Genomic DNA, 115343 nt, shown 5'->3' with positions numbered 1-115343 from the left:
TCCGACATTATCAAGGAGGGCAGCGTTTATCTCACGCAGACACTGGATCGGATCATCCGCCGTGCGGCCGCGTATTTGTACTGCTGGGTTCTTTTGGTCGACCAGTACCCATTTACTCGCCCCTATGTCGAGGCCAACGCCTCCAGGCATTCCATTCCACTCCAAGACGGCCTCCCTCGGGCAAGCGTGTGATAGGCGAGCGCTATCAAGCGTTAGACGACTGGCATGGCAGAGACTGTCAGCTTTTTCCGCCTACGCCAAGGACACGTGTGGCATCGATTCCAAAAGACCGAACCACCGAAAGAACTTATCACGTTACTCTATAGGGGAGCATGGCCCGCAATCACTTGTCCAGGCCACTATCACACAGTGGGATAATCAAATTCCAATCACATACGGGGTGCGTCCGAAAGGCGGCAGGCGCACGCCGGCAGGACTCCTTTTGGATGCCTGGGTGACATTCAAAAATAGCCCTGCCCAGATGCTGAGTGGCATGGCAGAGCTGCCGGAACGTAGGCCGGAAGCCATAGCCCCTCGGGATGCCGCGGAGCGCACTCCGCATTGAGGAGCCCTGCACTTGATATGGACGGCGCCCCTGCTATGGGGAGTTGAGACGATGTGGAGATCAAGGCTCGTGTGGCTGTATTGGTCGACGACGGGTTGGGGTATGGAGCAGTCCAACAACTTCAGGTAGACGTGGAGCAGCAACTCGTGGTCAGCAGGCCCGAACGAGCCTTATGGACATCGCTAGCGAGCCGCTGAGCCGGGAAGGGGCGAAGTTGCTCCAGGTTAGTCCAGGTCGTCACTCGGAGCTACCGAGTTGCAGGTTGTTGCAATGCCCAGCTTGCGAGCAGCCGATGGGCAGCTAGCCGCCTGCCAGATGACGATAGGTAGCGCAGCGAACTGACAGGCATGCCGTCACGTGAGACGGCGGTAGATGAAAGGCGGCAACCGCCCGCAGTGTGGGCGGGTCGGCTGCCGGCGTCGTCTTCGCAGGTGCATACAACAGTGCAGGTGACGCTCACGTCTCGGGCTGGATATCTCCGCTCGTCGGCTTGGGAGGCCAACCAAGAGCGGACATCGACATTGGTGTCGTGAGCGTAGATCCGCTCACGATGCCCAGATGCTGGTCAGGAAATCATGCTCCCAGGAAGAAGCGCCTTGCCTCCCGCACGCCGGTTGCGAGTGCGTCGACCTCCTGCTCCGTGTTGTACAGGTAGAAGCTCGCCCGGGTAGTCGCCGGAATGCCGTAGCGGATGCAGAGGGGGCGCGCGCAATGGTGGCCGACCCGCACTGCCACGCCGAGGCTGTCTAGGACGTGGCCGACGTCGTGCGGGTGGATGCCCTCTACCGTGAAAGACACCGTCGCGCCGCGGCTCTCCATGGAGGAGGGGCCGATGATGTCTACGCCGGGGATGTCCGTGAGCACGTCAAGGGTCCGATGCGTCAGCGCGTCCTCGTGGGCGCTGATTTGGTCGAGACCGATGTCCTGCAGGTAGTTGATGGCTGAGGCGAGAGCCACCGCCTGGGGGGCCATAGGCACGCCGGGCTCGAAGCGCTGAGGGGGTGGAAGGAACGTCGCACCCTCCATGGTCACTGTCTCAATCATGGAGCCACCCGTAAGGAACGGCGGCATGGCCGCGAGCAACTCATGGCGCCCCCAAAGCACGCCGATTCCCGTTGGGCCGAGCATCTTGTGCCCTGAGAAGGCGAGAAAATCGGCCCCCAACGTCCGTACGTCCACGGGCTGGTGCGGCACAGACTGCGCGCCGTCTACCAGCAACAGCGCTCCTACCTCGTGAGCACGCCGAGCGATGATGTCGACAGGATTGACCGTGCCCAGGACGTTGGACTGATGGGTCACAGCGACAATCCGGGTGTTCTCCGACACCACTTTGTCCAAGTCATCCAGGTCCAAGCGCCCATCATCAGTCACCCCGAACCACTCCAGTGTCGCGCCTGTCCTGCGCGCGAGTTGCTGCCATGGGAGGAGATTGGCGTGGTGTTCCATCTGCGTGACCACGATCTTGTCCTTCGGCCCGACCGCAAGTTCGGTGAGGCCCGGCTCGGCCGTCACAGCGTTACTCATGGCATACGCCACCAGATTGATAGCCTCGGTGGTGTTACGGGTGAAGACGATCTCGTCTTCGCGCGCCCCGATGAAAGAGGCGACTGTGCGGCGCGCCTCCTCGTAGAGGTCCGTGGCCTCCTCGGTGAGCTGATGAGCACCTCGATGCACGGCCGCATGATGGTTCAGTACGAAGTCTCGCTCTGCATCGAGCACTTGTACGGGGCGTTGGGACGTGGCGCCTGAGTCGAGGTAGATGAGCCGCTGCCCACCACGCATCTTTCGACTGAGGATAGGGAAGTCTTGCCGGATCCGGTCGATGTCGAAAGCATTCAACTCTGACTGCGTGGGCATCAGCTGGTAACTCCTCAGAAGGCGTCGATTGATTCGTGGGGTGAGCTACACAGCGCGAGGTCGCCGTCGGGAGCCGGTGCCTGTCTCCGCTCCCATTCCGGCCGGGCCAGTGCTCGGCCGGCATCGCTACAGGACCCCGCCGCGCAGCGAACTGGAGTGCACTCCGAAAGGTTGGAGACAACGGTGTCGGCTTAATCGTAGTTGAGGGGCCTCCCCTAACCGAGAATGGCCGCTCATCGCGGACGTCTTCTTCGAGTCGACAGTGAATACGGTCAGATACGGTGAAGGCAGCTGGACGCGCAGCGCCATCGAGGGGCCGTCCTTCAAGGAGGGCGCTCCGCAGATCGACGCTGAGCCGTCCGCCCTACCGGTTGCAACGACCTGCAAATTCGGACCCGCGCCAGCGGTGGATCGTAATGGCCCGCACAGCTACGGCTCGGGTCGGTGGGTGGTTCGGGAGCAGCCGAGAATGGAGCTCCAGTCTCGGAGGCGGCGGAGGGCGAGGGTTAGGTCTCGGTGGAAGTTCAGAGGGTCCGAAGGGGATGCGTCTTCTAGGTAGCAGGCTTCCCAGAAGGTGCGGAGGGCGGAGAGTTCTTCGACCAGGGCTCCGTGGTTGGACCAGCAGGGTGGGATGACCTTGTGGTCTAGGCGGTAGCGGTCGGTTGCCCAGTCGACCCAGGTGGTTAGGCGGTCGAGCTCGTCGGCCAGGTCTGCGGTGTCTAGGTCGCGCCAGCAGATGACGTACGGGTCGTTTGTTGGGATCAGGCCTAGAGCCTTGGTTAGGTCATTGGGCGTGAGGTTTCGAGGATGCTGCGGCGGATCTGGTCGGCGTCTGGGCGGCTTGGCCATGGGGTCATCTTCAGGAGGATTGGTGGGGCGGTACGGGCGAGGAGGACGCCGGTGCCGAAGGGCAGTGTGCGAATGACGTCCGGCGGGAGAATTGGGAGCCGGCGGGTGCTGGTGGAGATAGTGCGGCCGCCGTCGGCGCCGCGGCTCCAGTTGCGGAGTTCTTCGTCTCGTTCGCCGCAGACAGCGGCGAGGTCTTGGAGGTCGCGGGGCTGGGCGGAGCCGCCGAGGATGAGGCGGAGGGTGGCGGCGTCCCACATTGCTGCGGCGGCTTGTTCGCCCCAGCGGTCGCGGGCTTGGGCGAGGGACTGGATGACCACCAACGTGGAGATGCCGGAGCCGCCGCCGTCCGCCATGAGGCCCGGGAGAGACGGTACTGCGCAGAGGTTGGCGATCTCGTCGAGCACCATGGCTAGCGGTGGTTCGAGTCGGCCGCCAGCATTGCCCGCGGCCATCTGACGTGCTGACTCGGTGATGTCCTCGAGCAGCGCGGCAATGAAGGACGAGGTCGCACTGGCGCCGGCGCCTGTTCCGAGGAGGTAGATGGTGCCCTTCTCCTGGATGAACTTCTTCGGGTCGAGGCCCTCCCCCTGCGGTGGGTCGAAGGCCTTGCGGACGGCTGGATCGGCGAGAGCGGACAGGGCTGATCGGACGCCGGCCCAGATGGCGTCGCGAGTGCGGCTCTCCATCCTGACTATTCCGTCCAGGGTGTCGCCCCAGCCCTCGGCGGCCAGCGAAGACTGGTTGAGGATGGTGACGGCTTCGATCGCGGACGCCGGCTCGAGTCCCCACCGGTAGAGCTGGGAGATGCCGGTGTCGTCGATCGCCGCAGCGTGCAGGAGACCGCGCAGGGCCATCTCAGTTTGTCCGTGCCAGAAGGCGCCGTCACTGACGCCGCCCTTGGCGAAGCCCGCGCCCGCAGCGAGGCCGCTGGCTCTGACCATGGCAGTTGTCGGGTTCTCACAGCCGCGGACCGGGGACCATCGGATGCCCTCTGCCTTTGAGAGTCCTTGGGGATCGAAGATGGCGACCGGTCCAGTCCTTCGGCGGAGCCCGAGGGTGGCGAGCAGGTTGTCGGGTCGGGTAGATGTCGTGACAGCTGCGCCTGGCGCATCGATGATGGTGCCGATGATCTGGTGGAGTCCCTTGCCTGCGCGAGGAGGACCGACGACGATCACCGAGTCCTCGACCGAAGCCCAGCATTCACGCCTCCGAGAGTGCCCGAGCAGATTCCCGACCTCGGCAGGCGAACCGCTTGGCGCGAGCGGCCGCGCCGCATGTCCACGGCGTACGACCTGCAGACGACCAACCGTCGCTTCGATGTCAGCCTTGGTGGCGAGCCCTGGCCGACGGGCAAGAGCACGTCCTCGACTCGCGGCTCCCGCTCTTCTACGCAGAATCAGCTGACCGAAGACCGTGCCGCACGTCAGCGGCAGAGCGATCAGCATGCCTAAGACGGTCCAATACGTTGCTGGCGGCAACTCATTCCGTTGCAGTCCGAAGGCGTTCGCGGGATCACCCGGGTGGAGAAGCACGCCGAGGCTGTCGATCCATGCAGCGTCGACCCATCTACCTGTGGTCAGCAGGCAGCCGAGACCGCCGGCCAGATGCAGCATGCCCGAAAATCCCACCAGTAGAGCCGCACCTGCGATCAGCATGTCCGAAAGTTCCAGCGGCGCCGAGTTCCGCGGTTGGCGCACGGCTACATCCGCCCATCGGTATCGAACAGCTCGACCTCGCGGATATGCCGTACCAGTTGGACGACGAACGAGCGACTCGGCAGGCGCCAGAGAGCCCGGCCTTTGGGAAGCTTGGCGATTGTCGCTATCTCGACGTCCGTGAGTCCCAGCAGGCTCGCGGTTCGCTCGAGCTGGTCCGACTCCTGACGAAGCATGATGCGTGTCGAGCAGTCGGCTAGCAGCCCCTCCGCTAGAGCTCTCGCCTCAGAGCCTAAGTCGCCCACAGCCGCGAGGTCCGACAGGCGATGGACGATGAGTACGTTGGAGATGCCCCAGGCACGGGAGAGCTTCCACTGCTCCTGCATACGGCGCAGCAAGGCGGGATCACGCATCACCCGCCAGCCCTCGTCGTACACGATGTAGCGGTTGCCGCCCGCGGGATCGGCCACGGCCGCCTCCATCCATGAAGAGGCGCAAGCGAGCGTAAGCCGGAGCGCCTGGTCGTTGCCGCCGCTACCGATCCACGATGAGTCGAGCGAGACCATTGGGGTAGCCGGGTCGAACTCAGTCGTCGACGGCCCGTCGAACATGCCGGACAGGTCGCCATGGACCAGGCGCCTGATCGCATGTGCAACCTCGCGGCCGTCGGCAGTCAGACTGCTGGTCGTCAGGCCGGCTCGCTCGGCCCATCGGGTGTCCGGCGTGAAGAGTGCGACGACGACGTCCGGGATCGTCGGTGCGGCGACCTGCGCTGAGACCGTCTCCAAAGCGAGGTCCAGGGCAGTGTGTTCGATAGCCGCTAGCGGACGGCCAAGCGTGGATTCTGCCAACGTACCTAAGAGCGCTCGGCGTCGTGTCCAGACGACTCTGTCCCATTCGTCGACCGCCACAGTCTCAGGCCGACTGCCGGGGTCGAGCGGGTTCAGACGAGTGGGTAGGCCCGGACCGAGCTTGATCGCGGTACCGCCCATCGCCTCCGTGACCAGGGTCCACTCCCCCTTTGGGTCGCATGGGATGTATGCCTTGTGGCCGAGGGCAAGCGATCTCGTGATCAGGGCCTTGGCCGTGGATGACTTGCCGCTGCCGATCACACCTGCCAGGAGGATGTTCGGGTTGGTGATCATCCGGCTTTGGTAGAGAACCCACGGGTCGTAGACGAATGATCCGCCGCTGAAGACGTCCGAGCCGATGTAGGTGCCATCGGCCCCAAGTCCACCTTCGGCCAGGAACGGGTAGGCGACCTGAGCGATCCGGGTCGTGGCACGGTGGGCGTCGACGAGGAGTGTCATCAGAGTCCAATCCCGAAAGGCATGGCCGCAGCCAGGAAGCCCTCGGCCTGCTGACCGACGAGGCGGCGAAGGTCTAGCAACGACTGCGTTGCGGCGATTTCGATCTCCATGCAGGCGTCGTCGAGCTTCTCCTCGTCATCTGCCGAGACGACGACGAGCCCAAGCCATCGAACGTCGCCGTGGCCGGCGGCCAGATCTCGTTCGCGTTGTGCGACGTCCGCGTCGTACTGCCGATCCTCTTCTGTCTCCAGCCGCCCGATCCGCGCACGGGTGCTGCGGTCGGTGATCCGCTCGACCTGGTGCCGACGAGCGTCGCGCATAGCCTTGGCCATCGGAATCGGCTGGAGAACCAGCGTGAACGTACGCCGGATACCCGGCCTCAGCAGGAGCGGGCTGAGGAACGACGGCGTGGTCCGCACACGCGGCCACTCCGAGATGACGTAGACGCGATGAAATGACGAGTCGGTCCTCAGAATGTCCCAGTCGGCATCCATGGCCAGCGGGCCAACGTCAGCGGCTTCGAGCACCTTCGATCCCCGAGCAGCTGTTGGGTCGAACGCCAGCCGCAAACTCATCGTCAGCTCTTCGGCCGGCAGCCACGTACCGGTGACCCCCGCGGTTGCTAGGGAGCTCTGGAACGCCCGAGCCTCGGACTCCAGCACGGCGACCGCTCCGGTGATACCGCCGCCATGCTTCCGCACCTCGCGCGATACCGCGTCAAGATTGATCGCGAAGGCGAACAAGGTCTCGTGTCTGGCGGCTGCGGGCGCTGCCCGGTCGAGCAGCTCGGCGTACACCGCTCCTGCTGGTGTCGATGGGTCGACGTTCCTCTTCTTCGCCCAGGCGCCGACCTCGTCCCCAGGATCCGGAAGGGTGCGTTCGAGGATCTGCGCTCGAGCGATCCGGTTGTTCTGGCAGAGACCCGCGATCATCCGGCCGTACGCCGTGACGCGCCGGTCCTGCTCATCCGAGTTCTGCAGCAGGTGCGCCGGTCCATCGATCCTCGCCACAGCAATCAGCCGTCGCCTCTTCAGATCGTGAACGATCCCGCTCGACGAGTTCCAGCTCAACAGCCCCAACTTCTCGCCAGGAATCTCCAGGCGACCGTGCCTGCGTGGCCTCATCACCTGCGCACGGTACGAACGTGGTCGCCAAAGTTGCGTAGCTCGCAGCACGACCCACCGATGCATCTCCACACCTTCGACGCGCGTGAACGCAACTGCCACGAAGAGGGCAGACACAAGCAGGCCGACCGCCTTCACCGTTGACGTCGTGTCCGTGACCATCGTGACGGTCGTTATGAGAACGCAAGCGGCTACCAGGGCAAGCTGGATCGGCCGGAGCCCAAGAAGCACCGTGGTGCGTTCCGGTCGTGGAAACCGGGTCGAAAGGGTGCTCATCGACGGCCCTCGCTTTCGTCGTCAGATCCGGCTCGGTCATCTGACGGCTCCGAGGCCCTGCCAGACACATCGCCGATCGTGCTTGCGATCACGCTCGAGTCACCACGGTTCGACACCGGTGTACCGCCCGTGTCGGCGCCGCCCTCAGATCCCGCTTTACCTGCGGTAGTTGGTCTGGATGCCGTCTCCGATGATTCAGGTCCCGAGGGCGCGGCCAGAGGCTCCCCGTGGGTCGGAACGCCGGCCACCCGGCTGCCACTCCCGTCGCGACCTGAGTCCCCGCCGTCACTCCCGCGCGCGCTCGTGCCGCGAGAGTCGTCTCCTCCCAGGTCCTCCTCGCTCCAACCGACCACGGTCGAACCGTCGGAGTCCTCGTCCGAGTCGCCTCCGACGATCGGGTCGGAAATGCCACCGCCGGAGCTGCCGAAGTGCTCCGCCCGCCATTGCTGGACCTGTCCGGCCTTTTCTCTCGCCGACGTGGCTCCAGCCAAACCATGCTCAAGCACCTGCCCGGCCGCCTGGGCATGATCGCCGATCCAATGCACAAACCTCAGCGTCGCCAATGGCGTCAACGCAGCCATCCCGAGCAACAGAACACCTGCGAGGAAGGTACCGATGCTCGCACCGCCGGTCGATCCACCGTTGCCAAGAGCGGAGACGCCCAGGGCGAAGACGAGTGCCATCGGATCCTTGCAGAAGACCAAGACGCCAATGACCTCCAGATAGCGGCGAAGCCAGTGCCTGATTGCATCCCAGGTCCAGCTGGCCATTGCGAGGGGAGCAAGCACGACGAAGGCGATGATCGCGACGTCCCTGAGCAACATCACGACGTACAGGGAGATGGTGGCGATCAGCCCGAGGAAAACCGCCACAAGCAGGTAGCCGCCCAGCGTCCCTGCAGACAGAACCACGCTGAGGTCGATCATCCGCTTCAGCCCGTCGGCCGTAGCCTGGTTGCCAAGGATCGCCACAGCGATCTCGTCAGCCGCTCTTCCACACGAAGCGATGACCGCGACAGCGAATGGCACCCCCGCTGTGCCGATCACTACGCCGATCAGGGCGCGCCCGAGGCCACCAGGTTCGCGACGTATGGCGGCGGAAACACACTGCAGAACAAAGAGCCCTACGAGGATCGGCAAAGAGATTGCGACCATCAGTCCCAGATTGTCGGACCACCACTGCTGGTCGAATCGTGGTGACGTACTAGAGCTGAATGCCTTGAAGACGAAGTTCGTGAGATCGGTCAGGCCACCAGCGGCCCAGCGTAGGAACGAATCCCACACTGAGCTGGCGGCGGCACCAGCCGTGTTGTCTACGACGCAGGACACCGGGTTGAGCAGGCAGTCAGACCAGGCCATTGCGATCAGCCGATCGGGATGTTGCTGAAGAACGCCACGATCTTGTTTGCCGAGGCGATCAGGATCGCAGCGATGGCAGCAAGCACGCACGCGATCTTGCCTTTGCCTGCGTAGTGGGGGCTGCTGTTCAAGCTTCCGAGCGCCCATGCAGCTGCGCCGACGATGACCACCCCCACGCAGACCACCAGAGACATTGTTTGCAGAGCACCCACCATCTGCCGGATCGCAGACAGACCGGGGAGGCCGTTGCTGTTCGGAGTGACGCCTGGGTCTTGGAGCGGGAGGATGAGCACGTGAGGTCCTTCAGTAGATGGGAGGCGCCCAGCCGAGGTACGTCGCACCCCAGCGGGTCTCGATGAGGCCGAACGCGACGTCGTAGACGCCGCCCTCGCCCGGGAATCGGTCGTTGATGTCGTTGGAGACGATGCGGCCGCCGCCGATGTACACGGCGACGTGCCCGTACGGTCCGCCCGTCGCCCAGAACACGAGCGCTCCGACGGGTGGCCGCACGTCATTGCGATGCGCTTTGCCCAAGGCAACCATCTGCTGCCACTGCTCGGCAGCCGAGTAGTAGCCAGCCCGCGGGCGGCCCCAGATGTTGGCGGCCAGTCGCGCACACAACTGGTAGTAGCCGTGACTCCCCACCAGGCGAAGCGCACGAGCGACTGCGCCTGGTGCATCAGGAAGCTCACCGGTACCGCCCGGCGCCGGGGTGTCTCCAGGCGTCTTGCAGTCGTTGGGCATCGCTTCAGTCGGAGTAGCGATGCACGTGTCCGAGCCGCCGGCCGCCATCGCGAGCGGCGCAACCAAGCCGACGCCACTGACCAGCAAGGCTCCGGCCAGCGCTACCTTGGCAATCACGGGTTGATCTGGGCCGATGCCGACCAGAACTTGCAGATCGAAGTGCAGACGATGCCAACCGCCATCTGCCGATCAGAGACGATTGTGTCTGTGTCGAGGAGAGTCGTCTGCTTTCCATGGACGACGAATCCGGTCCATCCGTCAGGCGCCGAGGCGCTCTGCTGGAGCCTCTTCATCTCCGGAGTGATCTCGGCAGTGATCTGATCGACGCTCGCCCTAGCGTGGTGCAACTCGAGCTGCTGCCACTCCCCCATGAGCGGCAACAGGCTGCGAGCAACGCGCGGACCCTCCCCGTACGGATCAGCGAAGACGCTGACGGCGTTCCGCCAGTCGTCCAGGCTGTGCTTCGAGGTGTCGTAGGTCCAGATCGCCCGGGCGTATCCGATCGCCATCAGCTTCGGATCGGAAGTCGTGGGTCGCTTCCATGCGTCGAGCTGCGCCGGCCCGTCGTCGGCCAGGTTCGAGACGATCGTCGGTTGGGACGTCTTCGCTTGTTCGTCGCCCCGACCATTCGATCCGAAGACCAGGATTGAAACGACCGTGATGACGACGAGAAGGATCGCGATGGGGAGCACGAGGCGTGCTCGACTGGTGCGGTTCATGTGAGAATTCCTCTCTTGGGGATCGAGGTACGCCGGAGCCACCTGAGGCCGGCCAACGCGATGGGAGGCGGCAAAATGTGCAGGCCGGCGAGCACGTACAGCCAGAACTTGAACTGCGCGCGGTAGTAGCGGACGAGCCAGTTGTGACGGCATGAGTTGGTCATGCGGTCTCAACGGTTTGGCTCGGGAGACTTTCCTCAGGCGGATCTAGCGAGCTCGTTCCAGCAGTTTTCGCTAGTCCGTTGTCCGAAAAACAGCAGGTCACCGCCAGTGGCCGCCTTCACCCAGTTCCGCACGGCCGGGTCGGCGAACACCTGCTCCGGTGGCTGTCCACCAGCTAGTCGGGCCAGAGCAGATGGCCTCGCCGCGCCGCCACGGAGCAGCCAAGCCAGTCCTTCTGCCCTGGACCGGGTGACGCCTACCCCTCGCAGCCTGGCGACGATGGCCGCCCGGTAGAACGGAGGGCCGTCGGCCGCCGTACGGACCAACCTCCGCCCTACGGCGGTGGAGATCCCGTGGCGCTCGAGCTCGGCGACGATTTGTTCCAGATGGAGACCGAGCATCGGTATCTCCGGCAGCTCGGAGTCCGGCACCGCGGGAGTGAGGGGGAAGCGCTGGCGATGCCGGAGTTCAGTCAATGCCGCGTCCTTCACGCGCCAGCGGACATGGTTGGCCAGGTATCCCCAGGACGCACCTGCCTCAGGCGGCTTGACCGCGAGTACTTGACACTTGCGCCAAGCGACCACGCGAGCGAGCTGAGCGGCCTCGTCGCGACCGAGGACCCTTCTCATCCAGCCTGGCAACGGCACAACAATGTGCTCTTCAATCGCCTCGATCAACTGGACGGACGGTTCATCGGCCCACGCCGACTTCGCAGCAGCGTTGATGAGTACCTCCAGGTCGTCATCCATGAAGATCAATCTGCTGTCTGCCGACGCGGTTCAGAACCTGGATTCCGAGATCAAGGAGTCCTGGAATCCAGGTCCGGGCCGGCCTCCAAATCGCCTGCGGGCGCACCCGCGGTCTGCCGACGGCTGACGCTGGCCAAGACCTCCCGTGACACAACCCGTTCCTCCAGCCCGAGATGCCTGGAAAGCCGCACGACCTGGGCCGCAATCCGGTCACTCGGAAGCCTCACAACAAGCGGCGCGACGGCCCGCAACGCCTCCACCTGACCGCTGATGTGATCGAGGACCTTCCCCCATCGGCCCAGCTCGGCGTCTATCGCGAACTCGAGCAAGAGCCTTGCGTCCTCGATGGCGGCACGCAATAGGCCTGGATCGGTGGAGTACAGCGCGGCCGGATCATTACCTTCAGGAAGTTCCGCTACCAAGACCGTTTCGAAGTGCGTGGACAGCAGGTTGAGGCTCCGTTCTGCTCCTGCTCGGCCTCCCGCATCAGGGTCCAACATGACGATTACCGTGTCGGTGACAGCATGCCGTCTGATCATCAGGGCCTGATGCCGCGTGATCGCCGTACCGCAAGGGGAAATCCCAGCCCACTTTTCACCAAGCAGGCTCACCGCAAAGGCATCCGTCGGTCCCTCGACGACTACCGGAATCGCGCCGCCGGCGAGTTGCTTCTGTTGGGGACCGGTGCCGACCAGGGACCGGCCCTTGGTGTAGATCTGCGTCGTGGGAGTGTTGAGGTACCGCGGCTGCCCGTTGCGCGACCGCGCAACGAAACCCACCGGTCTCAGATCGATGTCATGAGCCACGAATGTGATGCGATTGCGGAACCGATCCACCAAGAAGCCGGACTCGGTCGGCATTGCCAGCCCGGCTGCCACCATCACCTCGTCGGCAACCCCCCTCGACCGCAAGTGATCGCTCAGCCGGGTCCATCCGTCGGGAGCGACTCCAACCTCCCAGGCGCTGTCCGCATTGAGCGCGGCTCCCAACCTTCTCTTGATCAGATGTCCGGCCGCCCAGCCTGTACGGTAGTTGCGCAACTCCCGGCGAAAGAACTCTGCTGCCAACGCATTGGCCCGAACCAGGGCATCCATCGATCACAGACTCGGTCCCGGGACTTCATTTCCCAAGCCGGCATCACGGTCACTGTCGCTGCTCAGGTCGCTGGATTGGTCGCTCACGACCAGGTCAGCGATGATCTGCATTTGCGCGTCGTGCCCGAGCAGAGGTCCGGGCGGACGCTGATAGATCCGGATGTGGTCGAAGGCGGACGTCAGCGCGAGTGCATTTTCGAGTGCGCGCTCAGCCGGGTCGATCTCACGGGGAACCGTCACGATCAGGCGGCCGAGGACACTGTGCTGCCGCAACATCCGCGCCTGAATATCCGACACCGCCAGTCCCAGCGTCGGAATCCCGACGTACTGGAGATCTCCGGCGTGGCTGACGGCGAGTTGAACCCCGATCGCGTCAAGCGGATGATCGACCATGACGGCCATCGCCCCTGCTTTGAGAGCATCGACCTGCTCCAGTAAACCGATCAGGGACTCGGACGGGCGATGTATCGCCGTCTCCGGCGTGATCACCGTCGCTTGCCCGTCGCGATCGATACCGACGAATCCCACCGGATCCAACCGTTGATCGCGGGAAACGACGACCAGCTGGTCCTGGTAGCGGTCGACCACTCGACCATCACCGGTCCAGCTCACCAGCCCTGCCCGCATCAGCGTGTCCCGTTCGAATCCGCGGTTCTCCAGGTGGCCGATCAACCGGGTTCCACTGTCTGGCGCGTATCCGATCAGCCAGGCAGAATCCGGATGCAGCACTTCCTCGACATGCCAACGCTCAAGGACCTCGACCGGCCACTTCGGCGCCGCACGCAGCAACTCCTCCCGGTAGAAGGCCGCCGCCGCCGCATTTGCCTCATGCAACCATCGCCGTTCACCCTCAGACAGACCGCTTCCAATCTGCTGGTCACCCATCACAACCTCCGAAGCACGCGCTCTTACGCTGTCGCGTCGAAGATGCCGAACTCCCACCATCTTCAGAACCTGGATCGGCGTTTCAAGGACTCAGCGTCTGGTCATCACTCTCAAGCCCGGACGTGGTCTCCGCGTCGCCGTCATGTACTGGGCTGTCTTGCCGATCCAACTCCCGAGTCTCGAAGGACAAATCGGCCAGGAAGTCCAATTGCTCGGGGTTCGCCAACAGCGGTCCGGAAGGGGACGTGATCAGCCTGACGCGCTCGAAGTCTGCAGCCAGTTCGACGGCGCTACGGAGGGCACGTTGGCTAGCCGCCAGTTCGGCAGGCACGATGACGATCGCCCAATCACTGACGGCGTACTGCCGCAACATCGACGCCTGAGCCCTTGAGATCGGCAGCCCGCACTGCGGAATCCCGACGTAGCCCTCACTTCCCGTGTGGCTGGCGATCTCAAGCGCAGCCGCATCCAACGGGTGGTCGAGGATGACCGGCGTCGCGCCACCTTCCAGCAGATCAATTTGCTCTAGTACTCCGACAAGCGCTTCCGACTGACGATGCACCGGAGTCGCCGGCGTGATCGGCCGCACCTGCCCATCCCGGTCGATCCCTACGAAAGCCACCGGGTCCAACCTTCGATCGTACGAAACCACGACCAACTGATCCCGGTACCGGTCGACCACTCGACCATCGTCGGCGATATCCGCCAGCCCGGACAGCAAGAGCGTTTCGCGCCCAAAACCGGCCTTCCGAAGGCGATCCACCAGGGTAGTACCGCCATCAGGCGCATACCCGATCTGCCAGACCGACTCAGGATTCAGGATCTCGCGGACGCCCCAGTCCTCAAGCACAGTCGCTGGCCAGGCAACCGCCGCTCGCAGTAGCTCCTGACGGAAGACGATGGCCGCTATGGCATTCGCCTCATGCAGCCGCCGCAACCCATCAGGCGAGATACGGCCTACGCCACTGCGATTCATCACGACCTCCGATGCACAACATCCATCCTTGTCGAGTCGAAGATCGCGCCCCCCGACGCAGCTGCGAACCCAGATCTGGAGTTCAAGGACCCAGACCTGGGCCTGGATCCTCGATGTCCAAGGACGTGTGCTGGGTTCCGTTGTCGTTGACTCCGTTCCGGTGGCCGGTCAGCGGCCTGGCGAGCGCGAGATATGTGAGCATGTTCAGACGCTCGTGTGGGGAGTGCGACATGATGGACATCGCATGATCAGGAGGACGTGGAATAACCCGGATGCGGTCGAAGAAGAGAGCGAGGTCGAGGGACGCTCCAACGGCTCGCTCGCGGCCGGGTCGCGCGGTCGGAATCATGACGATCGCGTGATCAGTCTCGCTGTGCCGGGCGAGCATCCGCGCCTGAGCACTCGACAGCGGCGACTCGCAAAGCGGAACCCCTACGTAGTCCCTCGTCGTCATGCGGCTGAGTTCCTCGATCGCCAAAGCATCCGTTGGGCTGTCGACGATCACCGGAGTCGCGCCGGCATCAAGTAGATCGATCTGTTCCTTCACGCCCACCAGCACGTTCGATGGCTGATGAAATGCAGTCGATGCGGTGAGCGAATCCACCCGACCGTTCCGATCGATCCCGACGAACCCCACAGGCTCCAATCTGTCGTTGCGAGCGAGAAACATGATCCGGTCGCGATGCCGATCGATCGCAGCTCCCTCGTCGGTCCAGCCAGTCAACCCGGACCTCACCAAGGTCGCGAGATCGAATCCCCGCTTCCGCAAATGATCCGTCAAGCCTGAGTAGCTCTCGGGCGCGTAGCCGACCTTCCACGTCGCTCCGGCTGCCATCGTGTTCTCCAGTCCCCTACTCCTGAGAAACCGTGCCGGCCAGTCGGCGTTTGCCCTGAGCAACTCCCGACGAAAGTACTGACCCGCCGCAGCAACCGCCTCGTGGACCCGGAGCCGTTCTTCCTTAGTAGGAACGAATCCCGGATCGATGACCTCACCCATCACAACCTCCGAAGAGCAACCGATTGCTGTCGCACTCGAAGATCGCCGTCGCCTGCCGAGGTCAGAACCCAGATCTGCGATTCAAGGACTCATCCCCACGCTGGTCTCCGGGTCGGGATCATCGCGACTCGACCCGACCGGAGCCCGCCATGCACTGAAGTTCTCACCACGTGACAGCTGTTCCCCCGCCGAATCGATGCCCTCATCAATCAACTCGATCAACCGCTGGATACTCCACCGCAGCTTCTGGCGGTCAGGATCAATGCTCATACCACCGAACGTCCCGCGGAGAGCGAAGTCAAAGAACCTCGATCCACAGATCAAGGACCCGTTGACCTTCAATCGACGAGCCTTGATCGCCAGTACGCTGTGCAGTCGCCAGATCCTTGGCCCAGCAGTAGTCAGACCGGAGTGCCGGCGCCGGCAGGGCATCGTTGCCAAAACCTGCCGGCTTATTCAGTACCCGACTCGTCGGCCGAACACCCCGACGAAGTTCCAGAGGCCGACCGCGCCGCATTCGATGCGATCAAGGCGGCCGAATACCTTCACAGTGTCAAGAAGGTGCAGGGCAAACCACGCCTGAAGATCGGGCGCTGGCCGGGATCCCTAGCCAGCTGATCATCCGAGACTTTGTCGCTGCGGACTTACGTCGCCGGATCGACTTTCACTCGATCCTGTTACGGCGCATGCCTCAGTCATCCGTCGGCGGGCGATCCACGACGCTGTGATCCCGATCCAAGATCACAGGAATGGCTCCATGGACCTTCTGAAAGTTGTTCGCGAGATCAACCCGTACTTCGTCGACGGGCCCGAACTGACCCCGACGGAGCTGGAGAACCTATCAGCCCTGAGCTCACCTGCGGTGCTACTCCTCGGCCAGGTCCAGACGATCCTCCGGACCTGGATGTTCGATGAACCCACCACCGCATGGGTCGACGGCTGGCCACGATCACACCGCGCTGCGCGAATGGAATGGATCAATGGCCCCGAAGTCCCAGTAGTGGCGGCCCACCTGGCCGCAAAGGAAGGGGACGGCTGGATGTCGGGAGTACCAGGCCTTCGCCTAACCCGCTGCGACGCCTGCACGGCAACCCTGACCTGGTACGGCCACGACGAACCCGTAATCCTCTACTTGACCCGCCTAACCGATTCAAGCGAACTCCCACCACACCAGTCGCAACTCGCCGTCGTCGGCTAAGTACCCAACCCACGCCCGGGTGGTGACACCGCCCATCGCACTCGACGTAGGACCGATGTGGCTACATCGGCCGATGGCTGCCAGATTGGCATCCTAGGACCTGCCTTGAAGATGACACCGGGGCCGAAAGTGGACCTGTCTCCAACCCCGATACCCTCACCACCCGCAACAACCTCGCCGCCTCGCGGCGTCCGACCGGCGGAGGCGACGCATGGAGCGGTCGCTGATCGTCATCGGTTGCAGGCAGCGTCGGCTCAGCAGGCTCCGCCCTCACGCGATCCGCTGAGCTGGCGCTCGCTATCACTCGCATGTGCGGCGCCCGGGAGGCGAATTGTTGACCTTCTCATTACGAGTCCGCTTCCATGAGCGTCCGCACGCAGACGACCGTCGATCCTGAGCGCTAGTTGTGGCCACTGGTCGAGGGTCGATGACGGATGTCCAGGGCTCTCCGGCAGCCGCGCTGCCCCGCGAGATTCAAGGTTGCCGCCGACCCGTCCGGAGCAGTCCACAGGAGCCTTTCGCCCACCTCAGTCTGAGCGTGATCCCGACCCATGTCGCGCCTGGTCGTCCACATCGATCCACACCGATTGTTAGCAAATTCGTTAGCAAGAGCGGTGGCCGTCGGTACGCTCGGGCCAAGGCAGGAGGGCTGGGATGAACTACGAGTTGCTGCTGTTGGTCGTGATCACAGTTGGCTTGACTGTTCGCGCGCTGTGGGCGTCTGCCGTCCTACATCGTCACGTCGGGTGGCTGGTCGCGGTGTCGTGGACTGGTGGCCTGGTCGGCGGGATCGGTCTGGAGTCCGACTGGCTGGCGATTCCTTGTCTACTCGTGTTTCTGGTCAGCGAGTTTATTTACCAGACCGGACGGGATGGCTCGTCGAAGGCACCACCAGCGCGATGGTTGGGTCCCCTGCGTCGCCTTTTCTCTGCCGGGACGCCTGGTCAACACGCACGAAACGCGCATGACAACGGCGGTGAGTCTTCTGATCCGTAGTCCAGTTCGAGGCGTCCGTTCTTGAACACAGCACGTTCTGGGCGCCCCCATCGACCTGGCGGAATGTCAGGGTTGTCCGGCCTTCCCGAACACCGAGATCCCGCTGCCCTCTACTCCGCCGATCCTGGCTTGCTGCGCGCTGCCATCCAGGACACACGACCGCGCCGCCCATCGTCACGCTCAGCACCTGGCTCGCCCTCCACGCCTGCTGCCACCTCCAACACTGTCGCTGGCGTGCGACGCCCATAGCCGATTGATGGCATAGTGCCTGGGCTGGGGTCGGCCGACCGGCCCGTGGAAGTGAGGAGATGTCCAGGCATGTGGCGTGACAGGGCGCGGTACTGGTTCGACAGCACGATGTCTCGCGGTACGCCGGCTCTGGTGGGGTGGCTGGGGCTAGCCTCAGTACTGCTGGTGGCAGTGACCTCGACACTGCTACTGGCGTTCGCACCGCGCGATGTCAGTGGCCACGGCGGCTGGCACGGCGTCTTGTGGATGAGCCTGCTTCGCACTCTCGACCCCGGCACGATGGGCGGCGATCAGGGTGGCATCGTCTTCCTGGCCCTGATGCTGACCGTCACGCTCGGCGGCATCTTCATCGTCAGCTCGTTCATCGGCGTCCTGACGACCGGCCTCGAGAACAAGATCACGGTACTGCGCAAAGGCCGCTCGCGAATCGTCGAGCGCGACCACACGGTGATTCTCGGCTGGTCCGAGCAGATCTTCACCGTCGTATCGGAACTGGCCGAGGCCAACCAGACCAACCGCCGCTCGTGCGTCGCCATCTTGGCCGACCGGGACAAGGTGGAGATGGAGGACGCGATCCGCGCTCGCGTTCCCACGCTCGGCAAGACCCAGGTGGTGTGCCGGACCGGTAATCCGCTCCGGCCAGCCGACCTCGAGTTGGTCGCTCTGCGGTCAGCCCGCTCGGTGATGGTCCTGCCACCGGACACCGACGATGCCGACATCCACGTGATCAAGGTGCTGCTCTCCCTCGGCGCCGGCGCGGGCGGTACGGCGTCGAGTGCGACCTCAGGCGGCTCCGGCTCCAGCAAAACCGGCGGCCCGCACGTCGTCGCCGCTGTCGCCGACTCGGCCAACCTTCCCGCAGCCCGGCTGGCCGGCGGCCCGCGAGCGCAGCTGATCGGCGCGGACGACCTCGCAATACGGCTGATCGTCAACGCCCACCGGCAATCCGGCCTGTCCGCCGTCTGCGCGGACCTGCTCGCTTTCGCCGGCAACGAGTTCTATCTCAAGGCCGAGCCCACCCTGACCGGCACCACCTTCGGCGCCGCGGTCCATGCCTACGAACTCGGCGTACCGGTCGGCCTGCGCCACAGTGACAACACGATCGAGCTCAACCCGCCAGGCGCCGCGGTGATCAGCGAGGGCGACGAACTGATCGTGCTCGCCGAGGACGACACCATGATCCGGCTCGCCCAGTCCACACCGAAGGTGCTCCAAGAAGCCATCGCTCCCCCAGCACCGCGCCCGCCGACTCCAACCCGGACCCTGATGATCGGCTGGAACAAGCGAGCACCACAAATTCTCGGGCTCCTCGACGCCTTCGCCTACGACGGTTCCGTACTACGCATCGCCAGCCCGAACGCTCGCAACGACCTCACCGGCCACTACGCCACCCTGGAGGTCTCGGCGACGGACTGCGATCCCACCGACCGAGTCGAACTGGAGGCGCTCGACGTCACCAGCTATCAGCACGTGATCGTCTTGTCCGCCGACGATCTCGGCGTCCAGGAAGCCGACGCACGCACCCTGGTCACACTGCTGCACCTGCGCGACCTCGCGCACGGGCTGGAGGTCCCGTACTCGATCGTGAGCGAGATCAACGACGACGCGAACCGCGAGATCGCCGAGGTGACCCGGGCCGACGACTTCGTGGTCAGCGACAAGCTGATCAGCCTGCTGCTGACCCAGCTGACCGAGAACCGTCACCTGGCAGCCGTCTTCGAGGACCTCTTCAACCCGATCGGAGCCGAGATCTACCTCAAGCCAGCCTCCGACTATGTGCGCCCCGGCGCACCCGCGACCTTCGCGACAGTCGCCGAATCCGCCCGCCGCCTGGGCGAAACAGCCATCGGCTACCGCGTCCACGACGAGTTCTACCGACCACCCGCGTACGGTGTCGTACTCAATCCCCCGAAAAACACCACTCTCACCCTGACCGCTCACGACCGCGTCGTAGTACTGGCCGAGAACTGACGACCGTCATCCGCTAATCGTGAGCTGACCCTTGGAGTAGTGGCGTACTGCGCGGGCGATGTCGGTGTCCTCAAGTTGCAGCGTCTTGACCAGCAGCCGGGGACCGCGCGGGGTGATTGGAAGGCGGCGTTCGCCCGGCTGGCCGAGCTCCGCCAGCCCGGCGACGATCGGAGCATCCGGGCGTACGCCGGTTTTCAGGCGAACGATCAGGTACGTGCGGCGAAAGGCAGTCCGAGTCCTGAGCGCCTGGATCGACTGCCATCCGTAGGTGGCCGTGCCCGCGATCCAGAGGCCGTCCGCACTCAGCCGGAGAGCGTACTTCGGCTGTTCGCCGTTACGCCAACCGCTGCAGCGTGCCAGGGCGCTGAAACTCCTCGCCGATGTCCACAACATGCCCGCAATCAGCGCGACCCAGATCGCAGCAAGTGGCCAGAGGCCATCGATCGCCGAACCGGCGAGGGGCAGCACGATCGCGACAGATGCCACACCGGCGAGAATGAGCCATCCCCAGCCCGTGAGCCGCAAGCCCCGGAGCACGGTCATCCGCTCGCGATGGAGTTCGTCAGGATCGAACGCCACCTCGACCTTGTCTGGCCACGACGCGTCGGTCACGGCGGCGATGCTTTCCGGTCCGAAGGTCATCGCGGTGCACCGCTGTCAGGCTCTGGAGTCAGATCGGCGTGTTCGAACGAGCGAGCGACCACGATGTCGGTCGAGGAGTGAGCCACGATCGACATCACGATGGTGAGCGCGACCAGATGGAAGACCTCGTCGGCATCAGGAATGCCTGCTTCCAGCACCAGCAGACCGTAGACCACCGAGGCGAAGCCCTTGGGCCCGAACCACATCGCCGCGACCTGTTCGCGAGCGCCTAAACCAGAGCGCAGGAACGAGACAGCCAGAGCCGCCGGCCGCGCAACAACCAACGCGATCAAACCGAAGACCCAGCCCTGCCAGGAAATCTCGCCGAGGAACTCCATCGAGATCAAGGCACCGAAGACCAGCAACGCGGCCAACTTCAGACTCTCGGCAATCAACTCACCGAAGTGCTCGAACGCCTCCCGCTGAGCCGGCCCGAAGGTCGCGACAGTGATACCGGCCGCGAACGCAGCCAGGAACAGGTTGCCGTGCAGCGTCTCGGCCAGAGCGAGCACGAGTACCCCGATCGCCACCGCGTTCAACGGCTCGTACTGCGTGGACGCAGAGAAGAACTTCAGGCGCTCGAGCCGAATCGCGACCCACGGAACCGCCACGCCGATCACGATGCCGACGGCAAGCTCGATCCCCAGCTCGCCCAGATGCAGATCGTCCGCTCCCGCGGCGACGGCCAGGAAGACCATCACGAATGGCAGCGCGAGCCCGTCGTTCACGCCCGACTCCACGTTCAGCAAATGCCGCAGCCTCGCGGGCACCTTGTCGTTGCCGACCAGAGCCGAGGCGAACACCGGGTCCGTCGGAGCCAAGATCGCCCCGATCAGCAGCGCGGCCGGCCAGTCCAGACCGACGACGAAATGGCCGGCCAACGCGGTGATCACCAAGGTCAGCGGCAGTCCCCAACCCAGCGCCCGCCCTGGCAGCCGCCACGCCGATCGGAGATCGGACCAGCCGACCCGCATCCCGTCCGTGAACAGCACCGCGAACAGCGCGAGTTCAGCCAGGGTGGAGACCACCGGCGAGTCCGGTCGGAGATCGAGGACGCCGGTCGTTTCCGGGCCGAGCACGAAACCCGCCACCAGGAAGAGCACCGCCGTGGACAGGATCGTCCGGTGGGCCAGACTCGAGACCAGAACGGCGATCAGCAGAACCACCGCAAAGCACAGCAACAGCATCGTGACTTCCCTCCGGCCGGCAGAACGACCAGTGTTGAAACACTCAGATCTCGGTCAGGCCAGGACGAAGTACCGCAGCCACAGGTACGGTGCGGCGACGACGATGGTGATCGCTGTCATCACCGCACCCTTGCGAGTGAACTCCCAGAAGGTGATCGGGGAGCCGGCCCGCAGCGCCAAGCCGATCACCACCACGTTCGCGCTCGCGCCGACGGCGGTCGCGTTGCCGCCGAAGTCGGCGCCGATCGCGAGTGCCCACCACAACGATTCCGCCTGCCCCGGATCGGGGATGCCCTTCGTCAGTTCGAGAACGACGGGGCTCATCGTCGCGACGTACGGAATGTTGTCCACGATGCCCGATAGAACCGCCGACACGACCAAGATCAGCATCACCGCCAGCAGGGCATTGCCCTCGGTGAGCTTGCCGACCTGAGCGGCGAGGTCGCCGATGACGCCCGTCTTCACCAGGGCGCCCACCATGATGAACAAGCCGGCGAAGAACAGCAACGTCTGCCACTCCACACCACTCATGTAGTCCCTGGTCGCCACCCCCGAGACCAGCACCAGCAGACCAGCGCCCAGCAGCGCGACCACCGAGGGCTCGATCCCCAGAAACGACCGCCCGACGAAGCCGACGAACACGGCGAGCAGTACGACGCCGCACTTGATCAGCAGCCGCGGGTCCTCGATCGCCTCCCGTTCGTTCAGCCGCATCACGTTCTCCACCCGCGCCGAGTCCACCGCGAACGAACCTTTGAACAACCACGGGATCACCAGGGTGAAAACGACCAGCTCGATCACCACCAACGGCGCCATGTGCACCAGGAAGTCGTTGAACGTCAACCCGGAGCGGCTCGCGATGATGATGTTCGGCGGGTCCCCGATCAGGGTCGCGGCGCCGCCGATGTTGGAGGCGAACACCTCCGCGATCAGGAACGGCACGGGATTGATACCGAGCCGGTCACACACCAGCAAGGTCACCGGCGCGATCAGCAACACCGTGGTCACGTTGTCCAGGAACGCCGACGCCAACGCCGTGATCAGCGTCAGCAAGATCATCACCCGCAACGGCGAACCCTTCGCCCGCTTCGCCGCCCAGATCGCGATGAACTCGAACACCCCGGTACGCCGCAGGATGCCGACGATCACCATCATCCCGAACAGCAGGAAGATGACGTCCCAGTCCACACCTGTCTCATGGGAGTAGAACGCATGTTCGGCATCCGTCACCCCAAGAGCCAGTAGAACTGCTGCGCCGCCCAAGGCAGCCAGCAACTTGTGTGTCCACTCCGTGGCGATCAGCACATAGGCCACCACGAAAACCAGAACCGCGAGAACGGTCATCAGGCGACACCCTCGATGCTGCGGCAGGTCCGGCCAGCGAGGCGGCCGAACTCGATCAGTGCGGCGCCATCACCAGTTCGAGTAGCCGCGACGCCGTGACAGCGCCGAGAATCTTCCGGTCCTTGAGCACTACCACCAAGGGACACCGCAGCCGTGCCATGATCGCCGCGATCTCCAGAGCGGTGTCGTCGTGCTTGACCACCGGCAGCTCGGCCGGCCGCGCCGGGAGCAGCCTGCGGACCGTGACACCGGCCAGCTTGTCGGCGATCTGATCCGCCAGCGATTCGTCGATCACCCGAGCCAGCGACGGGTCGTCCTGGACGTAGCTCGGAACAAGAAACTGAACCACCTGCGACGCAGGGAGGACGGTGTACGGGCTGCCGTCCTCGTTCGTCACGATCAAACCGGGCAACCGCCGTGAGGCCAGGAGCTCGACCGCCTTGCGGGCATCGTCGTCCAGGCTGACTACCGGAAAGTCCTCGGCCATCTGTTGTCCGTGCACAGATCCAGCCTACGCTCGACCAGCCGGGCGGAGGTGCGGCTCCCCAAACATTCACCAGCAAACGACCTTCCGGGCATCGGCGACCAGCCCGCGCCCGAATGGGCGAAGGCATTGCCGACCAGACTTCCCGGCTCTCCGGCGACAACCATTCCTTATTCCGAGGCCAGGGGCAAATACCACCGGCGGCGGGGCCAGGGCTCTCCCAGTCCTGGTAGCCGCGGTCGCAGCCTGACAGTGCGGGCGATCAACCGCCGCGAGTCAGACGCTGAAGTGCTTGACCTTGTGCTTGCGGAGAAGCGCCCAGAGCTGATCGTTGGTCTCCCGGCCTGCTGCCGTCCGGTCCGCTGAGAGCAGACCACCGGCTGATTGGAACCTGATCCGCCGGCCGCTCTTGCACCGCATCGCCCACAAGCCGTTGCTGGAGTTGAACGAGGCGCGCGTGACCTCGCCGATGTTGATCTCCACGCTCCGGCCACCCGCACCGCCATCGATCCTGACGACATCACCGTCGAACGTCAGCTCGCCTTTCCAGCCTCCGAAAACGATCGGCCAGGAAACGACTCTTACTCTGCTGCTGTGCATCTGCTTCACCTTCGGATCGGGACATGGCTCGGACGTCGCCAACCAGACTTCCCGGCACACCAGCAAACATCCGCGGCCTGAAGACGCCACGACGTTCACGCAATCGCCATATCGCACCGGGCACCGTCGGCGTTACAGCCCGGCGAGCGATGCCGTGAGAGATCGGTACCGGCATCATCGACGTCCCTCCAGAAGGAGACTGTGTAACGCTTTCGGCAGCGCGCTCGATATAACACGTGTACGGAGTTTCAGCGAGTCTCGGTTCTGACTCATGACAACGCTTCACTCTGGTGTGCCGGGAAGTCTGGTCGGCGACGTCCTAACCGTCCCCGAGAGAGAAGGCTCGCATGCCGTACTCCGACGCTTCGCTGCTGGCTCAGCAACTCGACCAGGGCCGGCACGCAGAGGCCCTGCGCATCTTGCCCGAGCCGGAAGCGTTGGTAGTCGCCGAACTGCTGGAGCAGATCGCGAACGACCAGACCGAGGTACTGAGCGGAATCGCCCAGCAGGTCATCGTTCGCATCTACGACCGCCTGGAAGCCTCGAGCCTGACCGAGGAACCGCCCATGGCTCCCACAGCACAAGGCACGGCTCACCTGTCGAAGGCACTCGGGACGTTCGCTGCGTTGTTCGGTCCAGCTCGAAGAAGCGCCCCTGATTCGAAGAGCTGACGCGCGTCAATAGGTAAGGTGGGGTGTGGTGCGCCGGGAAGTCTGGTCGGCAGTTATTGCCCTGACCCCGAAAGTAGGAGCATCCCATGGCCGTCGAGCCGCGCTCGCGAATTCTGTTCAGTCGAGGCTCGTGGAGCGAGGCGAGCCGGATTGGTCACCCCTGAGGGCACTTCCGGAGCGCAAGAGATCGCCAAAGCGGCCCCAGCGAGCGTGTCGCCGACATCTTGCGTAAAGAGACCATCGGCGGCCCCTTGCTGCTGGTGGCCGCGGTGCTCGCCCTGGTGTGGGCGAACTCGCCGTGGTCGGAAGCGTATGAGTCGCTGAGGTCGTGGCGGTTCGGACCGGCTGCTCTTCACTTGGACCTCAGCGCGGCGACCTGGGCCGCCGACGGTCTGCTGGCGATCTTCTTTTTCGTTGCCGGTCTGGAGCTCAAACGGGAGTTCGTCGCCGGCGACTTACGCAGCCCACGACGGGCCGCTGTCCCCATCGCGGCCGCCGTCGGCGGGGTTATCGTCCCTGCCGGTCTGTTCGCGGCGGTCAATCTGCAAAACCCGGGTGGCCTGAGTGGGTGGGCGATCCCGACTGCGACCGACATCGCCTTCGCGCTCGCAGTTCTGGCAGTGGTCGGTAGGTGTCTGCCGTCAGCGCTGCGCACATTCTTGCTGACGCTGACGCTGGCGGTGGTCGACGACCTGCTGGCGATTGTGATCATCGCGGTCTTCTACACCGCGCATTTGTCGGTCCTGCCGATGCTGTTGGCGGTGATTCCCCTGGGTCTGTTCACTGTGGCTGTTCAGCGGAGGGTGCGGTCGTGGTGGGTCCTGCTGCCTTTAGCGGCAGCGACCTGGGCATTGGTGCACGCATCGGGGGTGCACGCGACCGTTGCCGGTGTCCTTCTGGGCTTCGCGGTGCCGGTGGTCCGCAGTCGCCGAGCAGGCGGCCCCGATGCCGGACCTGGCCTGGCCGAGCACTTCGAACACCGGTTCCGGCCCCTGTCGGCGGGCGTCGCGGTGCCTGTGTTCGCGTTCTTGTCTGCCGGAGTGGCGATCGGCGGACAGGGCGGTGGGTTGATGACTTCGCTTACTGACCCGGTCGCTGTCGGCATCATGGTTGGTCTCGTGATCGGTAAACCGATCGGGGTCATGGCCGCGACCTGGCTGGTGGCGCGATTCACCCACGCCAGGCTGGATCCTGATCTGGCCTGGGTCGACGTGCTCGGCTTGGCGATTCTGGCTGGTGTCGGGTTTGCGGTGTCGTTGCTGATTGGCGAACTGGCCTTCGGGATCGGCAGCGAGCAAGACGGCCAGGCACAGCTCCTCACCGGATCCTTGACGGCGGCACTGATCGCCGCGGTCGTCCTGAGACTCCGCAACCGCGTCTACCGGCGGATCCACGAAGCCGAGGCCGCCGACCGTGACCACGACGGCGTCCCTGACATCTATGACACCGACCTGGAACGGCCTCACGCCACGTGAACAAACCCTGCGATGATGGCTGAAATAGCGGTGAACGTTGTCCTCAGCCACAAGCCAGCGACGGGTGACGCGGACTTCCATTCCGTTCCGGGAGGGACATGTTCTGATCAGTTTTCGTGGCGCCCTGGCCAGCCGCGCCCTGACCACGCCCAGGACCAAGATTCTCGCCATGAGTCGACCGGTTGGGAGCCCTTGATGAGAATTCACCGGGTGCTGTGGTGGAGTTTCGCCATACCAATCGGATTGTTGGGCGGCGCGGCTGCGGTCGCTTCGTCATCGGTGCTGTCGACTGTCACCGCGTTCGGGCTGCTGGCTCTGTCTCTCGGTACTCTCTCAGCGAGGCTGCAATCGCTGGATGGAGAAGGTCAGCCGAGCGGACCGATCTCGGCTGCGACCGTCGTCCGTCGCGGCTGCCTGGCCGGCTCCATCGTGGTGCCGCTCTTTGGACTAGGCACCCTGATCGGGATTGCCGTCCTTCCACTGACGCTGATTTTGGCCGTCACCAGCCCCGTGATGGTATCCAGGTGGCCTGTCTCCGAACGAGCGGTGCGGTCCGGGTCACGCATCGAAGCGCGGCCCGCACCGACTGTCGACTGTTGTGAGAACACGACGCCGGTACTGCGCGAGCTCACTGACCGGGACCTATGTAGGGAGTGGCGGCGCAGCTACGTCGAGCTCCAACGCGCCGATTCCGCAGAGGCGAAAGTAGCGATCGCAGGCCTGCGCCAGGGCGTGCTCGACGAATTCGAGCGCAGGAACTTGAACGGCTTCGACGATTGGCTGGCTTCCAGAGCGTGTGCCGCGAGCGACCCGGCAAGGTTTCTGCTTGCTCGTCCCAGACGCCGGCGACTCCAATAGCCGCGGTCACGCGCGATCCACGCGGTGCCCTTGCCGACGCCGATTGCTAGTGACTAACGTTCCGCGAGGCGATCATCAGACCTGAGCAGCTGCCTGCTCTTGCCCGGCCCGGAAGAACGCGAGAACGGCCTCCGGGTCGGGCAGCTCGGCCATCAGCCGGGCCGCCCCGAACGGCGCGTTCCAGAAGGCTCCTGTCGGCGGACTCCACGGACCGACGTACGCATAAGGCTCCGGGATGTTTTCGTCGCCGGGTGATACGCCGTAGTTCACCTTGTCGAGGGTGATACCGACGTCGAAATGCTCGGGCCATAGGACGGGCGCGGTGTCGGCGTCGAAGGATCGGAGCGCGGCGTCGCCGCGGGCGAAGGCATCGGCGATGAGCCGGGCCGCGGCCCGATCCACTTCAATGCGGGAGTCCGGGTCGACCTTCAGTCCACCCGAATAGACGTCGTCCAGTCGGCTCGCCACCACGCCGGCCTCCTTCGCGCGTTCCGCGAAGGTCCCACCGGAGAGCTCGATCGACCCACCCGGCAGGACCAACAGGTCGCCGTCGACCCGTAGATCGGGAGCCGCCACCGTGCCGAAGCCACCCGGTACGACGCGCAGCCGGATCCCGCCGCCGAGCCGGTACTGCGGCCCGGCCAGGATCAGCTCGGCCACCCCGTGGAGCGCTCTGCGGGTGCTGACCAGTGTCTGTTCGTCCATGGCTCACAGTCTCCTCGTGTAACGCCTGGCGTGCTGCCGGCACTGACCCTTCAGACACATCAGTGTCACTGAGGTGGGGAGGCGTTACATGTCGGGTGAGATCGCACAGGACCGCTGGCACCGGGTCGACCCGGTCGATGTACCGGCTGACGGGCGGGTTCGCAGCGTGGTCGTCGACGGCCGGAGCGTGGCGCTGGCTCGTTGCGGAGCCCGGTTGGGCGCCTTGGAGAACCATTGCCCTCATCAGGGCGGCCCGCTCGGGGAAGGCTCGATCGAGAAGGGTCTGCTGCGGTGTCCGTGGCACGGCTACGACTACGACCCCATCACCGGCCAGCCACCGGAAGGCTTCTCGGACGGCGTCACGGCGTACCCCGTCGACGAACGAGACGATGGTGTCTACGTCCAGTTGCCGGTCGTACCGGAGCAGGTCCGGACGGTGTCCGACGTCCTGGTCGAGACGCTCGTTGCTCATGGCATCCGTCATGTCTTCGGGATGGTCGGCCACTCGAACCTGGGATTCGCCGAGGCGATGCGCCGGGCCGAGGAGCGCGGCGAACTCACCTACATCGGCATCCGGCACGAAGGCGCCGCAGCCTTCGCGGCCAGCGCCTACGGCAAGCTGACCGGCCGCCCGGCGGCCTGCTTCGCCATCGCCGGCCCCGGCTCCACCAACCTGCTCACCGGTCTGTACGACGCGAAGCTCGACGGCTCCCCTGTCCTGGCGATCTCCGGCCAGGTGCCCTCGAAGGTGCTCGGCCGCGGCGCGTTCCAAGATCTCGATCTCACCGCGGTATTCAAGGACGTCGCGGTCTCTTCCACCGCGATCCAGGCCGGCAGCGACCACGCCGAGCTCGCCGGGCTGGCGGTGAAACATGCCATCGACGGCCGCGGCGTGGCACATCTCGTCCTGCCGGACGAGGTACAGGTACTGCCCTCGGAGTCACCGGCGGCCACTCCCCGCGGACGTCTCTCGACCCGCCGGATCCGTCCCGACGAAGACGCATTGGCCCGTGCCGCCGCACTGATCCGCGACGCGCGGAGGCCGGTGATGATCGTCGGACACGGCGCCCGAGGGGCCGAGAACGACGTACGCCGGCTTGCCGAGCACCTCAACTCCCCCGTGCTGACCACCTTCAAGGCCAAAGGGCTCGTACCGGACACCCATCCGCTCGGCGCAGGTGTCCTCGGGCGCAGCGGTACTCCGGTGGCCAGCTGGCTGATGAACGAGTCGGACCTGCTGATCGTGGTCGGCGCCTCGTTCTCGAACCACACCGGCATCGCGGCGTACATGCCGATCGTGCAACTCGACGACGACCACGCCGCGATCGGCCGCTTCGACGCCGTCACGGTGGACGTACTCGGCGACGCGGCACTCAGCCTCACCGCACTGATCGACCAGCTTCCCGAGGTGAAAGCCGATGACCAGCGCCCCGATGTGGCTGAACGGTGGGCGATCTGGCGGGTGGAGAAGGCCCGCCGGGTGAACGACGACCGCGGCCAGGGCGTCTCCGCCGCGGCCGTCTTCGACACCCTGTCTCGTCACCTGCCGACTGACGCTGTCGTAACTGTTGATGTCGGCAACCATGCGTACTCGCTCGGCCGCTACCTCGAGTCGAAAGGCCAGCCAGTGTTGATGTCTGGCTACCTGGGATCGATCGGCTTCGGCTACCCGGCCGCCCTAGGGGCGTGGGCCGCCGCACCAGGGCGGCCCGTCGTCGCGGTCACCGGCGACGGCGGCTTCGGGCAGTACGCCGCCGAGCTCACCACCGCGGTCAAGTACGGCATCGGGATCAAGCACGTGCTGCTGAACAACAACGCCCTCGGCAAGATCAGCAAAGAACAACTCGCCGCCGACTATCCCGTCTGGCACACCTCCCTCACCAACCCCGACTGGGCCGAGTACGCCCGCATCTGCGGCGCGACCGGGCTACGGGTTGATCGCCGCGACGACCTCGAAACGGCGATGACCGAACTCTTCGCGACCACCGGACCCGCTCTGCTCTGTGTCGAGCAGGACGCCGAACTGCTGTGAATCCTCTGACCGAGCAAGGAGAAACGCTATGCCCACCCGGTACGACGACCTGCGAGCGCTGTTCGTCAACTGCACCCTCAAGCGATCACCCGAACCCAGCAACACCGAGGGCCTCGTCGACGTGAGCCGGAAGATCATGGAGAAGCACGGCGTCCAGGTCGACCTGGTCCGCGCGATCGACCACGACATCGCCACCGGCGTCTGGCCCGACATGACCGAGCACGGCTGGGTCGTTGACGACTGGCCCGCCATCCAGGAGCAGGTGATGGCCGCCGACATCCTGGTGATCGCCGGACCGATCTGGCTGGGCGACAACAGCTCGGTCACCAAGCAGGTGATCGAGCGGCTCTACGGCAACTCCTCGATCCTCAACTCGGCCGGCCAGTACGCCTACTACGGCCGCGTCGGCGGCTGCCTGATCACCGGCAACGAGGACGGCGTCAAACACTGTGCGATGAACATCCTCTACAGCTTGCAACACCTCGGATACACGGTTCCACCCCAGGCTGACGCCGGCTGGATCGGCGAGGCCGGCCCGGGTCCGTCATACCTGGACGAAGGTTCCGGTGGACCGGAGAACGACTTCACCAATCGCAACACCACCTTCATGACCTGGAACCTGCTGCACCTGGCCCGGATGCTCAAGGACGCGGGTGGGGTCCCGGCGTACGGCAACCAACGGTCGGAGTGGGATGCGGGCTGCCGGTTCGACTTCGCGAACCCGGAGTATCGCTGACCGCGCTACAGGTAAGGCAGGAGTAATGACCGGACCGCGGTACGGCGAGAGCCTTGTCCGTTACCTTCGAGCTGTGGTTGTGGCATTGCCTCCGGATGATGTCCTGGTCGCCGGTCTGAGAGCCGGCGACGAGGATGTATTCGCGCGTCTGCTGGACGGCTGGTCCTCCTCGATGCTGCGGCTGGCGCGGACTTTCGTGTCGACGAATGCCAGTGCCGAGGAGGTCGTCCAGGACACCTGGCTGGCTGTCTTCCAAGGGGTCAGCCGATTCGAGGGCCGGTCGTCGCTGAAGACCTGGGTCTACCGAATTCTGGTCCATACCGCCCGCAAGCGAGGGGCCCGTGAGCAACGCACGGTGCCGTGGACAAGCTTGACCGCCGAAGACGAGCCGGCCGTCGACCCGGGCCGGTTCCGCGGCCGGGATGACCCGTACCCCGGCGGGTGGCTGGTGTTCCCCCAGACGTGGCCGAACACCGAGAGCGAGGTGCTCGCGCGGGAGGTGCGGAGTGTCGTGGCCGCAGCCCTCGACCTGCTACCGGCCCGGCAGCAGGTCGTGCTGACCTTGCGCGACATCGACGGTCAGAGCGCCGACGAGGTCTGCAGCCTGCTGGAGATCTCGTCGGCCAACCAACGCGTGCTCCTGCACCGCGCCCGGGCGGCCGTCCGCAGCCACCTCGAGCAGTACTACGAAGCGACGGCGGGAGGTCCCTCGTGACCTGCGCCGAACTGGTCGAACTCGTCACCGCCTTCCTCGAAGGAAGCTTGGACGACGAGACCGAACAACGATTCGTCGAGCACCTTGCGATCTGCGACGGCTGCGAGATCTATCTCGAACAGATGCGCCGCACGATCGGCGAGATCGGACAGCTCCCGGCCGACAGCCTGTCCGATCAGACCCGCGACAAGCTGCTCGATGCGTTCCGCAACTTCCCTCGCGACGACTAGCACCGTCCTCCTCGAGAGGCGCAGCCATGCCAGATGTCCATTTCACCAATCTCTTCGCCGTCGCCCTGGTCGCCCTGGTGGCACCACTGCTGCTCGGACTCGTACCGGCTCTGCGGATCCCGGCCGTGGTCCTCGAGATCGTCGTCGGCATCGCACTCGGACCACATGCACTCGGCCTGGTCGACGTCGACCTCCCCGTTCAGATCGTCGCGCTGCTCGGTCTCGGATTCCTGCTCTTCCTGGCCGGCCTCGAGATCGACGTCCACCGGCTGCGGGGCCGGGTGCTGCGAATGGCCCTGCTCGGTTACCTGATCACCCTGGCACTAGGCGGTCTCGCCGGTGCCGGATTCTCCGCGGCGGGCTGGGTCCACAGCCCGTATCTACTGGCGGTCACCTTGTCCGCGACGTCGCTCGGCCTGGTGGTACCAGTGCTCAAGGACGCCGGTCAGGTCGACGGGCAGGTCGGCCAGTCAACGATCGCGGCCGCGTCGATCGCCGACTTCGCGGCGGTGCTCGTCCTCTCGCTGTTGTTCTCGACCGAGGGCGGCAGTGCCGGCGAACGGCTCGTCATGGTCGCGCTGTTCGCGATCCTGGTCGCCGTCGCGGGGTTCGCCGTCTCGACCGCAGGCCGCTCGCAGCGAATCGGAGCAGCGCTCGTCCGGCTCCAGGACACCACCGCCGAGATCCGGGTCCGGGCGGCCGTGGTCCTGCTGGTCGCATTCGTCGCCCTCGCCGAGCGATTCGGCCTGGAGACCATTCTCGGTGCATTCCTGGCCGGCGCCGTCGTCGGACTGGTCGACCGCGACTCCACCTCGCATCCACAGTTCCGGGTCAAGCTCGCCGCCCTGGGCTACGGCTTCCTCATCCCGGTGTTCTTCGTGACCAGCGGATTGCGCCTGGACCTCGGCGGCCTCCTGGCCGATCCAACGGCGCTCCTCCGAGTTCCGCTCTTCCTTGTCGCGCTTCTGGTGGCGCGCGGCGTACCGGCGTACCTGTCGATCCGGACCCTCGGACCGCGCGCCACCTCAGCCGTCGCGTTGCTGCAGGCAACTTCCTTGCCATTCATCGTGACGGCGACCCAGATCGGCGTCACGACCGGACTGATGTCCGCGGTCACCGCCGCCGCCCTGACCTGCGCCGGACTCGTATCGGTCCTGATCTTCCCCGCCGCCGCCCTGGTCCTTCTCAAGCCTGCCAACCGGCCTCCCGCCGGAGCGGGGCAGGAGCTCGCCCACAAGCCATCCGGACGATCAGAAGGAGATCGCGACAATGGATGAACATTCGATCCGCCGGTACGACGGTGATCGGGAGGCCCTCCGCCCGCTGTTCCGAGAAGCTGACGACTCCGAGCAACAGATCGACTCCTACCTCGACCTCGGCGATGTACTCGTCGCTGAACACGGCGATCAGATCATCGGCCATCTCCAACTGATCACCGACCATGAGACGGCCGAGCTCAACAGCATGGCGGTCGCCGCGAACCAGCGTGGCACCGGCGTCGGGCGCGCGCTGATGCAAGCAGCCATCGAGTACTCCCGGCAGCAGGCGGCAACGCGACTTCTCGTCGCCACGGCCACCGCGGACATCGGCAACCTGCGGTTCTACCAGCGCCAGGGCTTCCGCTTTTTGAGGGTCGAACGCGACGTCTTCGGTACCGCGACCGGCTACCCCGACAACCACCTCATCGACGGCATCCCACTACGAGACCGGGTCTGGCTCGACCGAGATCTGGGAGGAGAATCATGAACACCCGACGGACTCCGCTGTTCTGCGATACCGGGCTGGCCACGCGGATCGAGCGGGCCGAGGCCGAGCTGATCGAGGCCACGGCGCGTGCCGCCCACCGGCGGCTGGCCGACGGACGGGGGTTCGTGATCCCCCTAGCGGGTGGACTCGCTTCCTTCGCCCAGGCCGACTCGCCATTCAACAAGGTCGTCGGACTCGGCTTCGGCGGCGTACCGACAGCAGGCGAACTCGACGAGATCGAGCAGGCGTACACCGCAGTCGGTGCACCCGTTCAGGTCGAGCTCCCCCATCTCGCCGACCCCGAGATCGGCGTCGTCCTCACCCGCCGCGGATACCGGCTCGAGTCGTTCGAGAACGTGCTCGGCATCGGCATCGAGGACCAGTACGACGTAGCGCTGCCCGACGGTATAGCCATCCGGCCCAGTGGTGACGACGAACTCGACCAATGGCTGAACCTGATGGCCGACGCCGTCGCCGCACCGGATACCCAAGGCGTCCCCTGGCGCGAAGAGTTCCCGCGCGACACCTACATCGAAGCCGAGCGAGACAGCACAGCCGCCGACGTCAACCGGTACGTTGCCCTGCACAACAATGAGATCGCGGGCGGCGCCGGTCTCCGCACTGTGGCGGGCATCGCCCAGTTCGCCGGGGCTGCGACGCTCTCCGCCCACCGCCGCCACGGCATCCAGTCCGCCCTACTGGCCACCCGCTTGTCCGACGCCGCCGCGGCCGGCTGCGATGTCGGAGTGATCACCACCCAACCGGCGTCCAAATCCCAACAAAACGCCCAACACAGCGGCTTCGACCTCCTCTACACCCGCGCTGTCCTCGTCTGGTCGGCCCGAGTGAAAGCGGCGTAGCGCAGCCCCGTCCGATTCACGAGCCAGCGCAGCACTGGGTCAGGAAAGAGGTCATCGTAGTTTGGCAGCCGGTGGCACCTACCGAATGAGCCGGCGCCGCCGCAACGGCCCATGAGTCGGCAGGAAAGCTCTGCTCCCACGGCTTCGCAAGTCCAGCCCATGGCTACGAGCTGAGCTGATCGACCAGACCGCAGTACGGGCCACCCTCGCGAAACTTGCCGCCGGCGTTCAGGAACTTGTCACTGTAATGACAGACGGTGGGCCAGGTTCCATCCGCCGAGCATTCTCAGTGGCCCGCGAGCACCATCTGATCGAGCTCGACGAACGACTGCTCCGGTAGGACACCACTATCGATCGAACACGGCGGCGGCTCTATGTCTGCGCCTCACGGGCGACCAGGCCTCTGGCTATCGTCTTCTATGCCGACCAGGTCGATGCCGCCATAGACGCACTGAAGAATTCCGCACTGCCAGGAACCGATCAGATCGTCACCGCCGAGATGCTCAGCCAGGTGTGATGTGAGGACTGAGTGCCTCGGAGGAGGCCGGTGGGGTCTACTGATGACTGTGAATTGCGGTCGGTGAGGGTGTCGGAGGCGTCGAGGAGCTCCAGCTCGCCGCCCTGGATGAAGCTTGGGAAGAGGCGTTCGGCCGGCCAGTGACTACCGCGTCTAGCGAGCGTTGCAGGGTCTCGGCGATCGTTGATGCTTGCCGGGGGGCTAGCCGATGGCCGGGATCAGGTACTGCTGGTCGATTAGGGCGACCTCGGCAGAGCGTTCCAGTTCGCAGGCTAGACTCCGCCGAGGTGGCGGATCTCGATCACAGCCACGGCGACGGCCACGGAGGACGTGAACCGGTGCGCGAGGCGATCAACAAGGCCTCGCTCGCGTCATCGCCGAAGTCGTCGAAGGCCATCCGGACCAGGTCAGGCATCGGGTCCTGCGGCTCATGGGCAACCTCGTCAAGCTGACCGACCGATCGATTGCCAACTGCCCAACCGAACGATGCCGAGCGTGAGCGGACCCGCCAACCAGCATGGCGGCTATCGGACCTGGAGAGACATCAGGCAATGGTGTCTCCCCCGTTGCACTCCAGAAATCTGTTGACCAACTCGAAGGCCGGGGTTCTGGGGTTCTTGGAGATGATGGTCGGGATGACTCTTGCGACGGGGGCAGCCGTCTTGCCACTGAGGCAGCCGCTGTCACTCAACGTAGCCGACATCAAGTTGCCCGCGGTTATCCACAAGCCCACTTGAAGAGATCTGCTACCCAAGGAAGCGTTAGCCTCATGATCAAAGCTACGCACCGCTTAACGCACCTTAATCAGCGAGAAGTACTGAACAGGCTTTGCAGGTGCTGCGCGTTGACCTCGAACAAACTTGCAGGCCACGGAACGTTTCGGCATTGGCCGGCAAGCAATGAGCAGTGTGGGCGGCAAATCAGCGGGTTCGGGGTTCGAGTCCCTGGCGGCGCACCAACACCAAGGCCCGAGCAGACATCGCAATCTGTTCTCGGGCCTTTGTGTTGTCCACAACCCTCTTTGCCGGACGTCGCTCGTTGCCTAGCCACCAGCGACCGAACCCGCACCCTCCACTGACCTCTCCTGTGGTCGCCCACGCTTTCCCCACGCCTTGACCTGATCGTGACTGTGTGTCACCTCACATCGTTCCGCGTCGTTGGTCCAGCTCTGGATCCTGGCAGCTGGGAAATGGCGTTATCGGACCACAGACCGTTCGAGTCGACGTCGCCCGGTCAGCGGCTACCGTCTGGGGATGGACGTTGACTGGAGCGCCGAGGTGGTCGACCAGCTCGAGTCGCACTGGCAGCATCGGCTCAGGCCTCGTCTGGACGGGGTGACTGACGACGAGTACTTCTGGCAGCCGGTCCCCGACTGCTGGACGATCAGCCCTCGCGGTCGAAGCTCTGCGTCGATCTCCTTCGGTGCAGGCGAGTTCACCATGGACTACAGCAAGCCGCCACACGAGCGCGAACCTGTGACAACAATCGCCTGGCGGCTCGCGCACCTGATCGTCGGGTTCGCATCGACGAACGGAGAGCATTTCGGCCGCGCGGCCGCCAGTGAGTCGACATTCTGTTATGCGGGCAGCGCTGAGGAAGCGCTGCGGCAGCTCGATGATGAGTACCAGCTCTGGATCGGCGGTGTGCGCAGTCTCGGCACGGTGGGGCTCGCCCAACCACAAGGCCATCCGCCAGCATTCGCCCACGCACCACTGGCGAAAAAGATGCTGTATGTGAACGTCGAGGTCATCCACCACGGCGCGGAGATATGCCTGCTCCGCGACCTCTACTTGCGCAACGGCTCCGGCAAGTCGCTGCGCTAACGAACCGAACATGGGGCACCCGGTCAGAATTCACCTTGAGCCATTCCCGCCGGCCCGGCTGGTAACGGGTCGCGCCACCTTTGACGACGAGACCCTCGACCCCTCGACAACCTCGGAAGTGCACCACGCATGGTGGCTCCCGTGCTTCGGAACCAGGCGCCAGACGAGGCCGCTTCTCGTCACCCAGGCGAGGGTCCGCCAGTTACCCACCAGCACGGGCAGGCCGCCCCGGAAGATCACGCTGGAGGTAGGCAATATGCCGCACGAGCTGGCGGTCATGCGTTAGGTCGACGTAAGCCCTTCTCGGATGGATCGCGCGTAACGTCTTGAGCAATCAGAAGGAGTTGAGTCTCATGTTCGATCAAATGGGCATGCCAGTCCTCTTCGCGATGCTGATCTCCACCCTGGCCATCACCAGCATCGGTGTTTTCATCGCCGTGCGAATAGTGGCTGAGCGTACGGGTGTCTCCAAGCCGGCACCCAGTCCTATATCTGCTGTTCAGGCCGATGTCGCGATAGAGAAGTTCCCCGAGACACGCGAGCTCGACTAGCAGGAGGATGACCTCCCGGCCGTCAAAGCCGAGAGTGGGTTCAGCAGCCGGCAGAGCCAGACGACCACAGGAGTAAGAGACAGTCACATGATGACCGAGATCCGGCTCGCTCGCTTCAGCGAGTACGACGAGGTAGGCGAACTGACTGCCCAGGCCTACGCGAACGACGGTTTCATCCCGGCCGGCTCCGACTACGGACTGACGCTGCGCAACGCCGCTGACCGAGCCGCCAAAGCCGAACTGTGGATCGCCGCCGACCCTACCGGCCTACTCGGCACCGTCACCTTCTGCCTACCGGGCTCGGTCTACGGCGAGATCGCCCAGCCAGGCGAAGGCGAGTTCCGCATGCTCGCCGTGGCGCCCAGAGCCCGCGGATTGGGCGTTGGTACCGCGCTTTCCCAGCACTGTGTCGACCGCAGCCGCGAGCTCGACTTCCACCGCGTGGTCCTGTCCAGCGCCACCTACATGACCACCGCCCACCGTCTGTACGAGCGCCTGGGCTTCACCCGCATCCCCGACCGCGACTGGTCCCCCGTCGATGGCGTCGAGCTGTACGCCTTCGCCCTGGACCTGTGACCGTCACGCCCGAGTGGCGAGGTCCGGAGACCCACGGGTGGTCGAAGGCGCTCAAACAAGACGTTCCGCTCAGCGGATCATCTTCCTTGTAGCTGCGGGCCAAGCCCATTGACAGTTGCCGTATGACACGAACCAAAGTGGCCGTCATCGGCTCAGGCAACATCGGTACAGACCTGATGATCAAGGTCCTGCGCCTCTCCGAGGCGCTCGAGATGGCCGCCATGGTCGGGATCGACCCTGCTTCGGACGGCCTGGCCCGGGCCGAGCGGTTCGGAGTGCCCGCCATCTCCAACGGTGTCGACGGGCTGATCGCGATGGCCGGCTTCGAAAAGATCAGCATCATTTTCGATGCGACCTCGGCCAAGGCCCACGAGGCGAACGCCGCGAAGCTGGCTCCCTACGGCAAACAACTGGTAGACCTCACGCCCGCGGCGATCGGACCGTACGTAGTCCCAGCAGTAAACCTGGCCGAACATCTCGACGCGCCCAACGTCAACATGGTCACCTGTGGTGGCCAGGCGACCATCCCCATCGTCGCAGCGATCTCACGCGTGACCTCTGTGCCGTACGCGGAGATCGTCGCATCGATCGCATCCAAGTCCGCCGGGCCGGGCACTCGCGCCAACATCGACGAGTTCACCGAGACCACCTCAGCGGCCATCGAAACGGTTGGCGGCGCCGGTCGCGGCAAGGCGATCATCATCCTCAATCCGGCCGAACCGCCACTGATCATGCGCGACACCATCCTTGCGCTCATCGGTGACGCCGACCACGACGAGATCCGCGAATCGATCGAATCGATGATCGCCGACGTAGCCGCCTACGTGCCCGGCTACCGCCTCAAGCAGCACGTGCAGTTCCGGGAAATCACCGCCGACGAGCCCATCCACACCCTGGTACCCGACGGCTCTCCTGCCGTGACCCACCAGGTCACCGTGTTCCTTGAGGTCGAAGGCGCCGCCCACTACCTGCCCGCCTTCGCCGGCAATCTCGACATCATGACCTCGGCTGCCCTGCGCGTAGCAGAGTCGCTCGCCTCGAGCCTGAACACCAGAGAGGTCGTCCGATGACCCACATTTTCATCCAAGATGTCACCCTACGTGACGGCATGCACGCCATCAGGCATCGAATCGAACCAACAGACGTCCAGCGGATCGTCTCTGCTCTGGACGCGGCCGGTGTCGACGCGATCGAGGTTGCCCACGGTGATGGTCTGGCCGGCGGATCGCTGACCTACGGACCGGGCAGTCACACCGACTGGGAATGGATCGAAGCAGCCGCTGACGTGCTGACCAATGCTCGCCTGACGACCCTGCTCCTGCCGGGCATCGGCACCATTCACGAATTGAAGAAGGCCTACACCCTCGGCGTCCGCTCGGTGCGCGTCGCCACTCACTGCACCGAGGCCGACGTTTCAGCCCAGCACATCGCCTACGCCCGAGAGCTCGGCATGGACGTCTCGGGGTTCTTGATGATGAGCCACATGGCACCCGCAGCGACCCTCGCCAAGCAGGCGAAGCTCATGGAGTCCTACGGGGCACACTGTGTCTACGTCACGGACTCGGGCGGTCACCTCACCATGAAGGGCGTTGCCGAACGCGTCCGTGCCTACCGCGGCGTACTGGACCCGTCGACCGAAATCGGCATCCACGCCCACCAGAACCTCAGCCTCTCGGTCGCCAACTCCGTGGTTGCCGTCGAAGAAGGTGTCACCCGGGTAGACGCGTCCCTCGCAGGTCTGGGGGCAGGTGCAGGCAACTGCCCAATCGAACCATTCATCGCCGTGGCGACCATGGAAGGCTGGCAGCACGGCTGCAATCTCGCCGCGCTGGAGGACGCCGCCGATGACATCGTGCGCCCGCTGATGGACCGAGCCGTCCAGGTCGACCGCGAAACCCTCACCCTCGGCTACGCCGGCGTCTACTCCAGCTTCCTGCGTCACGCCGAGAACGCCTCAGCCCGGTACGGCATCGACGTCCGCGACATCCTCACCGAGGTCGGCCAACGCAAACTCGTCGGTGGCCAGGAGGACATGATCGTCGATATCGCCCTCGACCTCACACGCGCCGGCCAGGGATGACCTCCGAGGTCGAAGTGCCCATGCGCTGAGAAGAGTTTGGTCGCCAACTCTCACCGTCGCTGCGAGTCAAGCCCCAGGTAGAGGCCATCTACCTGGGGCTGCGGTTTACTTCTGTTCAAGGCAGTCGAAGCGGTCGATCTAGGGTTCGGTCGTCAAGCCCAAGTACGTCAGTGCGTTCTCACGGAGTACCCGGTCACGATCGGCGGGCTGGAGGTACTCCGCATCCCTGACGACTGCAGCGGCCGGCCGTTCGCCCAGCGGGTACGGGTAGTCGCTTCCGACCATGACCTGACCGACACCGAGCGTTTCGACAAGGATCCGCAGTGACCACGGGGAAAAGACGACGGAGTCGACGCTGAAGCGGTCGACGTAGTGCGACGGTGGGTGCTCAGAGGTGCCGATGACGTCGTGGCGGTGCTTCCATGCGTTGTCCATCCGCCCGAGCCAATAGGCAAAGGAGCCACCGCCATGGGCGAATGCGATCCGCAGGTCGGAGCTGACCCGATCGAAGACCCCGCCCAGGACCATCGCCAGGATGGACAGATGGGTTTCGGCCGGCATTCCCGTGAGCCATTGAGCCATCCATCGGTTCAACCGTGGTGAGTTCGCCATGTCCCATGGGTGCACGAAGACGGGCACACCGAGACTCGCGCAATGCTGCAGGAACGTCACGACGCCTTCGTCGTCGAGATCACGGTCACCGATGTGGTTTCCGATTTCAACGCCGATGTGGCCGTTGGCAATGCTGCGTTCCAGCTCCGTGCAGGCGGCGTCCGTGTCCTGAAGGGGAACCTGGCAGAACGAGATGAGACGCGGGTGTTCCGCGGTGATCTCCAAGGACAGGTCGTTGAAGATTCTCGCGATTGCTGACGCTTCCGCCGGGTCCTTGTCGTAAGAGAAGAACACGGGGGTCGGTGAGATGACCTGACGTTCGACGTTGTCTGCGTCCATGTCGGCCAGACGCACCTCGGCGTCCCAGGCGCTCGAATCGATCCGCCGGAACTCCTTCGACCCGATCATGATCACCGCATCCTTCTCGGTTCGAACATCCAGCCACGGATTGGGCGCGGCACCGGGCAACTCGGGCCACCCCTTCGGAACAGAGTGAGAATGGATGTCGATCGAGCTCGTCACGTCCTTTTCAGCCCTTGCCAGGGTGCAGTGTGCCGCAGTTTCCGCACGTCCGAGCATTCTCGTCCGAGTAGAACTCGGTGAAAACGGGCGGCAGGTCGGCGACGATGTCGCGCACCTGGAGCTCCACCTCGTGCACGAGGTGGTTGCAGTTCTCGCAGTACCACTGGAACTTCTCCAGGGTGCCTTCTTCACGGATGCGCTCGATCACCAGACCAAGGGAGCCGGCGTTGGGACGCTGCGGAGAGTGCGGCAGATTCCCGGGCAGGAGCCAGGTCTGTCCTTCGCGGATGTGGACGGTCTTCGGGCCGTCCCCGGTCATGACGTTGACGTGCATGTCGCCCTTGAGTTGGTAGAACCACTCCTCGTACGGGTCGACATGGAAGTCGGTGCGCTCGTTCGGTCCGCCGACGACCTGGACGATGAAGTCATCGCCTGTGAAGATCGCCTGATTGTTCACCGGCGGCTTGAGCCGGCTCTCGTTCTCGGCAACCCATGCCTCGAAGTTGACGGCCTGAGTGGGTTCTGTCATGACGGGACCTCTTTCGTGTGTCGGGTTGCAGGAAGACAGGCGATCGCCTGGATCTCGATGAGCAGTTGCGGGTGCGGCAGTTGGTGGACGGCAACCGTCGTTCGGGTCGGGCCGGTCTCGTCGAAGAACCGCGAATAGACCTCGTTGTAGCCGCCGAAGTCGTTCATGGACACGAGGAACGTGGTCACCTGGACAACGTCGGAGAGGTCAGCGCCCACCGAGGCCAAGATGTCGCGGATGTTCTCAATGACAGCGGTGGTCTGTTCCTTGATGTCGAGACTGAGTGTCCCCATCGCATCCTCGGATGCCCCAACGATGCGGTTGTCCGGGGTGCGACTACTCGTGCCAGAGATGAAGACCAGGTCGCCGACGACCTTGACATGAGGGAACCGGCCCCTGGGCGTGGCCTTTCCCTCCACCAGGAACGAGCCGCTCATGCTGATGCCTTTCGGGTGAAGGCGGCACGGCCCAGACCCGCGACGCGTGCTTCGGCGACAACCCCCGGGGAGAGTTCGACCGCCGCGGTCGCTGCTCCGGCGAGAATGACGAAGCCCTTCCGAAGGGCGATGCCGTGCTCGGCGGCCATGGTTTTCAGGTCCGCCAGTACCCGGAGCGGGTTGCCAAGAATGTCGGCGGTCGATCCGAACGCCGCGGGGTGTCCATCAAGGGAGAGGGTGACCGCGGTGTTGGCCAGCAGGCTGATGACGTCGCCGGTGATGGGCGTCCATTGTCCGATGGTGAACGCGACGGCTGACGTGTTGTCAGCAACCACGCGCGGCAGGTCGAACGCGAATCCCGCGTAACGGGAGTCGATCACCTCCAAGGCGGGGGCGACCGCGTCGATCGCGTCCAGCAGGTCTTCGGTCGGATCGGTCGGGTCCACGTCACGGCCGAGGCGAAACGCGACCTCGGGTTCGACCCGTGGATGGATCAGGGCCGGGTCGTCCAGGGTTCCGCCGTCCTGGACCCGCTTCTTATCGGTCAAGCGACCGGCGATGATCGAGTCAACGCCCATCTGAATCATCTTGGCTGCACTCGTGAAGCCCAGTTTGGCGCCGACGACCCTCTCCCCACGCGCCTCCCGGAGCTCTATGAGCTTCCCTTGGACCGTGTACGCCTCAGCCAGGCCGAGTGTCGGAAACGAGCTCGATGACGAGACCGGGATGCCAGAGATCAATGCCTCGTCGAGGAGCTGAACGGCTTCATCAATCTCGACGCTACCCATCAGTAGTTCCTCTCGAAAGTGACCTCGACGTGACCGAGACCGGAGATGTCGGCCCGATAAGTCCCTGGTTCGGAGACCCCGATCATCGGCCCGAGCGCTCCGGACAGGACGACCTCCCCGGCCAGCAGCGGCCGGCCGCGGCGAGCCCCTTCGCGGGCCAGCCAAGCGACTGCTCGCACGGGCGAACCGAGGCATGCCGCGCCGCTGCCGCTGGAGATGACCACACCACGGTGCTCCAGCCGCAGCGCGACCTCCGTCAGGTCCAGTCCCACGGGGTCGACGGCAGTCGTGCCCAGGGCGAACGCGCCCGAGGAGGCGTTGTCGGCGATCGTGTCCGCGATGGTGATGTCCCAGCCGGTGACCCGCGAATCCACGATCTCGATCGCGGGAAGCAGAAAGCCGGTGGCCGCGAGCACGTCGATGATCGTGGCGTTCGGGTTCTCGATGTCGCGGCTGAGCACGAACGCGACCTCGCCTTCGACCCTCGGTGAGACGAACGAATCCAGAGAGACGGTGTCGGTGTCGGAGAAGAACATGTCGTCGAACAGCACACCGAAGTCGGGTTGGCCGACACCGAGCTGCTGCTGCACCACCGGCGAGGTCAGGCCGATCTTGCGGCCCACGATGTGTCGGCCGGCAGCGAGGCGTTGCCGCGTCAGCTCCTCCTGGACGGCGTAGGCAGCATCGAGGTCGCCGGCACCGATCAGGTCACGAACCGGAGCACACCCGGTGCGCGACGATGCTGCGTCGGAGAGTCGGGCAGCTGCCTGGGAGATCGTCGCGGTGCTCACAGCGCCACGCACACATTCGTCGTCTCGGTGTAGAAGTCCAGCGAGTGACGCCCGCCTTCGCGGCCGAGGCCGGACAGCCCAGTGCCGCCGAACGGTGACCGAAGCTCCCGCAGGAACCACGTGTTGACCCAGGCGATGCCCACGTCCATCCGCCCAGCCACGCGGTGGGCCCGCTTCAGGTCCCGTGTCCACACGACCGCTGCCAAGCCGTACTCGGTGTCATTGGCCAGTTCCACGGCTTCTTCCTCCGTGTCGAAGGGGATGAGTGCTGCAACCGGGCCGAACACCTCCTCGCGAACGACCTGGTCGGCGTTCGTCAGGCCGGTCCACAAGGTCGGCTCGATCCAGCAACCCCCGGCCAGGCGTTCCTCCAGATCCGGAATTCCGCCGCCGACCAGCACGGTCGCGCCGGCCTGCTCAGCGAGCTTCAGGTAGCGAAGGACCTTTTCGCGGTGCGCGAGTGAGATGAGCGGACCTGTCGTGGTTTCCGGATCGTCGGGCGCCCCCAACTTCAATGTGCGAGCTCGTTCGGCCAAGCGGCCGGCGACCTCGTTGAAGACGCTGCGCTCGATGTAGACGCGTTCGGTGCACAGACACACCTGACCGGTGTTCGCGAAGATCGACTGGGACAGTCCCTCCACGGTCGCGTCCAGATCGGCGTCGGCGAAGACGATGGCGGCGTTCTTGCCGCCCAACTCGAAGGAGACCGGGCGGACCCGGGACGCAACGGCTTTCATGATGCCCGCGCCGGTGGGTGAGGAACCGGTGAACGTCACCCCGTCGATGCCCGCGTGCGCGACGAGCAGCTCGCCGGCCGAATCCTTGCCGAATCCGTGCACGACGTTGTAGACGCCGTCCGGCACGCCGGCTTCCTGAAGGATCTCGGCCAGCACAGTGGCCGACCCGGGGGTCTCCTCCGACGGCTTGGCGACGACAGTGTTGCCGCACGCCAGCGCCGGCGCCAACTTCCAGGTCAGCAGGAGCAGCGGCAGATTCCAGGGAACGATGGCCGCGACCACACCCAACGGCTTGCGAAGCGCATAGTTGAGCGCCTGCGAAGCTTCGCCGTACTCCAGCAGGAACGACTCGACGCCTTCGGCGGCCGTCGTGTCCGCGAACGTCCTGAAGTTCGCCGCGGCGCGAGTGATGTCCAGGGCCAGCGCCCGCGGCTCCGGCTTGCCGGTGTCCGCGACCTCAGCCGCCAACAAGTCGCCGGCACGCTCGTCGATCAGATCGGCAACCCGGCGGAGCAACTGGCAACGGTCGCGGACGGACATCCGCCCCCAGGGTCCGTTCAACGCGGCCCGCGCGGCCGAGACGGCCGCGTCGACCTGCGCGGCGCCGGCCTCATGGACCTCGGCGATCGTCGCTCCCGTGACCGGGTCCACGTCGGCGAACGTACCGATGCCCTCGACGAACTGCCCGTCAATGAAGTTTCTGTACTGCCTCATCGTCCCGACCTCTTCTCGGTAGGGTTCCACTGAATCATAGATCTTAGAAGATCTATAGTCTTGGACCTAAGATTCTGGCAGAATGGGGCGCAACCGACAGGAGCTACCCATGACCGAGGGCTACACCCCACCACCGTCGACGCAGCGCGCCGTGCTCGACGAACTCCGTCGCCGGCTCTCGTCAGGACGGTTGGTTCCCGGCGACCAGATCCGCCAGGAACTGGTCGCCTCGGAGCTCTCGACCAGCGTCGTACCGGTCCGGGAAGCCCTGAAGACCTTGGAGAGCGAGGGCCAGGTCGTCCACCTCCCTCATCGCGGGTTCTTCGTCGCACGTCTTGAGCGCAGTGAACTGATCGAGTTGTGCGACATCCGCTCGGCCCTCGAGGCGATGGCCGTTCGCCGCGGCCTCAGTTCGATAGCCGACGACACCGTCGACGCGATGGAACAGTTGATCGTCGACATGGAAGACAGTGACGCCGCCGGCGACGTGGCCACCATGGTCGAGCAGGACCGGAAGTTCCACTTCCTGCTCTACCGGGCGTGCGGCCTGTCGCAGTTGCTCCGGCTGATCACCACCACGTGGGACCAGTCGGACCCCTACCGGGCGATGTTCTTCAACGACGGCCATCACCGAACGACCAACCACGCCGAGCACAAGGAGATCCTCGAGGCGGTCCGCCGCCGCGACACCGAGGCGGTCATCGCGCTGCTCGACGCCCACCGGCTGAGCCCGCTCGAGCATTTCGAGCCGGAGTGAACCGGAACGACGGACTCGATCCAGGGTCCGTTCTCGCCAAGGTCATGGCCGTGCTTCACGCCTTCGGGCCCGAGGACCGCACGCTGAACCTCGCCACCTTGGGCCGGCGCACCGGGCTGTCGAAGTCCACCGTCCACCGGGTCGTGAACGACCTGGTCTCAGCACGCATGCTCGATCGCACCTCAGCCGGTTTCCGGCTCAGCGGACATCTCTTCGAGCTGGGGATGCGGGCGTCGGTCGAACGCAGCCTGGCCGATGTGGCGATGCCGTTCATGGAGGACCTTTACGAGTTCACCCACGAAACAGTGCACCTGGCGGTACGCGAAGGCTTTGAGGTCGTCTACATCGCGAAGATCGGCGGCCACCGGCAAGCGGCAGCCCCGTCTCGTGTCGGTGGCCGTCTCCCCCTGCACTGCACCGCTATCGGCAAGGCGCTCCTGGCGCACGCCTCCGCTGATGTCATCGACGCCTACCTCGGCCGGCCGCTCGAACGCCGGGCCAGCCGTACCATCACCGCGCCGGGCTTGTTGCGGCGCCAGCTCAGCGAGGCAGCTGATCACGGGGTGGCCTTCGAGTACGAGGAGTCGGCGGTCGGTCTGGCCTGTGTCGCCGCCCCGATCCTCGACACGGACTCGACGGCTGTCGCAGCGATCAGCGTCACGGGGCCGACACCGCGCTTCGATCCCCGGCGTCATGCCCACCAGGTCCGCGCGGCCGCTGGTGGCGTACAAGCCACGCTGGCGCGACGCGACGCCCAACTCGAGAACGCGTACCCCCGGGACTGATCCCGAGGTCACCGAACGGACGCACGGCCGGCTTCAGTAGCCACTCGTGTCGCCTCGGGGAATGTTGTCGCCGATGTTGTAGTACTTCGAGTGGTGGAAGATCAGGGGCGACACGTCGCCCACCTCCTTGGAGCCGTGATCCACCACCTCGCCGACGAAGATGGAGTGGTCGCCGCCGTCGTAGGTACCCCACTTACGACACAGAAACCAGGCGAGTGAGTCCTTCACGATCGGACAGCCGTCCTGGATCTCCATCTGGACGTCCGGCGAGACAGCCCACGGGCTGCGCGCGTACCAGTCGGCGATCGGGCCCTGGGTGTTGCTCAAGATGCTCAGCCCGTAGTAGCCATCGGTGGCCAGCAGCAGCTCGTGCATCCGGCCCGGCTTGTTGACACTGACCCCACACAACCGCGGGTCCAGCGAAATCGGCGAGAAGGAGCTTGCCGTCATCCCATGGACGCCGTCCCCATCAGGGATCGTGATCACGCTGACCCCGGTCGGAAAGTGACGGAGGGCGTGCCTGAAAGCCAACGCTTCGGGCCCGCTCGGAACGAAGGTACTGGTGGGCACGGGACCGGTCACTCGAATCACTCCTCCTCGCCACGGCGGCCTGTGGCCGGCCACCGGAATACTGACGAGACCATCCTGAGTGAGCCACGTCATACCCGGCCAATGCACTTTCGGCTCTCTGTCATGCCGAAACTGCAATAGCTACTGGCCGTGGACGAGCTCCTGCAGAATGTCGATCATCTTCTTCGCAGCCGGAGTGAGGGGCCGCGACGCCGCCAGCGTGATGCCGACGCTGTGACTGGCCAGGTCCAGCTGCGGCCCCAGCGAAACAGCTCCCGGCAGCTCCCGGAGGATCGACGTAGATAGGGCCGCTATCGAGTCCGTCGTCAGGACAAGGTGCCGAACAGCAAGGAAGGCCGTCGTCTCGACCCGGTTGCTGGGCAGGTCGATGCCTTGTTCGCCGAAGAACTGCTCCAGCTCTCCGCGAAGCCGCGCCTCGGAACTCGGCATGATCCACGGGTAGTTCGACAGCTCCGCAACGTCGAACTCTTGACGTTGCGCAAGCGGGTGTTCCGCCCGGACGACGAGCGAAACCGCCTCGTCGTGCAACCGGCGACGGACGAAGTGTTCGTCGGTCGGCCTGGTCAGCCGGCCGACGATCAGATCGAGACGCCCCGATTCCAGCTCGCTCAGCAGCCGCTGCGGCAGCGCTTCGAAGAGCTCGACGACGAGCAGCGGATGCCGGGCCTTGAGCGTCGCCACGGCCCGCGGAACCAGCGCATTGGAACCCGTCAGGTGAACGCCCACCACCACCGAGCCGCGGTCTGCGTCCAACAGCTCGGCGACGTGCCTTTCGGCTTGCCGAACTTGCGCGACCACCGCCCGGGCATGTCCGGTAAAAGCTGCGCTGAGCGGGGTCGGCGAAAGCCCTCGCGATGTCCGGTCGAACAGGGTCACGCCGAGCAACACCTCGAGCTCCCGCAAGGTCCGGGTCGCCGCCGGCTGAGTGATGTTCAACTCTTCAGCAGCCGCGCTCAACGTTCCCAGACGCGTGATCGCGTCGGCCAACATGAGGTGCCGGAACTTGAGCCTCCCGTCGAGCAGGTCAGGCAGTTTCACCATGCACCTCATACCGATTCAGGAATGCCAGTCGTCTGTTTTGGTATTGGCGCAGCATAACGCAGGCACTCACCATGGGTCCACAGATCTCCGATCGCTCCGGCAGATGGAGGACCCATGTCCGGTACCGCATACAACGCGTACCTGAAGACCGACACCTTGCACTCGCTGCAGGTCCAAGTAACCAGCGACGAAGGCGAGCGCTCCTTCTTGGTCGTGTGCCAGGTACAGGAACTCTATTTCGCGCTGATCTCCCACGACGTCGACGCGGCATCGAACCATCTGCGCGAGGACCGACTTCGCGACGCCACCGCTTCACTTCAACGGGCGGCTACGCACTTCGCGGGCCTCAACGCCTCCTGGCGATCACTGTCGTGGATGCTGCCGGCCGACTTCGCATCCATCAAGGTGGGAATGACGAAGGAGCATGGTAGGTCCACCTCGCTCCAGTCGTGGAAGTACCGCGAGATGCTCTTCCGTCTAGGCCTCAAGGACGCCGCCCTCGCCGACGAGCTCACCAGCATGCCTGAGCAGCACGCCGACCTGCTCCGCGCCTACGAAGCCCCTAGCGTCTACGAGGACGCCATCGCGATGGCGCGCCGCATGGGCTACGACCTCCCGGAAGTCGAAGCGACACCCGCCCAGGACGAACGACCGCTGGACCAGTCCATAGTTTCGTTCTGGACGACCGTGTGCCTCTCCCGAGAAGCCAAGCACTCGGAATTGTCTGCTCTGGCTCACGCCTTCGTCGCCATCGCCGAGGGCCTCGCCGAATACAAGTACCTGCATTTCCTTGCGACCTCCCGCACCCTTGGCGCCAGACCGGCGTACTTCGGAACCAGCGGCACGGCATGGCTAGCGCCGACGCTGACCGTCATGCCGTTCCCCGAACTATGGGCAACCCGGACAGGCGGCGAGTGAGCCATGCCGACCCAAGACGCCACATCGACGATCTTCGCCATCTCCGGAAGCCTGCGACGAGCCTCGCTCAACACCCGGCTGATCGATGAAGCAGCGAAGCTGGCCCCCGATGCCTTCCAGTTCGACATTTATGAGTCACTCGGAAACCTCCCCCACTTCAACGAGGACCACGAGTTCCCCGCCCCGCCTGAGGTTGACGATCTGCGGCGCCGCGTCCGGGCCGCAGACGCTCTGCTGATCGCCACACCCGAGTACAACGCGTCGGTCCCTGGAGTCCTGAAGAACGCGATCGACTGGCTGTCTCGGCCCGCTGAGGGCCAACCGCTGCCGCTGACGGCGAAGCCGGTCGCAATCATCGGTGCATCGATGGGCCCGCTCGGTACCGTTCGGGCCCAGCTGAGTCTCCGCCAGATTCTGCAAAAGGTCGATGCCGCCGTCGTGCGCCAACCCGAGTTCATCCTGGCCGCCGCGCATACGCAACTGGAAGCCGAAGGCCTCGGGCCGGACTCGGCAACGGCCGCCGTCTTGCGCTCGGTCCTTGAGCAGTTGCAAATCCTGATCGAAGCGTGAAGCGACCCGAGCGAGGAATCCATGGCTACAAAAGACATCTCGAATCGAATCAACACCGACATGCGGAAGAAAGTTGCTGTCGCAGTCGCCGGTTCAGCGATCGAGTGGTACGACTTCTTCATCTACGCCACCGCCTCGGCATTGGTGCTCAACAAGCTGTTCTTCCCAGAGTTCAGCGACTCAGCCGGCACTCTGCTGTCGCTGTCCACTTTCGCGGTCGGCTTCGTGGTACGCCCGTTCGGCGCGGCCCTGTTCGGCCACTTCGGAGACCGCTTCGGCCGGAAGCCGACGCTCGTCGCAGCCATGATGCTGATGGGCGCGGCGACCACGGCGATCGGATTCTTGCCGACGTACAAGTCGGTGGGGACTCTTGCCCCACTGCTGCTGGTGCTGATGCGCCTCATTCAAGGGCTCGCATTGGGCGGGCAGTGGGGTGGCGCGGTCCTCATCGTCACCGAGACTGCTCCTCCGAACCGCCGTGGCTTCTACGGGAGTTTCGCCCAGATCGGCGTGCCGTTCGCCCTGATCGCATCCAACCTCATCTTCCTCGGCCTGTCCGCGGCACTCAGTGACGCGGCCTTCCTGCGGTGGGGATGGCGCGTGCCGTTCATGCTCAGCATCCTGCTGGTCGGCGTCAGCATCTACGCCCAGTCGCGGCTCGAAGGCGTCGACTCCCACCAGGACGAACGAGCTGAGCGCCTGCCCCTTTTCGTGCTGCTGCGTGACCACTGGAAGGAAACACTCCTGGCCGCCGGCGCGACGCTGCTGAATGCCGCTGCGTACTACATCCTCGCGGTGTATGTGCTTGCCTACTTCACCAATCAGCTCAAGCTTCCGAAGAGCACGATCCTCACAGCCGTCATCATCTCGGCGGTGGTCTCAATCTTCGCCATTCCTTCCGCCGCCCATCTTTCCGATCGAATCGGTCGACGCAAGACGTACGGTATTGGCGCTGTCGCGCTCGGCATCTGGGTGTTTCCGATGTTCTGGCTCGTCACTACCGGAAACATCGTGCTGGCCACAGTCGCATTGGTCGTGGCGCAAGTGTTCTTCAGCTTCACCTACGGTCCGGCGCCGGCGTTGTTCTCGGAAATGTTCGGTCACAAGGTGCGCTATTCCGGTGTCTCGCTCGGGTATCAACTAGGCGCTGTCGGAGGAGGAGCATTCGCGCCACTCATTGCGACGGCACTGTACGCGCAGTTCGGCTCGAGCAACGCCGTGGCCCTCTACCTGACCGGGGTCGCGGCCCTGTCCCTGATCTCCGTCGCACTCATTTCACACCCGCACACCGCGGCCACCAAGCAAACCGCTCAGGAACTGGCTTGAAGACCTTCCGACCTGACCTGGGAGGCGCTCTTTCCGTAGGTATCTTTGAATATCCGGGCGAAGTGTGCTGGGTTATGGAATCCCCATCGCGCGGCGATCCCAGATATGCTGGACGGAAAGGCAACCGGATCTGACAGCTCTCGATGAACAGCCGCGAGGCGAAGGTGGCGAATGTAGCCTACGACGGTATAGGGCTCCTCAGCAAAAAGCCGATCCAAGCTACGCGGCGACAAATGGTGCGCCGACGCCACCGAGGCATGCGTGAGTTGGGGGTCCGAGAGCCGGTTCCTGATATACGCCATGACCCGCAGCCGGATGTCGTCGATCGGGTCTGCCCGCAGCACCGACCCGTCCTGAACCAGTGTGCCGGCGAGCAGGTGCAATCCGGCGTCGCCCATCTCGGCGGCGGCCCTCTCGTGCTGCAGTGGCGGGTGAACAGTCATCGCGGACACGAGGTTGGTCAGAACGGCTCCTGCTCCGACATCGGTGCGGAAGGCGCGCTCCATCGCAAGAGCGACAGCACGCCACGGCAAAGCGAGGGAGGTTCGCGGCAGCGTGAGGACCTCGCATGACCAGGTGCCGTCCAGCCGCATCTCGTACGGGCGTGCCGTGTCGTAGATGGCAAGGTCACCCGGGCCCAACTCGATTTCGCGTCCATCCTGGTGCAGGACGGCGCGGCCGGTCAGTTGGATGCATACCTTGAGCAGATCGATCTGAAAGCGCTTGATGGCTGATGCCGAGCGCCTGAACACCTGCGGCGGTCCCGACATCTGGAACGCTCCGACAACGCCAAGTTGATTGCCGGAAAGGGCACCCCAGGGCAGACCCTCCGACTCGGCCAGCGTCGTTTCAACGCCACCGAACTGTGTTTCGACGGCATGGCACCACAGCTCGGATTCGAGCAGGTCGGAGGACTCACCCTCCCGATTCACGATCGACACCATCCGACGTCCGTCCTTGGCGGAAATAGACAAGCACCTTGGCGAGCAGAGTCAAAGCCGTTAGTCCAGATCAAAGTAATATCGGAATTCCTGCAACACGCCCAGATCGATCAGCAACTAGGGCAAGAACATCGGGAGACACAATGGAGTTCGACTACATCGTCGTCGGCGGAGGATCGGCCGGCTGCGTAATTGCGGCACGACTCTCCGAGAACAGCGAAGCACAGATTCTACTCCTCGAAGCCGGCGGATCCAATCCATCTCCCGAGGTCGAAATGCCGTCCGCCTGGCCCGCGCTGTTCGAGTCACCGTTCGACCACGGATTCCTCACTGTCCCCCAGGTCCACGCCGGGGGCGTCGCCAAGTACTGGGCGCGAGGCAAGATTCTCGGCGGCTCCAGCGGTATCAACGCGATGCTGTTCCTGCGTGGAAGTCGCTCCGACTACGACGCTTGGTCACGCGCCGGCGGCGAAGGCTGGGACTACGAATCAGTCCTGCCGTATTTCCGCAAGATCGAGTCCGTCCCCACCGGTGACCCCAAATTCCGCGGAACTGAAGGGCCCATGCGGCCAGGGATTGCCTCGCAACCGCACCCGCTCGCGAAGGTCTTCCTCGACGCCGCCGCTGCGTCCGGACACCCCGCCACGCCGGACTTCAACGGTGGCGAACAGATCGGGGCTGCCTACCACGACCTGAACATCGTCGACGGCAAGCGCCAGAGCGCTGCTGACGGCTACCTGACCGAAGCGGTCCGCGATCGCGACAACCTGACCATCTCCATCGCTTCCCGCGCCGAAAGACTCCTCTTCGACGGTACGAGGTGCGTCGGCGTCGAGTTCGTACGCAACGGCGAACCCACGATCGCGCTGGCAAGGAGCGAGGTCATCGTGAGCGCCGGCGCCATCGACTCTCCCCGGCTGTTGCTCCTGTCCGGTGTCGGACCGGCCGAGGACCTGGAACTGGTCGGCATCGACGTCGTCCACGACTTGCCCGGTGTCGGCGGCAACCTCATGGATCACCCGCTCTGCAGCGTCGTCTTCGAGGCGGTCCCACAGATCCCGGCGCCCACCGGCAACATGTGCGAGGCCTCGATCCTGTGGCGCAGCGACGCGTCACTCGACGGACCCGACATGCAGATGATCTTCATGGAGGTCCCGTTCCACCAGCCCGGACTGGAGTCCCCGCCCAACAGTTTCACCCTGGGTGTCACCACGATTCCCAAGAGCCGGGGAAAGCTCCAGCTCGCTGACTCCAACCCGGCAACCGCGCCGATCATCGACCCGAACTACCTCGGCGATGACGAGGACGTTGCCAAGCTCGTCCACGGCATCCAGCGGGCGCGCGAACTCGCCGCCTCGGCCCCGTTCGCGCCGTGGATCGCGCGGGAAGTGCTTCCGGGAAACGGGGCCGTCACCGAGGCCGACATCCGCGACTACATCGCCGTGGGCACGGGTGCCTACCACCACGCAGCCGGAACCTGCGTCATGGGAACCGGTCCGATGGCGGTCGTCGGCCCCGATCTGCGCGTCCAGGGCCTCACCGGGCTGCGCGTTGCTGACGCCTCCATCATGCCGTCGTTGCCCTGCGTCAACCCGAACGCAGCCGCTCTCATGATCGGCGAGAAGGCATCAGACCTCATCGCTCGCTGATCGATCACTCCCCCTTGCAGGAAGAAAGAGGCAGAATCATGACACTGGCCAGTGAGTCCCACACGAGCACTGCAACCCCGGTCCGAGCCTTCAAGCAGTTCATCGGAGGCGAGTGGGTCGACGCTGTCGGAGGCGCCACCTTCGAGTCGCTGAACCCGCTCGACGGCACCGTGTTCGCGACGGCCCCGGCGAGTACCCGCGCCGACACCGCAGCGGCCATCGCCGCAGCCCACGCAGCCCAACCCGGCTGGGCCGCCGTCTCTCCGGGCGACAAGCAGAAGCTCTTCCTGCGAGCCGCCGACCTGCTCGAGGAACGCGGTCCCGACCTCGTTGCCAGGCTGGCCGAAGAGACCGGAGCAGGCTTCGCGTTCTCCTGGTACCAGATCACCTGGTCGGCCCAGCTGCTGCGCCTGGCCTCCGGCTGGGTCTACGAGCCCAAAGGCAAGATCGTGCACACCGACTTCCCGCACACCGTCGCCACCACCGAACGCAAACCCCTCGGTGTCGTCGCGAGCATCACGCCGTGGAACGGCGCGAACCTGCTGGCCTGGCGGGCCGTCGTCGTTCCCCTCGCGGCCGGCAACACGGTTGTGGTCAAACCCTCGGAGGAGTCGCCGTACACCGCGGGCGTCGCCATCGCCGAAGTACTCCACGACGCCGGGTTCCCACCCGGCACGATCAATGTCGTGACGCACGCCGGCAAGGACGCGGCCGACGTGTCCGAGGAGTTCTACAGCAACCCGGCAGTTCGCTGCATCTTCTTCACCGGATCCGCGGCAACCGGGCGGAAGGTTGCCGCCAGCGCCGGCGCCGCCCTCAAGAAAAGCATCCTGGAACTCGGCGGCTACAACCACATCGTCGTACTCGACGACGCAGACCTGGACCACGCCGCCAAGATCGCCGCGTTCAGTTCGTTCTTCCACCAGGGTCAGGTCTGCATGGCGTCCAGCCGGATCCTCGTGCAGAGCAGCGTGTACGACGCCTTCCTCGAGAAGTTCAAGGCCGTCACCGAGACCCTCCCGATCGGCGACCCGGCCGACCAGAACACCATCGTGGGGCCCCTCATCAATGCCCGCGCTCTCCAAGGCGTCAAGGCGCGAGTCGCCTCAGCGGTTTCAGCCGGCGGCCGCATCGTGACCGGTGGCAATCACAACGGTCCCCTCTTCGAGCCCACCATCCTGGTCGACGTTCCTGACGACAACGATGCCTCGTGTGAAGAGACGTTCGGTCCGGTGACGGTCGTCCGTCCCGTCGAGACAGATGAAGAGGCCATCTCGCTAGCCAACGCCAGCCCGTACGGCTTGTCGTTTGCCGTAGTCACCGGCGACACGGCCCGCGGCAAGGCGATGACGTCCCGTATCGAGTGCGGCGCGGTCCACGTCAACACACCCACGATCAACGACGAGCCGCACCTGCCCAACGGCGGGATGAAGGGCAGCGGCTGGGGCCGTTCAGGCGTCGAAGCGCTCGACGACTTCACTGAGATTCAGTGGACTACGGTCGAGCTCGAGACCCGGGCTCTGCCCCTGTAGGTCCCGAGCGAAGAAGAGGTGGCCATCTGAACTCTATGTCGACATCCAGCTTGCCTTAAGCATCTGCCAGCCGACGTCCTGGCCCGGTACCAGGCCACCCTTGCAGCGCGGTTCGCTTCCTAGCCGCATAGAACTGGTCAAGTCGCTGGCAGTAGAGACCACGTCCCCGCTGCCGGTCGCGGCCTCGATGATCAGGCCGACCACGGTGTAGTTGGTGTAGCTCTGCCAGACCGGGCGTCCTACCGGAGAGAGTCATATTGTTGCTCAAGGCAAGCTGCTGGCATTGATCACCTGGACGGGTGAGGTTGCGTTACTGATAAGGCGATCCAGGTCCGCTTACCGCTCGATAACACTGGTCTGGGTTTCCGTAATGTCGAGTTAATGCCTTTGTCCGCAGAGTTCGCACTACGGTGGCGGAGCATCAGACGATGTGATCACCCTTTCCGCCTTCACCGAGGAGTATCACGTGCGAACTCAACAACGCCGGCGGGTGATCCGCGGCGGCCTGATCGGCCTGGCAGCGGTCACCACGCTCGCCTCAGCTCTCGCTGTCCAGGCGACGGCCTCCAGCTCGCCAGCCACCAAGAGCAGTGCCGCCACCGCCGGCGCACACACGGCCGGCGGCATCCTGCCGGCCAGCAAGATCATCCTGGCGAGTGCGGTCAAGGTCGACCTCACCAACGGCTTCGTCCGGCTGCCACTGCACCGCGGCGAGTTCAAGGGGCAGACCGTCTGGTACGTCCTGACCGAGGCCTCCGACCAGGGAGCCGCCGACGACCTCGGCCTCAACTACGCGCCGAAACTCGGCAACGCCTCGATCGGCTGCCCCGACTGTGTTCAGGACGTCACCCTGACCACTGCCGACGGCAACGTCTTCAACGAAGGCGTCGTGCACTTCCAAGGTATTCCCGACTTCAGCCCCACGCGGGTGCTGAAGGCCGGCCCGACCGGGTTCCCGCCCGCCGAGGCAACTCCCGGTGCGGTCGGCGGAGCGAAGTACAGTCCGTTCATCCGGATCGCCGGGTCGCAGACGGTCTACAACGCGCCGATCGTTGCGGTCGGCAACGGACCGTTCGATGTCGACCACCACACGAACACCGGCGACCGGGTACTGGCCGTTCACCCAGCCGCCAAGGCCACCGGGCCGGCGCAGTTCCATGGCGCCTCGGTCGATCTGCTGCTGGTCCGTGGCTTCGACTCCGGCAAGCGAATCCTGTACATCTCCACCGATGCGAGTGATGCGACCACCGCGGTGCTGGAGCGAGCCACCTACGTTCCCGCGCTCAACGGCACCGCCTTCGCCGGCGGCGACGACTTCCTGGGCAGCGTCCGAGAGCGGATCTTCCCCTTCGTCAACGGACAGACCGGCGCGGGCAACCCGAACGCTCAGGGCCTGTCGCACGTGATCCTGGACGGCCACGCCGCGGAGGACGCCTCACTGAAGAACAAGGCGCTGCTGCAGGCCCTGCTGAACAACGGTGACGCGCTCAACGTGCAGGGCGACTTCCCGACGCTGACCGAGAACAACCGCCGCGCCGCGTACAGCCCGCTGTGGGAGGCGCAGTTCGGACAGTGGACCCCGAAGGCGGTCAAGGCCGGCCTCAACACCCGGCAGACCGACGAGTTCCAGATCCTGAAGCTCGCGGCCCAGCGTCCCGACCTGCTGACCGGTCCTGGCGGCGCCGAATTCGGCAGCGTCAAGGCGCTGATCAACTGCCCGGTGATCGGCTTCGTCGACGAGGAGCCGAACGAGGACCTGATCGCTCCGGCGCCCGGCTCGGCGGTCGACTTCCCCGGCGCCTACTTCCAGGGCTGACCCGACCAGGATCTCCGGTGGGTTGCCGTCGCCACGACGGCAACCCACCCGCGCGCGTCCGGCGCTGCCCGGTGCAGCTCGCACGTTCAGACCATCGTCCGGCGCGCTACTTGCACGGAGATCAGAGCCAGCCCTGGCGACTGGCTTGCACGCCGAGCTGAAATCGGGTTTGAGCCCCGAGGATCTCCTGGAGACGGGTGATCCGCCGAGCCACAGTTCGCTGGCTGACGTCGAACTGGCGAGCCATGGCTTCATCAGTCAATCCGGCGCTCAGGTAGCTGAGTAGTCGCTTGGTCTCCTGGGTAGGCGCACCAGCCGTCTCATCGATCTCCGTGCCGCTGGTGATCGGCACGGCCATACGCCAGAACGCCTCGAAGGTGGCGAGCAATGCGGTGAGGAATGGCCCGGGACCGAGTGCGGCCGCCGCAATGTCGTCCCCTGCCGGCTCCGGCAGTCGAACACCGACGAGACCCCAGCGATTGTCAACGATCGTGAGGTTCACCGGAATTTCAGGAAACACCCTCGCCTCCTCACCTGCCTCGACACACATCTGCACCAAGCGAAGAGTCGCTGGATCCTGCAACACCTGGGTGCTGTAGATGACCCTGAAGGTGACGCCCCGCTCGAGCGCATCGAAAAGCCCTGCTGCGATCTTGGTGTCGTCCGAGACAAGCGTTCCGACCGACACGGCGCAAACCTCGCGCTCGGCCTCGCCCACCAGTCGGTCGATCTCGGCTCGCCAGGCTTGTGCGGACGGCAGGATTTCGGCTGCCGGTTGCCGCCCCACACCGCGCCTCCAGATCCGCGAGAGCGTAGCCACGCTGCTCCTGACCAGCTCGGCCTCCCGGAGGTGGCGCTGCGCAAGAGGTTCCAGCGCGAGTTGCGGAGGACGAGCAACGATTCTGCTGCCCTCAGTGTCGAGCAAGCCGATCTCCGCCAGCGCCGCCAGCGCCGTGTCGAGCTGGTCCGCCGCGACCAAACGGCACGCTGCCAGGTCAGCGCGAGAGGCTCCGCCCAGTTCGACGAGGTCGAGATAGGTCTGCTCCGCTAGCTCCGACAGACCCAGATCCTGCAGGGGGCGCATGGCATCTCCTGTCATCGTGGCTGGGCGTCCGGCTGTCTCGAATATCGCCGCAACGCGGGCATTCCTAAATGGCTGTCACCCCAAAGGTCGGGTTGAATCTCTGGAGCCCACCACAGTCGTAGGAAGCGGGTGAGGGCCGGCCCCTCCAGGTGGTCGACGGTCAGACTGCGACGTCCATCGACAGCCGGCGTCTACTGGCCGCCAGGGGTGGCTCGCCGGTAGGCGGCTACGACGGTAGCGGTGCCGATCACCGATGGTCCGGCTGCAGTGAGAACGGTGCGGGCAGGTGCTCCGTACGGCAGGTCGAGTGACCTCGACAGCGCAAGCAGCGTGAAGCGATAGTGATGAGTCTGACCGGACGGCGGGCACGGCCCGTTGTAGGTTGCTTCGCCAAGGTCGCTCAGCGCCTCCCGAGCCTCGTCGGGTTTGATGTGCTCCACGAGACCTGTCGAGCTCGCGGGGATCCTCCACTCGACCCAATGGATCAGCGGATCTCCCTGGGGACTCGTCTTGTCCTCGTCCACCATCGACAACACCAACTCGACGGTGCCACCGGGCACATGCCGAAACGCCAGGGGCGGCGAGTAGTCGCCCGCACCGTCACAGGTCATGCGCGGATCGAAACTGCCGTCGGCGTGAAACCCATCGCCTCGCAGGACGGCGAACTCCCCGTCGTCAGGAGGCGATGCACTCGTGGGGGACGCGTCGTTCGAGCAGCCTGCAACACCGAGGAACATCATGGCAAAGAGCATGGGTAGCTGTAGTCGGGGCACAGAGCCACGCTAGTCGCCGCTGCCCTGACCCGACCCTTACGAATCACGAACCGCACAAGGCATTGCGTGCCTCCGAACGACAGCGAGTGATGTACTCATCCCTGTGACCCAGGTACTTGCTTTCGACGTCAACGAGACATTGCTGGACCTCAGGGCTCTGGACAGGCCGTTCGAAGAACTCTTCGGTACGCCGGCCACACGGCCGCTGTGGTTCGCCCAGATGTTGCAACTGTCCTTCGTCGGCGGCCTCACCGGCTCATACGTCGACTTCACTACGGCCCAACGCGCCGCCCTGCGAATGCTCGCACAACGCCAGAACACAACGCTCACCGACCAACAGATCGACCAGACCGTCGCATTGATGACCTCCTTGCCGCCGCACCCCGAGGTGCCCGCGGCGCTGGCCAGACTCGCCGACACACTGCCCCTGGTCGCTTTGACCAACTCGGTCCAGAATGTTGCCGAAGCACAACTGAGAAACGCAGGCATTCACCACCTGTTCGACCGCGTCATGTCCGCAGACACGGTGCGCCACCTCAAACCCGCACCGCAGCCGTACCGCGCAGTCGCCGAAGCCTTCGACGTACCGATCGGCGAAGTCCGCCTGATCGCAGCCCACGCCTGGGACGTCACCGGCGCCCTCGAAGCCGGCTGCCGAGCGGCCTTCCTCCGCCGACCCGGAATGGTCCCCAGCCCGATCGGTCCCCAGCCGGATCTCACCGCCGACGACCTCACCCAACTTGCCGACCTGATCATCCAACGCGACATCGGCTGACAGAGGCAGGGGCTCGGTTACCGAAGGCCTTGTCGACGTCAGCCGCAGGATCATGGAGACCTGGAACCTGTTGCTCCTGGCAAGGATGCTGAAGGACGCGGGTGGAATCCGGTACACAGGCCTGACGCCACGGGACCTCAGAAGACGGACAGTCCGGACGCTGTCGTGAACGCGTCGAGAGCGGCGACGCCTGCGACCGAGTTGCCTGCGCGATCGAGTCGAGGGCTCCAGGCGCAGATGGCCGCGTGCCCCGGCACGATCGCGAGCACGCCTCCGCCGACGCCACTCTTGCCAGGCAGACCGACGCGGTAGGCGAAGTCTCCGGCCGCGTCGTAGGTGCCGCAGGTCAACAGCACAGAATTCAGCCGCTTGGCCTGCCTGGGTGAGAGGAGGTGGCCGCCATCGCGTCGTACCCCCTGGCGGGCCAGAAAGCTGCTTGCGAGCACGAGGTCACGGCAGCTCGCCTCGATCGCGCACTGGGCATAGTAGTGCGTGAGAACGGTGTCGACGTCATGGACAAGATTTCCGTGGCCCGCAATGAGATGTCCGAGCGCCGCGTTGCGATGCCCGTGTTGTGCTTCTGACGCAGCGACTGCCGGGTTGGTGTCGAGGCCGGCGTTGCCGGCCTGTGAACAGATCAGCCGTCGGACCGTCTCGCTCGCGTCGCCGGTCAGTTCCTGCAGACGGTCGGTCACGACGATCGCGCCCGCGTTGATCATCGGGTTCCGTGGGCGCCCGTTCTCGGCCTCAAGCTGAGTCAGGGAATTGAATGGACTGCCCGACGGTTCCCGACCGACCCGTTCCCAGATTGCCTCCCCGTCCAACGACATGACCAAGGCCAGCGCAAAGAGCTTCGAAAGGCTCTGAATCGAGAAGGGCTCCTCGGCCGCCCCAATCGTGTAGATATCCCCATCAACAGTCGCCACGGCCATACCGAAAGAGTCTGCGTCAACGAGCGCCAGAGCTGGAATGTGGTGGGCAACAGTTCCGACGCCGGCGACCGAACTGGCCGCCTCCGCCGACCGGGCGAGAACCTCCTGATAGCGAATCGGCGCCGACAGCGCCCGCCTGCGATAGGCAACGGCCACCTGTTGTCACCCCCTTTCATTGTCAAAGCTCGGTCTCCTTCCCCGCGTCGTGTCCCGGGGTGGTACCTCCAACCGGCCTGTCGCGATGTGGCACGGGCAGGGTCGAAAGAAGCTGGCGAGTGTAGGGGTGGTCAGCGCGGCCGTAGAACCGTTCGACCGGGCCGAACTCGACAATCTCGCCTCTCAGGGCCACTGCGATGTGACTTGAGATGTAGCGCACCGCTGCCAAGTCGTGGGAGATGAAGACTGCCGAGAAACCTCTCTCGGCCTGCAGGTCGTGGATCAGGTTCAGCACCTGGGTCTGGACCGATGCGTCGAGGGCGGTCACGGCCTCGTCGAAGACGATCAGGTCCGGGGAGGTGATCATCGCGCGGGCGATCGCGACCCGCTGGCGTTGACCACCGGAGAGCTCATGTGGACGCCGATCGGCGAACGACTCGTCGAGCCCGACCAGCGTGAGCATCTCCATGGCCGCAGCGCGGCGGTCCTCTCGACGCGCCGCACCGGTGACGGCGAGTGGCTCAGCCAACGAACGCCAGACCCGCAGCGCGGGATTGAGCGACCAGTCCGGATTCTGCAGGACCACCTGCAGTCGTCCCTTCAACCGGCGGAACGCTCCTGGACCTCGCAGCGGGAGCCCGTCGAAGAGCACGGTTCCCTCGGCGGGCCTGATCAGACCGAGCATCACCCGACCGAGGGTCGTCTTCCCAGAACCAGACTCGCCGACTATGCCCACGGTTTGACCGTGTCCGACGTCCAGCGATACGTGGTCAAGCGCCCGTACCGCCTGCGCGCGGCGGCCGCGGCCGGCGAACTCGACGGACACATCGCGAATCGAGATCAGCGGCTCGGCTTCGGGTGCGGCAGTCACGTCGGGGCGCCGACCCCCGAGACCTCGAGGTTCACCGCCGACGTCGCCGTCCCCGTCAGCACCCACCTCGTCCACGCTCACGAACTGCGGATCACGCATCGTCATCTCCCACGCCGGTGGCAACACTTTGTACCCGGTGACAGCAGGCCTTTCGCCCGGCATCCGTCGGCAAAGGCTCCAAGGTCGGTCTGGTCGACCAGCAAACGTCGACCACATGTGGACAGCGGCCGGCGAACGCGCAACCACGGACCGGCCCCCTCATCACTGGAGGGGTGCCGCCGATCGCTTCCAGCCGTTCACCGTATCGCTCCTCGCCGGGCAGCGCTGTGACGAGCGCCTGGGTGTACGGATGCTTCGGATCGACCAGCACCGCGTCGGCCGGTCCGAACTCGACGACCCGTCCGCCGTACATCACCGCGACGTGCGTCGCGTACTTCTCGACCGCATGAAGATCGTGCGTGAGCAGCATCAGTGCGCACTGCTCGGCGGCACATCGTTCGATCAGCAGATCCAGGATCTGGCCCCGCAACGTTGCGTCCACGGCCGCTGTGGGCTCGTCGGCGATCAAGAGTTGAGGACGCCGGAGCAGCGCGATGGCGATACCAACCCGCTGAGCCATGCCGCCGGACAGCTCGTGCGGGAACGACTCCAGAACCCGCTTCACGTCCCGGAGCCCGACCTGCGCGAGCGCATCCTGGGCTGACATGCTGGCCCGGGGCGCGGCGAGTGTCACCTGCGCGCGGATGCGCATCGTCGGGTCCAACGCCGCGATCGGATTCTGGAAGATGAAGCCCAGTACGTCGCGTCGCGTGCGTCGGACGGTCGGACCGTCCGCAGTGAACATGTCGACCCCTCCGACCCTGAGCGAGCCCCCCGCCAGTTCCGAGTTCCCGGGCAGCAACCGCCCGACCGCCAGGCCCAGCGTGCTCTTCCCGGATCCACTCTCGCCGACGACGGCCACGATCTGGCTGCGCCTTACCTCCAGCGTCGCTGAGTCCAGGGCTCTGATCCTCGAGTCCCGGCCCAACCGGTAGTCGACGGCGAGTTCGCTGGACTGCAGGAGCAGGTCCGCGTCGTCCACATGCGTGTTCAGGTTCACTTCTCGGCCTGTCATCGTCGGGTTTCAACACCTCGGACATCCAGCCGGTCACGGAGACCGTCACCGACCAGGTTGACGGACATGATGATCAACGCCAGCAGAACTCCCGGCGCGAGGACCAACCAGGGCGCGATCGGCAGGTACCGCGATCCCTCGTTGACCAGTGAGCCCAGCGAGGCCGCCGGCGGCTGGAGCCCGAGGCCCAGGAAGCTCAGACCACTCTCGATCAGCATGCCGAGACAGAGCGCGTACGTCCCCTGGACGACCGCCGTCCCCGCAACGCTCGGCAGAACGTGAACGAGCAGAATGCGTGCGTGCCCGGCTCCGCCGACCCGAGCAGCCACGATGAAGTCGCGGCTGACGACGCCGATACCGGCGGCCCTGACCACGCGGACCATCAACGGGCTGCAGATCAAGGCGATGCTGATCACGACCCCCTTCCCGCCGGGACCGACCACTGCGACGATCAGAATCGCCAACAGAATTGTGGGGAACGAGAACAGCACGTCCGCCGCTCGGGTGATGACCTCACCGGCCCTCCTGAAGTAGGCGGCCAGCACACCGAGCAAGCTGCTGACCAGCACCGTCAGCAACACTGCGATGCCGGCAACCAGCAGGGTCGTCCGGACGCCCTGAGCCAGGCGGGGAAGCTCCGACCGCCCCAGCGAATCGGTCCCGGCCAGGAAGTTCCCAGACGGGGCTCCGAGCCGCGGTCCGACGTCGATCGCGTCGGGGGCGCCGATCGGAAGGAAATGTCCGAAGACCGCTGTCGAGACGAAGAAGATGAGCATGATCAGCGCAATCCGTGCGAGCACGTCGTCGGCGAACGGAATCCGCACCCCGCGCCGCTGCCGGGCAGGTGCAGCCTGGTCAGCAGCGTTCACGGCTGATTGCTTCGGCTCCGACATCTCACTCACCACCCTCCACCACCTTGACGACCCGGGGGTCGAGAACGCCGTACAGGAAGTCGGCCAGCAGATTGAAGAAGATGAAGGCGGCGGCGGAGATCAGCACGATCCCTTGGACCACCGGGTAGTTTCGCTGGCCGACGTTCGACAGAACGGCCTGCCCGATTCCCGGAAGCGAGAACAGTTGCTCTACGACGACTGCTCCGCCGAAGAGATAGCCGATATACGAGGCGAGCACAGTCACCAGCGGTATCCCGATGTTTCGCAGCAGATGATGGCGAACGATGTGCGGTACCGACTCGCCGCGTGCGACCGCGGCGGCCACGTGCGGCGAGCTCAGCACCGTCGAAACCGCGTCACGACCTGTACGGACGACAATCGCGAGCCCAAAGCTTCCCAGCGTCAGCACGGGCAGTGCCATCGACCTCAGATTGGCAACCGGGTCCTCGAGGAACGGAACGTAGCCGCCCACCGGAAGGCCGAGACTGTACGTCGAGAAGGCGTAGACCAGGATGCTTCCGACGACGAAGTCCGGAGTGCTCATCGCCAGTGCCCCGCTGAACCGGCTCATCCCGCGGGTCGCCTCCCCCTTCGCCATCCCGGCAGCGATCGCCAGCGGCACACCGATCACGATCACGAAGAGCGTCGTCAGGACCGCGAGTTCGGCCGTGACGGGGATCCATTGCCTGACCAAGGTCGAGACCGGAGTCTCGTCACCCAAACTGTGTCCGAGGTCGCCGGTCGCCACCTGCTGGAGCCAGTGCCAGAACTGCACCGGCAGTGGCGAATCCAGGCCGTACTTCTCGATGACGTTCTGCTTCAGCTGCTCCGACGCCGTCGGGCTGACGACGGCGTCGGCGTACCCGCCCGGCACCAGGTGGATTGCCAGGAAGACGAGCACCGAAACCAGCAGGAGCGTGCTCAAACCGGTAGCAACCCGCCCCACCAGGTACCGGGCGATTTCCTTCATGGGTTTCCGATCTCTACTTGGCGCTGTACTGGGGCATACCACGAAGCGGAACGCTGTACCCTTCGACCTTGCCGATCTCGGCCACGATCTTGTCATTGCGATAGGCAACGAATCGGGCCTTGATCACCAGCGGGATGACGTTGGCGTTCTGCGCGATCCGCTGGCAGACCTGGTCCAGGAGCTTGTTCCTGTCCGGCCCGGCCGGCACCGCCTGGGCTTTGCCGATCAGACTGTCCAGCGCCGGGTCCTCGACCTGGTATCCCTTGGCGTACGGCGCGGTGGTGTTGCTGAAGTTGCCGAGAATCATCGTGGGGTCGGCGTAGTTGCCGCTGTAGCTGATCGTGAAGTCGAAGTCCGACGGCGGGCCGCTGTAGATTCGCTTGCTCCACGGGCCGTTCTCGATCTGCTCGATCTTGACCTTCAGACCTGACTTCTCCACGTCCTGCTTGAGCACCTGAGCGATGTCCACCCCGCCGCCGACACCCGACGGGACCAGGATTGTGACGCTCTTGCCAGTCGCGCCCGCGGCACTGACCAGGTCGCGAGCCTTGGCGGTGTCGGTCTGACCGAACGGAACCGAGCTCGGGTCGCACACCCCGAAGTTCGGCACGATCGCGGCGGTCGGCGCACCGACCCCGGCCAGGGCGAGATTCGCGATATTCGCCCGATTGATGCTCAGGGCAAGCGCCTCACGGACCCTGCGGTCGGCAAAGATCGAGCTCTTCGCGTTCACATCCAGCCGAAAATAGAGATTCTGGTTCTGATCGACCGTCGTGACGGTGTTCGTGCCCTGGAGCAGCTTGATCGTGTCAGGCTGGTCGAACGTCGTGATCTGGGCCGTTCCGGCCTTCAGCGCGGCGATCCGGGCAGCAACCTCCGGCATGATCTTGATGTCGATCTCGGCCGCCTTGGGTTGCGGTCCCCAGTAGTCGGGATTGCGCTTCAGCCGCCACGACTGGCCCTTCACATGATTCACCACCACGTAGGGCCCAGTACCGATCAGTTCCTTCTCCGGGTCGAACGCCCCCGACTGAAGTTCCTTCATCGGCAGGATCGCCACCATCGGCATCGCGAGCGCCACCAGGAAGGTGGAGTTGGGCTTCGCGAGCGTCACCCGCACCTGGTCGGTCCCGACCGCGGCCGCGGACTTCACGTTCAGGCGGCCCGCCCAGCTCGTAGCCAGCTTCGGGTCCATGATCCGCTTCAGGGAGTCGATCACGTCGTTCACCGTCAGCAGGCGCCCGTTCGAGAATTTCACCCCGGGCCTGATGTCGAACAGGTACTGGGTCGGTGACTCCTGCACCCATTTCGTGGCGAGCGCCGGCACCACCCGCTGTGCGGTGTCCAGGGTCACGAGGTTGTTGTACACAAGGTTGTACATCTCCCAGTCGGCATCATTGCCGCCGGCATCTACGTGCGGATCCGTCGAGATCGTGTCCGCCGGCTTCGCCCACGAGAGGATCGATAGTGCGCCACTGGCTTGGCCGCTCCCGCCGGACGCGGCCGACCCGCTCGAGCAGCCGGCCACCAATGTCGTTGTCAGGGCGACCGCGACCACGACCGCGTTTCTGCGCCGCCACGCTGAACCCCAGCGCCGGTCCGACGGAGTGAGTCTCCACCGTTGCCTACATTGCCTCATGACTCTTGTCCTCCAGTCGACCGGGATGGTGATCTTGCGCCATTGAACCCCCACACCATGTGGCTCGGCGTCGTGTGACTGACGGATCTGTCTGTGTTCTGCTTGTGCATCCGCACAAGCGGTCGGTGCACGGAAACGAGGTGCCTGACGGGTTGCATGCGGCAGAAACTTGCTGCCGGCATCGACAGCGCGAAGCGCTGTTTCTACGACGACGCCTTACCGTCTTGGTCGCGTCTCAGCACTGAGGGGTGCCTCTGGCTTCGGCTCTGGTCCAAATATCCCGAGCGGGCGCCGACACGAAGCTCGAGCATCGCCGCGAGGCGCGCATCTGGGTCGGCAAGATCGATCTGACCGACCGTCGAGATCCTGGTGATGCGATAGCGGAGCGTATTGCGATGAACGCCGAGTGCCTCCGACGCGGAGGTGACATCCCCGAAGGAGTTGAGCCAGACCACAAAAGTCTGCAGAAGGTCACCTCCGTGCTCGGCGTCGTACTCCGCCAAGCGAGCCACGGCCGCACTGAGCGGACCGCCGTGGGCTATCGCGATGTCCTGCAGGTCGAGCAGCACCGAATCGAAGTGGATGTCCGCAAGACGCGCCACCCGGAGGCCGGGCCGTTGTGCGGTACGGAGCACTCTGAGCACCCGATCGGCTGTGATGCGTGCACTGGTGAGTTCCGAGGCATGCTCTGCCACAGATCCCACCGCGATCAGGGTCGGTGCACGCCGGCCGAGTCGGTCAAGGAAGTCCTTTGCGATCCTGACCGCACGCTCCTCGCCGGCGACACCATGCCGACTGGTGGGAACGAGGGCGTAGGAAACGGTCCCCAGGCGCGCCGAGGCACATCTGGGATCCATCGCACTGAGATGCAGAGCGAAGGCATCGTCGACCCGCCTTCGCTCGGTCTCCAGGCTCGCCATCCCGCCGACGGACGGCTCGGCGGCGGACGCATCGACGACCTCCAGGGCAAGAACGACCAAGGGCTTGTCGCGCAGGCCGAGCTGGGTGAGTGCTTCGAGCGCCTCAGGTCCGCCGGCAATAGCGGTTGCGACCAGATCGGTGCGCATCCGCCGGTCGACGTTCGCACTCGCGCGCATGTGTAACAGGTGTAGAGCAACCACCTTCGCCGCCTGCGCAAGGGCCTCGGATCGCGCATCGCTGAGCGGCTCACGGACAGCCGCCCAGATCGATCCCAGCACCTCGTCGCCGGCCCGTACGGCAATGGCGACCCGGGGCAGGCGGGACAGGCCTACGTCCGGACCGATCCAGATCGACTTTTCGTCGCGGTACAAGGCACGAAATATGCCGTGCTCCACCAGTGACTGCGTGACCCGTTCGGGGACCTGTCGCCCCAGGATGGTCTCTACCCGTTCCTCATCGGCCTCGTCCTGCCGCGCGGAGAACGCAAGCAGTCGCGAACTGCGGTCCTCGATGGTCACCGGTGCATCCAGCAGCCCGCTGATGGCGTTGGCGAGCGCAAACAAGTCCCCTGACTTGAGGCCATAGGGGTCAGCTGTTTCATCGTGCCCCAGGGCGACGGAACCTTCTGCCAGCAACGAGCGCAGGATTCCCACCAGCTGCGACCACGACGCACCGCGGGACAACCCGAGAACGGCAAGCCCGGTGCGGTCGACCACATCGGTCAGTCCGGCGCTCAGCCGCACCGGCGACCTCAGGACCAGCGCCGCCGCGCCACGATCGCCCATCAGTTCGGCAATCCTGACGATGTCGTCGTCGTGAATACCGATCCCGAGAACCACCGCACCGGAGGCAAGGTCCGGTTCGTCGAACGGATCGTAGATGGCGATGCCACCGATGCGGCCGGAGTGTTCGATGTCTCCCGCGACCGGGTGGAGCAGGGTCGTGCCCAGGTCGTCCAGAATCCGCGCCAGGGTGACCTGTGGGCGCGGGTCCGACGTGGTGGTCACCACCGAACTTTATTGCGAACGGCCTCGCCTGGCGTTGTTCGAATGCCCTATCTACTGGTTCGGCATTCGTCATTTCGCACAGACGGCGAGGTGGCGGGCAACTGTGACAAAGCGACGACCGCCGGCTCGTGCGAACCGACGATGACACCGGCGCAACCCGCCGTGAGCATGGGTTCGTGACCGAACTGCATCTGCCGCCCAGCGCAGCCGTGGCGAGTCGGCTGGCCGCCGGCGACGCCGCTGTCACGGCCGGAGTCGACATCCGCCCCCTGACCTCGTTGCACGACCTCGACCGTGCCTATCGGCTGTTCGACGCCATCTGGAATCCAGAACCGAGTGAACCCCCGGTGACCACCGGCCTCCTGCGAGCACTCGTGAAGGCCGGCAACTACGTCGCCGGCGCATTCGACGGCGACGTGCTGGTCGGTGCCTGCATGGGGTTCTTCAGCGAGCCGCGCACAGAGGCGCTGCACAGTCACATCACCGGCGTCGCGGAGAGTGCGCGCGGCCGGAACGTCGGGCTGGCACTCAAGGTGCACCAACGTGCCTGGGCGATGGAGCGTGGGATCTCGTCCATTCACTGGACCTTCGATCCGCTGGTCCGGCGCAACGCCTACTTCAACCTGACCAAGCTCGGAGCGGTCGCCAGCGAATATCTGTCGAACTTCTACGGCACGATGCGTGACAGTCTCAACAGCGGCCAGGACAGTGATCGCCTCCTGGTTCGCTGGGAGCTGGCCTCATGGACGCCCGAGGCAGGTTCACGAATCAACGCCGATCCGAGCGATGGCCAGACAGCGGGCGCGCCGTTCGCCTTGTCGCAATCGCAGACCGGGCGCCCCAAGCTCGGTGATCTCGCAGCTGCGCAGGTTCTGGTAGCCGTGCCTGCTGACATCGACAAGCTGCGGATCGTGGATCCGAGGGCGGTGGGCGAGTGGCGGATGGCAGTCCGCGAGGTGCTGGGAACTTTGATGGCCGAGGGCGCCCGCGTCATCGGATTCGACCGGACCGGCTACTACGTCGTCGACAGAACCGGCAGCGGAAGGAAGCCCCGGTGAGAGATCAGGAGCCTCCGCGGATCGACGAGGCGCAGTGGCAGCGAAGACTGTCGGAGCTCGCTGCCAAGCACCAGGTGCCAGGTGCGACTCTCGGCATCCTGCGCGTCCTGCCGGGCGCGGAGGACGAGCTGGTCCAAGCGGCTACCGGCGTACTGAACAAGGAGACCGGCGTCGAGGCGACGACGGATTCGCTCTTCCAGATCGGTTCGATCACCAAGGTCTGGACGGCCACCCTTGCCGTCCAACTGACCGACGAGGGCTCGTTCGACCTCGATGCCCCGATCATCCACGTGCTGCCGGAACTCCAGCTGTCGGACTCCGAGGTAGCCAAGCAGCTGACCATGCGCCACCTGCTGACCCACACCAGTGGAATCGACGGGGACATCTTCACCGACACCGGCCGCGGAGACGAGTGCCTGGACAAGTACGTGGGACTTCTCGCCGACGCTGCCCAGAACCATCCGCTCGCCGCGACCTGGTCCTACTGCAATTCGGGATTCTCACTCGCCGGACGCGTGATCGAGAAGGTAACCGGTGATACCTGGGATCAGGCCCTGCGCAGTCGTCTGATCGAACCCCTCGGCTTGCGCCACACTGTGACCTTGCCGGAGGAGGCGTTGCTGTACCGCGCGGCCGTTGGCCACCAGGCAGAAGGCGGTCGGGAACCTGTACGGGCTGCGGTCTGGGGCCTGCCACGCGCTATCGGGCCGGCCGGTCTGATCACGTCGACGGTCGCCGATGTGCTGGCCTTCGCACGCCTTCACCTGACCTGTGGGATGACATCGGCCCAAACCCGCCTACTCAGTGAGGAAGCGGTCAGTGAGATGGCTGCCAACCAGGTCGACCTACCGGACACGCACACGGCCGGCGACTCCTGGGGCTTGGGCTGGGCTCGGCACGACTGGGACGGTCATCGGCTCATCGGCCATGACGGCAACACCATCGGTCAGGCCGCCTTCCTTCGGGTGCTCCCCGAGCAGGGGATGGCCGTCGCTCTGCTGACCAATGGCGGCAACACCCGTGATCTGTACGAAGACCTGTACCGGGAGATCTTCCGCGAGCTGGCCGGAATCACCATGCCACTGCCCCTGGCTCCTCCGGCGATCCTGCCCGAGGTCGACGCGACCCGTCACGTCGGACGCTACGAGCGGAGCAGCAGTCTTCTGGAGGTGCGCACCCGGGACGGACATCTGAGCCTACGCATTACCACTACCGGCCCGCTGGCCGAGACCATGCCCGAGCCGACTCGGTCGTACGACCTGATCCCGGTCGACGACACCGGCGACCTCTTCGTCATTCGACCGCCCGAATCACTGACCTGGCTTCCGGTCATGTTCTTCTCCCTCGCCACAGGTGAGCGCTACCTGCACTTCGGGGTCCGCGCAACGCCGAAGGCCGGTCGATGATCGGCACAGACATCACAGACAGGCTGCCGACGATGCTTGCGGACCTGGAAGACCTCGTGACCTGCGAGTCGCCGTCCTCCGATCTCGCCGCAGTCGCCGCAAGTGCCGATCGCGTCGCCCGGGTGGGGACAGCACGACTCGGGGCTGCGCCGGAGTACGTCGTGATCGAGGGACGGACACACCTACGCTGGCGGCTCGGCAACGGACCGTCACCCATCCTGTTGCTCGGGCACCACGACACCGTCTGGCCGATCGGGTCCCTCGCCAGGCATCCGTTCAGCCACGACGATGGTGTCGTTCGAGGGCCGGGCTGCTTCGACATGAAGGCCGGGCTGGTGATGGCGTTCCATGCCGTGGCTGCGCTGTCCGACAGGTCAAGTGTCACCCTGCTGATCACCGGCGACGAGGAGCTGGGATCGCCGTCGTCACGCGAGCTGATCGAAGCCGAAGCCGCCGGTTGCGTAGCCGCGCTGCTCCTGGAGGCGTCGGGCGACGGTGGTGCCCTGAAGGTCGAACGTAAGGGCGTCTCCAACTATGAGCTACGTATCCGCGGGCGTGCGGCGCACGCCGGCCTCGAGCCCGAACTCGGCGTGAACGCGTCCGTCGAGGCAGCCCACCAGATCCTCCGTATCAACGAACTGGGCAACGCCGACCACGGAACAACAGTCACCCCGACGCACCTGACAGCCGGGACGACACAGAACACCGTCCCCGGCGAGGCCGCGCTCCTGGTAGATGTCAGGGTGCGCGATCTGACCGAGCAGCAACGGATCGACGCCGCTCTGCGGGACCTACGTCCGGTACTGACCGATGCGGAGCTCAACCTTCTGGGCGGCCCCAACCGTCCACCGCTGACACGCGCAGCCTCCGACCAACTCTTCCGTCGCGCGTCGAAGCTGGCAGCGAAACTCGGACTCCCACGGTTGCGTGCAGCATCGGTCGGGGGCGGGTCCGACGGCAACTTCACCGCCGGAATCGGCACACCGACGCTTGACGGTCTCGGTGCGGTCGGGGGCGGTGCACACGGAGATGACGAACACGTTGTTGTCGCAATGCTGCTGCCACGAACCGCCTTGCTCACGGCTCTGATTGCTGACCTCGCCCATCCGGTCGACGCGGCGGGCACGCCGTGACCGCACAACCGCCGTGGCTCTCCAACTTGCCATCGTCCCAGGAAGGACCCTCGTCATGAAGCTCACCGGAGTCGAGCTGCACCGGATCGAGATGCCGTTGGTGGCGCCGTTCCGGACGTCGTTCGGAACCCAGACCACGCGCACCTCGTTGCTGGTGCGCGCCGTCGGCACCGACTCCGAGGGATGGGGTGAATGCGTGGCCATGGCCGATCCGTTGTACTCGTCAGAGTATGTCGATGGCGCCGCAGACGTGCTGCGCCGCTTCTTCGTCCCCGCCCTGGCAGCGGTCGAGCGGCTCGATGCGGCTGCCGTCGGCCCGGCGCTTGTCAGGTTCCATGGCCATCGGATGGCGAAGGCGGCGCTCGAGACCGCAGTACTGGATGCCGAGCTCCGCGCCGGCAACCGGTCCCTGAGCCGAGAGCTTGGCGCCGTCCATGATCGAGTGCCCGCCGGGGTCTCGGTCGGCATCATGGCCTCGGTGCCGCAGCTGCTCGAGGCCGTCGGCAACTACCTCGACGAGGGTTACCTCCGGATCAAGCTGAAGATCGAGCCGGGGTGGGACATCGAGCCGGTCACCGCCGTCCGCGAGCGCTTCGGCGACGACGTGCTCCTGCAGGTCGATGCCAACACCGCCTACACCGTCGCCGACGCGCGGCATCTGGCCCGCCTCGATCCCTTCGACCTCCTGCTGATCGAGCAACCCCTGGACGAAGAGGACGTGCTCGGGCATGCGGAGCTTGCCCGCCAGATCCGGACGCCGGTCTGTCTGGACGAATCGATCACCTCGGCCCGCGCCGCCGCGGCAGCGATCCGCCTCGGTGCCTGCTCGATCATCAACGTCAAGCCTGGCCGGGTCGGGGGCTACCTCGAGGCTCGCCGGATCCACGACGTGTGCGTGGCTCACGGAGTGCCCGTCTGGTGTGGCGGAATGCTGGAGACCGGCCTGGGCCGAGCGGCGAACGTAGCGCTGGCCGCCCTCCCCGGCTTCACCTTGCCGGGCGACACCTCCGCCTCGAGCCGCTATTACCAGACCGACATCACGGCCCCGTTCACGTTGATCGATGGCCACCTCCAGGTGCCGACTGGACCGGGTATCGGCGTGGAGCCCCTGCAGGCCGAGCTCGATGCGGTGACCACGAGCGTGGAACGGCTCGCCGTCTGACTCTCGGGACGGCCCGTCACGTTATATGCTTTAGTGTTGACGGCCGTCACCTATGCGCAATACATTGGACGTGATTGGTGTTCGGCCGACTCGCGGCCGCGCCCGAGGTTCGGTTGAACTGGTGGTCGTATCGTGCGCTCGCTATCCGCTGTCGCTCAAGCACCCCTGGCTGACTTCGGCCGTGTGTTCGAGGCGACCGAGGGCGACCGCCCGCGCGCAACCCTGAGCCGGGTCCTCGACGCCCTTGGTACGACGCTTCTGAGCGTTGCTCACGGCGAACCGGCTGGAGCGACGCAGATCGACGGCGTGGTGATCTACGACCCTGTCGACGAGCCCGACCTACCCAGAGGTGCCATCGTGCTCGGGGTCTCCGCCCTCGGTGACGAGTCGATCGCCGCGGCGCTTCACGACCTTGGCACAAGAGGCGCATCGGCGCTTGTCGTGAGAGCACCTGTGTCTGACAACGAAGTCCTCGCCAAGGCGGCCAACAGATCCGGGGTTGCAGTTCTCGGACTCACGCCCGGAGCATCATGGACCCGACTCGTGGTCATGCTCCGAACTGTGCTTGCTTCCGACGCCGTGGAGCAGATCGACCAGCGTGCAACTGACGTGGTCGAACGCGGCGACCTTTTCACGGTCGCCAACGCTGTCTCTGTCCTACTCGGTGCCCCCATCACGATCGAGGATCGGTCCTCTCGCGTCCTCGCGTTCTCAGGTCGCCAGGACGAGGCCGACAGCCAGTGGGTGGCGTCGGTTCTCGATCGGCAGGTACCAAGACAAACCACTCAGCGGTATCTGCAGCAAGGTGTCTTCAAACAGGTCTACCAGGCCGACACGCCCGTCTGGGTCGACTCACAACAGGCCGGTCCCGATCAGCTGCCGCGCGTCGCAATCGCGGTCCGTGCTGGTGACGAGATTCTCGGCTCGATCTGGGCCTTGCTCCCCGTTCGACCAACAGCAGAGCAATCGCGGGCGCTCACCGAGGGCGCGAATGTGGCAGCCCTTCACCTGATGCGACTCAGAAATGGTCTGGACGTCGACCGCCAGGCGCAATCCGACCTGGTACGAGCTGCCCTCGACGGAGGGGCCGAGGCGCGACAGGCGATGACCCGCCTCGGCCTGTCCGACCAGCGCGTGGTACTGCTCGGCCTCGAGGTTCTGGAGCGAGCGGTTGACGGAAGTAACCTCACCGATGCCGCTTCCATCGAGGCCGAGCGCCAGCACCTCAGTGACGCGTTCGCGCTCCATCTGAGATCCCTGGATCGACGCAGTGCCTGCGCGGTGGTCGGCGGTGTCACCTACGGCCTGATGCCCAGTACACGCGAGGGCATTGAGGCCGAGCAGCGCGCCGTCGAGATCGTTGACGAATTCCTGGCTCGTACCCGGCGCTTTCGCGCGGTCGCCGGCATCGGTCCAGTAGCGAGGACACCGGCCGAACTGGTTTCGTCGCGGGCAACCGTCAGTCGCGTACTTCGAGTGCTTCGCGGCGGTGGCGGCGAGGGACGCCGAGCGGCGACTCTGCCACAAGTACAACTCGAAGAGTTGTTGCTCGATCTCGGTGACCTCGCCGCCGCACGCGGAGACCGCGCAAACGGGCCGGTGGCCGAGCTGATCGCCTATGACAGCACGCACAAGTCGATGTTGTTCGATTCGATCTCCGCGTGGTTCGACGCATTCGGAGACGTCGCGGCGGCGGCGTCGTCGTTGTCCGTACATCCGAACACCCTGCGCTATCGGCTGAATCGCATCAGCACCATCTGCGATCTCGACCTGGCCGATCCGGACACACGCCTGGGACTGATGGTTCAGTTGCGGATGGCAAGGTTCTGTTCCGACTAGGTTGGCGAGGCCAGATGCCCTACATCGATCACACCGACGGTCGTCTCTTCTTCGCCGAGCACGGCGAAGGCGCGCTCACACTCGTGCTGCTGCACGGACTTGGATCCGACTCGAACGACTGGAGTTGGGTGGTACCGGAGCTCGCAGCGCGATACCGCGTCGTGGCCTTGGACCTTCCCGGACATGGGCACTCAACTGCCGGGAGGAGTCATACTCTCGCCGATGCCGCGAGCGCCGTCCTTGCCCTGGCCGAACATTTGGGATGTGACCGGTTCGTCCCAGTTGGCCACTCGTTGGGCGGCGCCGTCGCCGCGCGACTGGCCGTGCAACACCCAGACCGAGTACAAGCGGTCGTCGAAGTTGATCCTGCCTATGCGCTGCCGGCAGTCGTGGTCGGCGCGTGGAACGCGGAACGTACACAGAGCCAACGCAAGTCGGCGAAGCTCCCTGACGCCCTTCTCACCGCACCGACGATGTCCCCGTCCTTGCGGATCAGACTGGCCAACTGCGTCGACGCCATGGACCCCTCAGTCTTCTGGGACTACTACGACGGACTGGCGTCCGGCCCGGAAGAAATGTTCGTGTCTTCACCCGAGGCCGAGGCGTATCTACGTCGCCGAACGTGTCCAGTCCTTGCGATCCACTCCCTGCGTGGACGAGCACAGTGGGAGACAGCGCTGTTCACCGATCCGGCCTCGCGCGCAATCGAATGGGAAGGTTCTTCGCACTACCTGCACATCGAGCGGCACCGGGAACTCGCAGTGGTCCTGTCGGCCTGGCTCGACGAGGTCAGGAGTAGGTCACTCGGACCACATCAGTGACCGGCCGAGCCTGACAGGCGAGGCGGGTGCCATCCTCCAAGTCGCTCTCGTCAAGGATGTCGTTGTTCGCCATCGCGACCTCACCGTCGAGCAGGGTCACGGCGCAGGCGGAGCACTCCCCCTCGCGACACGAGTAGGGCACCTTGATGCCTTTGCTTTCCATGTGCTCGACCAACGTCGTGTCTCGCCGCCAATCGTCGAATACATGCACCGTGCCGTCCAGTTCGACCTCAAGTCTCACCAAATCCGGCGTCGCCACCGGTCCCGTGGCTGACCGCTGCACCAGGCCTGGCGCGGGCAGCAGCTCGGTCGACCCGAAAGGATTGGCCTTCAATGACACGAAAGTCTCGTGCCTACGACGATCCTTCGGAATACCCAACGCAGCCAGGGCACCCAACGCCATCGACATGAAGGGCGTCGGACCGCAGCAGTACGCATGCCAGCTGGTCTTGCCCATCGAGAAGGCTTCGATGTCCGCCGGCCCCGGCAGACCGTGCGTGTTCTCCAACCAATGCACGACGCGGAACCGCTCGGGACAACGCTCAGCCAATTCGTCGATCTCTCGGCCGAAGATCACCGAATGCTCGTCCCTGTTGGCGTAGAACAGCGCGATCCGGCCCGAGCCGGCAGCAACAGCCGACCGAAGAATAGACATGACCGGCGTGATGCCGCTTCCACCGGCGAGCAACAGCAGATCGGCGTCGAGCGAGGTCGGCGTGAAAGTGCCCGCGGGTGGCAGTACCCGAATGACAGTTCCCGGCTGAACGTTGTCACACAGCCAGTTCGACGCGTAGCCGCCGGCTGTCCGTTTGACAGTGACGGTCAGCGGGCCACCGTCCCGAGGACTACTGGATAGCGAGTAGCACCGCGCAACCACCCCACACTGATCGCTTGGCACCGCCAGGGTGAGGAATTGCCCGGGAGCATGAACGAACCGTCGATCAAGGCCGACGGGAACCTCGAAGGAGATCGAGCGGGCGTCGGGCGTCTCATCGACGACGTCGATCACCTTCAGCTCGTAAGACGCACCTGCCACGGCTTTCCTTTCGGTGAGGAACCGCAATTCGGAACCCGGCAGCGACGCCCGCCACGAACGACGAAAAGCGTTGCTTTATTGACGGTAATCGAGCTGCCGGTGATTTTGTGGGGGCCGGGGACGGGTCTGGAGAAGGGCCAAGCCCACCCTCAGAGGTTTGTTACCAGGGACAACGAAATTCGCTCGGCGGTCCGTTAGGTTCGTGGTCAACCGGACCAACACCGACGAGGGGCGGGTCGCCATGAGCGAGTACCACGACAACTGCGACCTCGATGGACATTTCGATCGGCACTGGATCGCCGTCGCCCGAACGTCAGAACTGGTCGGCAAGGGCGTTTTCGTCACTTTCAACGTGGGCGCCGACCCGATTGTCGTCATCCGTAACGGGACCGGCGAGCTGAAGGCACACCTGAATGTCTGCCGTCATCGAGGCAGCCAAATCCTCGAAGGCACCGGCCTGGTGAAATCCATCATGTGCCCTTACCACGGCTGGATGTATTCGCTTGACGGCGAACTGCGCGGCGCGCCCGAGATGAAATACACCGAGCGTTTCGACAAATCAGAGTTCCCTCTGATCAGCTTCCAGGCGACCGAATGGGCCGGCTTCGCCATGGTCGCGATCGATCCTGCCGACCCGGTCCCGTCGAACGGCGGCCTGGATCCGGCACTCGTCGACGAACTCGCGGTGTCCTCATCGGCCGCCCGGTGGATGTCGACCGCCGGCGGACGGTGGTACGAGGTACTGGCCGAGATCGCCGAGCGTACTTCCTCACGGTGGACCATGTCGTCCGACGGTGACGGGCTGGTCGGCGACCCCGTGGACACCGGGGGGCGGTCTCCTCGGCTACTGCGGCCGAACCTGCTTCTCGTGCCGCACGCCGAGGCGTGGATCGCCCTGACTGCGCTTCCCGGCCCTGGTGCCGACACCATGCTGATCGGCAACTGCCTGGTTCAAGAGGGGCTGGCCACCGAAGCAGCCGCATCGCTGGTCGCTCTCAGCAAGGCCATCACCACGCCGAACCCGGCCGCCCGCGGAGGTACCGAACTGTCGGAGCAGCTTCGATCCTGGGTTACGACTGACCGCAAAGCCACGCTCTCCTCATAGTGGGCCGAGGTCATGGTCATCGACATCAACGGGACCCTGCTCGGTGCGCTCGAGCTCGTCTACGAGCAGTCCCGACCAGAGGTCAGGGGTCTGTGGAGAGAGCACGTGGATCCCTACCTGCGAATCCGAGCGGACAACCGTCCCGACCTTGGTGATTGGGAGCGTCCCTGGCTGGGGCTCGAAGTCGTCCCGATCCGCTATCTCGACCACACTCAGGAGTTCCGGCACGGCGGTCCCTTCCGACAGGAGCCGGGCCTGCTCCACGATCGGCCCGATGCCCGTCTCGCTGCCATGGATGCCGACGGTGTCGAGGTTGTCGTACTCCATCCGGCATCGTTCGCTGGTCCGGCAGCCGCCCTCTCGAACACCCGCCTCGGGTGCGGCCTCCTCGCCGGCTACAACCGTTACCTCGGAACGTACTGCCGACCCGAACCAACACGGTTGATGGGATCGATTCAGCTGCACGGTCTGCACCCCGATTGGTCACTGCTCGAGTTGCGACGGCTTGCACGCCGCCGCTGGGTCGCGGGCGCGTCGGTCCGGGTACCTGCGGATGTTCCGGTCTGGGACCCATGCTTGCGGCCGATCTTCGCGGCCTTGGAGGACGCAGATCTGCCGTTGTTCCACTGCAGCGAACTGTACGACTCACCCGGATTTCCCGGCCATGACGATCTGTGGAGCGATCCACACCTCGCGATGACTCTCGGGCCGTCCTGGGACTCCCAGCGTCAGCTGACAGCCTTGGTCGTCGGTTCGGTCCTCGACCGTCATTCTCGGTTGAAGGTGTGCGTGCTCGACGGTGGTGTGGGGTGGGTGCCAGCCTGGCTGGACAGGCTCACTTACGTGAGCGCGCAAGCAGGCGCCGCCGCCAAGGCGCTCTTGCGGGAGGGGCGGATCACGCTGACGATCGCTCCGCACGAGTCGGAGCGAACGGTTGCGGCCGCGGTCGAGGTCCTGGGCGACCGATGTCTGGTGTGGGGTTCGGCGTTTCCTCGCGGCGAGCACCGCGGGCCCGCCCAGGTGCGGCATTGGCGATCGATTCGTGCCGAGTCCGTCCTCGCGACCAATGCCCTACGTCTGCTCGGCCTTCCTCATACCGAGGTCCAACAACAGAAGAAGGAGTCCACGCCATGACGACTCGGGCGATCGGCGACGCACCCGCAGGTGCCTTCGGACCGGATGATCACGCCAAAACCTCCCGGCCGGCCCTGCAGGCGTACAACCTTCCACCCAGGGTTTTCCACGACCCGGACGTCTACCAGGTAGAGATCGACCGGATCTTTCATCGTGAGTGGTTCTGTATCGGGCGGATGGAGGACTTCGACGTCGAGGGCGGCGAGCTGGTTCGGATGGTCGACTCGGAACAGATTCGCGTGACCCGTTCCGCCGATGGCAGTCTCTCCTCGACGGCATGCGTCGAAGTGTGGAACGGCTTCGTCTTCGTCAACCTCAGCACCTCACCGGCGCCGTTGGCACCCGAGCTCAGCGAGGTGAGCAAATGGGGCGCGGAGAATTACGCACTCGCTGACGAGCGCTCGGTTCGCCGCTTCGAGTGGCAACTCGAAGGGAACTGGAAGCTGCTGGTCGAGAACTTCGCCGAGGAGTATCACGTGGCGTGGGTACACGCTGACTCGTTCCATCCGGTCATGCCGATGAAGCGGTGGAAGCCCTACCCCGAGATGACGACCCAGCCCTGGACCTTCACCTTCGGCGAGTTCCCTGAGACAAGCCTGAGCACAGCAGGCCGGCCCCTGTTCCCGATCATCAGTTCACTGACCGACCGCGAGCGAGCCGGGATGGGAATCGTCACGGTGTATCCGAATCTGATGCTCACCCTTGCCGTCGACTGTCTCCTGTACTACTACGTGCTCCCGGAAGGCGTCGGTCGAACCAAGGTGGTTGGGCATCTGTGCCTACCGAGTGAACAGGCGAGCCTCGTCGAGCAGGGGGACGATCCCTCGCTGCTGACTGGATTCGCCGAGTACGTCGAGAACTCGGAGATGATCCTGGAGGAAGACATCGCTGCGGCCAACCGGCAGTCGATCGGCCTGGCTTCACGCTTCGCCCAGGCCGGCCGCCTCAGCAAGCACGAGTTGCTGCTGTCGACGTTCCACCATTGGCTGGTCGGGAAGGCCTACGAACCAGTCGCCGAGGTGTAGCACCGCACAGACCAGAGGGCCGCCCGCCCCTCACAGCGAGCGGCCCCGTCTCTCACGTCAATCCCGCGCGCCGACGGCCCAGCAAGCCGGCGATACCGACTCCTACGACCAGCGCAGCTCCGTTGACGTAGCTGTTGACATACGGCGGTACGCCCGACAGGTTCAATCCGCTGTTGAGCGTCGCAAGGAAAAAGATCGCCACGATCGTGCCCCAGACGTTGTAGCGACCAGGTTTGATCGCCGCCGCTGACAAGAACGCAGCCGCCAGCGCCGGCAAGGTGAGCGAGTCACCGATCCGAGGGTCGGCGCCGGCCGACCTCGCGACCTGAAGGAAACCACCGAGGGCTGACAGCAGGCCCGCACAAATGAAGGTCGAGGCGAGCAGCACCCGCGTTCGCAGACCTGCGAGGCGCGCAGCCGTCGCATTCGAACCCAACGCGTACAGATATCGACCCGCCGGGGTGTGCTCGAGTACGTAGTACACGAGCAGCGCGACGACGATCATCACGTAGGCCACCCAGGGAAGACCGAGGAATCGGCCAGAGCCCAGAGACGTGACGAAGACCGGGATGTTGCTGACCACGGTCAACCCTCCGGTGATCTGATTGACGGCACCAGCCAGGACCGTGGCAACACCCAGAGTGGCTATCACCGCGTTCACTCTCGCCCGAGTGACCAGCAGGGCGTTCAGCGATCCGACCGCCAATCCCACCAGCAACCCGAAGAGCAGTGCGACGGCGACTCCGTGGCCCTCACTCATCGTCCTGGCCATGACGATCGACGAGAGTCCGCAAACAGCGCCGACCGACAGGTCCCATCCGTTGCAAACCAGGGGCAGCAGCGCCGCCAAGGCGACGACTGCCATCACCGCCTGGTTGGCCAGCACCGCTTGGGTATTGATCAGAGTCGGGAATGTCTCCCGGGTTGCGGGGTGAAGCGAGAAAACGACAGCCACAACGGCCGTCAGGCCGAGCAGCGCATAGGCCTCGGCATAGTGCAGGACCCGGCTGCGACGGCGGCGCGCTCGCTGCGCTCGTGGGCGCATCGCCTCCGGGGCCGCACTCTCAGCTGAAATCGACATCGATTGCCTCCTGGTGGAGCAGCATCAGATTCAAGTTCTCCTCGCCGAGTTCCGGACCGGCCATCGAGGCGCTGATCCGGCCGTCGCGCAGCACCAGCACCCGGTCGGCTACCTGGGCGAGTTCCTCCAGGTCGCTGCTCACGACAAGAACCGAAGCGCCCCGGTTCGCCAGCTCCCGGGCCAGTCGCCAGATCTCTGCACGGGCACCCACATCGACGCCCTGGCTCGGCTCGTCGAGCAGCAGCAGTTGCGGCTCGCGGCGGATCCAGCGACCGATGATGATCTTCTGCTGGTTGCCACCGGACATCGACAAGAACGGACTGTCGATGTCCTCGACCTTGACCGCCAGTTCGGCGATCAACTGCCGTGCGTCGGAGCACTCGTCCTGGCGCGCCATCCGGCCCCTGCGGAAGTACCGCGAGGCGACGGCGATCGAGAGGTTCTCCCTGACATCCAGGCCGGTGAAAGCCGCCTCGAGAAGTCTGTTCTCCGGTACGAAGGCGATCCCACATCCGATCGCTTGCCGCGGGCTCCGCAGATCGAGGCTCCTGCCGAGGAGCGCGACTCTTCCCGCCCTCGGTGGCCGCAGTCCGAAGAGGCTTTGCAGGAGCGTCGACCGCCCTGAGCCGAGCAAGCCCGCCAGTCCGACGACCTCTCCGCGACGCAGCGAGAAGGTGACGTCTCGCAACGGACCAACCGCGAGCTCCTCGACCTGGAGCATCGGCTCCCCCACCTCGGACTTGACGGGCCGGGGCAGTACGCCTCCCAGCTTGCGGCCAAGGATGTGACCCACCAGGGCGTCGTGGGTGATCTCGTCACTGCCGAGCGTGGCGACGACGTTCCCGTCCCGAAGAACGGTGACATCGTCGGCAACCCTGGCGACCTCGGCGAGGCGATGAGTGACAAACAGAATACTCTGGCCTTCAGCAGCGAAGCGGGTGATCGCCGCCAGCAGGAGCCCGACTTCGTGCAGCGGCAGCGAGGCCGTCGGTTCATCCAGAACGAGCACCCCGCCCTCTTGCCCTTCCTGGCCTTGGACGGCTCGAGCGATGGCGATCATCGCCTGCACCGCCGGCCGAAGGTCCCGGAGAAGCTCCGACGGATCGGCGTCGATGCCGAATCTTTCGAGCACCTGCCGAGATTCCCGCATCAGCCGGCGCCAGCCGATCTTTCCAAGGGCCGGAGTGCCGAACCCTTCGCCGATGCGAAGGTTCTCGGCCACCGTCAGCCCGGGGAAGGTGGACTGCTGCTGGTGCACGAAATGCAGTCCGTGCTTGCGCGCCATCGCTGGTGAGAGGTTGCTGACGTCAACGCGCTTGGTGCCGAAGCGGATGTGGCCGGCATCGGCGTGGTTGACGCCGGCCAAGATCTTGATCAACGTCGACTTTCCAGAGCCGTTACCGCCGAGCAGACAGTGCACCCGGCCACGCCGGACCTCGAAGCTCACCCCGTTCAGCGCCTTGGTCGCTCCAAACGACTGATGCACGTCTTCGATGCCGAGGACAACCTTTGCATCCATGCCAAACTCCCCAAGGTCAGCGACGTCGGTCACTTGGCGACGGCGTCGCGGAAGGCTTTGGTATAGATGCCTTCGAAGTCCACCGACGAAGTGAAGCCACCCGCGGCCGGCAGGTTGTGTTCCTTGTCGACGACCTGAATTCCGATCCCACTCGGCTGCGGCTTCGCGCCGGCCAGCAGCCTGTTGATCGCCTCGGCGGCGGCCCAGCCTTCCCACGGAGTCGAGGTACCGAACTCTGCGGCAACCTCTCCGCTCCGCACCAGACTGATCCCCTCCGGCTGGCCCTCGCCGCCAGCCACGAGAACCTTGCCGACCCCGCCGGCGTCACGGATCGCCCCTAGGACACCGCCGGTCAACACAGCGTCGTAGGGCACCGATGTCGCGTTGGCGTCCGGGTGGCGCAGCAACGCCTGCGCTATCTTCTGTTGCAGTGGAGGACCGAACTCAGCCGCTGTGAACTTCACTGTGTCGACGATCTTGCAGCTGCCACACTGAGCCAACCGCGCCTCGAATCCCTGGCTCTGCACCACTGTCACCTGATAGTCGGTCTCGACGATGTTGAGCACCCTCGCATCTCCTTTGAGCTTGGAGATGAGGTACGTCGCCTGTGCTGCGCCCCACGCCTTGCTGAAGGACGGAAGCTGCCCCATGACGTAGTCCACTCGATAGGTGAACAGTGATGGCGCACCCGCTGCCACATCACTGCAGTCGTAGGCCTGACCTGCGACCACAGGAATTCCGGCTGCCTTGGCCTCCTCGAGTCCGGGCTTCACTCCCGCACAATCGACCCCGTACACGAATATCGCGTCGGCTCGCTGGGATACGGCGGTGCGAATGCCGGCCAGTTGCTGAGACGATTGAGCTTTACCGTCCCAGGTCTTGACGTGCCAGCCGGCTATCTTGCCAGCGGCAACGACAGAGGCCACGGCAGCCGCTGTGGCTGAGACTGCCATGTCTCCCACCACGAAGACATTGGCACCGTCCCGCACCGGACTTGTACTAGCCGGCGGCGTTGCGTTCGTGCCTTTGTACAGCGTCTGCAGCTCCGCATCAGCTGCGGCAGCGGCCTTTGCGGCCTCCGCGTTGTTGCCGGAGCCTTGGGCGGTCGACGCGGCTCCGCACCCGGCCAATGAAATAAGAGCCAGAGTCACCGCGACCGTCGTCGCGCCGGCCCCGCTACAACGCATCCACTTCATCGGGAACTCCCTGGGGAACGCAGGCCCAAACCACCGCGGGCTGAATGTTGCTTCGAATGCTAGGACTGGGCGCTTGCCCTGTCGTTGGCGCAGAAGCCAAACAGCAGCGTGCGGATTGGCGGCCACACAAAGTTCTGCGCCCGCGGCGATGTCCGCGGACCAGAACGAACTACGGACGCGTCTCGACGCGACGCCTGGCACTACCGCCGTCCAGTCCTGTCGCCACCCGGTCGCGCAGCGCCACGTGAATCGCCACGACGAGGTCGGTCTCGTCGAGGCTACGACCGATGAGAGTTTCCACTTTCGCCAGCCGGTAGCGAACGGTGTTGGGATGCAGGTACAGCTCGGCACCTGTTGCCGTGACGTCGCGGCGGTTGTCCAGATACGCCCGCAGGGTGGCAATGAGGTCGGGCTTGTCGTCGAGTGGTGCGAGGACATCCATCAGGTTGTGACGGACTGCGGATGGAACGTACGCAAGCAGGAGATCTGCGACGTTGGTGCCGTGGAACATCGCCGTGCTGACACCCTCGCCGATACGGGGATCGAGATGCCGGTGGGCAAGCTGGGCCTCCGTCGCCAAATGAGGAAGGGCCTCGAAGTTGCTCGTCGGAGACGACAGGCCGACTGCGATCCGGCTGAAAGCCCGCCAGGGTGACAGCTCACGGATGCGCTTCTCGATGTCCTTGCCCTGAGCAATTGCGAAGTGGATGCACCCTTCGGGCGCAGCGATGTAAGGGATCCGCAACCGGTCCAGAAAGTCGTGAACAGTCAGGCTGGGCGAGAACTCGACCTTGTCTTCCTCGCCTCGCTCGTGGTGTGCGGGCAGGCCCGAGATCCGAAGTACGGTCATGGCGTCTTCGCCGGTCAGTCCGAGGCAAGCGGCCTCGTCGCGTAGCTTGCGACCTTTGGGCAGACTGGGATCGAGCAGTGCCCGGCAGACGCGTGCCGACATCCGTCGTTCGAGCTCGGTCCGCAGCCGTCGCGACATCGCGATCATCTTCAGCAGGCCGCAAGTGAACCGGCTCAGAGAGCGGGCCAGATTCTCGGCTCGCGTCAGGCTGCCCAAAGCGATAACGAGCTTGAGCGGCGCCCCAAGCGGGAGTTGCACCTCGCTGACGAGGAATCGGCGATCTGCGCGCTGTACGTCACCGGGGAAGGCCCGCGATACCTCCGCAATCAGATCGAGCTGGGCGGCATCGCCGGCGTGGGTGAGCACCATCCCATTGGTGCCGACCACTGCGACTGGGGTTCCGAGGAGTTCGCACAAGCGGCGGATGAGTTCTTGCTGAGGCTCGCGATGGTCGAGTGAAGCGAGCAGGAAGTCCTGCATCTCGATGACCTGATCGCGGTCCACGGCCATCGGACCGAAGGTCTCCCCCAGGATCGTGGTGACCACATCTCGAAGAGAAACCTCGAAAGGCACAGTGAACAGTGGCATCCCGACCCGTCGGCACTCGACGATCAGACCCGGCGGCGGCTCGTCCGTCGCATTTCCGAGGGCGTACCCGAGGGCGGATGCGTCCGCGCGTTGCAAGCTGCGGACGAAGGAGGTCTGCGCCTCGACGTCGTTTGTGAACGCGACCCCGGTCGTCAGAGCGAGGCAGCCGGGCAGAATCCATCGTCCTGGGTCCTCGATCTCGACCACCTGTGCTCCCGTGATGGAGCGATGCTCCCCCACGTCGACACATGCTTGCAGTCCGAGCTCTCCTCGGGACAGCAGGGATTCCAGCCACATCAGGCACTCACCCCTTCAACGGTCGTCGGAACTGCCGCCGGGGAGCTACCTGCGGATCCGGTCCCCGACTCGACCAGCAACACGCCGCAGCCGATCAGGACGATGCCGAACACCATCAGCGGGTTCAGCGCCTCACCGAACAGGACCCGCGAGGCGACTGCGGTGAGCGCCACGCCGCTCGCTGCCCAGACGCCATACGCAACTCCGAGCGGTAAGCCATCACGCAATGCCATCGACAACGCGATGAACGCCGCAGCGTAGGCAGCGACAACGATCGGCCACCACCTCGGGTTGGAGACGGAGGCCATCCGCAGCGCCAGCGTCCCCGCAATCTCCGAGGTGATCGCGATTGCGAGAAAGAGCCAGGCCATCAGGATCGCCACCCAGTCGCCCGGCCGATGTCCGGACGCGGGGTAGCCGACGAACCGACTTCCATCACCAGAACGCCGCCACACATGAGGGCGAGTCCTGCCACCTTGGCCCCCGTCATCGGCTCGGAGTAGATCACCACCGAACAAACCGTCGTGACCGAGATGCCGGCCGCGCACCAGACGCCGTACACGACACCGAGACTCGCGCCACGGCGCAGAACTTTCGCCAACAGGAGTAGGGCAGCAAGGTAGCCCAGCACCGCAGGCGCGTAGAAGATTGATCCATCGAGGGCGGCCCGCAGCGAGAGTGACCCGACCACCTCGCTCACGATGGCCAGTCCCAGCAGCACTGCTGTCCTCATCTCAGACCTCGCCGAGAAGCTCCGAAGCGACCGTCAAGAGCGCCTCGCGATCCGGTGACGTCAACGGGAGCACACCACTTGCGTCCGCGAACCAGCAGCCGTCCGCCATCAACCGCACGGCGTGCAGACGTGCCCGAGTCCCGATCGGAAGGGTGCCGGGGACTTCGGTCCAGGCGCGAAGCCGGTCAGCCCATCGGGTTGCCATCTGCTCACGAAGTCGCGGATCGGTCATCATCACCAGGTCGGCGGCGTCATGGCTGCCCTCGACAGCCCAGCTCAAATAGCCGAAGAGGCGCTCGGCTGGGGTCGGGGAGGCCGAGCTCGCGGTCAGATACCTGGCGAAGTCCCGCTCGTAACCGTCGAGAACGTGATCGACCATCGCTTCGACCAGGGCCTCTTTGGTCGGGAAGTGATACATCAATCCAGGCTTGCTCAACCCAGCGGCCCGGGCCGCCGACTCCAGTGTCACCGGATCTCCCCGGCGGAGCAGATCCAGCGCGGCGCCGATGATCTGCCCTCGCTGGGACGGCCGCCCCACCGTCGCTCCGACTGATGCCGACGGCAACGTCTTGCGTACTTGCGCCATAGAAAGACTTTACCTTCCGGTTGGTAAAGTAATCAAGGCTTCAGCTCGCTCCGGATCGGTCAGGGAGCGAGGCGCGGGCCGAGCAGAACTATCACCACAAGGCCCAGCAGGCATGCGATCGCGCACATCGCGGCGACGACCGCCAGCGGGCGTCCCGCACTGCGGCCGATGTCTTGTTCCGTCCCCATGTCTTTCGTCAGCCGGCGATAGCGGCCGAGCGAGGCGAGGAGCCCCGTCGCCCCCGCGGTCGCGCAGATGGCGGTGAGCACGAGGCCGGTCACACCCCCTCCCGCGGAGACCAGGCGCAGGCCGACAGCTGTAACGGCTGTGAGCGAGAGCGCTGTACGCCGCCATGCGAGTGCGGTTCTCTCCGGCTGAAGTCCTGGGTCGGCCGGCGCAGTTGGCGATGTCACGTCATGGCCCCAGCAGCAGCGCGAGTAGGACCAGCATGCCGGCCGTCCCTACGCCGGCTGCGAGAACAACGCCCAGCCGCGGAGACGGTAAGGGCTCTCCCAGCCGCAAAGCTCGCTCGGCACGGCCCCACGAGCCCCAGGCGAGCAGGCTGATGATCACTCCCACAGCGACCATCAGGATTGATGCGGTCCATCGCAAAGCCGGCAGCATCGGCAGCGACACGACCTCCAGTGCGACACCCGCGGCGAGCAGGGCCAGCGAGGTCCGGATCCAGGCAAGGAACGTTCGTTCATTGGCCAGTGAGAAGCGCGGATCGGGCTCACTGCCCACGCGGTACACCCGCCCCGGAAACCGTGCTTCACGCTGCGGGCCGCGGCTGACGCCGGCCAGCGCCGGTGTCGAGTTTTCAGCTTCTCCGGACAACGAGGCCGCGAACGACCGCGCCAGCGAGGACAGCGCCGGCCGCCAAATCCTCACTGCCGCCGAGGCGACAGGGCCATTCCCTCTCACTGACAGCCGGATACGACCGATGGTGGCCTGCCGGTTCGGCACGGGCTCCAGGTCGTAAGACATGACGCCGGAGATCGGGCCCGTCTCATCAGCGAAGGCGATCGCGATCCGCTTCGACCGAACTCTCTCGACCAGAGTGATCTTGAGCCGCACCATGCGGGTCACGGCACCCAGTCTCATCGCGAATGCCCAGTGGCTGGTTTCATCGTCGAGGACCTCGGAAGACTGGAGCCCCGGCACGCAGGTCGCCCAGGTCGCCAGGTCGCGAACGCGCAACCAGACAGCATCGACATCCGCGTCGATGAGGAAAGACTCCAGCTGCTCGCGCACGAAAGTTGTCCGTTCGAGGTTAGTTGACTGTCCAGGTGTCTGAGCCGGTGATCAGGGATTGCAGGGTGCCGCCGGATTGGGTTTCTTTGGAGGTTTCTACCTGTTGGCGGACGAGGTCGTCGTAGGCGGGGCGGGCTACTGAGCGGAAGATGCCGATGGGGGCCCGGTGGAGGACGCCGGCGTCGGTGAGGCGGGACAGGGCGAAGGCGTAGGCGGGGTCTTCGGTGTGGGCGTCGTGGATGACCAGGTCGGATTCGCCACCGGGGAGGTCGGCTACCTCGCGGACCGCCAGGGAGGCGAAGCCGTCGCGGACGACGCCCAGGTGGCCGTCGGTGCCGAAGCGGATGGGTTCGCCGTGGACGAGCGGGATGATCGCGTCGTCGCGGGTTTCGGGGTTCTTGAAGGCGTCGAAGGCGTTGTCGTTGAAGATCGGGCAGTTCTGGTAGATCTCGACGAACGCCGTACCGCGGTGCTCGGCCGCTGCCCGCAGTACCGACGTGAGGTGCTTGCGGTCCGAGTCGACGGTGCGCGCGACGAAGGTCGCCTCGGCGCCGAGGGCCAGGGAGACCGGGTTGAAGGGGTTGTCGACCGAGCCCATCGGGGTCGACTTGGTGACCTTGCCCGGCTCGGAGGTCGGGGAGTACTGGCCCTTGGTGAGCCCGTAGATCCGGTTGTTGAAGAGCAGGATCTTCAGGTTCACGTTGCGCCGGAGCGTGTGGATCAGGTGGTTGCCGCCGATCGACAGCGCGTCGCCGTCACCGGTCACCACCCAGACGCTCAGGTCGGGTCGCGCCACCGCGAGCCCGGTCGCGATCGCCGGCGCGCGGCCGTGGATCGAGTGCATGCCGTAGGTCGACAGGTAGTACGGGAAGCGGGACGAGCAGCCGATGCCGGACACCATCGCGACGTTCTCGCGCTTGATCCCGAGCTCGGGCAGGAAGCCCTGAAAAGCAGCCAGTACCGCGTAGTCGCCACAACCCGGGCACCACCGGACCTCCTGGTCCGACACGTACTCCTTGCGGTTCTGCGGCTCGGTGGCGGCCGGTACTCCGGCCAGCCCGCCCGGCAGACTCGGCAAGCCGAGATCGACGGTGCTCATCGTGCTCCCTCCGGGTGGTGGATGCCGTTCGGCTGGACGTTCAGCGCCTCGCCATGGGTCAGGCTGGCGGCCGCGACGCCGAGGTGCCGCGCGTCGTCGTCGATGCCCTCGGTCTCCTCGACCAGGTTGCCGATCACCTCGGCCAGCTCGGCCGCGCCCAGCGGCATGCCACGGACCTGCGCGTACGAGACGACGTCGACCAGGTACTTCGCCCGCAGCAGCATCGCGAGCTGGCCGAGGTTCATCTCCGGCACCAGCACCTTCTCGTACCGCGCGAGCACCTCGCCCAGGTTGGCCGGGAACGGGTTGAGGTGACGGAGATGCGCCTGCGCGATCTTGCCGCCGACCTTGCGGACCCGGCGGACGCCGGCGCCGATCGGCCCGTACGTGCTGCCCCAGCCAAGTACCAGGACCTTGGCCGTACCGTCCGGGTCGTCCACCTCGAGCGGCGGCACCGTGATGCCGTCGATCTTGGCCTGCCGGGTGCGGATCATCAGGTCGTGGTTCGCCGGGTCGTAGGAGATGTTGCCGGTCTTGTCCTCCTTCTCCAACCCGCCGATCCGGTGGTCCAGGCCGGCAGTACCGGGGATCGCCCAGGCGCGCGCCAGCGTCTCCGGGTCGCGCAGGTAGGGCAGGTAGACCGGCTCGCCCTTGTCGTTGGTCGCGTTCGGGCCAGTGGTGAAGTTCGGGTCGATTGTCGGCAGGTCCTCGATCTGCGGGACCTGCCAGGGCTCGGAGCCGTTGGCCAGGTAGCCGTCGGACAGCACGATCACCGGGGTGCGGTAGGTGACCGCGATCCGGGTCGCCTCGACGGCGATCGAAAAGCAGTCCGCGGGGGACTGGGCCGCGACCACCGGCAGCGGCGCCTCGCCGTTGCGGCCGAACATCACCTGCAGCAGGTCGGCCTGCTCGGTCTTGGTCGGCATACCTGTCGAGGGGCCGGCGCGCTGGATGTCGCAGACCACCAGCGGCAGCTCAAGCATCACGCCGAGGCCGATCGTCTCCGACTTGAGGCTGATCCCCGGGCCCGACGACGTCGTCACGCCGAGCGCGCCGCCGAACGACGCGCCCAGCGCCGCGCCGACGCCGGCGATCTCGTCCTCGGCCTGGATCGTGGTCACATCGAACCGCTTCAGCTTCGACAGCTCATGCAGTACGTCGGAAGCCGGCGTGATCGGGTAGGCGCCGAGCACCAGCGGCAGCCCCGCCCGCTGGGCGCCCGCCACCAGGCCGTACGCCAGCGCGAGGTTGCCGGAAATGTTGCGGTACGTGCCGGTCGCCATCCGGGCCGGCTTCACCTCGTACCGGACCGAGAACTCCTCCGCCGTCTCGCCGAAGTTGTAGCCGGCCCGGAACGCCGCGATGTTGGCGTCGCGGATGTCGGGCTTGCCTGCGAACTTGGCCTGCAGGAACTCGATCGTCGACTCGACCGGCCGCTGGAACAGCCAGGAGACCAGGCCCAGCGCGTACATGTTCTTGGCCCGGGAAGCGTCCTTGCGGCTCAGCCCGAACTCCTTGACCGACTCCACCGTCATCCCGGTCAGGTTCAGCCCGACCACGTGGTACGCCTCGAGCTCACCCGATTCGAGCGGGTTCTGCTCGTACCCGATCCGCTTCAGGTTCCGCGCGGTGAAGTCGGCGGTGTCGATGATCAGGGTGGCGCCGCGCGGTACCTCCGGCAGGTTCGCCTTCAGAGCCGCCGGGTTCATCGCGATCAGCACGTCCGGCGCGTCACCCGGCGTCAGGATGTCGTGGTCGGCGAAGTGCAACTGGAACGACGAGACGCCCGGCAGGGTCCCGGCTGGTGCCCGGATCTCGGCGGGGAAGTTGGGCAGCGTCGACAGGTCGTTGCCGAACGATGCCGTCTCTGCGGTGAATCGGTCTCCGGTGAGCTGCATCCCATCGCCGGAGTCACCGGCGAAACGGATCACCACGCGGTCGAGCTGCTTGACCTCGATGGTCACCTGATCAAGCATCTCGCGCCGCCCTGACCTCATGCCGTTGGCTGGTAAATGGACTTGTACTGCAGGTAGGCGTTCAGCCCCTCCGGGCCGAGTTCGGAGCCCAACCCGCTCTGCTTGTGACCGCCGAACGGAGCAACGCTGTCGATCACGTAACCGTTGATGCCGACGGTGCCTGCTTCGATGCGCCTCGCGACCTCGACGCCCCGTTCCGAGTCGGCGGTGAAGACGGTCCCGGCCAGGCCGTACTCCGAGGCATTCGCCATTTCGACGGCTTCGTCCACGGTGTCGAAGGGTGTCACCGTCAGCACTGGGCCGAAGATCTCCTCCTGCGCGATCCGGCTGGAGTTGTCGACATCGGTGAAGATGGTCGGCTCCACATAGAAGCCCTTCGACAGATGCGCCGGCCGCCCACCACCGATCAGCAGTTCAGCACCCTCCGACAGTCCCAGCCGGATGTACTCCTCGACGCGATCGCGCTGCCGTTCCATCGCCAGCGGGCCGAAAGCAGTAGCCGGATCGTGCGGATCACCGATGGTCAGCCCGGACAAGGTGGCGACGAGCCCTTCCTTCAGCTCGTCGTAGCGACTACGCGCCACCAGCAACCTAGTACATGCGCGGCAGACCTGCCCGCAACCTCCCAGCGAGACCGGCATCAACTGCGAGAGGAAGTGGCCGAGGTCGACGTCATCGAGCAGGATCGCGGCGGACTTTCCACCGAGCTCGAAGGTTCCTGGCCTCATCTGCCGCCCACACTCGGCGGCGATGGCGCGGCCCGCAGCCGTCGATCCGGTGAAGGCGATCTTGTCGACATCGGGATGTCCGACCAGATGTTGCCCGGTCTCGCGGTCACCGGTCACGACGTTGACCACACCGGCCGGCAGACCGGCCGCCTGCGCCGCGTCCACGATGAAGGCCGCACTCAACGCTGTCTCGGCCGCGGGCTTGATGACCGTCGTACACCCCGCGAGCAAAGCCGGCGCCAGCTTCATGAAGGCGAGCAACAGAGGAGCGTTCCACGGCACGATCAGGCCGGCCACACCGACCGGCTCACGCCGAACGATCGAGTTCCCACGCCGCTCCTCGAGTTCGAGGTTGTCCGCCATGTCCGCGTAGTACCGCAGGATGCCGGCTGAGGCGAGTGCGTGCCCGGTCGTCACCCCTACGATCACGCCGTTCTCGTTGGTGACGAAATCGCCGATCTCGGAGGCACGCTCGGTCAACCGGTCAGCGATGCCGCGCAGGAACACCGCACGGTCTTTAGGTGTGGTGTCTGCCCATTCCGGACTGAGCAGTGCAGAGCGGGCGGCTCGCACAGCCGTGTCGATGTCCTCTGCGTCCCCGTCCGGTGCGTGCCCGAAGGTCTCCTCCGTCGCGGGATTGACCAAGGCGACTCTCCCGTCGCTGTGGCTTGGTCGCCACTCGCCGCCGGCGAAGATTTCCTTGAGTTCGAGGTCGATGTGAAGCGATGCCAATGTGTTGTCTGTCATGACGTGCCCTTTCAGGTCGATGTCGTCGGAGCTGGTTCGGCTCTCAGAGATCGAGAACGAGCCGACCGGTGGACCGCGATACGCACAGAGCCATCAGGCTCGCGCGTTCGTGGTCATCGAGCACGGCGTCGCGGTGCTCGACGGAACCCGCGAGCACCCGGGTGACGCAGGTTCCGCAGATGCCTTCTTCACAGGAGTACGGCGGGTCGATGCCGGCGCGTCGCAACGCGACCAGAATCGACTCCCCTGCTCCGACGGTGACCGTTTGTCCTGTGCTGGCCAGTTCGACGACGAAGTCCTGGTCGGACGCGGCGTCTGCTTCCACCGCCGCGAATCTCTCGACCCTGATGTCGCCGTCGTCCCAGCCCCGGATCCGGCCTTGTTCCAGAACGGCTGTCAGCAGTGCGTCGGGACCGCAGCAGTAGACGAAGGTCGAACCGTCGGGTTCCGACAGCAGACCTTCGAGATCGAGAAGGCCGAACTCGTTCTCCGGCCGGATCTCCACTCGTTCGCCGTACCGGGCGGACAGTTCGGCGGCAAAGGCCATGCTTTCGCGCCGGCGTCCGCCGTAGACCATCCGCCAGTCTGCCCCGGTCTGCTCGGCAGCCGCGACCATCGGCAGCAGCGGAGTGATGCCGATGCCACCAGCCAGGAAGAGGTACCGGTGGGCGGGCTCGAGCACGAAACGATTGCGTGGCCCGATCGCCCGTAGCTGGGTACCGACCTCGAGGTTGTCGTGGACCCAGCGGGATCCGCCGCGCCCGTCTGGTTCACGAAGGATCGCCAGGCGCCAGGTAGATCTGTCGTGCAGATCACCACACAGCGAGTACTGACGCCAGCCGCAGTCTCCGACCTTCAGGTCCACGTGGGCACCTGGTTGCCACCTGGGCAATGGTGCTCCGTCGGCGTTGCGAAGGCGAACCTCGATCACGCCGTCGGCTACCACCAACTTTTCGCTGACGACCAGGTCGAGTTCGCGTTCCTCACCCGGCCGCACACGTCGTTCGAGAGCCGGCGCGGTCATTTCGCCTCGAACGGCCCACCCGCGACGTACGGCGGGTCGTACACCACAAAGAAGGTCAGGTCCTCGGTCCCGGTGTTCGTGAAGCCATGCGTGAGCCCCGACGGGATCCTGACCACGGTGCCTGGGACCAGCGGCCACGTGCGCTTGCCGATCGTGACATCGCCCTGACCGGAGATGAAGTAGAAGGCGTGGTTGTAGTGATCGACGTGCGGCTTCGAACGTCCACCCGGCCCGATCTTGCCGAGTTGCGCGCTGTACACCTCGGTGTACTCCTCGTCGATCACGCTCGGCGTGAACCCGAACCCGATACCGGGCGACGCTGGATTCTCGAACTCCTTCCAGACGATGTCCTCAGGGGCGAGTACGTACTCCATGGGAGTCTCCTTACTGGATATCGGTGTCGCCGAGGGTGACACCGAGCCGGTGATAGCGGGAGTCGTGATGGATCAGAGGGGCGAGATCGCCACTGCTCGCCGATCCGTAGAGGTCGGGGTGCCCGACGAAGATGCTGTGGTCGCCGCCGTCGTATTCGGCCCACTTGTGGCAGACAAGCCAGGCAAGCGAGCCGGCTATCAACGGGCATCCGTCGCGCCATTCGATGTCGATGTCGGAGGAGGCAGCCCAGGGCCGTCGGGCGTAGAAGTCAGCCACGTCACCCTGCTGGTCAGTGAGGATGCTGATACCGAAGAGGCCGTCGGTCTCCTGCAGCAGCGTGTGCATCCGGCTCGGCTGATCGGACAGCAGCGATAGCCTGTTGACGCTGACCGAGCACAGCGGCGGTTCGAGCGACACCGAGGTGAAGGACGATGCCGTCATGCCGTGAACTCCGTTGCTGTCAGCAATGGTTACGACAGCTACACCGCTGGCAAAGGTTCGTAGTACCGACCGGAAGCGCAGTTGCTCGTTCTCGCAGTCGCCGGCGGCGACTGGAGACACCTTGTTGTCCGACGTGTTCATCGCTCAACCAACCCCATCCATACGAGAGCGGCCACGCGCCGAGTCGACGCCGAAGTGCGATGTCACCGCGTCTCCGACGGCTACGACAGAAGGCAGGACCGCCGCGGCCCGCTCAGCGGAGAACCGATGCATCGGCCCACCGATGCCGATCGTCCCGACCACCTCGGCGTGACTTCCCCAGACGGGGACCGCGAGTGTGCGGATGCCGACCGCGTCGTTCTCGACCAGGCAATGTCCCTGCTCGCGCACGGTTTTCAGCGCGGCTCCGAGTTCCGGACGGCTGGCCAGGAACGGCTCCAGGTCGGACTCGGGCAGCCAGGCGAGCAGACACCTGCCGAGGGAAGACTCGACAAGGGGCACCCGGTCGCCGATCTGAACCCGAGGCTGTACCAGGTGCCGCGCCGGGATCCACTCGATGTGCATGACACTGTCGCCATCCCTGACGCCCAGAGCGATCGTCTCACCGACCTCCGCGGCAAGCTCCTGCATGTACGGCTTCGCCAGTTCGCGCAATCCCAGCCGTGAAACGGGAGCCTGACCCCAGCGGAACAGGCGCCAGGTAACCCGGTACGTCCTCTCCGAGTCCTGCTCGACCAGCCCGGCGGCAACCAGCGCGCCAACCAGTCGTTGCACCGTCGAGGGGGCCAGTTCGCAGTCACGGGCCAACTGCTGCACGCCGCAGGTGCCCGACTCGGCCAGGCGCTCGAGAATGAGAAGCGCTCTCTGTACGGACTGTACTTCGCTCAACGGTCCACCATCCTCGTGAAGACCGACGGCCCGAGATCCCCTGGTTTCGGCTCGGCCGTCGACTGACTGTCTTTGTGTCGTATCGTGGAACAAAAGTCCAGTTTTCTTCCACGATACGACCTGCTCATACTATATATCGGAATGCACTGTGTGGCATCTCCAGGCAGGAAATTCATCAGCACTGCTCCAGAAGTACGGAAATGCCCTGCCCCACGCCGATGCACATGGTTGCCAAGGCTCGTCGGCCAGCACGCCGCTTCAGCTCCCGTGCTGCCGTCAGAACGAGCCGGGTGCCACTCATGCCGAGCGGGTGACCGAGGGCGATGGCACCGCCATGGGGATTCACCTGGTCCGCGTCATCGGGCAATCCAAGCTCGCGCAGTACCGCGAGGCTCTGGGCGGCAAAAGCCTCGTTGAGCTCGATGACGTCGAGATCACGGACCGTCAGGCTGGTACGGGCGAGAAGTTTGCGGGTCGCCGGAACAGGTCCGAGCCCCATCAGACGAGGGGCGACGCCCGCGGATGTCGCTGCGCTGATAACGGCGAGCGGAGTCAGGCCGAATCGCTCCACGGCCTCTTCGGAAGCAATCAAGACGACGGCCGCGCCATCGTTGATCCCGGACGAGTTGCCGGCCGTGACACTGCCGTCGGTACGGAAGGCGGGACGGAGTCGAGCAAGTGATTCCAGGCTGGTTTCGCGCGGATGCTCGTCCCGGTCGATGACCACCGCGGCACCGCGAGGTTGCGGCACCACCACGGGCGCTATCTCCCCATCGAACCATCCATCGGCCTGTGCCTTCGCCGCGCGTAGCTGGGACCGACAGGCGAACTGATCCTGATCCGCGCGCGAGATTCCGCACTCAGCAGCGACATTCTCTGCGGTCTCCCCCATCGAATCGGTCCCGTAGAGCTCGTCCAGTGCGCGGTTGACGAATCGCCAACCGATCGTGGAGTCATGGATCTCGGCGTTCCGGGCGAACGGCGAGGCGGCCTTGGGAATCACGAACGGTGCCCTGCTCATGCTCTCCACACCGCCCGCGATCATGAGTTCGGCCTGCCCGCAGACGATCGCTCGAGCGGCCACCGCCACCGCGTCCGCTCCGGATCCGCACAGCCGGTTCACCGTGGCGCCGGACACGGTCTCGGGCAAGCCGGCCAGGAGCACCGCCATTCTGGCGACATTGCGGTTGTCTTCACCCGCCTGGTTCGCGCAGCCGAGCACGACATCGTCGACCGCGGACCACTCCACACCCGACTGACGATCCATCAGGTCACGGATCACCTGAGCCGCCAGGTCGTCCGGCCGGACAGTTGACAGTCCCCCGCCGTAACGCCCGATCGGGGTCCGAACCCCGTCGACGAGATACGCACGGCGGACCGTCATTTCAGAACTCCTCTCGGGAATGGCGTGGGTTGGTCTGACAACGCAGCTGCGAGATCGGCGCCCGTCAGCGACTTGGCCGGTAGATCGACTTCCACTTCAGGTAGGCATTGAGGCCCTCGGGACCGAGCTCGCGCCCGGTTCCGCTCTGCTTTCTGCCACCGAAGGGAGACGCGGGGTCGACCGCGTAACCGTTGACGCCGATCGTCCCGGTCTGGATCCGGCGGGCAACGTCGACACCACGCTCGGTGTCGGAGCTGAAAACCGTGCCGCCGAGCCCATACTGCGAATCGTTGGCGATAGCAACGGCTTCGTCGACATCGTCGAAGGGCGTGACCGTGAGCACCGGCCCGAAGATCTCCTCCTGCGCGATCCGGGTGGAGTTGTCGACGTCGGTGAACACCGTCGGCTCGACGTAGAAGCCCTTCGACAGGTGCGCCGGCCGGCCGCCGCCGACCAGGAGGGTCGCGCCCTGGTCGATGCCGGCCTTGATGTACCCCTCGACGCGATCTCGCTGACGCTCCATGGCCAGCGGTCCGAAGACCGTCTTCGGGTCCAGCGGGTCGCCGACCGGCAGTTGGGCGATGGTTGAGCGCAGGCCGTCCTTCAGCTCCTCGTAGCGGCTCCGGTCGACGAGCAAGCGGGTGCTGAGCATGCAACCCTGACTGCATCCCACCAGCGAAACCACCGGAATCTGCGGGAGCACGGCGTCCAGATCTGCATCGTCGAGGATGATGGCGGCCGACTTCCCACCCAACTCGAACGTCCCAGGCTTCATCGCTTCTCCGCAGGCGGCGGCAACAGCCCGGCCCGCCGCCGTCGAGCCGGTGAAGGCGATCTTGTCCACGTCTGCGTGTGCGACGAGGTGACTTCCTGTCTCGCGTCCACCGGTGACGACGTTGAAGACACCGCTGGGCAGGCCGGCCGCCTGGGCGGCATCGACGAGGAACGCGGCGCTCAGGGACGTCTCGGCTGCGGGCTTCATCACCGTGGTACAACCGGCCAGTAGCGCCGGGGCGAGCTTCATGACCGCCAGCAGCAGCGGCGCGTTCCAGGGCACGATCAGGCCGGCAACCCCGACCGGCTCCCGCCTGACGATCGTCGTACCCCGGGTCTCTTCGAGCTCCAGGGATTCCCCGAGATCCGCGTAGTACCGCAGAACCTCGGCCGACCCGAACACGTTCAGACCGGCGGACAGCCCGACGACGAGTCCGTTCTCGCTGGTGAGGAACGGACCGATCTCAGCGGCCCGCTCCTCCAGCCGGTCAGCCATCTTCCGCAGCTGGGAGGCACGCTCGGCCGGTGTGGTACCGGCCCAATCGGGCCGTACCAACGCTGCTCGCGCTGCCCGCACCGCGTTGTCGATGTCCACGCTGTCACCGTCTGGTGCCCAGCCGATCGTTTCCTCGGTGGCCGGGTTGACCGTTGGGACGCGTTCCCGGCCATGACTGGACCGCCACTCGCCGTCGACGAACACGCTGGTGGAGTCGAGTTCAATGCTCAGCGGACGCAAGGCGGTCTCCGTCATGGTGCGCTCCTCGAAGCTAGTCAGGTTGATGGGGGTGAGAGAGAAGTCAGGAACCGACGGCGACGCGATCCTCAGCACGGATCCACTGGGCCACCCGCTCGCCGATGACCAGGCAGGTCAGATTGGTGTTCGCCCGCGGGATGTCCGGCATCACCGAGGCGTCGGCGACTCGGAGAGCCGCGATGCCATGTACTCGGCAGTGCTGGTCGACGACCGCGTGGGGCGAACTCGCCGGACCCATGCGAGCGGTTCCGACCGGATGGACGTAGTGGGTGACCGAATCGGCGATGTATTTCTCCGCCGTAGCACGGTCAGCGAAGTACTCCGCGATCTCGCCGACCGGGATCTCGACTCCGGTGTCTAGGTACACACTGCCGCTGTGATGCGGAGCCAAGCGCGGTGACTGGGCCAGCTTGGTGAGAACTTCCAGTCCCGCGACCAACCGCGAGACGTCCTCCGGATCCGTGGCCAGATTGAGCGCGATCTTGGGCGCAACCGCCGCATCTGCGCTGGCGAGCCGGACCGTACCGCGTGATCTCGGCAGCATCAGGTTCATCATCAGCCGGTGCGCGGGCTGGGCCACCGCGTGCAGCATCAGGCACTGCATGTCGTTGCGGTGCGACGATCCGGGCGCCGTCCACTGCAGTACCACCTGCCACATCGGCTTGGTGCCGTCGCCGGGACCTTCGACCGCGGCGAGATTCAGTCCGATGTGAGCGTGTTCGATCAGGTTGCGGCCCACGCCCGGAAGGTGCTGGGCGACCGGAATGCCGAGCTCGGCCAGTTCGTCCTGATCACCGATTCCTGAGCGCAGCAAAATCGCAGGAGATCCGATACTGCCCGCGCACACAGTAGTCCGGCCGGCATAGATCCGTTCAGCGTTCCCGACCTGATCGCGAACCTCGACGCCGACGGCGCGGCCGTCTTCGATCAGGACCCGGTTGGCGAGCAATCCGCCGCGGATGGTGAGGTTCGGCCGCGAACGTGCGTCGTTCAGATACGCCAGAGCCGCGGAGATGCGGACGCCGTCCTTGACGTTCGCCGGGCCTGGACCGGCGCCGGTGGCGTCCGGCGCGTTGTGGTCATCGGTCCGGGGGAAGCCGAGGTCGGTGATGGCGTTCAGGAACGCGGCCTGGCTCGGGGTCAGCTCGTCCTCGCTCCGCCGCCAGATCGGAATCGGTCCGCCGCTACCGTGATAAGACTGGTCCTTGGTCGGATCGTCCTCGATGCGCTGGAACTCTGGCAGCAGGGACTTCCAGTTCCACTCGTCGTTCCCCATCGCGGCCCAGACGTCGTAGTCCTCGGGCAGACCACGCAGGGCGAGTACCGCGTTGGTGGCCGACGATCCCCCGATCACTCGGCCGCGGGGATAGTAGAAGTTCCGGCCAGGCACCATCTCGGCTTCCAGGCCCCAGTCGTGGTCCAGCGGTGGCCGATGGAAGTTGCGGATGCTGTCGGGCGTGGCTTCGAGCGTCGCGTAGTCGGGTCCGGCCTCGATCAGCAGGACCTGCCGGTTGGGATCTTCCGACAACCGGGCAGCGATCACCGCCCCGCTGGAGCCGCCTCCGATGACGATGTCGTCGTACTTCACCGTATTCTCCTTCGTAGAATTGCGATGGGTTCAGCCGGCCGGCTGGACGGGATCGCCGGCCGGTGGGGATGCTGTTGGAAAGCCATCGCTACGCTGTTCGCCAGCGGTCGAAGTACTTCTCGACCCGGCTGAGCAGGGCGTTGGCCACCATTCCCAGGGTTGAGATCACCACCACGGCCACGAACAGCCGGTCGGTGTTGAACGTGGCCGCGGAGTTGGTGACCACGAAGCCGAGGCCTTCGGTGGATGCGATGAACTCGGCCAGCACGACGCCGAGGAGTGCGTACCCGATGCCGAGCCGGATGCCGGAACTGATCGCCGGCACGCTGCCGGGGAGGATCACTGTCCGGAGCAACCGGAAGTCGGAGGATCCGTATGACCGCGACATCGCGATCAGGGACGGCTCGATGGTCACAACACCTGCTCGCGCGTTGACGATGATCGGCACGATGGCGCTGAGCACCACGACCCAGACCTTCGAGGCGAGGCCGATTCCGAACCAGATCACGAACAGCGGCGCGATCGCGATCCGGGGACTGTTGTTGAGCAACAGCACGATCGGGTTCAGGAGCGCGTCGAGCCGACGGTACCAACCCATCAGAATGCCCACCGGGATTCCGATAAGCACTGAGATGACGAAGCCGTAGACAAACTCCTGACCACTCGCCCGGAGATCTGTCCAGCCTGATCCACCTGGACTGAAGTAGTCCAGCAATGACGTCCAGATGAGCCGCGGCGAACTGGCGAAGGACTGCTTCACCAGCTCCAGGTCAGCGGCCACCTGCCACGCGACGAGTACGAGAAGCAGGGAAAGCGTTCCGAGCAACATCTTCTCGCGGCGCTGGTACTGATAGCGGATCCACCGCCTGCCGGACCGGGGTGTCGCGCCGCCCGGCCGCTGATCGCGGGCCACGGGCCGTTCTGACTGGATGACCATGTCGACCTACCGCGTCTCGACCAGAGAGTTGTCTATGACCCGGGAGGGATCGAAGTCACCGAACTGCTGAACTTTCGCCTTCTCGAGCGCGGAGATGACCAGTTTTGCGCTCGCCGGCTGAAGAGACGAGAACTGCCAGACCGTGCTGGTGTTCGACGGCGGGGAGGCTGCGATCTGCGCGGCGGCGGCCTCCTTGCTGATGCCTTGTGCGGCGGCCAAGATGCCGGCGGCCTTGAGGGGTTCGGCCTGCGCGAGCGAGATCGCCTTGCGCATACACTCCAGCATCCCCGCGACCGCGGGCCGATTGTCCTTCAGAAACGGTGTGTGGACGATGATCGCGTTGGACCCGATCGCGTCCAGCCGTTCCGATCCGCCGAGCTGGGTCAGTCGGTGGAAGCCGGCCCGCACTGCGGGGGCGGGGAGGTCCTGGTTCCAGACGAGGCCCTGGACAGCTCCGGATGCTGCCAGCCCGACAGAAGCGCCGGCACTGCCGGAGTAGGTCGCTGTGACATCCTTGCCGACGGCAACTCCCTGCTCGTCGAGGTAGGCGCGGACGAGGAGCTCGGCGATACCGCCAGGAGCCGGGAATGTCAGCTTCTGTCCTCGCAGCTGTTCGGGCGAGGTGATGGACTTGGGCACGAAGAGGTAGAACGGGACCCCGAGGATGGAGGCGACGAGTTTCAGGGACTCGGGATCCTTGGATGCGTTCACCAGTGCCGCTCCGGTCGCCACCCGGCCTGCTTGCACCTTGCCCGCGCTGACGGCCGGGGTGGCGGTCGTTGCGCTCAGCAACGTGATCTCCGGCTCGATCCCAAACGGCGCACACAGCGCCGGGTTCGCCTTGATCATCAGTTCGGGCAAGAACCCGATGCCGTTGTTCAGGTAGGCATAGCTGATCGGTGTCAGCCCCGACGCCTTGCCACCTTCGCCTGACGAACACGCTGCGATCGCCAGCAGTCCGGCCACCGCGATCCATGCCTGGGCTGCCCGCAACCCGCGTCGCCTCCCGCGACTTCCCTTTCTGCTGGGCCCGTCGCAGGGCGCCGTACTCCTTCTGCCGAACATTTCTACCGCCCATCCCACCCCGGAGAGTGAATTCGTCATTGCTGTTTCCGGATACCTCTTGGCACGGTCCGCGAGTGGACGTACCCCTTCTCAGACCGCAGTGGGACCCGGCGGCCGGTCCGGCTGCTCTTCGGCGGAGAGCATCCGCCAGATCTGCTCGACATACCCCGCGAAGTCCGGATGCAGCCGGGTCTCGTGCGTTCTCGGCCACGGCAGGTCGATCTCGACCGACCGCCGGATGGCGGATGCCGGCCCCTTGGTGCTGACGATGACCCGATTGCCCAGCAGAACCGCTTCGTCGATCTGGTGAGTGATGAACAGACCGGCCTTGGCAGTCGCAGACCAGATTCGCATCAGCTCGTCCTGGAGCATCTCGCGTTGTTGCGCGTCCAATGAGGCGAACGGCTCGTCGAAGAGGAGGAGGTTCGGATCCGCCGCCAGCGCCCGGGCAAGATTCGTCCGCTGCTGCATCCCGCCGGACAGTTGGTAGGGATAGGACTTTGCAAAGCTCTCCAGTCCCACCAGCTTGAGGAGCTCGCGGGCTCGCTCGCGGGCCGGCTCCTTCTTCTCGCCATAACAGCGCAACCCGTAGGCGACGTTGTCCTCGACTGTGTTCCACGGCAGCAGGGCCGCCTTCTGAAAGACCACAGCCCGGTCCGAGGCAGGACCGGAAACCGGCTGGCCGTCCACTTCCAGCACTCCGGCGCGATAGGGCACCAGACCGGCGACCGCGCCGAGCACCGTCGACTTCCCGCAGCCACTCGGCCCGACGATGCAGACCATCTCGGACGGCCCGATGTCGAACGTCGCGTCCGCGACGGCCACGAACTCCTCGTCGCCACGCAGCCGGTACCCGATCGACAGGCCTCGTGCCCGGACCCGTACCGGCTCCGTCTGGTCAGCCATTGGCGTCCCGTCTTGTGGCGCCCCATCGGCCGCAGCCCCAATGCTCAGCACGTCGCTCCTCTTGCTCACGGCGTTCTCCTCGTCGTTTGTCCCGCACCGACGGCAGTCCCGAGAGGACGGCGCGTCTTCCTGCCTGTCGACCGAGAGCGGCGTCGCCTACGTCAGGATCCGCTCTGAAGTGAGCGGTCCTGCAAGCTCCCTGACATTGCTTCACTGTTCCGGATCGCGGAACAGATACTCACTTTTGTTTCGGGATACGACTTTCGTGTACTGTTGGACGGAACGTACCTCAACAAGTTGGCGGCAACAAGAGGTTCGGTGCGTGAAATCCTTCCCGTGACCGATCGGTCACACCGCGGCCTCGAGAGAGCGCTCTTATCGCGCATCCGTGACGAACGTCAGAAGTACGGCGTGTTAGCGTCGGGGCGCAGCTGACCCTCGAGAGAGAGGAACGGACGTGCCGCACTCCGCAGAGGAGCCCCGGAACTCCGGGGCCAAGATCGCGCTCGTCACCGGCGCCGGCCGCGGCAGTGGCCGCGCGATAGCGCAGCGTCTCAGCGCCGCCGGACACCGAGTGGTGCTCACTGCGCGAACCAGAGACGAGCTCGAGCAGGTGGCCGACAGCTGCCCCGGTGAGACTCTTGTCGTTCCTGCGGACATCACCGACCAGGCAGGAGTCGAGGAGGTCTTCAGCCAGGCCGAAACCGCGTGGGGCACCGTCGACATCCTCGTCGCCAATGCCGGCGCGGGATTCTCCGCACGGCTGGAGCGCACCGATGACGAACAGTGGCTCCGGATGATCGATCTCAACCTGACCGCACCGTTTCGCTGCCTCCGACGGGCCATACCCGCGATGCGCAAGGAGAAGTGGGGACGCATCGTGGTGGTCGCCTCCACCGCCGCGAGGGTCGGCGAGCCCTACATCGCCGCCTATGCCGCAAGCAAGCACGGCGCCCTCGGGCTGGTCCGGGTCGCGGCCACCGAACTCGCATCGGACGGAATCACCGTCAACGCCGTCTGCCCCGGATTCGTGGACACCCCGATGACCGACGCGACGATCGCTCGGATCGCCTCTGGTTCAGGCCGCACCGAGGCCGAGGCGCGGGCGATCATCGAGGGGAAGCAGCCGATCGGCCGTCTCATCACTCCCGACGAAGTAGCCGCTGCCGTCCTGTACTGCACCGAGACGGCCGCGATGTCGGGACAGGGCCTCACCATCGACGGTGGCAGCATCCAACCGTGACCGGAAACATTGGACTGCGTCATATCGACTTGGTGACGTCCGTCAGATACGCTCGATAAGCAGAACAGTGGCGCCCGCTGAACAGCCCAGACGCCCGGCTCGGCGCGCCATCCGGGTTCACGTCGGCGCCGCGCAGGCCTGCAGACGGCGGCCGGCATCGGAGCCTCTGTCTCCGAAGTGCCGAGGCTTTCGCCGGCGGCGGCATCGATGTCGAGAGAAAGGTGCGTGAGATGACGCAACGATCTGTTGCGATTGTGGGGGCCGGACCGGCGGGCTTGTACCTCGGCATGGGCCTGGCTCGCCGGGGTGACCGAGTTACCATCGTCGATCGTGATGCCGGTCCGGACCAGGACGGCGGATGGACCAGGAAGGGCGTTATGCAGTTCCTGCATCCGCACTACCTCCGCCCGCAGGTCCGCGACGCCTTGCTCGCTGAGCTGCCCGACGTCGCCGACGCTCTGGTCGAAGCCGGCGCAGTTCTCACGCCGGGGATGTCGGCGTTGCCTCGCCCGGGATGGAGTGGAGCCGCGGATCCGACCGACCTACTGGGCTACCGCGTGCGTCGATCGGTCTTCGAGCGGGTGCTACGTCAGACTGCCGCCGACGAGCCAGGCGTTTCGTTCTCGGTTGGGGCTGCCCGAGAAGTGGCGCAAGCCGGCGGAGTCGTCCACGGAGTGGTGGTCGGCGACACCGTCCTTGAGGCGGACCTGGTCATCGACGCCTCCGGACGCTCGGGACGCTTCACCGATGACTTGCGCGCCCCTGCTGAGGGGACGGATTCAGGAATCGCCTACGCCTCGCGACAGTACGAGCTTCTGCCCGGCGCCGAACCGGGGCCGTTCAACTCGCCACCCGGATGGCGAGGCGTCCTGGACGGCTACTTCGCCAGCATCTTCTACCAGGATGCCCGCACCTTCCAGATCCTGTACGTCCGCGCGGCAGCCGACAAGGCACTCGCCCACCTGCGCGACAGCGAGATCTTCGACAAGGTGTCACTGTCGATTCCGGGCTTGCAGGACTGGATCAGTCCGGACCGTGCCAAGCCGGTCCTGCCCGCCATGAGCGGCGCCGGCTTGTACGACCACTATCGCCGGCCCGTCCCGGCGAAGGGATCAGCGAGCATGGCCGGAATCTTGTGGCTCGGCGACGCGGTCGTCACGACCAATCCCGCCGAAGGACGCGGCGTCACCACCGCTTTGCTACAGGCGCAGCAGCTACTTGCCATTCTCGACGACCACGGATCCGACTACGTGGCTGTGAGCGAACGATTCGATCACTGGTGTCAGGACAACATGCGGCCCTGGGTGATGGACCACATCCACCGGGACACCAGTCTGCTCGCCCGCTGGCGCGGTGAGCCCATCGACCTCTCGCAGCGGCTCCCCTCTGATCTGGTCTGTGCGGTCGCCGAGGTCGAGCCGTCGCTGATACCGGCCATCGACGACTACCTGGACATGCGCGAACGGCCCGACGTTCTGGACGAGGCCGAGCCGATCGCGCGCAAGCGATACCAGGCAGGTTTCCGCCCGAAGGTTTCGGCCGGCCCGACGCGGGACGAGGTCGCCGACATGATCGAACGTCACCTGGCAGTAGCCGGCTGACGTACGAAAGCCGGCCGGAGGACAGGGAAGCCCGAGCTTCCCTGTCCTCCGGCCGTGTCAGTGGTCCAGGAGGGCACCACGCAAGTGGCGGCGGTGCCCTCCTGGATCAGCGGAACGCCGGAATTCCGGTAACCGCGGCCCCGACGCTCAGGGCGTGCATCTCGTTGGTGCCCTCGTAGGTGTACACCGTTTCCAAGTTCGCCATGTGCCGCATGACGGTGTGGTCGAGCGTGATGCCGGCGGCGCCGAGCATCGACCGTGCGGTGCGCGCGACATCGAGGGCGGCGCGTACGTTGGCGAGCTTTCCGTAGCTCACCTGCACGGGCAGGAGAGATCCAGCATCCTTCAGACGACCGAGCTGGGCAGCCACCAGGCCGGAGTTGTTGACGGCAACGACCATGTCGGCGAGCTTGCCCTGGGTCAGCTGGAACGCCGCCAACTGCTTGCCGAACTGGGTCCGCTCCAAGGTGTACTCCAACGCTTCGGTCAGGCAAGCCCTGGCGGCGCCGACCGCGCCCCAGACGATTCCGTACCTTGCCTCGTCGAGACACGACAGCGGACCACGCAGGCCCCGAACCTCCGGAAAGACAGCCGTCGCCGGCAGGCGCACGTTGTCCAGGACAAGTTCTGCGGTGATCGATGCTCGCAACGACAGTTTCCGGTGCATTTCATGGGCGGCGAATCCTGGGGTGTCCGTCGGCACCACGAAGCCGCGGACACCGTCCTCGGTGCGTGCCCACACGATGGCCACCTGCGCCAGCGTCCCGTTGGTGATCCACATCTTGGTGCCGTTGAGGATCCAGTCGCTGCCGTCGCGGCGCGCCGAGGTCCGCATCGAGCCCGGGTCGCTGCCGGCCTCGGCCTCAGTCAGGCCGAAGCAGCCGATCGCCTCCCCGGTGGCCATCCTGGGCAGCCACTCCTCGCGCTGCGCTTCGCTTCCCCAGTGGTGGATCGCGAACATCGCCAGCGATCCCTGGACCGAAACGAAGCTGCGCAGGCCCGAATCGACCGCTTCCAGCTCACGACAGGCGACGCCGTACGCCGTCGCACTGACGCCGGCGCAGCCGTAACCGTCGAGATGCATGCCGAGCAGCCCCAGCTTTCCGAAGGAGCGACCCAGGTCTTGCGGCAGCACGCCGTTCTCGTACCAACCCGCGATGTGCGGAGCGAGCTCAGCCTGCGCAAAGTCGCGCACTGTGTCACGCACTGCCCGCTCCTCGACGGTGAGGCGCTCGTCGAGTTGCAGGAAGTCGCCGGCCGGTGGGGTGCCAGTCATCGTCCCTCCCACTTCGGGGCCCGGCGCTCATTGAACGCGGCGTGGAACTCGGCGTGGTCGTGAGTGGTCATCAACAGGGCCTGCGTCATCGCGTCGAGTTCCATCGCGGTCGAGAGCGGCATGTCGAGCTCGCGCGTGATCAACGACTTGGTCTGGGCCAACGCCAGCGTCGGACCGTCCGCCAGTCGACGGGCGAGCTCGGCGGTCACTTGATCGAGTTCTTCCTCCACCACCAGCCGGCTGACCAGGCCGTACTTGTCCGCGGTCTCGGCGTCGATCGTGTCGCCCAGCAGGAGCAACTCCGTCGCTCGACCCGCTCCCACCACCCTGGGCAGCAGATAAGCGGCTCCCATGTCACCGCCGGACAGCCCGACTTTGGTGAACAAGAAGGCGAACCGGCCTTTCGGGCCCATGATGCGGAAGTCACTCGCGAGCGCAAGAACGGCGCCGGCACCCGCGGCGATGCCCTGGATGACCGAGATGATCGGCACCGGGCACTCGCGCATCGCGCGGATGACGTCCCCGGTCATCTTGGTGAAGCGCATCAGATCGGCCGCGTCCATCCTGATCAGCTCGCCGATGATCTCGTTGACGTCGCCGCCACCGCAGAACCCCTTTCCCTCCCCACGGACGACCAGCACGCGGACATCGGTGTGGTGTGGCAACTCGGTCAGCAGGTCGCGAAGGTCCGCATAACTCTCGAACGTGAGTGGATTCAGCTTCTCCGGCCGGTTCAGGGTCACCGTCGCCACACCGTCGTCGACGGTGAAGCGGAAGTTCTCCCACTCAGTGGTCAGGGGCGCCGAAGCGCGGAAGCGATAGGGGTTGGTCACGTGGTGGCTCCTCGGCCGATGATCTCGCGGGCGATGATGGAACGCTGGATCTCAGAGGCGCCTTCGTAGATCCGCAGCGATCGCACGTCTCGGTACAGATGTTCGAGAAGGTGACCACGTTGGAGCGCCTTGGCGCCGTGCAGCTGTACGGCGGAGTCGATGATCGACTGGGCGGCCTCGGTCGCGTAGAGCTTCGCCATGGCCGCACGACGGGTGATGCCGCCCGGGTCGCCACCGTTGTCGTAGGCGCTCGCAGCGGCATAGACCAGGAGCCGGGCGGCCTCGAGCTGGGTCGCCATGTCGGCGATGCGGTGGGCCACGGCTTGTTGCCGGGCAAGTGGCGCGCCGTGAACGACCCGGGTACGAACGTGGTCTGTCGTGGCGTCGAGCGCAGCCTGGGCCATCCCGACGGCGAAGGCCCCGACGCTCGGACGAAACAGGTCGAGCGTGCGCATGGCGACCGCGAATCCCTTGTCGGGTTCACCGAGAACATCACCTCGGTCGACGGCCACTCCGTCGAAAGTCAGCCGTCCGATCGGATGCGGCGAGAGCATGTCCAATGACGATCCGTCGAGGCCCACGGCATCGCCTGGGACCACGAACGCCGTTACGCCTTTGGCCCGGGCTCCACGCGTCGTCCGGGCGAACACGGTGTAGACGTCAGCGTCGGGGGCGTTGGAGATCCAGATCTTTTCGCCGAACAACCGCCAGCCGGTGCGGTCGGGTTCGGCCCACAGCTCGAGCGCCGCGGCGTCCGATCCCGCAGTCGGTTCCGACAGGGCAAACGCGGCGATCGCCTCACCCGAGATGACGCGCGGGATCCAGCGTTCGACGATCTCCGGCGTTCCTGACTGCAGGATCGGATAGCTACCGAGGCCCTGCAACGCAAGCGCGGTCTCAGCCTCACCATTGACCTGGGCCAAGGCCTCGCGCAACAGACAAAGCTTCAGCGCCGCGGCATCGCGCGGCGGCGACCCCGGCTCGCCTCCGAACAGCGCGCGCAGGAGTCCGAGCTTGCCCATCGCCTGGACGAGAGGTCGGTTGACCCGTCCGGACTCGTCGCCGCTGAGATCGGCCAGCTCTTCGATGGCCTTCTCACGAACCCAGGAGACGAACGCGACATGCTGCGGCGCGAGCTGGAAATCGGACATGTCGTCTCCTTCTCGCAGACACCGCCATCTCCTCACGAGATTAGCCGTTTTTCTGGCGCTCGTCAAAGTAACGCGATATTGTTCGAATCCGTCCCGCTCTGGTGAGGAGTGCCACGCATGTCCACAACCACTGAATCCACGACCGGCCCAGTCCCCGCCTTCGGCTCAGCGCGTGGCTGGACGATCACCGTCCTCTTGGCGCTGTTCATGCTCATCAACTTCTCGGACAAGGCAGTGCTCGGCCTGTCCGCCGTCTCGCTGAGACGGGACCTCGGCATCTCCCCCGCCGCCTACGGCCTGATCGCGACCTCCTTCTTCTTTCTCTTCAGCGCGTCGGCACTCCTCATCGGCTTCGTGGCAAATCGGATCTCGACGAAATGGATCCTGTTCGTCATGGCGCTGGCCTGGTCGGTAGCGCAACTTCCACTGCTCATTCCCGCGGCCGGATACACGACGATGATCGCGACCCGAATCCTGCTGGGCGCCGCCGAAGGCCCCGCGGTGCCGCTCACCAACCATGCGGCCCACAAGTGGTTCATCAACAGGGACCGCAGCGTTGTGACCAACGTGGTCGGACTCGGTGTCCCGGTCGGTGTGATGGTCGCCGCTCCGGTGCTGTCCTGGACAATTGCCGATCATGGCTGGCGGCTGGCTTTCGGCCTGACCGGAGCGATCGGCCTGGCCTGGGCCCTTGCCTGGGCGCTGGTCGGCAAAGAAGGGCCGGTGAAGGACACCGTCGATGCCCCGCCGGCGACCACGGTCGATGCCCCGCCGAACGGCGAATCGTCCATTCCCTCGTCGCGGATCCTACGCACCGGAACGTGGCTCGGGAGTGTGGCCGGCAGTTTCGGTGCGGCTTGGGCGAGTGCAATGCTCGTCGCCTGGGTGCCGTCCTACCTGACGACGGTGCTCCACTACTCGACACGTGAGGTCGGCTCGGTGATCATCCTGCCCTGGGCGATCATGGCCGCAGGCATGATCGGACAGGGACTGTTCACCCACTGGCTGCTGCGGCGCGGTGTGTCGAGTCGACGCGCCAGAGGTGCCGTCGGGGGACTTGGGGTACTCGTCGCGGGCGTCGCACTGATCATGGGAAGCGTGGTCGCCACCGGACCATTGCAACTCGTGTTGATCGGTATCGGGTTCGGCCTGGGAGCGATGATCATCGGGATCGGTCAGACCACCTCGGCTGAGATCTGCCCCACCGACAGGCGAGGCGGTGTCCTCGGTACGTATGCCGCCGTCTACGCGCTCGCAGGCGTCATCGCGCCCGTCCTGACCGGAGAACTCGTCGGAGCGTATGCCGACCCCAGGACCGGTTACACGATCGCCTTTGTCATCACCGGCCTGTTACAGATCGTGGGCGGCGTTCTGGCCGTGTTGTTCGTTCGGCCTGAGCGGGACCGGGCCAGACTGGCAGAGCACCACGGCGCCGACCGATACACAGCCTCACCTTCAGCTCGCTGATCACCCGACTCCAGAGGAGCGACAAAGAAATGCCGAAGTCGTCGAACACCGCGGGAAGCGGACCAAGAGACGCCGGGCCAGCCACGCTGGCCCGGCACGCCGCCGCCGTCGACGGGCTGCCCTGGGGCGATCGGCGAGCATTCGACGACGCCGCCCGAGGCTGGATCGCGTCGATCGAACCCCCAGTCATCCGGGACGCGGCCGGAACGGTGGTCTGGGATCTCAGCGCCTATTCGTTCGTCGACGGCGACGCACCCGCGACCGTGCATCCCAGTCTGTGGCGGCTGGCGCAGCTCAACCGGCACCACGGCCTCTTCAAGGTCACTGAAGGTGTCTACCAGGTCCGCGGCTACGACGCCGCAAACCTGACCGTCATCGTCGGTGAGCGTGGCTACGTGGTGATCGACCCACTGACCTGCGTCGAGACCGCAGCGGCCGCCATCGAGTTGGTTCGCCGGGAACTGGGCGATCGCCCGGTCACCGCGGTCATTCACACGCACTGCCACACCGATCATTTCGGTGGGGTCAAGGGCGTCGTCGACGAAGCCGACGTCCTGGCTGGCCGGGTGCCGGTGGTCGCACCGGCCGGCTTCTACGAACACGCAGTCAGCGAGAACATCTCGGCCGGCGTTGCGATGAGCCGCAGGGCGGGATTCATGTTCGGCGGCCGGTTGCCCCGGAACGCTCAAGGCCACGTCATGATCGGTATCTCCGTCGGCGTTGCCAGCGGCAAGCGAACCTTGATCCGGCCGACACACGAGATCACCGCGACCGGTGAGGAGCTCGTACTCGACGGCGTGCGGTTCGTCTTCCAGTCCGCGCCAGACACGGAGGCGCCGGCGGAGATGAACTTCTACCTGCCGGATCATCGGGCCCTGTGCATGGCCGAGACAGTCTCCCACCAGATGCACAACCTGTACACGCCGCGCGGCGCTCCGGTCCGCGATGCCGTCGCCTGGAGCGCGGCGATCGACGAGGCACTTCAGTTGTACGCCGAGAAGTCCGACGTCATGTTCATCTGTCACCAGTGGCCGGTCTGGGGCAAGGAGCGGATCGTCGAACACCTGGAGATGCACCGCGACCTGTACCGCTACATCCACGACGAGACCTTGCGCCTGGCCAACCATGGCCACACGCCCAACGAGATCGCCGAACTGGTCGAGTTGCCGGAGTCGCTCGACTCGTTCTGGGCCAACCGCGGTTGCTACGGCTCCACGAGTCACAACACCAAAGCGGTCTATCAGCGCTACCTCGGATGGTTCGACGGCAATCCGGCCAACCTCAACCCGTTGCCACCCGCCGATGCGGGTCGCCGGTATGTCGACTCCATGGGTGGGTTCGAGGCGGTCGTGGCCCATGCTGAGACAGCACACACCGCAGGTGACGACAGGTGGGCGGCCGAACTGCTGAAGCACGCGCTCGCCGCCGACCCGGAGCACGAAGCCGTCCGGCAACTGCAAGCCGACGTCTTCGAGCAGCTCGGCTATCAGGCGGAGAGCGGCCCGTGGCGAAACTTCTACCTTCTCGGCGCTCAGGAGCTGCGCCGTGGCGCGGCCGGCGGCCGGTCGTTCCACAGTGCTGGAGCTGACTTCGTGGCCGGCATGACCACTGAGCAGGTGCTCGACTACCTGGCCATTCGCCTCAACGGCCGGCGGGCCGGGTCAGCTGATCTTCGCATCGGGCTCGAGCTGACGGACGCGCGTCCGGATTCCAGCGAGGAGCGCCTCGTACTGATCGTCCGGCACGGGATCCTGCGGCATACGTCGGAATCAAGCACCGGAAAGCCCGCCGGTACTCTGCGGACCACCCGGGCAGGGCTTGCCGATCTTGCCTACGGCGTCGTCACCCTCGATGAGATGCTGGCCAAAGAAGTTGCCACCGTCGACGGCGACCAGACCGAGCTCGACGAGTTCCTGGCCCTCCTCGACAACTTCAGCCCAGCGTTCAACGTGGTGGTGCCCAACCAGCCGTGATCCGGTGCCCGCGATCGCGACCAACCTTCACTGATCGATGGTCGCGATCGCGTGGTGGTGGGCGGGCCCGGCCAGCCGCTCCTGCAGGGACGCGAACAGATCCGCTGCCCGGGCCCCGTTCCAATCCGCGGGAAGCAGCTCTGGCGCCAACCCGGGGTCGAGGAACGGCAGTCTGCGCCACGCCGTCAGCGCGATCACGTAGTCGTGAAAGGCCGCTGCCTCAGCCACCGTCCGGCGCCGGCGCCATCTGGCCAGGATCGGCTGCTGCAAGGCGAGAAACTCGTCGTACAGCGCCTGCAGGCCGTCCAGATCCCACCACTCACCGACGCGTTCGGTGATGTCGCCGAAGGCCAGGTAGTCGCACCGGAACAGATCGACGTACGACGCCAGCTGGTAGCGCTCGAGCACCTCACGGGTTTCGTCGTACAGGTGGGCCGGCGCGATCCAGACGCCGGAGGCGGTCGTACCGAAGCCGAGCCAGGTGAGTCGTGAACGCAACTGGTGGCGTTGCTGCCGCTCCGACTCAGGAACGCTGAAGACCGCGACCAACCAGCTGTCGGACAGCGCTGCCCGTGGACGCTCGAAGATCCGGCGGTCACCCTCGGACAGCACATGCCGGCCGCGGTCCGACAGCCGGTAGCCGGCTTGGCCGTTGATCCGCTCCGGCTCGAGAATGTCACGGCGCTTGAGCCGGGAGATCGAAGACCGTACAGCAGGCTCGTCGACATCGAGGTCGCCCATCAGGCGGATCAACGCCGCCACGCTCAGCCAGCCTCCGGCCTCCCGGGCGTACAAGCCGTACAGGGTCAGGATGAACGCGCTTGGCTTGGTCGAGCGCGTCCCTGTCGTCTCGGTGGAGGTCGTCACATGGAGAGCATATCGACTCGTCGGCGGGGCACTGGACAAGCCCGACTCAGGGTGTCTGCACCATGGTGTTGCGCAACTCGCCCACCTGCTCGACGCGGGTGACCAACTGCGAGCCCGCGGTCAGGTAGCGAGGCGGCTTGAGGGCGTGTCCGACGCCACCCGGAGTTCCGGTAGCGATGAGGTCGCCAGGAACCAGGGTCACGAACTGGGAGATGTAGGCAACGAGGTCGACAGGACCGAATACCAGGTCGGTCGTGCTGGCGTGCTGCACCAGATCGCCGTCCACGCTGCACGACACCGAACCAGGCTACACGCCGGTGACCAGCCAAGGCCCTACCGGAGTGCTGCGCTCGAACGTCTTGCCCTGCAGCCACTGCGATGAGCGGTACTGGAAGTCACGTGCCGTCACATCATTGACGACCGTGTACCCCGCGATGGCGGCGGCGGCCTGGGTTCGCGTGGCGTGGCGCACCTCTGCGCCGATCACCACACCGAGCTCTGCCTCCCAGTCGACCTGGGTGGACCCGTGGGGCAGTTCGACCGGGTCGTATGCACCCACCAGCGCGCGGGAGAACTTCGCGAACAGCGTCGGATGCTCAGGCAGGTCTCGTCCCATCTCACGGATGTGACTCCGATAGTTGAGCCCGACGCAGATCACCTTCTCCGGTCGTGGAACAACAGGCGCATAGTCCAGGTCCGCCAGTGCATGACGAGGACCTGACGCCGACTCGGCCGCTGTACGCCAGTCCGGCCGGGCCAGGAACTCGCCGAGGTCGCGAGCGCCCAGCTCGACCGCCGCGTCGTCGTCGACCCGAACCGCCGCTGTTTCACCCGGCAGCCGGACAGTCGCGAGCCTCACCGCCTCTCCCCCGGCAGGTCAGAAACACACGACTCGGTCGCCGTCGCCCGCAGAGCGGTCAGCCACGCAGTGGGCCACGGTTCGGCGCGCCCCCCTGCCCTCGGCACGTGCGCGGTCACGTAGCGGCCGGATGCGGCCCGTTGCCGGGGGCATCCATCGAACTCCTCACCCCAGACCTCGAAGTGGAACGTCATCGACGTCCGCCCGATCCGCTCCAGTACCAGTTGTGTGGTGACCGGCTGCCCGAAGTACAACCGGGCCTCGAAGTCGACCTCGAATCGAACCCGGGGAACCACGCCGAAGTAGCCGGACACGCCACGCCCTCGCATCAGCGCTGCTTCGGAGGCCTCGACGAATCGAACGATCGCGGTGTTGTGATGATGACCCGCAGCATCCGTATCCATCCACTCGACTCGAGCTGAGTGCACCGAAGACGCCTTGGCGCGGGCTGCTGAGCTGTCGGCGTCCACGTCAGGACACCGCAACCGATGCCGGCCGAGCCGGCTGCCAGCGGAGATGGACGTCATTGTCCTGCTCGTCGCGCAACAGCGACAATCGGGGACGGACCGCATCTGTGCGCGATGACGGCGGCTTGCGCCGGCCGGCCTTGAACTGCAACGGCCACTCCGCGGCCGCGCCACGATACTCTTGGTCCACTGCGGCGTGCAGCGTCCACTGCGGGTTGTACAGATGCGTCCGGCCCAGAGCACACAGGTCGGCACGTCCGGCCAGCAGGATCGAGTTGACATCGTCGTACGACGAGATGGCGCCGACGGCGATCACCGCGACGTCGGCTCTGGCTGCGACCTCGTGCCGGATCCGGTCCGCGAACGGTGTCTGGTACGACCGGCCGTAGGCCGGCTTCTCGGCCTTCGTCACCTGTCCCGACGACACATCGATCCCGTTGGCACCGTGAGCGACGAACGCTCGCGCGATCTCCACGGCGTCGTGCTCGGTGTTGCCGTCAGGCGTCCAGTCAGTGGCTGACAGGCGCACGAGCATCGGGCGTTCGGCCGGCCATACCGCACGGACCGCGTCGAAGACCTCGAGTGGGAACCGCAGCCGGTTCTCGAGAGAGCCTCCGTACTCGTCGGTGCGGTGATTGGCGACGGGCGAGAGGAACGAGGACAGCAGGTAGCCGTGAGCACAGTGCAACTCCAGCAGATCGAAGCCGACCTCGGCGCCGCGTCGCGCAGCGGTCACGAAGTCGTCGATCACCTGCTCCATTTCCGGCCTGGTGATCTCCCGCGGAACTCTCGAGTCCGCACCATACGGAAGTGGCGAAGGACCGACGATGGTCCAGTTGCCGTCCGGCAGCGGATCATCCATGCCTTGCCACATCAGCTTGGTCGAGCCCTTACGGCCAGAGTGGCCCAACTGCAGGCCGATCCGAGCCGTCGAACGCTCATGGACGAAGCGCACCACGGCAGACCAGGACTCGCGCTGCTCGTCGTTCCAAAGACCTGTACAACCCGGCGTGATTCGGCCCTCCGGGGACACGCAGACCATCTCGGTCATCACCAGGCCCGCCCCGCCGAGAGCCTTCGACCCCAGGTGGACCAGATGGAAGTCGCCAGGGACGCCGTCGACAGCTGAGTACATGTCCATCGGCGAGACAATGATCCGGTTCTTCAGCTCCAGACCGCCGAGACGGTACGGCTGGAACATGGCCGGCGGACCCGCCGGCAGCCCTTGCTGCGCGGCGAAGGCAGCGTCGACGCCGACGGCGAACTCCTCGTCCCGGGTGCGGAGATTGTCGTAGGTGATCCGCCGCGAGCGGGTGAGCAGGTTGAAGCAGAACTGCACG

The 115343-nt window shown here is 65.4% G+C and carries 111 protein-coding genes and 1 pseudogene (2 of these 112 only partly in view); 41 read left to right on the top strand and 71 right to left on the bottom strand.

Annotation, left to right across the window (positions count from 1 at the left end):
* The 3 genes from ACIA12_RS01595 to ACIA12_RS01585 form a co-directional block, all read right to left on the bottom strand.
* Positions 1-150, bottom strand: the 5' portion of a protein-coding gene (locus ACIA12_RS01595; RefSeq protein WP_396366018.1) for an ROK family protein. It extends 768 nt beyond the left edge of the window; 150 of the gene's 918 nt are visible here — the first part of the coding sequence; the start codon lies at positions 148-150; its stop codon lies off the left edge, out of view.
* Between the two features lie 988 nt (positions 151-1138).
* Entirely contained in the window at positions 1139-2422 is a 1284-nt protein-coding gene (locus ACIA12_RS01590; RefSeq protein WP_396364845.1) for a cysteine desulfurase, read from the bottom strand.
* Positions 2423-3201: 779 nt separating this feature from the next.
* Positions 3202-4446, bottom strand: coding sequence for a type IV secretory system conjugative DNA transfer family protein (locus ACIA12_RS01585; RefSeq protein ID WP_396366017.1), 1245 nt, complete (start codon positions 4444-4446; stop codon positions 3202-3204).
* A 39-nt stretch (positions 4447-4485) separates the two neighbouring features.
* Here ACIA12_RS01585 and ACIA12_RS01580 point away from each other — a divergent pair, with 39 nt between their 5' ends.
* On the top strand, positions 4486-4722 hold the full coding sequence (locus ACIA12_RS01580) for a hypothetical protein (protein ID WP_396366037.1): 237 nt from the start codon (positions 4486-4488) through the stop codon (positions 4720-4722).
* A 248-nt stretch (positions 4723-4970) separates the two neighbouring features.
* Here ACIA12_RS01580 and ACIA12_RS01575 read toward each other — a convergent pair whose 3' ends face one another.
* The 13 genes from ACIA12_RS01575 to ACIA12_RS01515 form a co-directional block, all read right to left on the bottom strand.
* Positions 4971-6236, bottom strand: a complete 1266-nt coding sequence (locus ACIA12_RS01575; RefSeq protein ID WP_396364844.1) for an ATP-binding protein — start codon at positions 6234-6236, stop codon at positions 4971-4973.
* Positions 6236-7636, bottom strand: coding sequence for an SCO6880 family protein (locus ACIA12_RS01570; protein WP_396364843.1), 1401 nt, complete (start codon positions 7634-7636; stop codon positions 6236-6238). Before ACIA12_RS01570 ends, ACIA12_RS01575 begins: the two co-directional genes overlap by 1 nt.
* The gene (locus ACIA12_RS01565) at positions 7633-8994 is read right to left on the bottom strand and encodes a hypothetical protein (protein ID WP_396364842.1); all 1362 of its coding nucleotides are present in this window, start codon (positions 8992-8994) and stop codon (positions 7633-7635) included. The genes ACIA12_RS01570 and ACIA12_RS01565 overlap by 4 nt, the downstream gene beginning before the upstream one ends.
* Positions 8995-8999: 5 nt before the next feature.
* Positions 9000-9287 carry a DUF6112 family protein gene (locus ACIA12_RS01560; RefSeq protein WP_396364841.1) on the bottom strand — a complete coding sequence of 96 codons (288 nt, stop codon included), beginning with the start codon at positions 9285-9287 and terminating at the stop codon, positions 9000-9002.
* A 10-nt stretch (positions 9288-9297) separates the two neighbouring features.
* The gene (locus ACIA12_RS01555; protein WP_396364840.1) at positions 9298-9855 is read right to left on the bottom strand and encodes a CHAP domain-containing protein; all 558 of its coding nucleotides are present in this window, start codon (positions 9853-9855) and stop codon (positions 9298-9300) included.
* On the bottom strand, positions 9852-10457 hold the full coding sequence (locus ACIA12_RS01550) for a hypothetical protein (protein ID WP_396364839.1): 606 nt from the start codon (positions 10455-10457) through the stop codon (positions 9852-9854). Before ACIA12_RS01550 ends, ACIA12_RS01555 begins: the two co-directional genes overlap by 4 nt.
* Positions 10454-10621, bottom strand: coding sequence for a hypothetical protein (locus ACIA12_RS01545; RefSeq protein ID WP_396364838.1), 168 nt, complete (start codon positions 10619-10621; stop codon positions 10454-10456). The genes ACIA12_RS01550 and ACIA12_RS01545 overlap by 4 nt, the downstream gene beginning before the upstream one ends.
* 33 nt (positions 10622-10654) lie before the next feature.
* Positions 10655-11368, bottom strand: a complete 714-nt coding sequence (locus ACIA12_RS01540) for a hypothetical protein (RefSeq protein WP_396364837.1) — start codon at positions 11366-11368, stop codon at positions 10655-10657.
* Positions 11369-11418: 50 nt separating this feature from the next.
* Positions 11419-12462 (bottom strand): toprim domain-containing protein, encoded by a 1044-nt coding sequence (locus ACIA12_RS01535; RefSeq protein WP_396364836.1) that lies wholly within the window; start codon positions 12460-12462, stop codon positions 11419-11421.
* Positions 12463-12465: 3 nt separating this feature from the next.
* Positions 12466-13347, bottom strand: a complete 882-nt coding sequence (locus ACIA12_RS01530) for a hypothetical protein (protein ID WP_396364835.1) — start codon at positions 13345-13347, stop codon at positions 12466-12468.
* A gap of 82 nt (positions 13348-13429) precedes the next feature.
* Positions 13430-14323 carry a hypothetical protein gene (locus tag ACIA12_RS01525; protein WP_396364834.1) on the bottom strand — a complete coding sequence of 298 codons (894 nt, stop codon included), beginning with the start codon at positions 14321-14323 and terminating at the stop codon, positions 13430-13432.
* A gap of 82 nt (positions 14324-14405) precedes the next feature.
* Positions 14406-15320, bottom strand: a complete 915-nt coding sequence (locus ACIA12_RS01520) for a hypothetical protein (RefSeq protein WP_396364833.1) — start codon at positions 15318-15320, stop codon at positions 14406-14408.
* Positions 15321-15401: 81 nt separating this feature from the next.
* A complete protein-coding gene (locus ACIA12_RS01515) occupies positions 15402-15590 on the bottom strand; it encodes a hypothetical protein (RefSeq protein ID WP_396364832.1) in 189 nt (62 codons plus the stop codon).
* Positions 15591-16077: 487 nt separating this feature from the next.
* Between ACIA12_RS01515 and ACIA12_RS01510 the strand changes: the two genes are divergently transcribed.
* The 3 genes from ACIA12_RS01510 (at position 16078) to ACIA12_RS01500 (ending at position 19734) form a co-directional block, all read left to right on the top strand.
* Positions 16078-16518: a hypothetical protein gene (locus ACIA12_RS01510; protein ID WP_396364831.1), complete on the top strand. Its 441-nt coding sequence runs from the start codon at positions 16078-16080 to the stop codon at positions 16516-16518.
* Positions 16519-17172: 654 nt separating this feature from the next.
* Positions 17173-17514 (top strand): hypothetical protein, encoded by a 342-nt coding sequence (locus tag ACIA12_RS01505; protein ID WP_396364830.1) that lies wholly within the window; start codon positions 17173-17175, stop codon positions 17512-17514.
* Between the two features lie 318 nt (positions 17515-17832).
* Positions 17833-19734, top strand: a complete 1902-nt coding sequence (locus ACIA12_RS01500; protein WP_396364829.1) for a hypothetical protein — start codon at positions 17833-17835, stop codon at positions 19732-19734.
* Between the two features lie 6 nt (positions 19735-19740).
* On the opposite strand, the gene ACIA12_RS01495 is transcribed toward ACIA12_RS01500, so the two are convergent.
* The 5 genes from ACIA12_RS01495 to ACIA12_RS01475 all read right to left on the bottom strand — a co-directional run bounded on the left by ACIA12_RS01495 (position 19741) and on the right by ACIA12_RS01475 (position 23991).
* Positions 19741-20376: a hypothetical protein gene (locus ACIA12_RS01495; protein WP_396364828.1), complete on the bottom strand. Its 636-nt coding sequence runs from the start codon at positions 20374-20376 to the stop codon at positions 19741-19743.
* Entirely contained in the window at positions 20373-21563 is a 1191-nt protein-coding gene (locus tag ACIA12_RS01490; protein ID WP_396364827.1) for a cation:proton antiporter, read from the bottom strand. Before ACIA12_RS01490 ends, ACIA12_RS01495 begins: the two co-directional genes overlap by 4 nt.
* A gap of 54 nt (positions 21564-21617) precedes the next feature.
* Positions 21618-22907, bottom strand: coding sequence for an ArsB/NhaD family transporter (locus ACIA12_RS01485; RefSeq protein ID WP_396364826.1), 1290 nt, complete (start codon positions 22905-22907; stop codon positions 21618-21620).
* A gap of 55 nt (positions 22908-22962) precedes the next feature.
* On the bottom strand, positions 22963-23409 hold the full coding sequence (locus ACIA12_RS01480) for a CBS domain-containing protein (protein WP_396364825.1): 447 nt from the start codon (positions 23407-23409) through the stop codon (positions 22963-22965).
* A gap of 258 nt (positions 23410-23667) precedes the next feature.
* On the bottom strand, positions 23668-23991 hold the full coding sequence (locus tag ACIA12_RS01475) for a hypothetical protein (protein ID WP_396364824.1): 324 nt from the start codon (positions 23989-23991) through the stop codon (positions 23668-23670).
* Positions 23992-24338: 347 nt separating this feature from the next.
* Here ACIA12_RS01475 and ACIA12_RS01470 point away from each other — a divergent pair, with 347 nt between their 5' ends.
* The 3 genes from ACIA12_RS01470 (at position 24339) to ACIA12_RS01460 (ending at position 26995) form a co-directional block, all read left to right on the top strand.
* A complete protein-coding gene (locus tag ACIA12_RS01470) occupies positions 24339-24662 on the top strand; it encodes a hypothetical protein (protein ID WP_396364823.1) in 324 nt (107 codons plus the stop codon).
* A gap of 221 nt (positions 24663-24883) precedes the next feature.
* The gene (gene nhaA, locus ACIA12_RS01465) at positions 24884-26137 is read left to right on the top strand and encodes a Na+/H+ antiporter NhaA (RefSeq protein WP_396366016.1); all 1254 of its coding nucleotides are present in this window, start codon (positions 24884-24886) and stop codon (positions 26135-26137) included.
* Positions 26138-26332: 195 nt separating this feature from the next.
* Complete coding sequence (locus ACIA12_RS01460) at positions 26333-26995, top strand: hypothetical protein (RefSeq protein ID WP_396364822.1); 663 nt, start codon at positions 26333-26335, stop codon at positions 26993-26995.
* 75 nt (positions 26996-27070) lie between these two features.
* Here the strand turns inward: ACIA12_RS01460 and ACIA12_RS01455 are convergent, their stop codons facing one another.
* Positions 27071-27700 (bottom strand): hypothetical protein, encoded by a 630-nt coding sequence (locus ACIA12_RS01455; protein WP_396364821.1) that lies wholly within the window; start codon positions 27698-27700, stop codon positions 27071-27073.
* Between the two features lie 88 nt (positions 27701-27788).
* On the opposite strand from ACIA12_RS01455, the gene ACIA12_RS01450 reads away from it, so the two are divergent.
* The 12 genes from ACIA12_RS01450 to dmpG all read left to right on the top strand — a co-directional run bounded on the left by ACIA12_RS01450 (position 27789) and on the right by dmpG (position 39566).
* Positions 27789-29732 carry a thiamine pyrophosphate-binding protein gene (locus tag ACIA12_RS01450; protein ID WP_396364820.1) on the top strand — a complete coding sequence of 648 codons (1944 nt, stop codon included), beginning with the start codon at positions 27789-27791 and terminating at the stop codon, positions 29730-29732.
* A 28-nt stretch (positions 29733-29760) separates the two neighbouring features.
* A complete protein-coding gene (locus ACIA12_RS01445; protein WP_396364819.1) occupies positions 29761-30468 on the top strand; it encodes a flavodoxin family protein in 708 nt (235 codons plus the stop codon).
* Positions 30469-30541: 73 nt separating this feature from the next.
* Entirely contained in the window at positions 30542-31183 is a 642-nt protein-coding gene (locus ACIA12_RS01440) for an RNA polymerase sigma factor (RefSeq protein ID WP_396364818.1), read from the top strand.
* Positions 31180-31413 (top strand): anti-sigma factor family protein, encoded by a 234-nt coding sequence (locus ACIA12_RS01435; RefSeq protein ID WP_396364817.1) that lies wholly within the window; start codon positions 31180-31182, stop codon positions 31411-31413. Before ACIA12_RS01440 ends, ACIA12_RS01435 begins: the two co-directional genes overlap by 4 nt.
* A 26-nt stretch (positions 31414-31439) precedes the next feature.
* A complete protein-coding gene (locus ACIA12_RS01430) occupies positions 31440-32690 on the top strand; it encodes a cation:proton antiporter (protein WP_396364816.1) in 1251 nt (416 codons plus the stop codon).
* Positions 32683-33159: a GNAT family N-acetyltransferase gene (locus ACIA12_RS01425; RefSeq protein ID WP_396364815.1), complete on the top strand. Its 477-nt coding sequence runs from the start codon at positions 32683-32685 to the stop codon at positions 33157-33159. Before ACIA12_RS01430 ends, ACIA12_RS01425 begins: the two co-directional genes overlap by 8 nt.
* The gene (locus ACIA12_RS01420; RefSeq protein ID WP_396364814.1) at positions 33156-34019 is read left to right on the top strand and encodes a GNAT family N-acetyltransferase; all 864 of its coding nucleotides are present in this window, start codon (positions 33156-33158) and stop codon (positions 34017-34019) included. The genes ACIA12_RS01425 and ACIA12_RS01420 overlap by 4 nt, the downstream gene beginning before the upstream one ends.
* A 1770-nt stretch (positions 34020-35789) precedes the next feature.
* A complete protein-coding gene (locus tag ACIA12_RS01415; RefSeq protein WP_396364813.1) occupies positions 35790-36359 on the top strand; it encodes a DinB family protein in 570 nt (189 codons plus the stop codon).
* A 353-nt stretch (positions 36360-36712) separates the two neighbouring features.
* Positions 36713-36910: a hypothetical protein gene (locus ACIA12_RS01410; RefSeq protein ID WP_396364812.1), complete on the top strand. Its 198-nt coding sequence runs from the start codon at positions 36713-36715 to the stop codon at positions 36908-36910.
* A 90-nt stretch (positions 36911-37000) separates the two neighbouring features.
* Positions 37001-37486, top strand: coding sequence for a GNAT family N-acetyltransferase (locus ACIA12_RS01405; protein WP_396364811.1), 486 nt, complete (start codon positions 37001-37003; stop codon positions 37484-37486).
* A 122-nt stretch (positions 37487-37608) separates the two neighbouring features.
* Positions 37609-38556: an acetaldehyde dehydrogenase (acetylating) gene (locus ACIA12_RS01400; protein ID WP_396364810.1), complete on the top strand. Its 948-nt coding sequence runs from the start codon at positions 37609-37611 to the stop codon at positions 38554-38556.
* A complete protein-coding gene (dmpG, locus tag ACIA12_RS01395; RefSeq protein ID WP_396364809.1) occupies positions 38553-39566 on the top strand; it encodes a 4-hydroxy-2-oxovalerate aldolase in 1014 nt (337 codons plus the stop codon). The genes ACIA12_RS01400 and dmpG overlap by 4 nt, the downstream gene beginning before the upstream one ends.
* A gap of 138 nt (positions 39567-39704) precedes the next feature.
* Here dmpG and ACIA12_RS01390 read toward each other — a convergent pair whose 3' ends face one another.
* Genes ACIA12_RS01390 through ACIA12_RS01365 form a run of 6 tightly spaced genes read right to left on the bottom strand, consistent with a single transcriptional unit; the run spans position 39705 to position 44696 of the window.
* Positions 39705-40700: an amidohydrolase family protein gene (locus ACIA12_RS01390; RefSeq protein WP_396364808.1), complete on the bottom strand. Its 996-nt coding sequence runs from the start codon at positions 40698-40700 to the stop codon at positions 39705-39707.
* A 7-nt stretch (positions 40701-40707) separates the two neighbouring features.
* On the bottom strand, positions 40708-41229 hold the full coding sequence (locus ACIA12_RS01385) for a 3-hydroxyanthranilate 3,4-dioxygenase (RefSeq protein ID WP_396364807.1): 522 nt from the start codon (positions 41227-41229) through the stop codon (positions 40708-40710).
* The gene (locus ACIA12_RS01380; protein ID WP_396364806.1) at positions 41226-41666 is read right to left on the bottom strand and encodes a RidA family protein; all 441 of its coding nucleotides are present in this window, start codon (positions 41664-41666) and stop codon (positions 41226-41228) included. The genes ACIA12_RS01385 and ACIA12_RS01380 overlap by 4 nt, the downstream gene beginning before the upstream one ends.
* A complete protein-coding gene (locus tag ACIA12_RS01375; protein ID WP_396364805.1) occupies positions 41663-42454 on the bottom strand; it encodes a 2-keto-4-pentenoate hydratase in 792 nt (263 codons plus the stop codon). Before ACIA12_RS01375 ends, ACIA12_RS01380 begins: the two co-directional genes overlap by 4 nt.
* Entirely contained in the window at positions 42454-43245 is a 792-nt protein-coding gene (locus tag ACIA12_RS01370) for a 2-keto-4-pentenoate hydratase (RefSeq protein WP_396364804.1), read from the bottom strand. The genes ACIA12_RS01375 and ACIA12_RS01370 overlap by 1 nt, the downstream gene beginning before the upstream one ends.
* Complete coding sequence (locus ACIA12_RS01365) at positions 43242-44696, bottom strand: 2-hydroxymuconic semialdehyde dehydrogenase (protein WP_396364803.1); 1455 nt, start codon at positions 44694-44696, stop codon at positions 43242-43244. The genes ACIA12_RS01370 and ACIA12_RS01365 overlap by 4 nt, the downstream gene beginning before the upstream one ends.
* Positions 44697-44805: 109 nt before the next feature.
* Here ACIA12_RS01365 and ACIA12_RS01360 point away from each other — a divergent pair, with 109 nt between their 5' ends.
* Positions 44806-45453: a GntR family transcriptional regulator gene (locus tag ACIA12_RS01360; RefSeq protein WP_396364802.1), complete on the top strand. Its 648-nt coding sequence runs from the start codon at positions 44806-44808 to the stop codon at positions 45451-45453.
* Positions 45454-45497: 44 nt separating this feature from the next.
* Positions 45498-46238, top strand: a complete 741-nt coding sequence (locus tag ACIA12_RS01355; RefSeq protein ID WP_396364801.1) for an IclR family transcriptional regulator — start codon at positions 45498-45500, stop codon at positions 46236-46238.
* Positions 46239-46271: 33 nt separating this feature from the next.
* Here the strand turns inward: ACIA12_RS01355 and ACIA12_RS01350 are convergent, their stop codons facing one another.
* Together ACIA12_RS01350 and ACIA12_RS01345 are read right to left on the bottom strand one after the other, a co-directional pair.
* Positions 46272-46820: a flavin reductase family protein gene (locus ACIA12_RS01350; RefSeq protein WP_396364800.1), complete on the bottom strand. Its 549-nt coding sequence runs from the start codon at positions 46818-46820 to the stop codon at positions 46272-46274.
* Between the two features lie 129 nt (positions 46821-46949).
* The gene (locus ACIA12_RS01345) at positions 46950-47819 is read right to left on the bottom strand and encodes a LysR substrate-binding domain-containing protein (protein WP_396364799.1); all 870 of its coding nucleotides are present in this window, start codon (positions 47817-47819) and stop codon (positions 46950-46952) included.
* 165 nt (positions 47820-47984) lie between these two features.
* Here ACIA12_RS01345 and ACIA12_RS01340 point away from each other — a divergent pair, with 165 nt between their 5' ends.
* Genes ACIA12_RS01340 through ACIA12_RS01330 form a run of 3 tightly spaced genes read left to right on the top strand, consistent with a single transcriptional unit; the run spans position 47985 to position 50684 of the window.
* On the top strand, positions 47985-48788 hold the full coding sequence (locus ACIA12_RS01340; RefSeq protein ID WP_396364798.1) for a tryptophan 2,3-dioxygenase family protein: 804 nt from the start codon (positions 47985-47987) through the stop codon (positions 48786-48788).
* A gap of 3 nt (positions 48789-48791) precedes the next feature.
* Complete coding sequence (locus ACIA12_RS01335; protein ID WP_396364797.1) at positions 48792-49358, top strand: NADPH-dependent FMN reductase; 567 nt, start codon at positions 48792-48794, stop codon at positions 49356-49358.
* A 21-nt stretch (positions 49359-49379) separates the two neighbouring features.
* On the top strand, positions 49380-50684 hold the full coding sequence (locus ACIA12_RS01330) for an MFS transporter (protein ID WP_396364796.1): 1305 nt from the start codon (positions 49380-49382) through the stop codon (positions 50682-50684).
* On the opposite strand, the gene ACIA12_RS01325 is transcribed toward ACIA12_RS01330, so the two are convergent.
* Entirely contained in the window at positions 50669-51628 is a 960-nt protein-coding gene (locus ACIA12_RS01325) for a helix-turn-helix domain-containing protein (protein WP_396364795.1), read from the bottom strand. The two genes, ACIA12_RS01330 and ACIA12_RS01325, sit on opposite strands and share 16 nt — an antisense overlap.
* A gap of 140 nt (positions 51629-51768) precedes the next feature.
* Between ACIA12_RS01325 and ACIA12_RS01320 the strand changes: the two genes are divergently transcribed.
* From ACIA12_RS01320 to ACIA12_RS01310, 3 genes are all read left to right on the top strand, one after another.
* A complete protein-coding gene (locus ACIA12_RS01320; RefSeq protein ID WP_396364794.1) occupies positions 51769-53274 on the top strand; it encodes a GMC family oxidoreductase in 1506 nt (501 codons plus the stop codon).
* Positions 53275-53312: 38 nt separating this feature from the next.
* The gene (locus ACIA12_RS01315; protein WP_396364793.1) at positions 53313-54806 is read left to right on the top strand and encodes an aldehyde dehydrogenase family protein; all 1494 of its coding nucleotides are present in this window, start codon (positions 53313-53315) and stop codon (positions 54804-54806) included.
* Between the two features lie 466 nt (positions 54807-55272).
* Positions 55273-56622 carry a hypothetical protein gene (locus tag ACIA12_RS01310; RefSeq protein WP_396364792.1) on the top strand — a complete coding sequence of 450 codons (1350 nt, stop codon included), beginning with the start codon at positions 55273-55275 and terminating at the stop codon, positions 56620-56622.
* Positions 56623-56743: 121 nt separating this feature from the next.
* Here ACIA12_RS01310 and ACIA12_RS01305 read toward each other — a convergent pair whose 3' ends face one another.
* Positions 56744-57706, bottom strand: coding sequence for a hypothetical protein (locus ACIA12_RS01305; RefSeq protein ID WP_396364791.1), 963 nt, complete (start codon positions 57704-57706; stop codon positions 56744-56746).
* A 191-nt stretch (positions 57707-57897) separates the two neighbouring features.
* On the bottom strand, positions 57898-58446 hold the full coding sequence (locus ACIA12_RS01300; RefSeq protein ID WP_396364790.1) for a YbhB/YbcL family Raf kinase inhibitor-like protein: 549 nt from the start codon (positions 58444-58446) through the stop codon (positions 57898-57900).
* A gap of 136 nt (positions 58447-58582) precedes the next feature.
* On the opposite strand from ACIA12_RS01300, the gene ACIA12_RS01295 reads away from it, so the two are divergent.
* Positions 58583-59254: a haloacid dehalogenase type II gene (locus tag ACIA12_RS01295; RefSeq protein WP_396364789.1), complete on the top strand. Its 672-nt coding sequence runs from the start codon at positions 58583-58585 to the stop codon at positions 59252-59254.
* A 137-nt stretch (positions 59255-59391) separates the two neighbouring features.
* Here ACIA12_RS01295 and ACIA12_RS01290 read toward each other — a convergent pair whose 3' ends face one another.
* From ACIA12_RS01290 to ACIA12_RS01260, 7 genes are all read right to left on the bottom strand, one after another.
* On the bottom strand, positions 59392-60342 hold the full coding sequence (locus ACIA12_RS01290) for a glutaminase (protein ID WP_396364788.1): 951 nt from the start codon (positions 60340-60342) through the stop codon (positions 59392-59394).
* 22 nt (positions 60343-60364) lie between these two features.
* Positions 60365-61312 (bottom strand): ABC transporter ATP-binding protein, encoded by a 948-nt coding sequence (locus tag ACIA12_RS01285; RefSeq protein ID WP_396364787.1) that lies wholly within the window; start codon positions 61310-61312, stop codon positions 60365-60367.
* Positions 61305-62327, bottom strand: a complete 1023-nt coding sequence (locus ACIA12_RS01280) for an ABC transporter ATP-binding protein (protein ID WP_396364786.1) — start codon at positions 62325-62327, stop codon at positions 61305-61307. The genes ACIA12_RS01285 and ACIA12_RS01280 overlap by 8 nt, the downstream gene beginning before the upstream one ends.
* A complete protein-coding gene (locus tag ACIA12_RS01275) occupies positions 62324-63220 on the bottom strand; it encodes an ABC transporter permease (protein ID WP_396366014.1) in 897 nt (298 codons plus the stop codon). Before ACIA12_RS01275 ends, ACIA12_RS01280 begins: the two co-directional genes overlap by 4 nt.
* Position 63221: 1 nt before the next feature.
* Positions 63222-64190, bottom strand: a complete 969-nt coding sequence (locus tag ACIA12_RS01270; protein WP_396364785.1) for an ABC transporter permease — start codon at positions 64188-64190, stop codon at positions 63222-63224.
* Positions 64191-64203: 13 nt separating this feature from the next.
* A complete protein-coding gene (locus ACIA12_RS01265) occupies positions 64204-65883 on the bottom strand; it encodes an ABC transporter substrate-binding protein (protein ID WP_396364784.1) in 1680 nt (559 codons plus the stop codon).
* A 149-nt stretch (positions 65884-66032) separates the two neighbouring features.
* The gene (locus ACIA12_RS01260) at positions 66033-67757 is read right to left on the bottom strand and encodes a PucR family transcriptional regulator (protein ID WP_396364783.1); all 1725 of its coding nucleotides are present in this window, start codon (positions 67755-67757) and stop codon (positions 66033-66035) included.
* A 176-nt stretch (positions 67758-67933) separates the two neighbouring features.
* Between ACIA12_RS01260 and ACIA12_RS01255 the strand changes: the two genes are divergently transcribed.
* The 6 genes from ACIA12_RS01255 (at position 67934) to ACIA12_RS01230 (ending at position 75176) form a co-directional block, all read left to right on the top strand.
* Positions 67934-68815, top strand: coding sequence for a GNAT family N-acetyltransferase (locus tag ACIA12_RS01255; RefSeq protein WP_396364782.1), 882 nt, complete (start codon positions 67934-67936; stop codon positions 68813-68815).
* Positions 68812-70221, top strand: coding sequence for a serine hydrolase domain-containing protein (locus tag ACIA12_RS01250; RefSeq protein WP_396364781.1), 1410 nt, complete (start codon positions 68812-68814; stop codon positions 70219-70221). The genes ACIA12_RS01255 and ACIA12_RS01250 overlap by 4 nt, the downstream gene beginning before the upstream one ends.
* The gene (locus ACIA12_RS01245; protein WP_396364780.1) at positions 70218-71354 is read left to right on the top strand and encodes a M20 family metallopeptidase; all 1137 of its coding nucleotides are present in this window, start codon (positions 70218-70220) and stop codon (positions 71352-71354) included. Before ACIA12_RS01250 ends, ACIA12_RS01245 begins: the two co-directional genes overlap by 4 nt.
* A gap of 55 nt (positions 71355-71409) precedes the next feature.
* Positions 71410-72516, top strand: a complete 1107-nt coding sequence (gene menC, locus ACIA12_RS01240; protein WP_396364779.1) for an o-succinylbenzoate synthase — start codon at positions 71410-71412, stop codon at positions 72514-72516.
* Positions 72517-72648: 132 nt separating this feature from the next.
* Positions 72649-74355 (top strand): PucR family transcriptional regulator, encoded by a 1707-nt coding sequence (locus tag ACIA12_RS01235; protein ID WP_396364778.1) that lies wholly within the window; start codon positions 72649-72651, stop codon positions 74353-74355.
* 14 nt (positions 74356-74369) lie between these two features.
* Positions 74370-75176 carry an alpha/beta fold hydrolase gene (locus ACIA12_RS01230; RefSeq protein WP_396364777.1) on the top strand — a complete coding sequence of 269 codons (807 nt, stop codon included), beginning with the start codon at positions 74370-74372 and terminating at the stop codon, positions 75174-75176.
* Here the strand turns inward: ACIA12_RS01230 and ACIA12_RS01225 are convergent.
* Positions 75145-76185 carry a 2Fe-2S iron-sulfur cluster-binding protein gene (locus ACIA12_RS01225; RefSeq protein ID WP_396364776.1) on the bottom strand — a complete coding sequence of 347 codons (1041 nt, stop codon included), beginning with the start codon at positions 76183-76185 and terminating at the stop codon, positions 75145-75147. The genes ACIA12_RS01230 and ACIA12_RS01225 overlap by 32 nt on opposite strands.
* 229 nt (positions 76186-76414) lie before the next feature.
* On the opposite strand from ACIA12_RS01225, the gene ACIA12_RS01220 reads away from it, so the two are divergent.
* Complete coding sequence (locus ACIA12_RS01220; protein ID WP_396364775.1) at positions 76415-77317, top strand: aromatic ring-hydroxylating dioxygenase subunit alpha; 903 nt, start codon at positions 76415-76417, stop codon at positions 77315-77317.
* Here the strand turns inward: ACIA12_RS01220 and ACIA12_RS01215 are convergent.
* Entirely contained in the window at positions 77312-77644 is a 333-nt protein-coding gene (locus ACIA12_RS01215) for a hypothetical protein (protein ID WP_396364774.1), read from the bottom strand. The two genes, ACIA12_RS01220 and ACIA12_RS01215, sit on opposite strands and share 6 nt — an antisense overlap.
* 117 nt (positions 77645-77761) lie before the next feature.
* Between ACIA12_RS01215 and ACIA12_RS01210 the strand changes: the two genes are divergently transcribed.
* Together ACIA12_RS01210 and ACIA12_RS01205 are read left to right on the top strand one after the other, a co-directional pair.
* Positions 77762-78451, top strand: a complete 690-nt coding sequence (locus ACIA12_RS01210) for an amidohydrolase family protein (RefSeq protein ID WP_396364773.1) — start codon at positions 77762-77764, stop codon at positions 78449-78451.
* Positions 78448-79476 (top strand): SRPBCC family protein, encoded by a 1029-nt coding sequence (locus ACIA12_RS01205; RefSeq protein WP_396364772.1) that lies wholly within the window; start codon positions 78448-78450, stop codon positions 79474-79476. The genes ACIA12_RS01210 and ACIA12_RS01205 overlap by 4 nt, the downstream gene beginning before the upstream one ends.
* A gap of 52 nt (positions 79477-79528) precedes the next feature.
* Here ACIA12_RS01205 and ACIA12_RS01200 read toward each other — a convergent pair whose 3' ends face one another.
* The 22 genes from ACIA12_RS01200 to ACIA12_RS01095 form a co-directional block, all read right to left on the bottom strand.
* Positions 79529-80557 (bottom strand): ABC transporter permease, encoded by a 1029-nt coding sequence (locus tag ACIA12_RS01200; protein ID WP_396364771.1) that lies wholly within the window; start codon positions 80555-80557, stop codon positions 79529-79531.
* On the bottom strand, positions 80541-82076 hold the full coding sequence (locus ACIA12_RS01195) for a sugar ABC transporter ATP-binding protein (protein WP_396366012.1): 1536 nt from the start codon (positions 82074-82076) through the stop codon (positions 80541-80543). The genes ACIA12_RS01200 and ACIA12_RS01195 overlap by 17 nt, the downstream gene beginning before the upstream one ends.
* Positions 82077-82105: 29 nt before the next feature.
* Positions 82106-83398 (bottom strand): sugar ABC transporter substrate-binding protein, encoded by a 1293-nt coding sequence (locus tag ACIA12_RS01190; RefSeq protein WP_396364770.1) that lies wholly within the window; start codon positions 83396-83398, stop codon positions 82106-82108.
* A gap of 43 nt (positions 83399-83441) precedes the next feature.
* The gene (locus tag ACIA12_RS01185; RefSeq protein ID WP_396364769.1) at positions 83442-85007 is read right to left on the bottom strand and encodes a PucR family transcriptional regulator; all 1566 of its coding nucleotides are present in this window, start codon (positions 85005-85007) and stop codon (positions 83442-83444) included.
* A complete protein-coding gene (locus ACIA12_RS01180) occupies positions 85007-85378 on the bottom strand; it encodes a DMT family transporter (protein WP_396364768.1) in 372 nt (123 codons plus the stop codon). Before ACIA12_RS01180 ends, ACIA12_RS01185 begins: the two co-directional genes overlap by 1 nt.
* Positions 85378-85740, bottom strand: coding sequence for a DMT family transporter (locus tag ACIA12_RS01175; protein WP_396364767.1), 363 nt, complete (start codon positions 85738-85740; stop codon positions 85378-85380). The genes ACIA12_RS01180 and ACIA12_RS01175 overlap by 1 nt, the downstream gene beginning before the upstream one ends.
* A 1-nt stretch (position 85741) precedes the next feature.
* Positions 85742-86326: a TetR/AcrR family transcriptional regulator gene (locus ACIA12_RS01170; RefSeq protein WP_396364766.1), complete on the bottom strand. Its 585-nt coding sequence runs from the start codon at positions 86324-86326 to the stop codon at positions 85742-85744.
* A 59-nt stretch (positions 86327-86385) separates the two neighbouring features.
* Entirely contained in the window at positions 86386-86739 is a 354-nt protein-coding gene (locus tag ACIA12_RS01165; protein ID WP_396364765.1) for a DUF202 domain-containing protein, read from the bottom strand.
* A gap of 1 nt (position 86740) precedes the next feature.
* Positions 86741-87580 (bottom strand): DUF202 domain-containing protein, encoded by an 840-nt coding sequence (locus ACIA12_RS01160; protein WP_396364764.1) that lies wholly within the window; start codon positions 87578-87580, stop codon positions 86741-86743.
* Positions 87581-87599: 19 nt separating this feature from the next.
* Entirely contained in the window at positions 87600-88679 is a 1080-nt protein-coding gene (locus tag ACIA12_RS01155) for a 2-oxoacid:ferredoxin oxidoreductase subunit beta (protein ID WP_396364763.1), read from the bottom strand.
* The gene (locus ACIA12_RS01150) at positions 88676-90655 is read right to left on the bottom strand and encodes a 2-oxoacid:acceptor oxidoreductase subunit alpha (protein ID WP_396364762.1); all 1980 of its coding nucleotides are present in this window, start codon (positions 90653-90655) and stop codon (positions 88676-88678) included. The genes ACIA12_RS01155 and ACIA12_RS01150 overlap by 4 nt, the downstream gene beginning before the upstream one ends.
* 17 nt (positions 90656-90672) lie before the next feature.
* Positions 90673-92130: an aldehyde dehydrogenase gene (locus ACIA12_RS01145; protein WP_396364760.1), complete on the bottom strand. Its 1458-nt coding sequence runs from the start codon at positions 92128-92130 to the stop codon at positions 90673-90675.
* Positions 92131-92173: 43 nt separating this feature from the next.
* On the bottom strand, positions 92174-93154 hold the full coding sequence (locus tag ACIA12_RS01140; RefSeq protein ID WP_396364758.1) for a PDR/VanB family oxidoreductase: 981 nt from the start codon (positions 93152-93154) through the stop codon (positions 92174-92176).
* On the bottom strand, positions 93151-93528 hold the full coding sequence (locus ACIA12_RS01135) for a cupin domain-containing protein (RefSeq protein WP_396364756.1): 378 nt from the start codon (positions 93526-93528) through the stop codon (positions 93151-93153). The genes ACIA12_RS01140 and ACIA12_RS01135 overlap by 4 nt, the downstream gene beginning before the upstream one ends.
* Positions 93529-93538: 10 nt before the next feature.
* Positions 93539-94111: a flavin reductase family protein gene (locus tag ACIA12_RS01130; protein ID WP_396364754.1), complete on the bottom strand. Its 573-nt coding sequence runs from the start codon at positions 94109-94111 to the stop codon at positions 93539-93541.
* Positions 94112-94114: 3 nt separating this feature from the next.
* On the bottom strand, positions 94115-94858 hold the full coding sequence (locus ACIA12_RS01125; protein ID WP_396364752.1) for an IclR family transcriptional regulator: 744 nt from the start codon (positions 94856-94858) through the stop codon (positions 94115-94117).
* A 175-nt stretch (positions 94859-95033) separates the two neighbouring features.
* A complete protein-coding gene (gene pcaF / locus ACIA12_RS01120; protein WP_396364750.1) occupies positions 95034-96242 on the bottom strand; it encodes a 3-oxoadipyl-CoA thiolase in 1209 nt (402 codons plus the stop codon).
* Between the two features lie 64 nt (positions 96243-96306).
* Positions 96307-97767: an aldehyde dehydrogenase gene (locus ACIA12_RS01115; RefSeq protein WP_396364748.1), complete on the bottom strand. Its 1461-nt coding sequence runs from the start codon at positions 97765-97767 to the stop codon at positions 96307-96309.
* Positions 97768-97813: 46 nt separating this feature from the next.
* Positions 97814-99358 (bottom strand): GMC family oxidoreductase, encoded by a 1545-nt coding sequence (locus tag ACIA12_RS01110; RefSeq protein ID WP_396364746.1) that lies wholly within the window; start codon positions 99356-99358, stop codon positions 97814-97816.
* Between the two features lie 88 nt (positions 99359-99446).
* The gene (locus ACIA12_RS01105; RefSeq protein ID WP_396364744.1) at positions 99447-100271 is read right to left on the bottom strand and encodes an ABC transporter permease; all 825 of its coding nucleotides are present in this window, start codon (positions 100269-100271) and stop codon (positions 99447-99449) included.
* 30 nt (positions 100272-100301) lie between these two features.
* A complete protein-coding gene (locus tag ACIA12_RS01100) occupies positions 100302-101261 on the bottom strand; it encodes an ABC transporter substrate-binding protein (protein ID WP_396364743.1) in 960 nt (319 codons plus the stop codon).
* Positions 101262-101450: 189 nt separating this feature from the next.
* A complete protein-coding gene (locus ACIA12_RS01095; protein WP_396364741.1) occupies positions 101451-102335 on the bottom strand; it encodes an ABC transporter ATP-binding protein in 885 nt (294 codons plus the stop codon).
* A 388-nt stretch (positions 102336-102723) separates the two neighbouring features.
* On the opposite strand from ACIA12_RS01095, the gene ACIA12_RS01090 reads away from it, so the two are divergent.
* Positions 102724-103509, top strand: a complete 786-nt coding sequence (locus tag ACIA12_RS01090; RefSeq protein WP_396364740.1) for an SDR family NAD(P)-dependent oxidoreductase — start codon at positions 102724-102726, stop codon at positions 103507-103509.
* Positions 103510-103739: 230 nt separating this feature from the next.
* Positions 103740-105110: an FAD-dependent oxidoreductase gene (locus ACIA12_RS01085; RefSeq protein ID WP_396364738.1), complete on the top strand. Its 1371-nt coding sequence runs from the start codon at positions 103740-103742 to the stop codon at positions 105108-105110.
* Between the two features lie 106 nt (positions 105111-105216).
* Here ACIA12_RS01085 and ACIA12_RS01080 read toward each other — a convergent pair whose 3' ends face one another.
* Genes ACIA12_RS01080 through ACIA12_RS01070 form a run of 3 tightly spaced genes read right to left on the bottom strand, consistent with a single transcriptional unit; the run spans position 105217 to position 108370 of the window.
* Positions 105217-106386: an acyl-CoA dehydrogenase family protein gene (locus tag ACIA12_RS01080; protein ID WP_396364737.1), complete on the bottom strand. Its 1170-nt coding sequence runs from the start codon at positions 106384-106386 to the stop codon at positions 105217-105219.
* Positions 106383-107219: an enoyl-CoA hydratase family protein gene (locus tag ACIA12_RS01075; protein ID WP_396364735.1), complete on the bottom strand. Its 837-nt coding sequence runs from the start codon at positions 107217-107219 to the stop codon at positions 106383-106385. The genes ACIA12_RS01080 and ACIA12_RS01075 overlap by 4 nt, the downstream gene beginning before the upstream one ends.
* A complete protein-coding gene (locus ACIA12_RS01070) occupies positions 107216-108370 on the bottom strand; it encodes an acyl-CoA dehydrogenase family protein (RefSeq protein ID WP_396364734.1) in 1155 nt (384 codons plus the stop codon). The genes ACIA12_RS01075 and ACIA12_RS01070 overlap by 4 nt, the downstream gene beginning before the upstream one ends.
* Before the next feature lie 117 nt (positions 108371-108487).
* Here ACIA12_RS01070 and ACIA12_RS01065 point away from each other — a divergent pair, with 117 nt between their 5' ends.
* Together ACIA12_RS01065 and ACIA12_RS01060 are read left to right on the top strand one after the other, a co-directional pair.
* Positions 108488-109837 (top strand): MFS transporter, encoded by a 1350-nt coding sequence (locus ACIA12_RS01065; RefSeq protein ID WP_396364732.1) that lies wholly within the window; start codon positions 108488-108490, stop codon positions 109835-109837.
* A 29-nt stretch (positions 109838-109866) separates the two neighbouring features.
* Positions 109867-111810, top strand: a complete 1944-nt coding sequence (locus ACIA12_RS01060; protein ID WP_396364731.1) for an alkyl/aryl-sulfatase — start codon at positions 109867-109869, stop codon at positions 111808-111810.
* 27 nt (positions 111811-111837) lie between these two features.
* Here the strand turns inward: ACIA12_RS01060 and ACIA12_RS01055 are convergent, their stop codons facing one another.
* From ACIA12_RS01055 to ACIA12_RS01040, 4 genes and pseudogenes are all read right to left on the bottom strand, one after another.
* The gene (locus tag ACIA12_RS01055; RefSeq protein WP_396364730.1) at positions 111838-112677 is read right to left on the bottom strand and encodes a PaaX family transcriptional regulator C-terminal domain-containing protein; all 840 of its coding nucleotides are present in this window, start codon (positions 112675-112677) and stop codon (positions 111838-111840) included.
* Between the two features lie 46 nt (positions 112678-112723).
* A pseudogene (locus ACIA12_RS01050) lies at positions 112724-113335 on the bottom strand (fumarylacetoacetate hydrolase family protein).
* A gap of 197 nt (positions 113336-113532) precedes the next feature.
* On the bottom strand, positions 113533-113940 hold the full coding sequence (locus ACIA12_RS01045; RefSeq protein WP_396364728.1) for an acyl-CoA thioesterase: 408 nt from the start codon (positions 113938-113940) through the stop codon (positions 113533-113535).
* A 67-nt stretch (positions 113941-114007) separates the two neighbouring features.
* Positions 114008-115343, bottom strand: partial view of a bifunctional salicylyl-CoA 5-hydroxylase/oxidoreductase gene (locus ACIA12_RS01040; protein WP_396364726.1) — the 3' portion only. Its footprint extends 1046 nt past the window's final position; 1336 of the gene's 2382 nt are visible here — the last part of the coding sequence; its start codon lies off the right edge, out of view; it ends in the stop codon at positions 114008-114010.

The sequence above is a fragment of the Kribbella sp. NPDC051620 genome, from assembly GCF_044453825.1.
Lineage (GTDB): Bacteria > Actinomycetota > Actinomycetes > Propionibacteriales > Kribbellaceae > Kribbella.
This window is presented reverse-complemented; position numbering and strand designations above follow the sequence as displayed.

Coding starts and splice junctions, on each gene's coding strand:
- ACIA12_RS01590 (WP_396364845.1), bottom strand. CDS start 2,422: ATGCCCACGCAGTCAGAGTTGAATGCTTTCGACATCGACCGGATCCGG.
- ACIA12_RS01575 (WP_396364844.1), bottom strand. CDS start 6,236: ATGACACTCCTCGTCGACGCCCACCGTGCCACGACCCGGATCGCTCAG.
- ACIA12_RS01570 (WP_396364843.1), bottom strand. CDS start 7,636: ATGAGCACCCTTTCGACCCGGTTTCCACGACCGGAACGCACCACGGTG.
- ACIA12_RS01565 (WP_396364842.1), bottom strand. CDS start 8,994: ATGGCCTGGTCTGACTGCCTGCTCAACCCGGTGTCCTGCGTCGTAGAC.
- ACIA12_RS01550 (WP_396364839.1), bottom strand. CDS start 10,457: ATGAACCGCACCAGTCGAGCACGCCTCGTGCTCCCCATCGCGATCCTT.
- ACIA12_RS01545 (WP_396364838.1), bottom strand. CDS start 10,621: ATGACCAACTCATGCCGTCACAACTGGCTCGTCCGCTACTACCGCGCG.
- ACIA12_RS01540 (WP_396364837.1), bottom strand. CDS start 11,368: ATGGATGACGACCTGGAGGTACTCATCAACGCTGCTGCGAAGTCGGCG.
- ACIA12_RS01535 (WP_396364836.1), bottom strand. CDS start 12,462: ATGGATGCCCTGGTTCGGGCCAATGCGTTGGCAGCAGAGTTCTTTCGC.
- ACIA12_RS01530 (WP_396364835.1), bottom strand. CDS start 13,347: ATGGGTGACCAGCAGATTGGAAGCGGTCTGTCTGAGGGTGAACGGCGA.
- ACIA12_RS01525 (WP_396364834.1), bottom strand. CDS start 14,323: ATGAATCGCAGTGGCGTAGGCCGTATCTCGCCTGATGGGTTGCGGCGG.
- ACIA12_RS01520 (WP_396364833.1), bottom strand. CDS start 15,320: ATGGGTGAGGTCATCGATCCGGGATTCGTTCCTACTAAGGAAGAACGG.
- ACIA12_RS01515 (WP_396364832.1), bottom strand. CDS start 15,590: ATGAGCATTGATCCTGACCGCCAGAAGCTGCGGTGGAGTATCCAGCGG.
- ACIA12_RS01510 (WP_396364831.1), top strand. CDS start 16,078: ATGGACCTTCTGAAAGTTGTTCGCGAGATCAACCCGTACTTCGTCGAC.
- ACIA12_RS01505 (WP_396364830.1), top strand. CDS start 17,173: ATGAACTACGAGTTGCTGCTGTTGGTCGTGATCACAGTTGGCTTGACT.
- ACIA12_RS01500 (WP_396364829.1), top strand. CDS start 17,833: ATGTGGCGTGACAGGGCGCGGTACTGGTTCGACAGCACGATGTCTCGC.
- ACIA12_RS01495 (WP_396364828.1), bottom strand. CDS start 20,376: ATGACCTTCGGACCGGAAAGCATCGCCGCCGTGACCGACGCGTCGTGG.
- ACIA12_RS01490 (WP_396364827.1), bottom strand. CDS start 21,563: ATGCTGTTGCTGTGCTTTGCGGTGGTTCTGCTGATCGCCGTTCTGGTC.
- ACIA12_RS01485 (WP_396364826.1), bottom strand. CDS start 22,907: ATGACCGTTCTCGCGGTTCTGGTTTTCGTGGTGGCCTATGTGCTGATC.
- ACIA12_RS01475 (WP_396364824.1), bottom strand. CDS start 23,991: ATGCACAGCAGCAGAGTAAGAGTCGTTTCCTGGCCGATCGTTTTCGGA.
- ACIA12_RS01470 (WP_396364823.1), top strand. CDS start 24,339: ATGCCGTACTCCGACGCTTCGCTGCTGGCTCAGCAACTCGACCAGGGC.
- ACIA12_RS01460 (WP_396364822.1), top strand. CDS start 26,333: ATGAGAATTCACCGGGTGCTGTGGTGGAGTTTCGCCATACCAATCGGA.
- ACIA12_RS01455 (WP_396364821.1), bottom strand. CDS start 27,700: ATGGACGAACAGACACTGGTCAGCACCCGCAGAGCGCTCCACGGGGTG.
- ACIA12_RS01450 (WP_396364820.1), top strand. CDS start 27,789: ATGTCGGGTGAGATCGCACAGGACCGCTGGCACCGGGTCGACCCGGTC.
- ACIA12_RS01445 (WP_396364819.1), top strand. CDS start 29,761: ATGCCCACCCGGTACGACGACCTGCGAGCGCTGTTCGTCAACTGCACC.
- ACIA12_RS01430 (WP_396364816.1), top strand. CDS start 31,440: ATGCCAGATGTCCATTTCACCAATCTCTTCGCCGTCGCCCTGGTCGCC.
- ACIA12_RS01425 (WP_396364815.1), top strand. CDS start 32,683: ATGGATGAACATTCGATCCGCCGGTACGACGGTGATCGGGAGGCCCTC.
- ACIA12_RS01420 (WP_396364814.1), top strand. CDS start 33,156: ATGAACACCCGACGGACTCCGCTGTTCTGCGATACCGGGCTGGCCACG.
- ACIA12_RS01415 (WP_396364813.1), top strand. CDS start 35,790: ATGGACGTTGACTGGAGCGCCGAGGTGGTCGACCAGCTCGAGTCGCAC.
- ACIA12_RS01410 (WP_396364812.1), top strand. CDS start 36,713: ATGTTCGATCAAATGGGCATGCCAGTCCTCTTCGCGATGCTGATCTCC.
- ACIA12_RS01405 (WP_396364811.1), top strand. CDS start 37,001: ATGACCGAGATCCGGCTCGCTCGCTTCAGCGAGTACGACGAGGTAGGC.
- ACIA12_RS01400 (WP_396364810.1), top strand. CDS start 37,609: ATGACACGAACCAAAGTGGCCGTCATCGGCTCAGGCAACATCGGTACA.
- dmpG (WP_396364809.1), top strand. CDS start 38,553: ATGACCCACATTTTCATCCAAGATGTCACCCTACGTGACGGCATGCAC.
- ACIA12_RS01385 (WP_396364807.1), bottom strand. CDS start 41,229: ATGACAGAACCCACTCAGGCCGTCAACTTCGAGGCATGGGTTGCCGAG.
- ACIA12_RS01380 (WP_396364806.1), bottom strand. CDS start 41,666: ATGAGCGGCTCGTTCCTGGTGGAGGGAAAGGCCACGCCCAGGGGCCGG.
- ACIA12_RS01375 (WP_396364805.1), bottom strand. CDS start 42,454: ATGGGTAGCGTCGAGATTGATGAAGCCGTTCAGCTCCTCGACGAGGCA.
- ACIA12_RS01365 (WP_396364803.1), bottom strand. CDS start 44,696: ATGAGGCAGTACAGAAACTTCATTGACGGGCAGTTCGTCGAGGGCATC.
- ACIA12_RS01360 (WP_396364802.1), top strand. CDS start 44,806: ATGACCGAGGGCTACACCCCACCACCGTCGACGCAGCGCGCCGTGCTC.
- ACIA12_RS01355 (WP_396364801.1), top strand. CDS start 45,498: ATGGCCGTGCTTCACGCCTTCGGGCCCGAGGACCGCACGCTGAACCTC.
- ACIA12_RS01345 (WP_396364799.1), bottom strand. CDS start 47,819: ATGTTGGCCGACGCGATCACGCGTCTGGGAACGTTGAGCGCGGCTGCT.
- ACIA12_RS01340 (WP_396364798.1), top strand. CDS start 47,985: ATGTCCGGTACCGCATACAACGCGTACCTGAAGACCGACACCTTGCAC.
- ACIA12_RS01335 (WP_396364797.1), top strand. CDS start 48,792: ATGCCGACCCAAGACGCCACATCGACGATCTTCGCCATCTCCGGAAGC.
- ACIA12_RS01330 (WP_396364796.1), top strand. CDS start 49,380: ATGGCTACAAAAGACATCTCGAATCGAATCAACACCGACATGCGGAAG.
- ACIA12_RS01325 (WP_396364795.1), bottom strand. CDS start 51,628: ATGGTGTCGATCGTGAATCGGGAGGGTGAGTCCTCCGACCTGCTCGAA.
- ACIA12_RS01320 (WP_396364794.1), top strand. CDS start 51,769: ATGGAGTTCGACTACATCGTCGTCGGCGGAGGATCGGCCGGCTGCGTA.
- ACIA12_RS01315 (WP_396364793.1), top strand. CDS start 53,313: ATGACACTGGCCAGTGAGTCCCACACGAGCACTGCAACCCCGGTCCGA.
- ACIA12_RS01305 (WP_396364791.1), bottom strand. CDS start 57,706: ATGCGCCCCCTGCAGGATCTGGGTCTGTCGGAGCTAGCGGAGCAGACC.
- ACIA12_RS01300 (WP_396364790.1), bottom strand. CDS start 58,446: ATGATGTTCCTCGGTGTTGCAGGCTGCTCGAACGACGCGTCCCCCACG.
- ACIA12_RS01285 (WP_396364787.1), bottom strand. CDS start 61,312: ATGCGTGATCCGCAGTTCGTGAGCGTGGACGAGGTGGGTGCTGACGGG.
- ACIA12_RS01280 (WP_396364786.1), bottom strand. CDS start 62,327: ATGACAGGCCGAGAAGTGAACCTGAACACGCATGTGGACGACGCGGAC.
- ACIA12_RS01275 (WP_396366014.1), bottom strand. CDS start 63,220: ATGTCGGAGCCGAAGCAATCAGCCGTGAACGCTGCTGACCAGGCTGCA.
- ACIA12_RS01270 (WP_396364785.1), bottom strand. CDS start 64,190: ATGAAGGAAATCGCCCGGTACCTGGTGGGGCGGGTTGCTACCGGTTTG.
- ACIA12_RS01245 (WP_396364780.1), top strand. CDS start 70,218: ATGATCGGCACAGACATCACAGACAGGCTGCCGACGATGCTTGCGGAC.
- menC (WP_396364779.1), top strand. CDS start 71,410: ATGAAGCTCACCGGAGTCGAGCTGCACCGGATCGAGATGCCGTTGGTG.
- ACIA12_RS01230 (WP_396364777.1), top strand. CDS start 74,370: ATGCCCTACATCGATCACACCGACGGTCGTCTCTTCTTCGCCGAGCAC.
- ACIA12_RS01215 (WP_396364774.1), bottom strand. CDS start 77,644: ATGGAGTACGACAACCTCGACACCGTCGGCATCCATGGCAGCGAGACG.
- ACIA12_RS01210 (WP_396364773.1), top strand. CDS start 77,762: ATGGGATCGATTCAGCTGCACGGTCTGCACCCCGATTGGTCACTGCTC.
- ACIA12_RS01205 (WP_396364772.1), top strand. CDS start 78,448: ATGACGACTCGGGCGATCGGCGACGCACCCGCAGGTGCCTTCGGACCG.
- ACIA12_RS01200 (WP_396364771.1), bottom strand. CDS start 80,557: ATGTCGATTTCAGCTGAGAGTGCGGCCCCGGAGGCGATGCGCCCACGA.
- ACIA12_RS01195 (WP_396366012.1), bottom strand. CDS start 82,076: ATGGATGCAAAGGTTGTCCTCGGCATCGAAGACGTGCATCAGTCGTTT.
- ACIA12_RS01185 (WP_396364769.1), bottom strand. CDS start 85,007: ATGTGGCTGGAATCCCTGCTGTCCCGAGGAGAGCTCGGACTGCAAGCA.
- ACIA12_RS01180 (WP_396364768.1), bottom strand. CDS start 85,378: ATGGCCTGGCTCTTTCTCGCAATCGCGATCACCTCGGAGATTGCGGGG.
- ACIA12_RS01175 (WP_396364767.1), bottom strand. CDS start 85,740: ATGAGGACAGCAGTGCTGCTGGGACTGGCCATCGTGAGCGAGGTGGTC.
- ACIA12_RS01170 (WP_396364766.1), bottom strand. CDS start 86,326: ATGGCGCAAGTACGCAAGACGTTGCCGTCGGCATCAGTCGGAGCGACG.
- ACIA12_RS01155 (WP_396364763.1), bottom strand. CDS start 88,679: ATGAGCACCGTCGATCTCGGCTTGCCGAGTCTGCCGGGCGGGCTGGCC.
- ACIA12_RS01150 (WP_396364762.1), bottom strand. CDS start 90,655: ATGCTTGATCAGGTGACCATCGAGGTCAAGCAGCTCGACCGCGTGGTG.
- ACIA12_RS01145 (WP_396364760.1), bottom strand. CDS start 92,130: ATGACAGACAACACATTGGCATCGCTTCACATCGACCTCGAACTCAAG.
- ACIA12_RS01140 (WP_396364758.1), bottom strand. CDS start 93,154: ATGACCGCGCCGGCTCTCGAACGACGTGTGCGGCCGGGTGAGGAACGC.
- ACIA12_RS01135 (WP_396364756.1), bottom strand. CDS start 93,528: ATGGAGTACGTACTCGCCCCTGAGGACATCGTCTGGAAGGAGTTCGAG.
- ACIA12_RS01130 (WP_396364754.1), bottom strand. CDS start 94,111: ATGAACACGTCGGACAACAAGGTGTCTCCAGTCGCCGCCGGCGACTGC.
- pcaF (WP_396364750.1), bottom strand. CDS start 96,242: ATGACGGTCCGCCGTGCGTATCTCGTCGACGGGGTTCGGACCCCGATC.
- ACIA12_RS01115 (WP_396364748.1), bottom strand. CDS start 97,767: ATGACGGAGACCGCCTTGCGTCCGCTGAGCATTGAACTCGACTCCACC.
- ACIA12_RS01085 (WP_396364738.1), top strand. CDS start 103,740: ATGACGCAACGATCTGTTGCGATTGTGGGGGCCGGACCGGCGGGCTTG.
- ACIA12_RS01080 (WP_396364737.1), bottom strand. CDS start 106,386: ATGACTGGCACCCCACCGGCCGGCGACTTCCTGCAACTCGACGAGCGC.
- ACIA12_RS01070 (WP_396364734.1), bottom strand. CDS start 108,370: ATGTCCGATTTCCAGCTCGCGCCGCAGCATGTCGCGTTCGTCTCCTGG.
- ACIA12_RS01065 (WP_396364732.1), top strand. CDS start 108,488: ATGTCCACAACCACTGAATCCACGACCGGCCCAGTCCCCGCCTTCGGC.
- ACIA12_RS01060 (WP_396364731.1), top strand. CDS start 109,867: ATGCCGAAGTCGTCGAACACCGCGGGAAGCGGACCAAGAGACGCCGGG.
- ACIA12_RS01045 (WP_396364728.1), bottom strand. CDS start 113,940: ATGGATACGGATGCTGCGGGTCATCATCACAACACCGCGATCGTTCGA.